This window comes from Pseudomonas saxonica (genome assembly GCF_007858365.1).
Classification (GTDB): Bacteria; Pseudomonadota; Gammaproteobacteria; order Pseudomonadales; family Pseudomonadaceae; genus Aquipseudomonas; species Aquipseudomonas saxonica.
The window spans coordinates 56,355-138,521 of record NZ_VFIO01000012.1 but is presented as its reverse complement, the minus strand read 5'-3'; the positions used below and the strand labels follow the sequence as shown (position 1 = coordinate 138,521).

General features: G+C 58.0%; 61 protein-coding genes (1 of these 61 cut by a window edge). 29 read left to right on the top strand and 32 right to left on the bottom strand.

Annotated elements, in window-relative coordinates:
* Positions 1–195: 195 nt before the first annotated feature.
* From rssC to FJD38_RS21675, 3 genes are all read right to left on the bottom strand, one after another.
* Positions 196–678, bottom strand: a complete 483-nt coding sequence (rssC, locus tag FJD38_RS21685; RefSeq protein ID WP_122784310.1) for an anti-sigma factor antagonist RssC — start codon at positions 676–678, stop codon at positions 196–198.
* Positions 675–1,859 carry a two-component system response regulator RssB gene (gene rssB / locus FJD38_RS21680; RefSeq protein ID WP_146387452.1) on the bottom strand — a complete coding sequence of 395 codons (1,185 nt, stop codon included), beginning with the start codon at positions 1,857–1,859 and terminating at the stop codon, positions 675–677. The genes rssC and rssB overlap by 4 nt, the downstream gene beginning before the upstream one ends.
* 341 nt (positions 1,860–2,200) lie before the next feature.
* Entirely contained in the window at positions 2,201–2,890 is a 690-nt protein-coding gene (locus FJD38_RS21675; protein WP_122784308.1) for an MlaA family lipoprotein, read from the bottom strand.
* Between the two features lie 294 nt (positions 2,891–3,184).
* On the opposite strand from FJD38_RS21675, the gene FJD38_RS21670 reads away from it, so the two are divergent.
* On the top strand, positions 3,185–3,448 hold the full coding sequence (locus tag FJD38_RS21670; RefSeq protein ID WP_122784307.1) for a DUF4404 family protein: 264 nt from the start codon (positions 3,185–3,187) through the stop codon (positions 3,446–3,448).
* Positions 3,449–3,520: 72 nt separating this feature from the next.
* Here the strand turns inward: FJD38_RS21670 and FJD38_RS21665 are convergent, their stop codons facing one another.
* A complete protein-coding gene (locus FJD38_RS21665) occupies positions 3,521–8,377 on the bottom strand; it encodes an NAD-glutamate dehydrogenase (RefSeq protein ID WP_146387450.1) in 4,857 nt (1,618 codons plus the stop codon).
* A 495-nt stretch (positions 8,378–8,872) separates the two neighbouring features.
* Between FJD38_RS21665 and FJD38_RS21660 the strand changes: the two genes are divergently transcribed.
* The 10 genes from FJD38_RS21660 to FJD38_RS21615 all read left to right on the top strand — a co-directional run bounded on the left by FJD38_RS21660 (position 8,873) and on the right by FJD38_RS21615 (position 21,928).
* Positions 8,873–9,220, top strand: coding sequence for a hypothetical protein (locus tag FJD38_RS21660; protein WP_425281172.1), 348 nt, complete (start codon positions 8,873–8,875; stop codon positions 9,218–9,220).
* Positions 9,221–9,540: 320 nt separating this feature from the next.
* Positions 9,541–10,500 carry an AAA family ATPase gene (locus FJD38_RS21655; protein WP_122784304.1) on the top strand — a complete coding sequence of 320 codons (960 nt, stop codon included), beginning with the start codon at positions 9,541–9,543 and terminating at the stop codon, positions 10,498–10,500.
* A gap of 3 nt (positions 10,501–10,503) precedes the next feature.
* A complete protein-coding gene (locus FJD38_RS21650; RefSeq protein ID WP_122784303.1) occupies positions 10,504–11,448 on the top strand; it encodes a DUF58 domain-containing protein in 945 nt (314 codons plus the stop codon).
* On the top strand, positions 11,445–11,939 hold the full coding sequence (locus FJD38_RS21645; protein WP_122784302.1) for a DUF4381 domain-containing protein: 495 nt from the start codon (positions 11,445–11,447) through the stop codon (positions 11,937–11,939). Before FJD38_RS21650 ends, FJD38_RS21645 begins: the two co-directional genes overlap by 4 nt.
* A complete protein-coding gene (locus FJD38_RS21640) occupies positions 11,932–13,008 on the top strand; it encodes a vWA domain-containing protein (RefSeq protein ID WP_146387446.1) in 1,077 nt (358 codons plus the stop codon). Before FJD38_RS21645 ends, FJD38_RS21640 begins: the two co-directional genes overlap by 8 nt.
* Positions 13,005–14,744 carry a VWA domain-containing protein gene (locus FJD38_RS21635; protein WP_146387444.1) on the top strand — a complete coding sequence of 580 codons (1,740 nt, stop codon included), beginning with the start codon at positions 13,005–13,007 and terminating at the stop codon, positions 14,742–14,744. Before FJD38_RS21640 ends, FJD38_RS21635 begins: the two co-directional genes overlap by 4 nt.
* Positions 14,744–16,378, top strand: a complete 1,635-nt coding sequence (locus tag FJD38_RS21630; RefSeq protein WP_146387442.1) for a BatD family protein — start codon at positions 14,744–14,746, stop codon at positions 16,376–16,378. The genes FJD38_RS21635 and FJD38_RS21630 overlap by 1 nt, the downstream gene beginning before the upstream one ends.
* 80 nt (positions 16,379–16,458) lie before the next feature.
* The gene (locus FJD38_RS21625; protein WP_146387440.1) at positions 16,459–17,703 is read left to right on the top strand and encodes an exonuclease SbcCD subunit D C-terminal domain-containing protein; all 1,245 of its coding nucleotides are present in this window, start codon (positions 16,459–16,461) and stop codon (positions 17,701–17,703) included.
* Positions 17,700–21,341 (top strand): AAA family ATPase, encoded by a 3,642-nt coding sequence (locus FJD38_RS21620; RefSeq protein WP_146387438.1) that lies wholly within the window; start codon positions 17,700–17,702, stop codon positions 21,339–21,341. Before FJD38_RS21625 ends, FJD38_RS21620 begins: the two co-directional genes overlap by 4 nt.
* The gene (locus FJD38_RS21615) at positions 21,338–21,928 is read left to right on the top strand and encodes a glutathione S-transferase (RefSeq protein WP_146387436.1); all 591 of its coding nucleotides are present in this window, start codon (positions 21,338–21,340) and stop codon (positions 21,926–21,928) included. Before FJD38_RS21620 ends, FJD38_RS21615 begins: the two co-directional genes overlap by 4 nt.
* A 148-nt stretch (positions 21,929–22,076) precedes the next feature.
* Here FJD38_RS21615 and FJD38_RS21610 read toward each other — a convergent pair whose 3' ends face one another.
* Together FJD38_RS21610 and FJD38_RS21605 are read right to left on the bottom strand one after the other, a co-directional pair.
* Complete coding sequence (locus FJD38_RS21610; RefSeq protein WP_146387434.1) at positions 22,077–22,613, bottom strand: cytochrome b; 537 nt, start codon at positions 22,611–22,613, stop codon at positions 22,077–22,079.
* The gene (locus FJD38_RS21605) at positions 22,610–23,692 is read right to left on the bottom strand and encodes a catalase family peroxidase (protein WP_146387432.1); all 1,083 of its coding nucleotides are present in this window, start codon (positions 23,690–23,692) and stop codon (positions 22,610–22,612) included. Before FJD38_RS21605 ends, FJD38_RS21610 begins: the two co-directional genes overlap by 4 nt.
* Before the next feature lie 185 nt (positions 23,693–23,877).
* Here FJD38_RS21605 and FJD38_RS21600 point away from each other — a divergent pair, with 185 nt between their 5' ends.
* From FJD38_RS21600 to FJD38_RS21590, 3 genes are all read left to right on the top strand, one after another.
* A complete protein-coding gene (locus FJD38_RS21600) occupies positions 23,878–24,384 on the top strand; it encodes a sigma-70 family RNA polymerase sigma factor (RefSeq protein ID WP_122784293.1) in 507 nt (168 codons plus the stop codon).
* On the top strand, positions 24,381–25,130 hold the full coding sequence (locus FJD38_RS21595) for an anti-sigma factor family protein (RefSeq protein WP_122784292.1): 750 nt from the start codon (positions 24,381–24,383) through the stop codon (positions 25,128–25,130). Before FJD38_RS21600 ends, FJD38_RS21595 begins: the two co-directional genes overlap by 4 nt.
* A gap of 201 nt (positions 25,131–25,331) precedes the next feature.
* Positions 25,332–26,912, top strand: a complete 1,581-nt coding sequence (locus tag FJD38_RS21590) for an amidase family protein (RefSeq protein ID WP_146387430.1) — start codon at positions 25,332–25,334, stop codon at positions 26,910–26,912.
* Positions 26,913–27,010: 98 nt separating this feature from the next.
* On the opposite strand, the gene FJD38_RS24610 is transcribed toward FJD38_RS21590, so the two are convergent.
* The 7 genes from FJD38_RS24610 to FJD38_RS21560 all read right to left on the bottom strand — a co-directional run bounded on the left by FJD38_RS24610 (position 27,011) and on the right by FJD38_RS21560 (position 37,694).
* Complete coding sequence (locus FJD38_RS24610; protein ID WP_167654295.1) at positions 27,011–27,184, bottom strand: hypothetical protein; 174 nt, start codon at positions 27,182–27,184, stop codon at positions 27,011–27,013.
* Positions 27,185–27,325: 141 nt separating this feature from the next.
* Entirely contained in the window at positions 27,326–28,498 is a 1,173-nt protein-coding gene (locus FJD38_RS21585) for a lactonase family protein (RefSeq protein ID WP_146387428.1), read from the bottom strand.
* The gene (locus FJD38_RS21580) at positions 28,488–28,787 is read right to left on the bottom strand and encodes a DUF5629 family protein (protein ID WP_122784289.1); all 300 of its coding nucleotides are present in this window, start codon (positions 28,785–28,787) and stop codon (positions 28,488–28,490) included. The genes FJD38_RS21585 and FJD38_RS21580 overlap by 11 nt, the downstream gene beginning before the upstream one ends.
* Positions 28,788–28,858: 71 nt before the next feature.
* On the bottom strand, positions 28,859–33,535 hold the full coding sequence (locus FJD38_RS21575) for a dermonecrotic toxin domain-containing protein (RefSeq protein WP_146387426.1): 4,677 nt from the start codon (positions 33,533–33,535) through the stop codon (positions 28,859–28,861).
* A gap of 237 nt (positions 33,536–33,772) precedes the next feature.
* On the bottom strand, positions 33,773–35,356 hold the full coding sequence (locus tag FJD38_RS21570) for an aldehyde dehydrogenase (NADP(+)) (RefSeq protein ID WP_146387424.1): 1,584 nt from the start codon (positions 35,354–35,356) through the stop codon (positions 33,773–33,775).
* An 11-nt stretch (positions 35,357–35,367) separates the two neighbouring features.
* Positions 35,368–36,360: an AraD1 family protein gene (gene araD1 / locus FJD38_RS21565; RefSeq protein WP_122784285.1), complete on the bottom strand. Its 993-nt coding sequence runs from the start codon at positions 36,358–36,360 to the stop codon at positions 35,368–35,370.
* 11 nt (positions 36,361–36,371) lie between these two features.
* The gene (locus tag FJD38_RS21560; RefSeq protein ID WP_122784284.1) at positions 36,372–37,694 is read right to left on the bottom strand and encodes an MFS transporter; all 1,323 of its coding nucleotides are present in this window, start codon (positions 37,692–37,694) and stop codon (positions 36,372–36,374) included.
* Between the two features lie 190 nt (positions 37,695–37,884).
* Here FJD38_RS21560 and FJD38_RS21555 point away from each other — a divergent pair, with 190 nt between their 5' ends.
* The 3 genes from FJD38_RS21555 (at position 37,885) to FJD38_RS21545 (ending at position 42,008) form a co-directional block, all read left to right on the top strand.
* Positions 37,885–39,621 (top strand): IlvD/Edd family dehydratase, encoded by a 1,737-nt coding sequence (locus FJD38_RS21555; protein WP_122784283.1) that lies wholly within the window; start codon positions 37,885–37,887, stop codon positions 39,619–39,621.
* 322 nt (positions 39,622–39,943) lie between these two features.
* On the top strand, positions 39,944–40,669 hold the full coding sequence (locus tag FJD38_RS21550) for a FadR/GntR family transcriptional regulator (protein ID WP_146387422.1): 726 nt from the start codon (positions 39,944–39,946) through the stop codon (positions 40,667–40,669).
* Between the two features lie 112 nt (positions 40,670–40,781).
* A complete protein-coding gene (locus FJD38_RS21545) occupies positions 40,782–42,008 on the top strand; it encodes an alkaline phosphatase family protein (protein ID WP_146387420.1) in 1,227 nt (408 codons plus the stop codon).
* Positions 42,009–42,071: 63 nt separating this feature from the next.
* On the opposite strand, the gene pepN is transcribed toward FJD38_RS21545, so the two are convergent.
* From pepN to FJD38_RS21515, 6 genes are all read right to left on the bottom strand, one after another.
* Positions 42,072–44,729, bottom strand: a complete 2,658-nt coding sequence (gene pepN / locus FJD38_RS21540; protein WP_146387418.1) for an aminopeptidase N — start codon at positions 44,727–44,729, stop codon at positions 42,072–42,074.
* Positions 44,730–44,741: 12 nt separating this feature from the next.
* Positions 44,742–45,572 carry a DUF2797 domain-containing protein gene (locus tag FJD38_RS21535; protein WP_122782383.1) on the bottom strand — a complete coding sequence of 277 codons (831 nt, stop codon included), beginning with the start codon at positions 45,570–45,572 and terminating at the stop codon, positions 44,742–44,744.
* Complete coding sequence (locus tag FJD38_RS21530; RefSeq protein ID WP_122782382.1) at positions 45,569–45,829, bottom strand: YeaC family protein; 261 nt, start codon at positions 45,827–45,829, stop codon at positions 45,569–45,571. The genes FJD38_RS21535 and FJD38_RS21530 overlap by 4 nt, the downstream gene beginning before the upstream one ends.
* 179 nt (positions 45,830–46,008) lie before the next feature.
* Positions 46,009–46,887 carry a rhomboid family intramembrane serine protease gene (locus FJD38_RS21525; protein WP_146387416.1) on the bottom strand — a complete coding sequence of 293 codons (879 nt, stop codon included), beginning with the start codon at positions 46,885–46,887 and terminating at the stop codon, positions 46,009–46,011.
* Complete coding sequence (locus FJD38_RS21520) at positions 46,884–47,855, bottom strand: metallophosphoesterase (protein ID WP_146387414.1); 972 nt, start codon at positions 47,853–47,855, stop codon at positions 46,884–46,886. The genes FJD38_RS21525 and FJD38_RS21520 overlap by 4 nt, the downstream gene beginning before the upstream one ends.
* Positions 47,855–48,745 carry an NAD(+) kinase gene (locus FJD38_RS21515; RefSeq protein WP_122782379.1) on the bottom strand — a complete coding sequence of 297 codons (891 nt, stop codon included), beginning with the start codon at positions 48,743–48,745 and terminating at the stop codon, positions 47,855–47,857. Before FJD38_RS21515 ends, FJD38_RS21520 begins: the two co-directional genes overlap by 1 nt.
* A gap of 183 nt (positions 48,746–48,928) precedes the next feature.
* Here FJD38_RS21515 and FJD38_RS21510 point away from each other — a divergent pair, with 183 nt between their 5' ends.
* Both FJD38_RS21510 and FJD38_RS21505 read left to right on the top strand, forming a co-directional pair.
* Positions 48,929–49,885, top strand: a complete 957-nt coding sequence (locus FJD38_RS21510) for a DUF1853 family protein (RefSeq protein ID WP_146387412.1) — start codon at positions 48,929–48,931, stop codon at positions 49,883–49,885.
* A 94-nt stretch (positions 49,886–49,979) separates the two neighbouring features.
* Positions 49,980–50,528: a cytochrome b gene (locus tag FJD38_RS21505; protein WP_146387410.1), complete on the top strand. Its 549-nt coding sequence runs from the start codon at positions 49,980–49,982 to the stop codon at positions 50,526–50,528.
* Positions 50,529–50,567: 39 nt separating this feature from the next.
* On the opposite strand, the gene FJD38_RS21500 is transcribed toward FJD38_RS21505, so the two are convergent.
* The 5 genes from FJD38_RS21500 to FJD38_RS21480 all read right to left on the bottom strand — a co-directional run bounded on the left by FJD38_RS21500 (position 50,568) and on the right by FJD38_RS21480 (position 57,208).
* A complete protein-coding gene (locus tag FJD38_RS21500; RefSeq protein WP_146387408.1) occupies positions 50,568–51,341 on the bottom strand; it encodes an energy transducer TonB in 774 nt (257 codons plus the stop codon).
* Positions 51,338–51,784 carry a protein TolR gene (gene tolR / locus FJD38_RS21495; protein WP_146387406.1) on the bottom strand — a complete coding sequence of 149 codons (447 nt, stop codon included), beginning with the start codon at positions 51,782–51,784 and terminating at the stop codon, positions 51,338–51,340. The genes FJD38_RS21500 and tolR overlap by 4 nt, the downstream gene beginning before the upstream one ends.
* A gap of 17 nt (positions 51,785–51,801) precedes the next feature.
* Complete coding sequence (gene tolQ, locus FJD38_RS21490; RefSeq protein ID WP_146387404.1) at positions 51,802–52,512, bottom strand: protein TolQ; 711 nt, start codon at positions 52,510–52,512, stop codon at positions 51,802–51,804.
* A gap of 62 nt (positions 52,513–52,574) precedes the next feature.
* Complete coding sequence (locus FJD38_RS21485; RefSeq protein WP_146387402.1) at positions 52,575–54,485, bottom strand: phytase; 1,911 nt, start codon at positions 54,483–54,485, stop codon at positions 52,575–52,577.
* A 191-nt stretch (positions 54,486–54,676) separates the two neighbouring features.
* Complete coding sequence (locus FJD38_RS21480; RefSeq protein WP_146387400.1) at positions 54,677–57,208, bottom strand: TonB-dependent receptor; 2,532 nt, start codon at positions 57,206–57,208, stop codon at positions 54,677–54,679.
* 1,043 nt (positions 57,209–58,251) lie between these two features.
* Between FJD38_RS21480 and FJD38_RS21470 the strand changes: the two genes are divergently transcribed.
* Positions 58,252–59,172 (top strand): GGDEF domain-containing protein, encoded by a 921-nt coding sequence (locus tag FJD38_RS21470; protein WP_146387396.1) that lies wholly within the window; start codon positions 58,252–58,254, stop codon positions 59,170–59,172.
* Complete coding sequence (locus FJD38_RS21465) at positions 59,169–60,203, top strand: AraC family transcriptional regulator (protein WP_146387395.1); 1,035 nt, start codon at positions 59,169–59,171, stop codon at positions 60,201–60,203. Before FJD38_RS21470 ends, FJD38_RS21465 begins: the two co-directional genes overlap by 4 nt.
* Before the next feature lie 158 nt (positions 60,204–60,361).
* Here FJD38_RS21465 and FJD38_RS21460 read toward each other — a convergent pair whose 3' ends face one another.
* From FJD38_RS21460 to FJD38_RS21435, 6 genes are all read right to left on the bottom strand, one after another.
* Positions 60,362–61,798, bottom strand: a complete 1,437-nt coding sequence (locus FJD38_RS21460) for an amidohydrolase family protein (protein ID WP_146387393.1) — start codon at positions 61,796–61,798, stop codon at positions 60,362–60,364.
* Between the two features lie 24 nt (positions 61,799–61,822).
* Positions 61,823–62,551 (bottom strand): ABC transporter permease, encoded by a 729-nt coding sequence (locus tag FJD38_RS21455; RefSeq protein WP_324834642.1) that lies wholly within the window; start codon positions 62,549–62,551, stop codon positions 61,823–61,825.
* A 64-nt stretch (positions 62,552–62,615) separates the two neighbouring features.
* Positions 62,616–63,446 carry an ABC transporter ATP-binding protein gene (locus FJD38_RS21450; protein WP_146387389.1) on the bottom strand — a complete coding sequence of 277 codons (831 nt, stop codon included), beginning with the start codon at positions 63,444–63,446 and terminating at the stop codon, positions 62,616–62,618.
* Positions 63,443–64,477 (bottom strand): aromatic ring-hydroxylating dioxygenase subunit alpha, encoded by a 1,035-nt coding sequence (locus FJD38_RS21445; protein ID WP_146387387.1) that lies wholly within the window; start codon positions 64,475–64,477, stop codon positions 63,443–63,445. Before FJD38_RS21445 ends, FJD38_RS21450 begins: the two co-directional genes overlap by 4 nt.
* Positions 64,478–64,534: 57 nt before the next feature.
* Positions 64,535–65,536, bottom strand: a complete 1,002-nt coding sequence (locus FJD38_RS21440; protein WP_146387385.1) for an ABC transporter substrate-binding protein — start codon at positions 65,534–65,536, stop codon at positions 64,535–64,537.
* A 1,067-nt stretch (positions 65,537–66,603) separates the two neighbouring features.
* Positions 66,604–67,617, bottom strand: coding sequence for an Ldh family oxidoreductase (locus FJD38_RS21435; RefSeq protein WP_146387383.1), 1,014 nt, complete (start codon positions 67,615–67,617; stop codon positions 66,604–66,606).
* Between the two features lie 144 nt (positions 67,618–67,761).
* Here FJD38_RS21435 and FJD38_RS21430 point away from each other — a divergent pair, with 144 nt between their 5' ends.
* From FJD38_RS21430 to FJD38_RS21395, 8 genes are all read left to right on the top strand, one after another.
* Complete coding sequence (locus tag FJD38_RS21430; RefSeq protein WP_146387381.1) at positions 67,762–68,637, top strand: MurR/RpiR family transcriptional regulator; 876 nt, start codon at positions 67,762–67,764, stop codon at positions 68,635–68,637.
* A 13-nt stretch (positions 68,638–68,650) separates the two neighbouring features.
* Positions 68,651–69,400 carry a transporter substrate-binding domain-containing protein gene (locus tag FJD38_RS21425; RefSeq protein ID WP_146387379.1) on the top strand — a complete coding sequence of 250 codons (750 nt, stop codon included), beginning with the start codon at positions 68,651–68,653 and terminating at the stop codon, positions 69,398–69,400.
* Between the two features lie 103 nt (positions 69,401–69,503).
* Positions 69,504–70,223 carry an ABC transporter permease gene (locus tag FJD38_RS21420; RefSeq protein WP_122785550.1) on the top strand — a complete coding sequence of 240 codons (720 nt, stop codon included), beginning with the start codon at positions 69,504–69,506 and terminating at the stop codon, positions 70,221–70,223.
* The gene (locus FJD38_RS21415) at positions 70,220–70,930 is read left to right on the top strand and encodes an ABC transporter permease (protein WP_122785551.1); all 711 of its coding nucleotides are present in this window, start codon (positions 70,220–70,222) and stop codon (positions 70,928–70,930) included. The genes FJD38_RS21420 and FJD38_RS21415 overlap by 4 nt, the downstream gene beginning before the upstream one ends.
* 41 nt (positions 70,931–70,971) lie before the next feature.
* Positions 70,972–72,213, top strand: coding sequence for an NAD(P)/FAD-dependent oxidoreductase (locus FJD38_RS21410; RefSeq protein ID WP_146387377.1), 1,242 nt, complete (start codon positions 70,972–70,974; stop codon positions 72,211–72,213).
* A 16-nt stretch (positions 72,214–72,229) separates the two neighbouring features.
* Positions 72,230–73,018: an amino acid ABC transporter ATP-binding protein gene (locus FJD38_RS21405; RefSeq protein WP_280116036.1), complete on the top strand. Its 789-nt coding sequence runs from the start codon at positions 72,230–72,232 to the stop codon at positions 73,016–73,018.
* Positions 73,019–73,243: 225 nt separating this feature from the next.
* A complete protein-coding gene (locus tag FJD38_RS21400) occupies positions 73,244–73,783 on the top strand; it encodes a DUF1523 family protein (RefSeq protein ID WP_146387375.1) in 540 nt (179 codons plus the stop codon).
* 836 nt (positions 73,784–74,619) lie between these two features.
* Positions 74,620–79,320, top strand: a complete 4,701-nt coding sequence (locus FJD38_RS21395; protein WP_146387373.1) for an ATP-dependent helicase — start codon at positions 74,620–74,622, stop codon at positions 79,318–79,320.
* Between the two features lie 17 nt (positions 79,321–79,337).
* Here the strand turns inward: FJD38_RS21395 and FJD38_RS21390 are convergent, their stop codons facing one another.
* Both FJD38_RS21390 and tssM read right to left on the bottom strand, forming a co-directional pair.
* A complete protein-coding gene (locus FJD38_RS21390) occupies positions 79,338–80,609 on the bottom strand; it encodes an OmpP1/FadL family transporter (protein WP_122785556.1) in 1,272 nt (423 codons plus the stop codon).
* A gap of 408 nt (positions 80,610–81,017) precedes the next feature.
* A protein-coding gene (gene tssM, locus FJD38_RS21380) for a type VI secretion system membrane subunit TssM (protein WP_146387369.1) crosses the window boundary here: on the bottom strand, positions 81,018–82,167 show its 3' end. Its footprint extends 2,522 nt past the window's final position; 1,150 of the gene's 3,672 nt are visible here — the last part of the coding sequence; its start codon lies off the right edge, out of view; its stop codon occupies positions 81,018–81,020.

Here is an 82,167-nt window from a genome sequence, read left to right as displayed (position 1 = left end):
TTCGACTTGGTCGACGACCGACAATTTAAAGGTCAGCGTGTAGTCTCGCTGACTACGCCTTTTACTTGTCTCCATTACGCCCTCCTAAAATAGATCAGAAGGTGTAAACCTTATTCAGGACGGGACACAGCCATCAAAAAAGGGGCCGTTCCTGCGCAGGAACGGCCCCTTTTTTTGATTTCTGTCACACCTGACTCAATGCCGCTCCAGAGCGTTCACCAAGTCATGGAACGCTTCATGGTTCGAGTCGTTAAGGCCCATCAAGATTTTGTGAGCCTCCAGTACCTTGACCCGCACCACCTCCTCAGTCTGATCCTGAGACGGCAGGTCTGTGAGGCAGTCAGGGCACGGTATCGGCTTGCCGATAATGTTGAACACCTGATCGAAGCCCATCGACTCCAGCAGTCGGGTGATGTCTTCGTGGGTGGTGACCACTGTTGGCAACAAACCTATTTTTTGGCGCGACAAAATAGACAGCTTCGCCAGCAAACCCAATGTGGTGCTGTCGATGCTGAGTGTTTCGGTGAGGTCTATCACGATGGCGTTGAAGTTCAACGCGGTGAAGATCCTCTCGATTGTCGCATCCAGGGCCGAACACAACGTCAGACGCACTTCACCCACAAACTTCAGGACGAAGGTACCGTCCTGTTCGGCGAACTGAATTCTACCGGTACTCATTTAAGATTCCTGCTCAACACCAACAAGGCGATATCATCCGGCATCTCCCCGAGTGTAGCTAATCCGAAAACCTGACGCAGACCATCCAGGCTGCCGCCTGCTGCTTTTACCAATTGAGGCAACGCAGCTTCTTTCTCTTTGAGCGTAGGCTCATGCAAGAGATCCAATATGCCGTCCGACATCAGCGTAAGGCTGAAAACGTCCGGCAATTTCAAAACATGATCTTCATACGTGGCTTCGTTGAACAAGCCAACAGGCAGCCCTCGCCCTTCCAGGTAACTCACGCTGTCAGGGGTGTACAGCACCGGCAATGGCAGATGACCGCCAATACTATAGGTCAGCTCACCGGTCTCTTCATTGATGACACCCCCTACCATAGTCACATGCTTGCCCAGCTTGCAGTTGATCAAGCCGCGGTTGATGTGCCCCAGTACTTCAGACGGCTTGAACTCTGGCAAGGTTCCGTTTCGCTTGGACTCAAACAGTAAGCGGGTGGTCATGAATTTAAGCAGCACGGTCACAAACGCTGAAGAGGCACCGTGCCCTGAAACGTCAGCCAGATAAAAGGCTACACGACGCTCATCAACCCTGAAGTAGTCGACAAAATCGCCAGACAAGTACAGGGACGGAATAATCTGATGAGCAAAGTCGAAATCATCAATAGACCACGGGCTGATAGGCAGCATGTTCATTTGAACCTGCCGGCCAGCGTTCTGGTCTTCTTGCAATAAATTGAGACTGGCTGCGAGTTCGCGGTTAGCCGACTCGAGCTTGTCACGGTAGCGCTGGTTCTCAAGCAACAACTGAGCACGATCCAGCGCTCGATGAACGGAGTGCTCCAGCACGGCAAGGTCTTCAAGCGGCTTGATCAGGTAGTCAGCAGCCCCCAGGCGCAATGCCTCAACCACATCACTCATGACCCCCGCGCCCGATATGACGATCACCGGCATTTGCGGTGAGCGCTCGGCAATCTGACGGATAAGCTCCAGGCCACTCATTTGCGGCATACGCAGATCACAGATCACCAGATCGGGCGATTGCTGCTCGAACACCTGTAGACCCTGTATGCCATTACTGGCTTGCAGGACACTGAAGCCACTGTCTTCAAGGTAGGCCGCCAAACTGGCGCGCACTACTTCGTCGTCATCGATGATCAGCAGCGTGGCACTGGTTTTTTGCATGTGGGCAAACGGCGCCAGAATGAGGTTGGCGTCGAATCACGAACGCATCGGACTCAACGACTGAAATGGCTTGTGAACATCCCTGTTTCAAATCGATTGTCGTGCTCGATCCGCTAAAGGTGCCCGTGTAAGGCGCAGACGGTACTCCCATCCGCGTGGGGTTTCAAGCTTAGGGCGATGGTGGACTTGAGTGTTCGACGGGTTAAATTCCAGGGAGTTATAAGAACCCCGACAACCCCAACAAAAACCGAGGTATAAACAGGCTTAAACGCGATTAATACTCATCCCAAGCGCATAAAAAAACGGCCGCGGGGGCCGTTTTTTACCAAGCTTCAGGCGAATTAAAAGTCGTCTTCAACCTGACCGTCTTTAACACGGAACTCACGGCTCTGCAGATAGGCATTACGAATAAACACGTATCGGTCGCCGGTAATCAACTTTTCAGCCGACAGCAAGCTGGCACGGGTATCAATGACTTCCATGGCAGCGGTGGTGTTGCGCGCCGGGATGTCATGCATGTAGCGGTACGGTTCGACAAAGGTATCCGGGTAGATGCCAATCGCGTCACGCACAGTGCTTGGGCCCAATAGCGGCAGAACCACATAGGGGCCGCTGGCGACACCCCAACGGCCCAGGGTTTGACCGAAGTCTTCATCGTTGCGTTGCAGGCCCATTTTTGTGCCCACGTCAAAGAAACCACCCACACCAATAATGGTGTTCATCAACAGACGAGCGGTGTCTACGCCAGCCGCTTGCGGCTTGGCTTGCAAGACGTTGTTGGCCAGGTTGCGCACGTCACCGATATTTCGGTACATGTTGTGGATGCCATCTTCCAGGAATTGCGGGGTTATGAACTGATAACCCTGTGCAAGTGGCTTCAGGGCATAGGTGTCCAGTTTTTCGTTGAAGATGAAAACAACACGGTTGACCCCTTCCCATGGGTCATCTTCGGTCGCGGCATTGGCCGCGAATGGCGCCATCGCCACACCGGCACAGACTAAAACTTGAGCGAGACGATCAGTCCAGCGCATAGCACAGCTCCTTGAAAATACTTAGTTACTTGGGCGCTACGCCCTGGGTCAGTGGTGGAGTATAACGGCAATTGCATTTATCACAGCCCCAAAGAAACACCCTACACAGACATATGCACGCGCCCGACGTTCAATACGTCAGCGTCATTGCCCATAAAGCTCGTCTATGCGCCCAGGGATTTTTGATTGAGATCATGCACGCGCAGCCCGGGTGGATTAATCTAGACACCCGTTATCGACCTTTTGCCAACATCGAAGGTCTACACCAGAGCCTATCAATAAAGGATGAATGCTATGCCTGCCCGCGAACTGCAACAACAACTCGACACCTTGCGCGAGCAACTGGAACAGAATCCGCCGCTCACTCAAGATGAGCGTCAGCAATTAAACGATCTCTCGACACAAATTCAGGCTCAGATTGATCTTGATAAAAGCACCAAGGACAAAAGCCTGGCAGATGGCGTCAATCTAGCCATAGAGCGCTTTGAACTGGAACACCCAGCGCTGGCCGGTACGCTGCGTAATATTGTGCAAACCTTGGGCAATATCGGCATCTAAACGTCCGCAATAGCCAAAAACAACAAAGCCCCGACTCATCCGACCCGGGGCTTTGTTTTATCACTCAGGCTGTCAGAGCCCTGTTTGACCACTCAGTGCCAAGTCCAACAACTCACGGTTGGCCACGGCATACATTGCATAATCGTTGCCCGTCGCTGCACGCAGGTCCACCAGCATTGAACGCCAGCGTTCAACCATCGAATGGTTCTGCTCAAGCCACAACGCCAGACGCGCTTCGATCTCAAGCGGTGCATCCGCCATTTGCAGTACCGATACGGTAATTGCTCGCTGCTGCCAGTCGATATCGTCACGGAAGGCTTCACGCGCCAGCGCCTGCCAATTGTTCTCCACTGGCAAGTTGCTGATCTGCTGCAAGTACCAGGTGAGGTCCAGCGCACTGCCTACCGCGAAATAGGCCTTGGCAACATCCGCTGCGTTCTGACCCGTCACATCCGACGCTTCGATGATGGGCAGCAGGGTGTACAAGTGCGTCGTACCGGCCACCATGCGCGCCAGCAACTCAGGCACTCCAGCAGCCACATACGCCTGATAACGGGTCTGCCAGCCTTCGCGGGTCGGCCCTTCCAGCAGCTCGTCAAGCTTGAGCCCCAATGCCGCCAGATGTGGACCAAAGTGGGCCACATCACGTGCCGCATCCAATTCGTTGCGACGACTGCGCAGGAACCAGCGCGTGGCTCGACGGCCCAGACGCATCAGCTCATCCATCAGCGCCAACTGGATTTCAGCGGGTACCTGATAATCCAGCGCCTCAATCTGACGGAACCAGTGCGGGAGGTGGAAAATGTCCCGCACGATCACATAAGCACCGGCCACGTTGGCTGCGCTCATGCCGGTCGACTCCTTGAGGCGCTCCACAAAGGTGATACCCATGTGGTTGACCAGGTCGTTGGCAATCTGGGTGCTGACGATTTCACGCTTCAAGCGGTGACGACGCATGGCCGCGGCAAACTTGCTCACCAGCATCGGCGGGAATGCAGTTTCCATGTCACGGGTCAGGTAGTCGTCATCGGGTACCTGAGAGTTGAGCAATGCTTCTTTGAGGTCGATCTTGCTGTACGAGATCAGAACCGACAACTCGGCGCGAGTCAGGCCATGGCCTGAAGCGACACGTTCGACCAGTTGCTCTTCGGTCGGCAGGAACTCAATGGCACGGTCCAGCTTGCCACGGGCTTCCAGGTCGCTCATCAGACGCTTGTATTCGGCAATCCGCTCATAAGCTTTGCGGGCCGCCAACGAAATGGCCTGGGTCTGCTTATAGTTGTTGCCTAACACCAGACCGCCCACTTCATCGGTCATGCTGCCCAACAACTGGTTGCGCTGCTTCTCGGTCATATCGCCAGCCTGCACCACTTCGTTGAGCAGGATTTTGATATTCACTTCGTGGTCAGAACAGTCCACACCGCCAGCGTTGTCGATGAAGTCGGTGTTGGAGCCGCCACCGTTGAGGTTGAACTCCACACGACCCAGTTGAGTCATGCCAAGGTTACCGCCCTCACCCACCACCTTGCAGCGCAACTCGTTACCGTTGACACGCAATGCATCGTTGGCCTTGTCACCGACATCGGCGTGGCTTTCGCTGCTGGCCTTGACGTAGGTGCCAATGCCGCCGTTCCACAACAGGTCTACCGGCGCTTTGAGCAAGGCATTGAGCAGTTCGGTCGGGGTCAGTTTGTCGGCCGTGATCGCGAAACGCTCTTTCATTTCAGGCGAAATGGCGATGCTTTTCGCACTGCGCGAGAAAATCCCGCCGCCCGCCGACATGATGCTGGTGTCGTAGTCCGACCAGGCCGAACGCGGCAGATCGAACAGACGCTGACGTTCAACGAAGCTGTTGGTCGGCTCCGGGTTGGGGTCAATGAAGATATGCAGGTGGTTGAATGCAGCAACCAGTTGCAGTTTGTCGGACATCAACAAGCCGTTACCGAACACGTCTCCGGCCATATCGCCGACGCCCACGACACTGATGCTGTCTTGCTGGACATTGATGCCGCGCTCTTTAAAGTGGCGCTGCACGCCCACCCACGCGCCTTTGGCGGTGATGCCCATCTTTTTGTGGTCATAACCGGCCGAACCACCGGAGGCAAACGCGTCGCCTAGCCAGAAGCCGTAATCAATGGCAATGCCGTTGGCAATGTCAGAGAAGGTGGCAGTCCCTTTGTCCGCAGCAACCACCAGATACGGGTCATCGTCGTCGTGACGCACGACGTTCAACGGCGGCACCAGCGCGCCGTCCTTCAGATTGTCGGTAATGTCCAACAGCCCGGAGATAAAGATGCGGTAGCACGCAATTGCTTCGGCCTGAATCTCGTCGCGACCGCCGCCCAATGGTAAGCGGCGCGGTACAAACCCGCCTTTGGCGCCCACCGGCACAATGACCGAGTTCTTCACTTGCTGCGCTTTTACCAGGCCCAGCACTTCGGTACGGAAGTCTTCTTCACGGTCCGACCAGCGCAAACCCCCACGCGCTACGTTGCCGAAACGCAAGTGCACACCTTCGACCCGTGGCGAGTACACAAAGATTTCAAACTTCGGCACCGGCTTGGGCAACTCAGGAATCAGGTGCGGGTTGAACTTGAAGCTGAAGTAAGGACGGTTCTGGCCGTTGGCATCCGGCTGATAGAAGTTGGTCCGCAGGGTGGCTTTGATCAAGTCCAGGTAGCGACGCAGGATACGGTCTTCGTTTAGCACCTGAACGTCGTCAAGGGCCGTCAGGATGGCCTGTTCCAGACGCTGTTGCTTGTCTTCCAGGTCTTCTGCCGTCAGCTTGCGGGCCAGATAGAAGCGCGTTTTGAACAACCGGGTCAGTTCACGTGCAATATCGGTGTGGTTGTTCAGGGTGCTGGCAATGTAGCCCAGGTCAAAACCCAGACGAATCTGTTTGAGGTAACGCGCATAGGCACGCAGCAACGCCACATCACGCCACGGCAAGCCTGCGGTCAGCACCAAACGGTTGAAGGCATCGTTTTCAGCATCGCCACTGACGATATGCACGAAGGCGTCCTGCAACGTGTCATTGAGTTGCTGAATGTCCAGATTCAGCCCTTCACCTGCCGTAAAGGCGAAGTCATGGATCCAGAACTCACGGCCATTGGCGTGGCGCAAGCGATACGGAAACTCGCCCAGAACACGCAAACCGAGGTTTTCCAGAATAGGCAGCACGTCGGACAACGCCAGCGGTGTATCAGCGTGATACAGCTTGCAGTGCAGTTCCTGACCGGCACTTTGACCCAGCGGCTGATAAAAGCTCATCACCAGCGGGTTTTTATCGCTCAAGCTGCGCAAGTGCTGCATATCGACAACGGCCGAATGCGCGGCAAAGCGCTCTCGGTAGCCCGCCGGGAAACCTTTAGGGAAGTCGCTGAGCACCTTGGTGCCATTGGCTTCACCGAAGCTTTCAACCACCAGACTGGCGTAATCGTCCTGCCAGCTGCGGCACGCCTGAACCACTTCTTTTTCCAGCATGACTGGATCGATGTCGATGCGGTTCTTGGGGTCGACGCGCAGAATCAACTGCACACGGGCCAACACCGATTCCGAGAAGAAGGTCCAGAACTCGCAATCCGAAGCCTGCAAACGATCCATCAGCACTTGCTGGATTTTTTGGCGAACTTCGGTGGAATACACATCACGCGGTACGTAGGCCAGGCAGTAGCAGAAACGGCCATACGGGTCTTTGCGCAGGAAGACGCGGATTTTATTGCGTTCCTGAATCTGCACAATCGACATCACGGTGTTGAACAGTTCGTCCACGGGCGTCTGAAACAGATCGTCACGGGGTAACACTTCAACCACCTGAGCCAGTTCCTTGCCCAGGTGAGCCTTGGGCTGAAAGCCCGAACGGCGCTCTATTTCAGCGACCTTGCGGCGGATGTATGGAATAACCCGCACGCTTTCGCCATACACCGAAGAGGTGTACAGGCCCATGAAGCGGCATTCTTTGATGACCTTGCCATCGGCGTCGATCTGACGGATCGATACATAGTCCGGGTAAGCCGGGCGGTGCACGCGGCTTGGGTGTGCGGCTTTGGCAAACGACAGCAGGGTCGGCTCCCGCAGGTAGCTCACCGCGTAATCTTCGATGCGCAGGTCGTCTGCCGTGAGCCCGGCGCGCAGCAGCTTGGTCAGGCCGAGGAACGACTGCGGGTCATATTCAATATGACCGCCATCCGCTTCATCACGCACCACAAACTCTTCATAGCCCAGGAAGGTGAAGTGATTGCCCACCAGCCATTCGAGAAAGCTTTTGATCTCCGCTTTTTCGTCCGCAGCAACTAGGTATGGACTGTTGTCAATGCTGGCCAACAGCTCCTGAACCTTGGCTTTCATCGGCTCAAAATCAGCCACGGCCACACGAACTTCACCCAGAACCTGCTCCAGCTCCTTGCTCAGCACATTCAATTCAGCCGCATTGGAGCAACGGTCAATTTCAAGGAACATCAGCGACTCTTGGGACACGCCTTCGCCACTGGTGCCTTTGGGCAGAATTTCCAGCAACTCGCCTTTGCTGCCACGACGCACGCTCAATACCGTGGTTTGCAGGGTATGGATGCTATACCCCCGACGGTTCAGTTCGGTGCGAACCGAATCCACCAGAAACGGTAAATCGTGGTGCAGTACTTCTACCGCCGTGTGCGTGGACTGCCAGCCATGGCGCTCGTAATCAGGATTGAACACCTTGACCTGCGGCTGCGCCGGGTCAAAGCGTTCCAGCAGACGCCAAGCCGACAGCGTGCAGCCTGCCAGATCGGACATGCGCCGTTGAGTGAGTTCATCCAGAGAAATGATGCCGAAGAATTGCTCGGCAAACAGGGCTACTTGTGGCAATGCCTGTTCACTGATGTGCTGGGCCAGTGCGGCTTGCAGTTGATGCTGGAAGTCGGCTTTGCTGGCTGCGGTGAAGAACGCCATCTGTGGTACTCCGCTTGGGCTTGTTATTGAGAGAAGCGTCGCATGTGCTGTTCCCGCTAGGGGAGTTGCCAGTGCTGACTAAATCCAGCAGGGCAAGGAGGTGAAGCTGGCCGCGACCCACGGGTCACATTCACGTTCCAGGATGGGTATCTGCAAAAGGACTGCCGATTGAACAGGCCGGTTCTTTCAAGAGATAAGAATCCCGAACGCAGCTTAACGATTGAAGCCCCCGGCCTGCTTGCGGTGCGGCGACATATTCGGACATCAGGACGTAGGCTTGTGACCTGTTAGAGAACAACCCTAGCATTCTCGGGTGAAAAAACTTGTTAAAGGAAACTCTAAAACCTCAGCTATTATCAGAAATGACTTACCTGACTCTTACAGACCTTGATGACACATATTCATTCAACACAGCAAAAATCTGTTCAGAGTGTCAAAATCAGGCCTTTCTTCCGCTTGTAGATGCGCACTTAGCGCCAGGATTTCCCCATGTACATGAGCACCCACACTCTCATCGGCACCCCATGCGACGAAGAAGAAGACAATTTGGCATCCTTGAGCTGCCACATTGTCGACGACAACGTTTATGTCATTCTTGCCCGCTACCCGGACGATGACGAAGTCGTCATTTCCTTCGAAGACGACGATTATTCGGTTGAAATTGTTCGCGTGACGCTGAGTCCCACCCTGCTGCGGATAGAAATCGCTGATACCGATGTATTCGAAGAAGAAAACTTCCTCGAAATCACTCACGCCACGGATGCCGATAATCTAGCCGACGTTGAGCAAACCTTGCAAAACATCCTCGGCGGTACTGGCAAGTACGTGAGTCAACTGGCCTGACTCTCCCCGGTAGCCGCTGTCGCGGCGACTACCGGATGACTGGCGCTGAACGGTTGCGACTCATCCTCCTCCCGCAACAATGCTCCCCCCACTTTTCTCGGCCGGAGCGATTTCACTGCCCAAAATCATCATCGCCAGCATTTCGCACCTGCTTAGCCTCACCAAGATGAGCACGATTCTCAACAACCCTGCGGATTTGCGCTTTTTCAATAAAAAGCCCTCCCGCCATTAGTCCCAACCCCCTGCAATGGATTAAAGTAACGGCCCCAACCCCGGCGTAATTCTTACGCCGCAGGCGGCCTTTTCAGGAACAGTCATCGATGGAACATCGTGAAGCGCTGTTAGCGCTGCGAACCTTTCTTTCAACACAGATTCTCGGTCAGGAAAAACTCATTGACCGCTTGTTGATCGCGCTGCTGGCTGACGGCCATATGCTGGTCGAAGGGGCTCCCGGCCTGGCCAAAACCAAAGCCATCAAAGAATTGGCCGAAGGCATCGAAGCACAATTCCACCGAATTCAGTTCACTCCCGACCTGTTGCCTGCCGACATCACCGGCACCGAAATCTATCGCCCCGAAACAGGCAGCTTCGTCTTCCAGCAAGGGCCGATTTTTCACAACCTGGTGCTGGCCGATGAAATCAATCGGGCGCCCGCCAAGGTTCAATCCGCCTTGCTCGAAGCCATGGCCGAGCGTCAGGTCAGCGTAGGTCGCAGCACGTACGAATTGTCACCGCTGTTTTTGGTGATGGCGACCCAAAACCCTATTGAGCAGGAAGGCACTTACCCGCTGCCTGAAGCTCAGCTCGACCGTTTTCTGATGCACGTCAAAATCGGCTTCCCGGATGCCGCCGTCGAACGCCGCATCCTGCAACAGGCGCGCGGCGAAGCGCTGAACGGCGAAACCAAGCCCGAACGCCGCGTCAGCCAGCAAGCCATTTTCGCAGCGCGCAAGGAAATCCTTGGTTTGTATATGGCCGATGCCGTAGAGGAATACCTGGTGCAATTGATCATGGCCACACGTACACCCGGTAAATTCGATACGGAAATGGCCGACTGGATCGCCTACGGTGCAAGCCCGCGTGGTTCCATCGCTCTGGACCGTTGCGCCCGTGCACACGCCTGGTTAGCCGGGCGTGACTTTGTCAGCCCTGAAGACATTCAGGCCGTGCTGTTTGACGTGTTGCGCCATCGCATTATCTTGTCGTTTGAGGCCGAGGCAGCCGGCATTGATCAGGACCGTGTCGTGCAGCGCATTCTTGATGTTGTTGCCGTTGCCTGACCGATGAACAACCCCTTGCCCGCCGAACCCGGTATTCGGGTCACACTCGCCGAACTGATCGAAATGCGTCATCGGGTACGCGAAGTCCAACTCTTCGCCTCCCCTAGCCAGCGCAGCCCGCTGGCGGGTTTGCATCACTCAAAATTGCGCGGGCGCGGGGTCGATTTCGATCAGGTACGCGTCTATCAGGCAGGTGACGATGTTCGCACCATCGATTGGCGCGTTACGGCACGCACCCAAGAGCCGCACACCAAAATGTTCCATGAGGAACGCGAGCGACCCATTTTCATCCTGGCCGAGCAAAGCCGTCGGCTGTTTTTCGGCTCAGGCCTGCTGTTCAAATCAGTCCTCTGTGCCCAGGCCGCGAGTCTGATCGGTTGGGCCGCCTTGAGCCACAACGACCGGGTGGGCGGGCTGGTATTCGGCGACCATGAACATTACGAAATCAAGCCGCGACGCAGCAAGCAGAGCCTGCTGCAACTGCTGAACCGGTTAGTGAGGGTCAACCAGTCACTGCACACAGAAGTGCAGTCCGATCGCGATGCCCTGGGAATGGCCCTGATTCGGGCCCGAGAAGTGTTGCGTCCCGGCAGCTTGGTGATTGTGATCTGCGATGAGCGTGCCCTCACCGACGCCGCCGAGCAACAACTGAGCCTGTTGGCGCGCCACTGCGACTTGATGCTGCTGCCGCTGTCTGACCCACTTGATCACGCCCTGCCCGCCGCTGGGCTGCTGCGGTTTGCCGAACGCGGCGCACAACTGGAACTCGACACGCTTAATTACGACTTGCGTCAAGCTTACCGCGCGCAGGCCGAAGCACGTATTGCCCGCTGGGAGCTGCTTGCGCAAAAATTGCGGGTCATGCTGATGCCATTGAGCACACAAAGCGAAATGGTCGAGCAATTGCGTGAATACCTCAACGCCAAACGACCTGGCAAAACGCCATGAACGACCTTGAGCACCTGCAACCGCTGATACAACCTGCGACTGTCGGCTTCTGGCCTCCTGCTCCGGGCTGGTGGCTGCTGCTGATCGTTGTCGCAGCCTTGAGCTGGGGCCTGTGGTGGCTGCGTCGTTACCTGCCGGCCAAACGCCAGAGCGCACGCGTCGAACAACCACTGGACCCGGTGCGACTGGCTGCACTCGAAGAGCTGGCCAATTTTCCCAAACCTTACGACGGCGCCCCCGCCGGGGCCTGGCTGCAACAACTCAATGGCCTGCTCAAGCGCCTGTGCCGTACGCATTACCCCTACAGCCAAAGTCACACGCTCAATGGCCGCAAATGGCTGGCGTTCCTGGATAACCGCTGCCCGGCTGCGGGACTCACGCGCTGGATGGTTTTGGTAGAAGGCGCCTATAAGCCTGAGTGCAAGCTCGATGACAAGGCCATTGCCGGGCTCAATCAAGCGGTCGAAACCTGGATTCGCAAACATGTTTGAATTCGCCTGGCCGTGGATCTTCGTTCTGCTGCCTTTGCCCTGGGTGATGCGCTGGGTCCTGCCAGCAGCCGATAGTGGCGAAGCCGCTCTCAAAGTCAGCTTTCTCAGCGACCTCGAAGAACTGGCTCAACGCAAAGCAAGGAGCAAAATACCCGTATGGCGTCAGAAAATTCCGTATTTAGCGATCTGGCTGTTGCTGCTAACGGCTGCGGCACGCCCGCAATGGTTAGGTGAGCCGTTGCCCATTGCCGCCAGCGGCCGTGATTTACTGGTCGCCGTAGACGTGTCCGGGTCAATGGACTTCCCTGACATGCACTGGCAAAACGAAGACATCAGCCGTCTCGACCTGGTCAAGAGCCTGTTCGGCGACTTTTTGGAAGAGCGTGAGGGTGACAGGGTCGGCTTGATCCTGTTCGGCAGCCAGGCGTATTTACAAGCGCCCCTGACCTTCGACCGGCACACCGTACGCACTTGGCTGGACGACGCACGCATCGGCATCGCCGGTAAAAACACCGCCATTGGCGACGCCATCGGCCTGGCCTTGAAACGCCTGCGTCAACGACCAGCGCAAAGCCGGGTACTGATTCTGATCACCGACGGTGCCAACAACGGTGGCCAGATCGACCCTCTGACCGCAGCACGACTGGCCGCAGAGGAAGGTGTGCGCATCTACCCGATCGGCATTGGCGCCGACCCGCAGGCCAGTAGCGCAAACGGCATGCTCGGCAGCAATCCCGGCATCGATCTGGACGAACCTGCATTGCAGGCGATTGCCAAAGCAACCGGAGGCCAATACTTCCGTGCCCACGATGGTCAAGAGCTAGCAGCCATCAAGGACAACCTCGACCAGCTCGAACCCGTAGCCCAGCAACCCACCCAGGCACGCCCCGCCCAGTCGTTGTACAGCTGGCCGCTGGCCGGGGCGCTACTGGTGAGCGTGTTGCTGGTCATCCGTGAACTGTGGCCCAACAACCCGCTGCAACGCTTGCTGAGCAAGGAACATTTTCTGCAACAACATCCTGACTGGCGCTCACGCCTTACACGCCTGCGCCTGCGGAGACGCCGATGAGTGCCCTCTGGCCGCACTGGTTTCGTCCCGAATGGCTGCTGGCCCTGCCGTTGCTCGGCTTGCTGCTGTGGAAACTCTGGCACCGGCAAAAGCGCACCGGTCGCTGGCAAATGATTCTGCCTGTCGCCTTTCATCGCGTACTGCTCAGTGGCGGCAATGGCCGGTCCAGCAAACTGCCATGGATCTCCTTGGGTGGTGCTTGGCTGCTGGCCGTGCTGGCGCTACTCGGCCCAAGCTGGGAGCGCGTTGAACAATCCACGCAAAAACCGGCCGACCCACTGGTGGTCATGTTGCAACTCACCCCGGACATGCTCGCGACCGATAAATCACCCAACCGGCTTGAGCAGGCGCGGCGCAAACTCTATGACCTGCTGCAAAGCCGCAACGATGCACAAACGGCCATTATTGTTTACGCGGGCAGCGCGCACACGCTGGTACCGCTGTCTGATGATCTGGCCACTAGCCACAATTTGCTCGAAGCCCTCAAGCCCTCGCTGATGCCTCAGCCCGGCCAGCGTGCTGATCTGGCCGTGGAAAAAGCCCTGAAACTTCTCGATCAGGGCGCCTTGGGCCAAGGCCGTTTGCTGCTGATTACCTCATCGCTCAGCCAGCAGGAGCGCGAAGGGATTCGCCAGGCCCTTAACGGTCATACCCCGCAATTATTGATGCTGGGCATCGGGAGCCGGGACGGCGCACCTGTGGTGGATGAAAGCGGGCAATTTCTCAAGGACGATCAGGGCGCAATCCTTGTACCGCGCCTCGACAGCCCTGCCCTGCGAGCTTTCGCCCTTCAAGTCGACGGCCGCTATCGTCAGGCCCGGCTGGACGACAACGATTTGCGCGGCCTTGGCCTTCTCGACGGCCCTCGGCACCTGCGCGACCGGGACCAGACCGTGCACCTGGACACATGGGCCGATCAAGGTTATTGGTTGTTGCTGCCTTTATTGCTACTGGCCGCGTGTGCCGGACGTCGCGGCTGGCTGCTGTGTTTGCCCTTGCTGTTTATGCTGCCCCAGCCCAGCTACGCCATGAGCTTCACCGACTTGTGGCTGCGTCCTGACCAACAAGGCCAGCGTTTGCTGGAACAGAAAAAACCGCTGGAGGCGGTGGAGCACTTCAAAGACCCTCTCTGGCAGGGCATCGCCCTCTATCAGGCCGGTGATTACGCCGCTGCCGCCGAACGCTTTGCTGAGGTCAACAGCGCCAGCGCGCATTATAATCGCGGCAATGCATTGGCCAGAAGCGGCGAACTGGAAGCCGCCATCGATGCCTACGAGCAGGCACTGGAGCTGCAACCCGACTTACAGGTGGCAGCGCAGAACAAAGCCTTGATTGAGCAAATACTCGAACAACAGAGCGCCGAGAGTCACCCGACGCCCGATAAAACCGATCAAAACCCGGCTGAACCTGAACAAGCGCCGCCCATCAGCACCAGCAACAACAGTGCGACGGGCGATACCACACACCATCAGGAAAGCAGTTCAGCCACTGAACCTGATGCGCCGGCGAACAGCGACGACACGCTCGAACCGCCTCCCGGCAGCGAACCACAGCCCGGTGAAAACCCCAACGAGGACTCGACCACCACGCGACCTCTGGCACCGACCTCTGACCATCTGGACGAAGAGCATCGCCAAGCGCTGGAACAGTGGCTACGACAGATACCCGACAACCCCAGCGAACTGTTGCGACGAAAATTTTGGTACGAACAGCAGCAACATCAGGACACGCCTTAATGAACCGCATCTGCGTCTTGCTACTTTTGCTCTGTTGCTGGACCTTGCCAGCCCACGCGCTGGGCTTGGTAGCCAGTGTGGATCGCGATCAGCTCAATTCTGGCGAAACCGTCGAACTGACGCTTGAGTCCAGCGACGCTACGCTGTTCGGCAAACCCGACCTGACACCCCTCGACACCCTGTTCGAGGTGCGCGGTACGCGTCAGGTCAATCACCTGACCAATCTGAGCGATGACAACAAAGCCACCACGCGCTGGATTATCACGTTGCAGCCCAAACAGTCCGGCACCGTCATCATTCCGCCCTTGCAGGTCGGTGATTATCACAGTCAGCCGATCAGTTTGACGGTCTCACCAAGCAGTAACCGCGAAAACGAACTAGCCCCGGTGTTTATCGAATCCAGCCTTGATCAACCCAGCGTCTACGTACAAGCGCAGTCCCTCCTGACCCTGCGCATCTATCACTCAGTCGCCCTGTACGACGACAGCAGCCTGACCCCGTTGCACCTGAGCGACGCGATCGTCGAGCAACTGGGCGAGTCACGCACCTACGAGAAAATGATCAACGGCGTACGCCATGGCGTCATCGAAGTGCGCTACGGCATTTACCCGCAACACAGTGGCCAACTGATCATTCCGGCACAAACCTTCAGTGCCACCCAAGTCGACAGCCAGCAAGCCACGGCCCCTGCGCCGCTCGGCCCAAAACCGGGAAAAATGATTCACGTCACCTCGGCCGAGATTCCGCTGGAGGTCAAGCCCAAGCCGGCGGACTACCCCGCTACTGCGGCCTGGCTGCCGGCTCGCAGCTTGAGCATGAGCGAAACGTGGAACCCCGAGCCCGACCATTGCCAGGTCGGCGACTCTTTGACGCGCACCCTGACCCTCAAGGCCGAAGGGCTTTCCAGCGCCCAGTTGCCCGCCCTCCCGGCCACCGACGTCAACGGTCTGCGGCGCTACCCGGACTTGCCTCAACTGAGCAATCAAATCAGCGAGAACGGCCTGATCGGCAGCCGCGAAGAACGTGAAGCACTGGTGCCCACACGTGTCGGCCAAGTCGAACTGCCTGCAGTTGAAGTGGTGTGGTGGAACACCCACGAAGACCGTCTGGAACGCAGCTATCTGCCCGCCCGCACCTTGCAGGTAGCGGACAACCCGAGCCTTGCTGTGGACACTCCGATCAGCAGCGAGCCGCTTGCCGTGAGCGACGATTCGACCCTGTGGCGGTGGCAACTCAGCACCTTGATTCTGGCGCTTACTACCCTGCTCGGCTTTGGCCTGTGGTGGCGAGCAAGAACGCAGCCTGCGATTTTGCGGGCCGCGCAAACCGGACCCAGCCCGCGCACGTTACTCGATGACCTCAAACGCGCCTGCCTGGCTAACGACCCGCAAGCCACACGACAGGCACTGGATGCCTGGGCCCGCCAGCAACCCGAAACCCTGGCCGAGATGGCGGCACGCTTTGTGCTGCTGTCCGATGCGCTGGACGGCCTCAACGGTGCGCTCTACAGCGAAACCGGCCAGCATTGGCAAGGTGAAGAGTTGTGGAAGGCGATTCGCAGCATCCCTGCCGCCGAACGCGAGCAAGATGCAGGCAGCGACACCAGCAGCCTGCCGCCGCTCTACCCCAAATAATTGACGGCAATGCTTCCTGTAGACGCACCCGCGACCAGGAAGACAAACCCGCATTTAAAGCACTTTTTACGGATTTTGTTATGCGCCTGTTTCACACGTCCGACTGGCATCTGGGGCAAAACCTGCATGGTCAGGAACGCGATTTCGAACACGCCTGCTTTCTGACCTGGCTTTTGACCCAACTGGCTGAGCAACAACCTGATGCACTCCTGATTGCCGGGGACATCTTCGATACCGTAAACCCGCCCGTCAAAGCGCAAGAGCGCCTGTATGACTTTATTGTCAGCGCCCACGAGCAACAGCCCGCGCTGACCATCGTGATGATTGCAGGCAACCACGACTCCGGTTCCCGCATCGAACTGCCCGCGCCCCTGATGCGCCGTTTGCGCACTCACGCCTTGGGCCGGGTGTTATGGCTCGATGATGGGCAACTGGATGCCGAGCGCCTGCTGATCCCGCTACCCGATGCATCCGGCGAAACCGCTGCGTGGTGCCTGGCCCTGCCGTTCCTGCGCCCAGCCGAAGTGACAGGAGCACAACTGGGCGACAACTACCTGCGCGGCATTGGTCAGGTGCATGAATGGCTGATTGCCGCCGCCAACGCCAAACGTCAGCCGGGGCAAGCGCTGATCGCCATCAGCCACGCGCACATGGCGGGCGGTTCGGTCTCTGAAGACTCCGAGCGCAGCCTGATCATCGGTAACGCCGAAGCGCTGCCAGCCAGCCTGTTTGGCCCCAGCATCAGCTATGTCGCGCTGGGCCATCTGCACAAGCCTCAACGGGTCAACAGCGAAGAGCGCATTCGCTACTGCGGCTCTCCGATTCCGCTGTCGTTCTCAGAAATCGGCTACCAGCATCAGATTCTCGATGTCGTGCTGGAGGGCGAAAACCTGATCAGCGTTGAACCGCGCCTCATCCCACGGGCCGTTAACCTGCAACGCATAGGCCCGGCGCCCCTGGCAGAGATTCTCAGCCAACTGGCCGAACTGCCGGACACTGATTTGCTGGCCGACACCCAGCGCCAGCCCTGGCTCGAAGTGCGGGTCAAACTCGACGAGCCGCAGCCCGATTTGCGTCAGCAAATCGAAACCGGCCTGCAAGGCAAGGCCGTGCGTTTAGTGCGCATTGCTGCCGAATACGCGGGCAGCGGCAGTCGCTCGGGGGATGAGGCCGCCACGCAGCTGATTGAACTCGACCAACTGACCCCGCAGGAACTGTTCAGCCGGGCTTGGCAAGACAGCTATGGCAGCGAGGCAGACGAGCAGACCCTCAAAGACTTTGCAGTGCTGCTGCAAGAAGTACAGCTGCAAGGTGAACAGCCATGAAAATTCTCGCCATTCGCCTGAAAAACCTGGCCTCTCTGGCTGGGCCGTTTGAGTTGGACTTTACTGCCGAACCCTTGGCCAGTGCCGGGCTGTTCGCGATCACAGGCCCCACCGGTGCAGGCAAGAGTACCTTGCTCGACGCCCTGTGCCTGGCCCTGTTTGGTGCTGTGCCGCGCCTCAACAACACAGGCCGCGATGCCAAGGTCCCGGATGCCGACGGCGAGATTGCCACCGGCGACCCACGGACCCTGCTGCGCAGAGGCACGGGCGAAGGCTATGCCGAAGTCGATTTCGTCGGCATTGACGGGCGCCGTTATCGTGCCCGCTGGGAAGCTAATCGCGCACGCGAAAAAGCCACTGGCAAACTGCAAGCCAGCCGCCAGAGCCTGCGCGATTTGGACAGCGACCAACTGTTGGCCAGCCAAAAAGGCGATTACAAGGTGCAGCTCGAATCACGTCTGGGGCTGAACTTCGAACAGTTCACCCGCGCCGTGATGCTGGCCCAGAGCGAGTTCAGCGCCTTCCTCAAAGCCGACGACAACGAACGCAGCGAGTTGCTCGAAAAGCTCACTGACACCGCGTTGTACACCCAGCTCGGCAAGCGCGCCTTCGACAAGGCCAAAGAGGCCCGCGACGTACACAAGCAATTGCAGGATCAGGCGGTTGGCGTGACACCGATGGCGCCAGAAGCCCGCGCTGAACTGGACCAACACTTCAGCGACGCCCAACAGCAACTCAAAACTCGGCAGAGCCAGCTCAAGCAGCTCGAACTGCAACACACATGGCTTAAAGCCCTGGGTGAACTGAAAGAACAGCACCATAGCGCTGGCGAACAATTGCAGCAGGCGCAAACCCTGTGGGAGGGGCAAGCCGAGCAACGCCAGACCTTGGAGTGGCTGGAACAACTCGCGCCTCAACGTCATCAATTTGCCCGTTTGGCCGAGCTGGACGCACAGTTGAGCCCGCTGGCCGAGCAGATCGCTGCGCATCTGCAACAGCAAACTGATCTTGGCCAAGATCAAACCCGGCTTGAGCAAACACTCCAGGACGCGCAACACGCCGCCAGCCGAGCACAGGCCGAACAACGTGATGCTGCGCCGCACTTGCAAAAAGCACATTTAGAACACGCCAACTTCATCCGCCTGACACACACACTCTACGCGCAACAGACACTTAAACAGCAGGCTGAAGTGGCCTGCGACGACGGGCAAAAGGCCCTGGACGCGTTGCTTGAACGCCAGCAGCACAGCACTGAACGCCTGGCGTTGATAGCCGCGCAACTTGAACAAAGCACTGAGCTTGCACCGTTGGCCAGCGCTTGGGACGGCCATCGTCGCGGGCTGCAACAGCTGGTGCGCCTAAGCAATACCCTCAGCAAAGGCCGCGAAGAACTACCGGCGCTTGAGCAACGCGCCAGCGAAGCTGGCCAACAGCTCAACGAACTGAACAGCACCCTGGAAATACTGTTTCAGGAAGCCAAAGCCGAACCGCATGCCGTCAACGAGCAAATCCAGACCTTGAGCAGCCTGTTGGCTGAGAATCGTCAGCAACAGCGGGCCTTTGAAGACTTGCAGCGCCTGTGCAGCGGCCAGTCAGCCCTTGAAACACGCTTGCAAGCGGTGCAGCTCAAGTTGCAAACCCTGCAAACCGAGCGCGAACACCTGATCGAGCAAGGCACCCAGACCAAAAAACAGTTTGAGGCCGCTGAACAGGCACTCCAGGTGACGCAGCAACTGCTTGAGCGCCAGCGTTTGGCCCGCAGCGCCAGTGTCGAAGAATTGCGCGCGCAACTGCAAGACGACCAGGCCTGCCCGGTCTGTGGCAGCCATGAACACCCCTATCACCAGCCAGAAGCGTTGTTGCAGAGCCTGTCGCGTTTTGATGAGCAAGAGCAAGCCAATGCTCGCAAAGCAGTGGATGCACTCAAAGAAACGCTGATTCAGTTGCGTGAGAAAGTCGGTGGCGTGAACGCTCAGCATCGCGAGTTTTTGCAACAGCACCAGCAGATTAACGACGAACTGCAGGCCCTGGCCCCAAGCCTGGAAGCGCACCCGCTGTACACGCAATGGCAGACACAAGACCCGGCCAAGCGCGATACCTGGCTGACGCTGCGCCTGAGCCAGTTGCAACACAGCATCACCCAGGACGAGGAGCGCCAAAACACCCTGCTCACCTTGCAAAAAGAAGCTGCCAAGTTGCAGCAGCAACTTCAGCGTTGCAGCGAAAGCAGCCAGCTCGCCAAACAGCAGTTGAGCGACCAGCAACAGCACCTCAAAGCCGACAGCGCGCGCTTTGAGGAAGAACTGGGCGGGTTTGCCAGCGTTCTGCCCCAGACCACAGTGGCTGCATTGCGTGACAACGCAGCTGCCAGCTTCATGGCCCTTGATCAGCAGGTGACGCAGCGCCTGGAACAACTCGATCAGCAACGTGACGAACTGGGCGAACAGGCAGAGCGCACGAGCCGAATCGAGCGCGAACAGTATCAACAGGCTAGCCACACCAAAGAACTGGAGAACCTGCAACGTAGCGTGGCCGAGTTGCACGAACAGCAACAAACCAGCCAGCAGAATCTCAAGGATCTGTTGGGCGAACACAGCAGTGTCGAACAATGGCAGCAACAGCTTGAACAGGCCGTTGAGCAAGCGCGCAGCACCCAGACCCACGCCAGCGAAGCGTTACAAACCACTGCCAAACAGTTGGTGCAACTGGCGGCCGAACTCAAAGCCCAGCAAGAGCGTTTGCAGGCACTGCAACAGGAACACAGCACCTTAAGCGCACAGGTTGCGCAATGGCGTGCGCAGCACACCGCACTCGACAACGCTCGTCTGCAACAGTTGCTGGCCTTCGATGACGCGTATGTGCGTGACCTGCGCCAGCAACTGCAAGCCAGCGAAAAGGCCGTGGAACAAGCCCGTGTCCTGCTGCAAGAGCGCGGGCAGCGTTTAAGCCAACATCAGGCCCAGGCCAATGGCAACCTCGACGCCGAAGCGCTCGATAACGCCCTCAATGAACTCAATGCATTGCTTGCGGCCAGCGATCAACAACTGGCTGAACTGCGCGCCCGGCAAGCCGAAGACCAGCGCCGCAAAGAGGCTAATCAGACCTTGGCCCAACGCATCGCCCAGGCCTATGACGAATGGCAGCGCTGGGCCCGTCTGAACGCCCTGATCGGCTCGGCAACTGGCGATACCTTCCGCAAAATCGCCCAGGCTTATAACCTCGATTTACTCGTGCATCACGCTAACGCCCAGTTACGGCAGCTGGTGAAACGCTACCGTCTCAAACGCGGCGGCAGCATGCTGGGGCTGCTGGTGATGGACACCGAAATGGGCGACGAACTGCGCTCAGTGCATTCATTGTCCGGCGGCGAAACCTTTCTTGTGTCGCTGGCCTTGGCGCTGGGTCTGGCCTCGATGGCTTCCAGCACACTGAAAATCGAGTCGCTGTTTATCGACGAAGGCTTCGGCAGCCTCGACCCCGAATCGTTGCAGCTGGCAATGGATGCACTCGACGGTCTGCAAGCTCAGGGCCGCAAAGTCGGGGTAATTTCCCACGTGCAGGAAATGCACGAACGCATACCGGTGCAAATCCAGGTCCGCCGCCAGGGCAATGGCTTGAGCTCTGTGGAGGTCAAATGACCGCACACGTGTTGTATTCCTTCCGCCGCTGCCCGTATGCCATGCGTGCGCGCATGGCGTTGCGCCACAGCGGTGTGCCCTTGACCACGGTTGAAGTCAGCCTGAAGGCCAAGCCAGCCGAAATGCTGGCCCTGTCGCCCAAAGGCACGGTGCCCGTGTTGGTATGTGCCGATGGGCGGGTGATCGATCAGAGCCTGGATATCATGCGCTGGGCTTTGGCCCGCAATGATCCGGATAACTGGCTGGGCCCGGACCGTACAGCGCTGATTGAAGAAAACGACCAGGTATTCAAGGCCAATCTGGATCGCTACAAGTACGCGATTCGCTACCCGGAGCAGCCCATGGAGCATTACCGGGCTCAAGGAGAGCAATTTCTGCAACACCTGGAAGATCTGCTCGGGCATGCGCCGTACCTTGCAGGCGACATGTTGAGTTTGGCAGACGTGGCATTGGCGCCGTTTGTACGGCAGTTCGCGCATGTTGATCGTGAGTGGTTCGAGCAGGCGCCCTACCCGCACCTGCGGGTTTGGCTGGAACGGTTTTTAACGTCAGCGTTGTTCACCTCGGTGATGGCTAAAACGCAATAAACTTGTAGCCGCTGACGAGGAACGAAGGCTGCGATCGGCGGCGCAGCCGTCGTAAAACCAGCGAACTCGATTTACCTGATAGACCGAGTAGTCAGCCTTACGAAGGCTACGCCTCCGATCGCAGCCCGCGTTCCTCGTAGCGGCGACACTATTTGCCGTTCAGCATGCTCTGCAATACCCCGTCACGGCGGATCCAACCGTGGTACAGCGCCGCCGCCAGATGCAGCAACACGGTAAAAAACAGCAGATACGCCAGGTACGTATGAGCCTTGCGCAGAAAGGCAAAAGTCGAGGGGTTAGCCGGCAAAATCGATGGCAGTTGCAATGAGCTGCTGAGCATTACCGGATCGCCCGCCGCTGAGATCATCGCCCAGCCCACAATGGGCAAGATGAACATCAATGCGTAGAGCAATACATGGGAGAGTTTGGCTGCCAGCACTTGTACGTCGGGCAAGTCGGCAGGCAATGGCGGTTGCCGAGTCGAGAAGCGCACAAACAGGCGCACCACCACCAGCAGCAAAATGGCGATGCCCAAGGGTTTGTGTAGGTTGAGCAGCCATGCATGGCGCTCGGAGACTGACGCCGCCATACCCGCGCCAATAAACAACATGGCAATGATCATCAGCGCCATCAGCCAATGCAGCAGGCGTGCCAGGGGCGCGAAATGCGAGGTGGGTGTGCTCATGGACGTTTCTCCTGGGAGAGCTGGTCAACTTCACTGGTGCGGCGCAGATAGGAACTGGCATAGGCGGCTGAGCGCGCGGCGAGCAAGGGGTCTGCCGAGCCTTCGATGCCACTGGGCAAAATCAGCGGGTCATAGTTGATATCGCGGCACTCGCCATTGTTTTGCGGCTCTGCGCTTTGCAGCACCAAGGTCCCGGCATTCACCACCTTGCGTTCGGTTGGCCAGGGTTTGCTCGCATCATTGACGGGGTCGCCCGCCTCGGCCAATGTCAGGTTGAACTGCCACTTCAATGGCCCCACCGACAAGCGTTGCGCGAGACCTGTTTCCAGATAGTCCGCTTCATTGGGCGCAGTCGCACCAGGGGCGTCCTGACCTTCAGGCACTACACCCCAGCGCACAGCCTGGCGCTGGCCGGCGGCATTGACCAGATAGAAGGCATTGATACCGTTGTACGTTTCGGTGGCGAAACTGGCAGACGGCTTTGCCGTTTTGACCCACTGCAAAAAGGGCCCTGCTTCCGGGTGGGCGGCAAAGAACGCGGGCATGGCCTCTGGCTTGGGCTTACCTGTGGCTGGGTCCGGGGCCCCGGCTTGCAACATGGCATAGAACGCCTCGGGCGTGCCCACCGGGAATACCGGCATGCTGTTCATACCGGTCCGCCATTGTTGACCATTGGCCTCAGTGAAACGCAACGCCAGACTGCGAATCGGCACACTGCTGTCAGGCGCGTAAGGGTTGCCGCTGGGTAAAGCAAAGCGCCCGACTACCGGCGTGCGCCCTGCCTGAAACACCTGGGCACTGGAGAGCGGCTGTGCATTGCCATTGCTCTCGAAGTAGCCGATCACGCACATCCCCTTGGCATGATTACGTCGATAACCCGGATACACACCGTTGTTGTGCTCCAAGGCATTTACCAGGGTTTTGGGGCGCAGGCGCTGTGAGTCAAAAGTGCCATTAACGTAAAAAAACGTGCCAGCGATGACTGCCACGACTGCACCGATACCCGCCAGTCGCAACATCACACTGGCCGGGCTCAACGCAGGCTTGACAGGCCGCGCAGGCGGCAATTGATCTACCATGTTAGAACTCCGAGGCCACGGGACCGTCAGGTGGATGGCCTATGAGACGCAGACCAATCAGGCTTATTCCCGCAGAGCCGCAAATATTTTTAAGCACTTTATTTTTACGCGTCGGGAATAATCCTTAACCCTAGTCGTCTGCAGGGTTCCAACCCGACTAACAGACCAATGCCGTGCAGGACTCCATGCCCCCATTTGACGAGCAACTGCGCGAACTTATGCCGCGTCTAAGGCGTTTTGCGCTGTCGTTGACGCGTCACTCCAGCAATGCCGACGACCTGGTGCAGACCTGTCTGGAGCGGGCACTCGGCAGTGTGGCCAGCAAACGCCCCGAAGGGGATTTGCGGGCGTGGTTGTTTACCATCCTGTATCGCCAGTTTGTCGACAACCATCGGCGCTCTCGACGCTACGCACGCATGCTCGAGTTCTTTACCGGTCGCGACGACTCACAGCCCTCCACCGAACGCACGGTCATCGCACAATCGACGCTGCAAGCATTCGATCGGCTGAGCACCGAGCAGCGCGCCCTGTTGCTATGGGTATCCGTTGAGGGCTTGAGCTACCAGCAAGTCGCGGACATTCTTGAGGTACCGATCGGCACCGTGATGTCACGCCTGTCACGCGCGCGCCAGGCGTTGCGCCTGCTCAGCGAAGGCGAAATCACCCGCCCTGTTTTGCGGAGACTTAAATGATCACCACCCCTCCCAGTGAGCGCGACTTGCATGCTTACGTTGATCACGCGCTCAGCGAGTCAGAACGTCAGCAGGTTGAACTGTATCTAGAGGCCCATCCCGAAGTTGCAGCAAACGTTCACGCCTGGCAGCACGACGCGCACAACCTGCGTACCGCATTGCAACAAACCTTGCTGCAACCGGCCAATCCAGCACTCGATCCTGCGGCCATTCGCCAGCGTCTGCGTCGACAATCCGCGCGTCACTGGGCCACGGCTGCGGTGCTGTTGATTGCAGTGAGCGTGGGTGGGTTGGGCGGCTGGCAGGCCAGACAGATGACATTGAGCCCCAGCCAATTACCCATGACTGATGCACTGGCCGCACACCGCATGTTTGCTGAGCAAGGTTTTCTGCCCGCCGACTATCACGTTGAACAGAGCAGCGATCTGCAAGCCTGGATGGACCGTTACTTCAACCACGCAGAGCGCTTGCCGGACTTGAGTCATGCAGGATTTAAACCGGTCAGTTGCCGTTTGCTCACCACCGATCAGGGTGGCGCAGCCATGGTGCTCTACGAAAATACGCAAGGACTGCAAATCAGCTTTTACATTCGCCCGCCTGGGCCTCAGAACACCTTGCTGCCTCGCGGAAGTCGACGCGACGGCGACTTGCAGGCCGATTACTGGTCAGGCCCCGGCTACAACTACGCCATGGTAGGGCCGGCAGAAGGTCCGGCTGCGCAGTTGCTGAACACGGTAGGGCTTTAAAAAAGCACCGTAGGAGCGAGTTTGTTCGTGATCTTTTAACAATCAAATGATCACGAACAATCGAGCGTCGACCGGCTCATCACGCGGCCCTCCCTCGCTGTATTACATACTTACACACTTAGAACAATATTAAGCCTCTTAGGAATTCAATCGAACTATCCTTGCGTAACTACTCACAAAAACAACTTCGCAAGGCTGATCATGAACAAGATAAAAGGACAGGGATCGTCCACATGTGCAATATCGTTACTATTAAGCGCAGCACTGTTGTGTAGCCAGGGAGTGAGGGCTAATACTGCCGAAACGCTCTTGCACACCATCGAACCGCAACAGTTGGCATTATTGACAGGCGCGGAGTATGCAAGCGTCGCAGAACTGACAGAAAACTTGAACAGCGAGCGTTATAGCTCCGTAATACTGGTTAAGCATCTGCTCAATCGCATTCATTCGCTGGATACAAATGGCCCCGCTATAAACGCCATCATTGAACTCAATCCAAACGCACTGGACATTGCTGCTGCAAGAGACCAGGAACGCCTCTCAGGGCAACTTCGGGGACCGCTGCATGGCATCCCCGTTCTCATCAAAGACAACATTCAGACCTCCGATAACATGCAGACCAGCGCTGGCTCTCTGGCACTGGTCGGTCAGCCCGCCACTGAGGATGCATTTATCATCCAACAATTACGTGAGGCAGGTGCGGTCATTCTTGGTAAAACCAACCTGACCGAACTGGCGGGCTTTCGTGACCCCGATATTCCAAGCGGCTGGAGCGCACGAGGCGGGCAAACCAAAAACCCTCATAAATTATCTGCGGACCCTTGTGGTTCCAGCACGGGTTCAGCCGCCGCAGCCGCTGCTGGCTTCGCCCCATTGACCGTTGGCACTGAAACCAATGGCTCCATTCACTGCCCCTCGTTCATGAATGGGGTTGTGGGGTTAAAGCCTAGTCTTGGTCTTTTGAGCAGATCCGGCATCATCCTTGTGTCGCGAAATCAGGACACCCCTGGGCCGATTACACGCACGGTACGTGACGCGGCCCTACTCCTGAACGCCATGATGGGAAATGATCCCACTGATAACGTACAGCGTCCGCACACAGGTGTACCCACTGACTACACCTCCCGGCTCAATACTGCAGAACTGAGTGGTAAACGAATCGGCTATCCCAGCCGCTACGCACCTGGAAGCACGGAAGTCGAACGTGATGCCAACTTTGCACACGCATTAGAAATAATGACTAATGCTGGAGCAACGCTTATTCCCGTCGAAGAACCCAGCTACGAAAATTCAAGCTACATGGAGCGCTACCAAGAGTTTTTATTCATGGACCTGAACCGTGAAGCACCCAACTGGTTCAGTTCCCGACAGTCGATGCCGGTAAATTCAATTGAAGAACTCGTCAACTTTAATCAACACTCGCCCGGCAGTCCTGCGTATGGGCAAAGTTCTGTCTTGTCTTTCATCAATACACCTTACAACGAAACCCAGTACAACGAACTTTGGACAACCCTCAATACCAGCAGTCGTCAGATAATTGATAACTTATTGGCCGAACATTCCCTTGACGCACTGGTTGACAGTTCTGAAGGCTTTGCCTCAACGATTGTTCCCGTCGCGGGGTATCCAGGCATAACTGTACCTTCAGGCATTGATGATCAAGGCACATTGAAAGGGCTTTACTTCTATGGGGCGCGCTGGAGCGAAGCACGTATTTTGGGGCTGGCCTACAGTTACGAGCACGCCACCCAGGCACGGTTAAATCCTGCTTTTGCCCCTTGAAACGCCCAATAGCAAACTATCCGGCCATTCTCTTCAAGCATAGGTTTCAAGGCCCAGTGCCGCTTTATACGTGCTCGCTCAGGGAAAAAAGGGGGTGTTCACAACTGGGTTTTAGGAGCTAACGCAGCATGGAAGTTAGCGCTTTGCTGCAAATATTTTTGCGTATACGCCATGGATTTCTTGTCGCTGACCACGGTGTTGGCGCTGGCCGGCAGCACCACAGTGGCGGAGATGGCAGAAGCAGCGATGACGGAGAACAGATTGAAGTTCATGGTAATAACCCTCGACGATTCAGTTGGCTTGCGTGCCGTTTAAGGCCGTGAAAACAACTTACCGCCGAGGGCTATTGCACAGAAATTCATTTCACCACTTGGCTCTATCAGCCGGATTGATAGAAGGCCGACGACCCGTGTTTACGGGCGGTTGATGAATTTCACATCAGACGGTGCGTCCATCGGCAAGGTTTGCACAGTCTTGCCGAGCTTGCCGGTTTTAGCATCGCGTTCAATGACCACGATGGCGTTGCTCATCTGGTTGGCTACCAGCAGGAACTTGCCATTGGGGCTCAGGGTGAACTCGCGAGGATGATCACCTTCAACTGAACGACGCTGAATTTCACTCAGCTCGCCGGTCGCCGGGTCAATCGCGAACACCAACAACTCATTGGCCTTGCCAGGGTTGCTGACGTACAGGAATTTGCCATCGGCACTGGTGTGCAAAGCACCTGCGGCACGTTTTTCCTGAGGCTGGCCGTGGGCCAGATCCACAACCTGACGCTGTTTCAGTTGACCGTCTGCGTAATCAAACACAAACACCTGAGCACTCATTTCAGTAGTCAGGTAGGCGTGCTTGCCATCTTTGGAGAACAACAGATGCCGAGGGCCGCTACCGGCAGGCAGTTCAACGGCAGCAGGGTTGGCGGCCACCAGCGGATGTTCCGCATTGGCAGCAGGGTCGTATTGATAAACAAAGATCTTGTCCGCGCCCAAGTCATTGGCAAATACAAACTTGCCATCCGGTGATGACACGACTGAGTGGACGTGAGCAGACATCTGACGCTCAGGGTTGACCCGACTGGCCTGATGGCTGCTCATTTGCGTCACGGGCTGTAATTGGCCCTGGGCATTGATGGGCACCACGGCAAGGCTGCCACCCGGGTCTTCATGTACGCCGTAGTTGGCCACGAACAAGTAGCGCTCATCAGCGCTGAGGCTGGAATGCGTAGGCTCTTCGCCCAACGACTTGACCTGATTGATCAGGGTCAGCTCATTGGTTTTCGGATCAATCGCCAGACTGCTGACACGCCCTACTACATCGGTTTGACCTTTGCCGTTTTCATTAACCACAAACAGGCGTTGCTGGTCTTTGGACAAGGTCAACCAGGATGGATTGGCGGTTTTGAATACTTGCAGGGGTTCAGGCGTGATGCGGCCGCTGTCGCTGTTGAACTGCAAGCGGTATATACCCTGGCTTTTGCCCTGGGTATAGGAGCCGACCAATAGTTCCACTTCATTCTCGGATGCGGCTTGCGCCGACATTGCACCTACACTCGACGCCAGCAACAAGGGCAACCATTTAAGCTTCATCAGCAACCTCGGACTCTTCATCATTATTGTTGCCCGTAAAGGCGTTTAAACAGACCAGCCGGTGCTCACCAGCATCACCGTTGAGTAACCAGCTTTGCAATTGATCGTTAAAAACAGCCGCCTCGATTTGAGCGGCTGTGAAGTTCCAGCGTTTTTCTACTCGACCTTCCATGGCTTTAATGAACAGACCTTTCTCGTCCATAGAGAAATCAAAGGCGTACAGACCATTGATCACCACCATATCGCTGGTTTCAAGGGTCGCACGCAAGGTCTGGTTGGATTCGCTCATTAATCATTCACCTGTTGGAAAGGCGTAATGATAGGCCAAATATACGAACGAACCTACGCCCAGCGACGTGCTTACTGTGCAAGCGGGTTAAAATACTCGTTGATCATCTTTTTACTGATTTTTCCATAATAGACTTCCGCCACTCTTTCACCGGGTTTGGCCTTGGCCTCCAGACTTTGCTTGCTGACTTTGCGTTGCTGTTTCAACTTGAAGTGCGCAGCCGTCGGGGTATTGGTGGCTGAGTTCAATTGCGAATAATGCAAGTGGGCATACCACAACACCTGATTGTTCTTGTTAAGCACCTGATACTCCTGCACGTAATCATTGCGAGGCCCGAACATCTTCACTCGCTCGCCCTCTTTAATCAGCTGCACCTCATTTTTTTTCAGCAAAAAATCAACCACAGGTTCCGTTGGTGGCAAAGACTTGAGCACCCAGATGGCTTGTTGGCGCAGTTTTGCAGCCCCCTCCCGTAGACGTTTAAGCAGCGACTGAGCCGTTCCGGGTTTGGGTTTTTCGACAGTTTGGGATGGAAAGTCACGTTCGATCTCCCGGATCAGACCGTCAAGCTTCAGTGCATCCCGCTCCAGAATCTCCTCAAGTTCCAAAGGGAATCTTGAGTTTTTGGCATATACCTTGACCCGGTTTATTTGCGGGTCGACACGATCCAGCAACTGATTGCACTGACTGCGTATGGCACCCAGGGTACGCGTCACAGGGTGTGCGACGACAGGTTCCACCTCCTCCCATTGATTGGGCGACGATTCACGAAAGGTTAACGTGGATCGACGCCCTCCCGGACTGGTGGCCCGTTGCAAAGGATCGGAGACAGATTCGCCCACCTCCACCACTTGGGCTCCATGAGCTGAGCGGGCGGCGCCAATCAGAATGCCATGCTTTCGGGTTCTGATGATTCTTGAAGTCTGCTGGGCGGTTCGCGAAGGCCCCGGTTGCGCAGGTAGCCATTCATTCTCCCGTCGTAATTCCTCTGTCAGCTGCTCCTCACACGCAACACTCAGTTCTTGAACCATTTCTACCAGGCGGTTGTAGTCAACCAGATTGAATTGATCGCCGACTTCCAGATGCAAGATGGCTAACGCGTCATACGCTCGGGCATAGCGCTCATGGATATCGCGCAACACCTCTACGCGTTCTTGATGACTGAACGAATCAGGCTCGGCCAGTTGTGCTTGTGCCTGTACGGTGAATGTCAGAGGCCAGATGATTTCTCCCAGATGGTGCCACTGCGCATCGAAAGGCGTTTTTGGAACAATATCTACCAATGTCAGCAAATGCGTCGTCAGAAAATCCAGCTCTGTGGCCGGGCGGGACGTGCCATCTGCCTGACTCACTTTGGGCATGGCTTTAAGGGCACTTTCCCGAGCATAGCCAAACCCGACCCGGGGCGATTCACGAAGCGCCTGAAGACTGCGCACTTGCAGCCTGAAATCCTCTAAATGCTTGGACTGAGCCTTGAATAATTCGCGGCGCATACCAATAAAACGCTCCGTGTCATGGACGGACAGGGTCTCAAAAGTGGACTCCAGAAACTCGGGATACAGTTCGATAAACACCGTGATGAAGACATGCTGGCTGTAGGCAATATCTGAAGCAATGTTGAAAAGGGTACGGTTGAAATTCCCCTCTTTTAAATGATCTTTTGGTTGCTTGAACAATGCATGCCGCGTCTTGAAATACCCATGTTCCAGGGTGTATTCAGCATGGGCCTTTTCCAGCAATGATCTGAAATGTTTGATCCGTACGGTCTTCTCCAGATAAGTCAGGGAGTGGAGCGTTTCGCCAATATGGATTTCCTTGACCCGTGCACGAGCAGCATTGAGTTCGTTGTTGAGCGTGGGCTCTCTGAGCCCCAACGCCTCATATTTTTCGTTCAGCTCGCGAACCTGCTGGCTAACGGATTTAGCGCTGGAGGCCCTCACCGGGCTTTTTTTAGGGCCGCCACCGCGTAAATGCAACCCCGTATCAAAGTCCCAGACACCCGCAGCGTCTGATTTGAGCCAAGGGCCTGTCTCCAGAGGGTTGGCAGGGCTGACCACCACCACGCCTTCAGTTTTCAGCGCAACTTCGTAACTAAAACCCCGGACCACGGCATGCCATTTGTTGCCTATCAAGTACAGGCCTTTTAACGGGCCCTGCTCGATGGGTTTCCGACTTTCTGGGGCTGTTACGCGATTAAGCTCCAACCAGCCAAGTTGCACTTGAGTGAAGTGAATCATCGGGTTGTTAAACCAGGCAAAGTTCAGCTCACTGCGGTTGTTGCCCACAGGGACATCAGAAAAGTAAACCTGCCCTTGGCGCACATTGACCGGAGCTGGCTCCGCTTCTGCTCCGGCGATGGAAGACAGAGCCGGCTCAGCCAAGACGACCTGAGCTGGATCTTGAGGCTCTCCTTGAGTTGCAGGCTGTGAGATGTGCAGCAAGACCAGCGCAATATTGAACAGCAAATCAATGATGGCTGGGGCCTTGGTTTTTTCCTCATCGCTGGCGAGCGCGGTAAAGTCCTGCTGGACCGCAGCCACGGTCAACAACAGCCAGCCCGCCACAGCCACAGGCCCCCGCATTAACGGCAACACCGTATTGAGCAGCAACCACCCGCCTTCCTTCAGGCTGGCCCAGCGACTTTCTGCGTTGGATACCGATTGCCGGTCTGCTTGTAACACCAGGGCCGTGGCAGCTTCACGGAACACATCGTGCAGAAAATCATTTCTCATTGGGCGCAGATAAAAAAAGCTGTGGGCATCGACTCGGGGGTGGGTCGTACTCAAACCACCCGACGCATGAACCGCGCGCGGGGAATCAGACAGCCAGTCCAGCACGCTATCGCGCAGCAAGCCCGCACGGCACAGGGCATCAAGCATTGCTTGGGCTGATGAATATTCCACCAGCACATCCTTGAATAAAGGCCGATACAGAACACAACGCCCAAAGGGCTTGTCAGTCAGGCCAATGACAAACATCGCCCGCACAAAATCAGGGATCGCTCTGGGACCACTGAGAAGTGCCAATGGAAAAATACTGACCGACTCCCCGTCGACCGTTCTGGCACGGGCATCGTTTTGCATCAAGGCTGCAATACATCGATAGCCAAACCGGGTAAGCATGCCCTGCCCCTTGAGCATCCATTCCAGTGCCAGCATGGGCAAGGCAACCTGCAAATGCCCGGTAAAAAGCACCTCGCGCCGGGCCGCTTCAACGGGGTCATCCACCAGCAGGCGCTTGATAAGAGCCGGATACTGCGCGCCTACATCGACCTTGTGTATCAACGTCTTTATATACGCCGGGGTCATCCACCAGTCCTGAATCAACTGGTTGTGCTTATGACTGATGGTCATGTGCCCGCTGGGCACGGCAATCAGGTTTTGCAGGGCCAATTCGGTCAGGGTGTAGCGCACAGTTTCAACCAGACCGGCAGTTCCGAGAGGGCCTGTGGCCACGGTGAAGTCAAGCAGCAGATCATCTGGCCAATACCCGGGAGCCAGCGGCTGATCTTTGAGCATCTGCTCATGTAAAACCCGTGACGCATAACCGTGCAAGTCTTCGATACCCTCGTCAAACACGCGGCCATTGGCTTTGCGCATGACATTGCCCAGGTCGATCATGTGCGAGCGGTAAGAAAATCGGTCATCGACGGTGGCGTTTTTCAACCAGTCGGGCAAAGCCTGAAAAACCCGACCCAACGGTTCAGACATGTGGTCTTCTTCAAGGCTGAAGACCTGTGCGGGATCAGTAATCCGCTGCAGCTGTCGTGCAAGCTTTTCGATACTCGCAAAAGGCTGCGGCCCAGCTTCTTGCAAGGTTCTGATCGCTGCAAGTTGGGTATTGAGCTCGATCATTGCTTGCGTTTGCAGGCAATCGCCGTCGGCTTCGTAACGCTTCCATACCCGTGAATCAACAGGGCCGCTCAGGCTGAGGGTGCGGCCTAGAAATCGTCCATAGGCGTCGAGTGTTGCAAATGACTCGATTTGACCTGAAGGCATGCACACCAGCAATTGCTCAGCCCCGTCTACCGAAAGCACCACCAACAGATCGGGCAATAGATCCTCAACCCGGTCGCCGGCCTCCCCGGATTGCACCTGAGCAAAATACACCCGTGGCCGCGTGCGCCCCAACAGGTGGATGCGATCGGCATGTACCGGGTACTTGATCACCTGGCGCACTGCATTGATCTGCTGGTCACTGAGCCCTGGGGTGCTATTGGCAGATGACACTATCAACTCACCGAAAAAGGCCCCAAGCCAATGCTGGCGACTGCGATACCCTTCGACAGGTTCGTTCCAGTAATCCACCAACGCCTGTTGGTAGCCCCTCACCCAATCGAGCACAACCTGGCGAATCGCCTGCTCTGCAGAGAGCATGGGCAGGAAGGGCCTGGTTTGCTCGTTGAGCACCGAGCCCTCGCCAAGTTCAGCCAAATAACATTGTTCCTCCTCGTAGAAGGTGTAATTGATGGGGCGACCCAGGGCTATGTGCTCAAGTACGGCCTCGAGCAAGGGTTGTTGTCGCGCCACGTCCAGAACGCGCTCTGTTGCATCGACAGTCCAGATTATTTTCAAATGATCGAGGTTGATCGGAGATGACCAGGGGTCGCGTTTTTTTTGTAAGGCATCAACAAGCAAACCACTCACCACACTGTGCAGTGTGGGGCGGTCAGAGAAATGTCGGGCCAGCGCTTGTGTCAGCAAACGATAGCGGCCCAAAACCGGTGGGGTATCGGAGGTAGTTGTCATAGAGACCGTGTTCCAATGAGATGTGCGGTTCAACCCGCGATACATCGCATTTAAAAACACCCCGTCACCACGGCTGCGGTATCCGGTTATGGAGCGCCGTCAAACACCGCATGAGCGATGCCTGACGACGTGTCATTGAAAGCCCCAGCCCAATACCTCTAGCGGGGGTTTTATCAGCGAGGCGCAGAGGCCCGTAGCATTGAACCACCTGGCAGGCGGTTGCCAGCCAGGATCAAATCAGCCGATGGCCCGGTTCGAGAACTGGCCATCCACCAAGCGTTGAATGCCCAGAGGGTTGGCATTTTTCAACACATCCGGCAGCAAGCTGTCAGGGTAATTCTGCAAGCACACCGGACGCAGAAAGCGGTCGATGGCCAAGGTGCCCACCGACGTGCCGCGAGCATCGGAGGTCGCCGGATACGGCCCACCGTGGACCATCGAATCGCACACCTCGACGCCAGTCGGGTAGCCATTAAGCAGAATACGTCCGACTTTTTGCTCCAGTAACCCGGTCAATTCGCCGAACTGCTCAAAGTCAGTTGTTTCGCCTATCAGCGTGGCCGTCAGTTGACCGCGCAGGCCGTTGATTGCAGCACTGAGCTGGGCTTGATCGGCGACTTCAATGACCACTGTAGTCGGGCCAAAGACCTCTTCCTGCAACACCTCGTCGCCGTCCAGCAACAAGCTGACATCCGCTTTGAACAGTTGCGGTTGGGCCTGACGGCCTTGCTGCATCTGACCGGCCACGTGCTCGATACGAGCATGGCTGAGCAAGGCGTCCAGGCCTTTGCCATAACTGCGCAAGGTGCCTACGTTGAGCATGGTCTGTGCCGGTTGCTCGCTGATTTGTCCGGCCAATTGTTCGATGAACGCGGTAAAGGCCGGTGAGCGAATCCCGATGACCAGACCGGGATTGGTGCAGAACTGCCCGCACCCTTGCACCACAGAGGCTGCCAGTTCACGGGCAATGGTTGCGCTACGCGTCGCCAAGGCCTGCGGCAGGATAATCACCGGGTTGATGCTGGACATCTCGGCGAACACCGGGATCGGCTGCGGGCGTGCTGCCGCCATGTCGCACAGCGCGCGACCGCCGTGCAGCGAGCCGGTGAAACCGACCGCTTGAATGGCCGGGTGCTTGACCAATGCTTCACCGACGCCCGAGCCATAAATCATGTTGAACACCCCTGCCGGCATGCCCGTACGCTCAGCAGCACGAATCAGCGCGTCCGCCACCCACTCGGCGGTAGCCATGTGCCCGCTGTGAGCCTTGAACACCACCGGGCAACCGGCCGCCAGCGCCGATGCGGTGTCACCGCCAGCTGTGGAAAAAGCCAACGGAAAATTACTCGCGCCAAACACCGCAACGGGCCCAACACCCAGGCGGTACTGGCGCAAATCAGGACGCGGGAGTGGCGTACGATCCGGCAGTGCCTGATCAATGCGAGCCCCATAAAAATCGCCACGGCGCAGCACCTTGGCAAACAAACGCATTTGCCCGCTGGTACGCCCTCGCTCGCCCTGAATACGACCCGCCGGCAATGCCGTCTCGCGGCACACTATGGCGACAAACTCATCGCCCAGTGCATCCAGTTCATCAGCGATCGCGTCGAGAAATTCAGCACGGCGTTCGGCGCTCAAGGCCCGAAATGCCGGGTAGGCGCTGGCAGCGGCGGTCGCGGCGCGATCAACTTCCTGCGCCGTGGCCTGATAAAAATCGTAGGCCAGTGTTTCGCCCGTGGTGGCATCGACACTCTTGACCAGGGTGCTGCCTTCAGCACTGCGTTGGCCGCCGATGTAGTTATGTCCGAGAATCTGCGTCATGGGGTTTCCTTTTAAAGTGTGCCGATGCTGCCGGGTTCGAATACCGCGTCCACCGGGGCAATACCGTTGACCAGGGGTGCGCCGAACTCGGCTTGACTGATTTCGAAAATATCGCCGGGCTGCGTGCGAATGCCATCACCGAACGACAGGGTCGCCGTGCCGAAAAAGTGAATATGCACATCTCCCGGCCGCAGAAACTGGCTGTATTTGAAATGGTGATATTCGAGATTTTCCAGGCTGTGGCACATATTGGCTTCGCCGCTGAGAAACTCGTTCTCCCACAGCACTTGGCCGTTACGCAGAATCCGGCTGCGACCCGCCAAATGCTGGGGCAGTTCGCCGACCCGCAGTTCAGGCCCGTACGAACAGCTGCGCAGTTTTGAATGGGCCAGATACAGGTAGTTTTTACGTTCCATTACATGGTCAGAAAATTCGTTACCTACGGCGAAGCCCAGTCGATAAGGCTTGCCGTCATGACCGATGACATACAGGCCACCGATTTCCGGCTCTTCGCCCGCATCTTCGGCAAACGGCGGCAAGGGGAACGGCTGGCCGGGGCGTACGACAATACTGCCGTCGCCTTTGTAGAACCACTCAGGTTGCACACCGGCCTGACCCGTAGCTGGCTTGCCGCCCTCCACACCCCATTTGAAGATGCGCATGGTGTCGGTCAAGGTCGACTCATCGCCCGCCTGCTGGTGCATTTTGTCCCGCGCCGAAGCACTGCCCAGATGGGTCAAGCCCGTGCCGCTGATCAGCATATGCGCAGGATCAGGGTGGTCCAGCGGCGGCAGAATTCTCAACTGCGCCAATAATTCCGGGTAATCATGGCTCTTGCCCAAACCCTGTTGGTCGACTTGTTGAGCGAGGCCGATGCCTGCTTCAATCGCGGCCAGGGCCAACTCGCGTACGCTGCTGGCATCCTGCACCTCACGCACCAGGCCACCGTCTACCAACCCGACGCGGCGCTCACCGTTGTTCAATTCAAACTGTACTAAACGCATAACAAGCTTCCTTAAGGATGAGTGGCCGCACGTGCGCTGGCCGCGAATTCAGTGGGTTTGAGCACGTGTTTGCGCTCCAGTACGCGGTACACGACAACCGTCAGGAATAACCCGAACACCATCACGCCCGAGAGGAAATACAGGCCCGAGGCCAGATTGCCGGTGTATTCCTTGAGTGCACCAATCACGAACGGGCCGATGTAGCCGCCGAGATTGCCGACTGAGTTGATCAAGGCAATCCCGGCCGCCGCACTGGCGCCTGCAAAAAAGCGCCCCGGCAAGGTCCAGAAAATCGCCGTGCAGGAAAACAACGAGAACGCCACCAGGCACAGCGCCCCCAGTTGCAACACTGGAACCGTCAGCCATGCGCTGAAAAACAAGCCAATCGCGCCCACGACATACAGCCCGGCCAGATGCCCGTAACGGTCGTTCAGACGGTCAGAACTGCGCGGAATGATCAGCAGGCCGATGATGCCGAAGATGTACGGCACAGAGGACACAAAGCCGGTGGTCAGGTCACTGCCGCCAAACTGTTTGATCAGCGTGGGCAACCACAGGCCCAGACCGTAGATGCTCAAGGTCACGGGCAGATAGAACAGCGCAAGCAACAACACACGCTTGTCTTTGAGTGCATGCAACGGATTGCCGTGACGGGTCTGACCGTACTCCTGCAAGTCCTTTTCCAACTCACCCACCAGCCAGTCCTTCTCGGGCTGAGTCATCCATTTGACCTGTTTCGGGCCATCCGGCAGGTAACGCAGTACAGGCCAGGTGAGCAGAATGGCCGGCATGCCAATCACGATAAACAGCCATTGCCAGCCGTGCAGGCCGAACACGCCTTCCATCCCAAGCAAACCGCCCGATATGGGCCCGGTAATCATCATGGCGATGGGTTGCGAGAGGATGAACAGGCCCAGGATTTTGCCGCGATGGCGCACCGGGAACCACTGAGTGATGTAGTACAGAACGCCCGGAAAGAACCCCGCTTCGGCGACCCCGAGTAAAAAGCGCATCACATAGAAACTGTGCGGCCCCTGCACAAACGCCATGCCAATCGTGATGGCGCCCCAGGTCAACATGATGCGGGCAAACCAGCGCCGGGCGCCGAAGCGCTCCAGCATCAGGTTACTGGGAATCTCCATCAGGAAATAACCGATAAAGAACAAGCCCGCGCCTAACCCGTACGCCGCGTCGCCAATGCCAACGTCAGCGCCCATGTGCAGCTTGGCAAACCCCACGGCAGAGCGGTCTACATAGGCAATGAGGTAGAGCAGGATCAGAAATGGAATGAGTTTTAACGTAATGCGGCGAATAAGCCCGAGTTCCTGGCTCATATGACGGTCTCCCATTGTTTTTGTTATGGCACCTCTGGAGTGGCCTCAGGCGGGAAAATGCCAGGATCAGCTCTCAGTTAAAACGGACTATATAGTAATACTATTTACCCAACAACACTTCCAAGACGGCATTTTTCCAGCTACTTTAGGAGCATAAAAATCAATTAGTCATACAATAAGAGAGTCCGCCATGTCTGATAAAACGCCTCCCCTGCGCTCCGCCCAATGGTTTGGCAGCGCGGACAAAAACGGCTTCATGTACCGCAGCTGGATGAAGAATCAGGGCATTGCCGACCATCAGTTCCAGGGCAAACCAATCATCGGTATCTGCAACACGTGGTCAGAACTGACTCCGTGCAACGCTCACTTTCGAACCATTGCCGAGCACGTCAAGCGTGGTGTCATCGAAGCCGGGGGCTTCCCGGTAGAGTTCCCGGTGTTCTCCAATGGCGAATCGAACCTGCGCCCGACCGCCATGCTGACCCGCAACCTGGCCAGCATGGACGTGGAGGAAGCGATTCGCGGCAACCCGATTGACGGCGTTGTGCTGCTGACCGGCTGCGACAAAACCACCCCGGCCCTGTTGATGGGTGCCGCCAGCTGCGACGTCCCCGCTATTGTGGTGACCGGTGGGCCGATGCTTAACGGCAAGCACAAGGGCAAAGACATCGGCGCCGGCACTATCGTCTGGCAGATGCACGAGTCTTATAAAGCGGGCGCCATCAGCCTCGACGAATTCCTCTCGGCAGAAGCCGGCATGTCACGTTCGGCGGGCACCTGCAACACCATGGGCACCGCCTCGACCATGGCGTGCATGGCCGAAGCATTAGGCACTTCGTTGCCGCACAACGCTGCGATTCCGGCAGTGGATTCGCGCCGTTACGTTCTGGCGCACATGTCCGGCATGCGTGCCGTACAAATGGTGCGTGAAGACCTGCGCCTGTCCAAAGTGCTGACCAAAGAGGCCTTTGAAAATGCGATTCGGGTCAATGCGGCCATCGGCGGCTCGACCAATGCGGTGATCCACTTGAAAGCCATCGCCGGGCGCATTGGCGTCGACCTGGAACTGGATGACTGGACCCGTATCGGTCGCGGCACCCCGACGCTGGTGGACTTGCAGCCTTCCGGACGCTTCCTGATGGAAGAGTTCTACTACGCGGGCGGTCTGCCTGCTGTACTGCGCCGGATGGGTGAAAACAACTTGATTCCGCACCCCAATGCACTGACCGTCAATGGTCAGAGTCTTTGGGACAACGTGAAAAACTCGCCTATTTACGGCGACGACGAAGTGATCCGCGCCATTGAAAATCCGCTGGTGGCGGACGGTGGCATTTGCGTATTACGCGGCAACCTGGCGCCTCTGGGTGCCGTACTGAAACCCTCTGCTGCCACCCCGGCGCTGATGAAACATCGCGGGCAAGCCGTGGTGTTTGAAAACTTCGACATGTACAAAGCGCGCATCAACGACCCTGAACTGGACGTCACCGCCGACTCGATACTGGTGATGAAGAACTGTGGGCCAAAGGGTTATCCGGGCATGGCCGAAGTCGGCAACATGGGCTTGCCGGCCAAGCTGCTGGCCCAGGGCGTGACCGACATGGTGCGTATTTCCGATGCGCGCATGAGCGGCACGGCTTATGGCACCGTGGTTTTGCATGTGGCACCCGAAGCTGCGGCGGGCGGGCCATTGGCTGCCGTGCAAGAAGGTGACTGGATCGAACTGGACTGCGCCAGCGGGCGTTTGCACCTGGACATCAGCGACGCGGAACTGGCTGCCCGACTGGCCGACATCGAACCACCGAAAAACCTGCTGATTGGCGGCTATCGCCAGCTGTACATCGACCACGTGATGCAGGCCGATCAGGGCTGCGACTTTGACTTCCTGGTCGGTTGCCGCGGATCAGAAGTACCGCGTCATTCTCATTGATCGAGCAACACCTGTAGTCGCAAGGTGGCAAAAAACCCGTAGCAGCTGACGAGCTCTGCGAGGCTGCGATCGGCGGCAAAGCCGTCGTAAACCCAAATAACCCGATGAATCAGAAACATCGTGGTCATAGCGTTTGCGACGATTGCATCGTCGAACGTAGCCTCGCATTACTCGTCAACTGCTACGACGTGATCAGCGGGCGGGCAATTCGCAGCCTTCACCAGCAACTACAAAACGGTGCGACATCCGGGTTTTGTGAGGTTTACGCCACGCGTGGCTGTTATCATCGGTGCCTTTCTGCCACAGGATCGACCTACGCCCTATGGATTATCGTCAGCCCTCCGAGCGCAAAAGCATGCACGCGCGCATCGTTCAGGAACTGGGCATGCAAATTGTCTCCGGGCGCTTTAAACCCGATGACAAACTGCCCGCAGAAGCCTTGCTGTGCGAAGAGTATGCCGTCAGCCGTCCGGTGCTGCGCGAAGCAACGCGGGTGTTGCTTGCCAAAGGTCTGGTGTATTCCAAACCGCGCGTAGGAACAGTGGTCAAGCCACGGCGTGAGTGGCACATGCTGGACCCCGATGTGCTGCATTGGCTGATGCAGAGTTCGCCGCAAAACGAATTCTTTGCCTTGCTGACCAGTGTGCGCAGCATTATCGAACCCGCCGTGGCCGCCCTCGCCGCTCAGCACGCGACCGACGAAGAAGTCGCCTCTATACGTGATGCCTATGAGCGCATGGAAAAGGCCGAAACACCTGAAGCGTTGTTACAGCCCGACCTGGATTTTCACAGTCGCATTGCCGATGCTACTCACAATGACTTGCTTGCCAACCTGTGCAATATGCTGTCGTTGGCGTTGCGTGAAGCGTTAAAGCATTCAAATCGCCGTCCCAACTTGCATGAACTGGCGCTGCCTCGGCACAAAGCCATTTTGACGGCCATCGAAAACCACGACGCCCTGGGTGCGCGGCATGCCACGCTGGTGCAACTGGATGATGCACGCACGGCGCTGGATACAGTACTAAGCCAAGAACTCGTCACCGTGTGAACTCCACGGGGCGCAGAAACATCCCGTGGTTTAAATGCTTCAGCAGATTCACCCCAGTGAAATACACCGACTGAATACTCGCCGGTGTCCCGTTCCTTCACTGAGGTCTGCCATGCGTTATTCCACTGTTGCGCTTTCCATCGCCGCCTGCCTGAGCCTGTCATTGGCCTGTGTGCCAGCGCTTGCACTCACGCCCTCTTCAGCTGACAGCCAAAAATCCAAGACTCAAAAAGCCTTGTTGATTGGTGTCGACGGCATGCAGTACGAAAAATTGCAGGAGGCCATTGCACAGAATATGGCGCCGCACATTGGCAGCCTAAAACTGGCCAAGAGTTACATCGGAGGCATTGACGGCACCTCCACTGAACAATTGACCAACAGTGGCCCCGGATGGGCGACTATTTTGACCGGCAGTTGGGTGAACCGGCACCAGGTCGACGCCAACAATGGGGCATTGCGCAACCAGGCGCCCAGCCTGTTCGAGCAACTCAAGCGCGCAGCGCCACAGCGCAAAACCACCAGCATTGTCAGTTGGGGCACCATCAACGACAACTTCGCCCAAGACATCGCTCAAGGCTATATCGACAGCGCCACCAAATGTCTGGACGTGGATCAGTGTGTGGCCGATAAAGCCGGCTACGAACTTGAACATGGTGAATCTGACCTGGTATTCGCCCACTTCGACGAGCCTGACCTGGCGGGTCACGATCATGGTTTTGCCACTGAGTATCAGCAAGCCATTCAGGGCGTAGATGCGCAAGTCGGCCAGTTGCTGTCGGCGCTGGAACGTCGTCAAGCCACCCACCCGAAAGAGGACTGGTTAATCATCGTCTCGCCCGATCACGGCCGCCGTCTGCCGGACGGCTACAGCCATGGGCAACAAACCTTGAGTGAAAAGACCACCTTTATTGCGATGAACAAATCGGCTAACGCGCAACTGACCGACCCCGTCAGCGCGCCAACCAACCCGGGGCACAGCGGTTTGTATGGCTTTGCCAGCCAGGCAGACATCACGCCCACAATACTGAAGCACTTTGGCGTCACACCGGATGCGGCACAGCATTCAATGGACGGGCTGCCCTTGATCGGGGCGCTGGGTGTCAGACAGCTCACAGCTCAGGCTTTACCGGCCACCTCGCAAGTGGTGTTGACGTGGCAAGGCGACAAACCGCGTGGCAAACCCGTGCATATTTACCGTGACGGTCAGCACATCGCCTCTGTGCCCAATCATCAGGGTGAATACATCGATAACGACGTGAAAGACATCAATGGCAACGTCAATTACACCGTAGAGATTAATAAGGTGCCGGTATCACGCTTGGTGACCTTGCAACACTAAACCGACGGACATAAAAAAGGCGCTCTCCGATTGCTCGGGTAGCGCCTCTTTTTACATCAGCGGTTAGGCCAGGCTTTTGCTGACCACTTCAAACACATCGCTGGACAGGTCGCCCGAGTTGCGAATGCGCTCAAGCTCAGCCTTCATCAACGCCTGACGGGCGCTGTCGTATTTACGCCAGCGGGTCAATGGCGCCAATTGACGCGAAGCAATCTGCGGATTCAAGGCGTTCAGCTGGATCACCAGATCGGCCAGGAAGCGATAACCCGAACCATCAGCAGCATGGAAGTTGATCAGGTTCTGGCCGGCAAATGCGCCCACCAGCGCGCGCACCTTGTTCGGGTTTTTCAGGGTAAACGCCGGGTGCTCCATCAACTGCTGCACGCGCTTCAAACCGCCAGGCAGCGTGCTGCCTGCCTGTACGCTGAACCATTGGTCCATGACCAGCGGATCATCCTTGAAGTGATCGGCGAAGCTGGCCAGCGCTGCGGCTTTCTCTGCCTCAAAAGGCGAGTTGACCAGCACTGCCAGGGCCGTCAGCCGCTCGGTCATGTTGTCGCTGTGCTCGAACTGCTCCAGCGCCGCCGCCAAAACCTCAGGTTTACCCGTCAGCATCAAGTAAGACAGTGCGATATTTTGCAGGGCGCGACGGGCAAAATGCTCGGCTTCAGCCACATAAGGCGTGACTTTGGACACCGCGCGATTGGCCTGATAACGCGACCACAAATCATCGAACAGGCTCTGAGCCAGTTGCTTGCGGGCAAACTCGCGGGCCGTGTGGATCGCGTCGACATCGGCCACTTCGCTGATTTCAGTGAGGTAAGCCTCACCCGGCAACGACAGCATCTCGGCCACCATGGCCTGATCCAGGCTCGCATTGTTGAGCACGCTGCGCAGCGCTTCAACCAGACGCGGGTCCAGCGTCAGTGCTTCGCCACGTTGATGCTGGGCGATCAAGTCCTGCAACACCTGCACAGACAGTTGCTGGCCCGCATCCCAGCGGTTGAAACCATCGCTGTCGTGTTGCATGAGGAACATCAACTGGTCACGGCTGTAGGCAAACTGCAATTTGACCGGCGCCGAGAAACCGCGCAACAGCGAAGGCAGCGGCTTTTCAGGCACGCCCACAAAGGTAAAGGTCTGCTCGGCTTCGGTCACCGACAGCACCCGCGTGGTGCCCGCAGCGTTCGTCTCGCCCGTCAGTTGCAGCGGCAGTTCAACGCCTTGGGCGTTCAACAGGGCCAGTTCAACCGGGATCACGAACGGCAGTTTTTCAACCTTGTCCGGGGTCGCCGGGCAGCTTTGAGCGAAGGTCAGGCTGTAGGTTTTTTGCGCCGCATCATAGTGCTCGCTGACCGCCAGACGCGGTGTACCGGCCTGGCTGTACCAGCGCTTGAACTGGGACAGGTCGGCGCCGTTGGCGTCTTCCATGGCCTTGATAAAGTCATCACAGGTCACGGCCTGACCGTCATGGCGCTCAAAGTACAGGTCGCTGCCCTTGCGAAAGCCCACCTCGCCCAGCAGGGTGTGGATCATGCGCACCACTTCCGAACCCTTTTCGTAGACCGTCAGGGTGTAGAAGTTGGAGATTTCGATAAAGCTGTCAGGGCGCACGGCATGGGCCATAGGGCCGGCATCTTCGGCAAACTGGTGGGTGCGCAGGTAAGCCACATCCTGAATACGCTTGACCACCCGCGAGTTCATGTCGGCCGAGAATTGAGAGTCACGGAACACCGTGAAGCCTTCTTTAAGCGACAGCTGGAACCAGTCACGGCAAGTCACGCGGTTGCCCGACCAGTTGTGGAAGTATTCGTGCGCGACAATCGCTTCAACGCGCTGATGCGCGGCGTCGGTGGCGGTTTCGGCGCGGGCCAGAACGGCGCTGGAGTTGAAGATGTTGAGACCTTTGTTCTCCATCGCGCCCATGTTGAAGTCACTGACGGCAACGATCATAAAGATGTCCAGATCGTATTCACGGCCGTAGGTTTCTTCGTCCCAGCGCATCGACTTTTTCAGGCTGGTCATGGCGTGCTGGCACTTGTCGATGTTTTCCGGCTCGACATAAATGCGCAGGGCGACGTTACGGTCGGTCATGGTGATGAAGGTGTCTTCAACGCACCACAAATCGCCCGCCACCAGTGCAAACAGATAAGCCGGTTTCATGAACGGGTCTTCCCAGGTCGCCCAGTGCCGGCCGTCTTCGTCGGGGCCGCTGGCGATCGGGTTGCCGTTGGACAGCAGGATCGGGTAGCGATGCTGCTCCGCGACCACGGTGGTGGTGAACTTGCTCATCACGTCCGGGCGGTCGAGGTAATAGGTGATCTTGCGAAACCCCTCGGCTTCACATTGGGTGCAGAACATCGTGCCGGACTTGTACAAGCCTTCCAGCGCGGTATTGGATTCGGGGTGGATCTTGACGCTGGTGTCGACCACAAACTGCTCACTGGTCGGGTGCAGGATCAAGTGGCTGTCGGTCAGTTGATAGTCCGCTGCGGTCAGTTCGGCGTCATCCATCGCCACACTCAACAGCTGCAGTTGCTGACCGTCCAGCGCCAGCGCCGGTAAACCTGCGCCGCGCGCAGGGTTGCGGCGCATCACCAATTGCGCATGGACCAACGTGTGATCCTCGAACAACTCAAAGGTCAGGTGCGTCTCGTCGATTAAATACTCGGGCGCCTGATAGTCCTTCAGGTAGATCATTTGCGGTTGTTCGGTGCGCATACGGGTGTCCTTTTACTGATGCACGGCCAGCTGGTAGGCCGTGTATTTGCGAATATTGATAACGCCGGTGTCGAAGATCAGGTATTGGCCCTTGATCCCCATCAGCGTGCCTTCAACGATCGGATCCTTGTCCAGATTAAAGCTGACAATCTTGCTTGGGTACTGTTCAACCGGGTAACAAATCTCGATGGGCTCGACGCTATGCAAGGGTTGGACCGCTTGCAAGCCAAAACGCTCCTGCAAGCTGTTCAAACCTTCGGCGCAGCTGTCAAACAGCTGATCACGCACCGCTGCGAGGTCGACCGGCTCGGCATTGCCCTTTAGCAGTGCCCGCCAGTTGGTGCGGTCAGCCACTTGAGAGCGGAACAGGTCTTCGACAAAACCCGACTGCTGACGGGTTGCGACGCGCACGATCGGCAACGCCTGACTGGCACCCTGATCGAGCCAGCGAGTAGGCAGCTGTGTGCCACGGGTAATACCGACCTTGACGCCCGAGGAGTTGGCCAGATACACCACGTGATCGGTCATGCAGAACTGCTCGCCCCACGACGGATCGCGGCACGTGCCTGCGTCGTAATGGCAACGCTCCGGGCTCATGATGCACACATCACATTGCGCCAGCTTGGTCATGCACGGGTAGCAATAACCCTGACTGAAGCTCTTCTTGGTTTTGCGCCCGCAGTGGGAGCAGTGAATCTCTCCCAGGAATTCCAGACGCAGTTTAGTGCCGATCAATGGATTGACCGGCACCTCGGTATCGCCCAAACGAAACGCGTACTGAACGGTCGGCCCTTCCAGACGTGCCGACATTTTGCTGATTGCACCGCGACCAATCTCAATCAATGGATGGCATCCGACTTGAACAGGATGTTCGGCACCGGTGCCGACTTGGAGCTGCACTCCTGCGGGCCCATGTAGCCAGTGCGCTGGTCTTCGGGCAGGTTGTTGACTTCCCAGGCGATCATGGCTTGCAACGACAGCTCGCGTTGCTCAGGAGTCAGTTTGTTACCGTCAGCCCATTTACCGATTTCTACGGCCAGTTTGAGGCTCTGATAGATCTCGGGCGTGATGTTTTTAATCATTTCGTTGAAAGAGGACATGGTTCTGGTTCCGCTCTTTAAAAAATAGTGAGGTAACGGTCGCAACACGATTCGTAGCAGCTGCCGAAGGCTGCGTTCGATGGCGCAACCGTCGTAAAAACAGGCAGCTCGGTATGCCGGTTAAACCCGGTATTCAGGTTTACGATCGCTTCGCAATCGGACGCCGCCTTCGGCAGCTGCTACGGGTACATCGAAATTTTGCGACGGGCCCACAGCCCGCCCAGCAAGCCGGTCAGGCAACCGATCACCAACCCGCCCACATGCGCCGCGTTGGCAATCTGGCCAAAACCGATCATCGACACCAACCCGGACATGCACAGCGCCAGCCACACCAGCATCATAACCAGCACACCGCGAGGCAGGGAGTACATCGGGTTGGGCGCCATCAACTGGTAAATCCAGATATGCCCCAGCAAGCCGTACAGCACCCCCGACAACCCGCCAAACAGACTCGGGCCGCCGAACAGGTATTGGGCGAAGTTGGACACCAGGCTGAATAACAGGCTCAGCCCTATCAAGTTGATGCTGCCCTGACGCATTTCAATACGACGCCCCAGTTCCCAAAACCACATGCCATTCATGGCGATGTGCAGGAAACCGAAGTGAATCAGCATGGGGGTAAACAGGCGCCACCATTGCCCCGACCCAAGGGTCTCGGACAACGGGGCAAACTGGATGTATTGACCGCGAATGGTGTAATCGACAAAGGTCAGCCCGCTCAGGGCCGAGAGGTTATCGCCCAGTTGCGTGACGACCGCCACAATCACGCACAGCAGCAAAATAATCGCAGTGGCCGGGCTGTCGCGCAGTTGCCGCACGAAGCCAGGCCGGGCCATCGGCGCCGGGCGTTCGACAATCGGCAGCTCATGTTCGGGATCACCCGCAGGAAAGCGCTGATACAGATTACGGACGTCCTCGGCAATGTTATCGGGCGCCCACAGTACCTGCTCGCCCGCTTCTTCACTGACGCGATGGGGCACTTGCAGGCGCTTGAGCAAGGCCACAAAACCGCTTAAGTCGACCGACAAGGGTAGACGTAACACCTGTACAACACTCATTGAATCGCCTCCGGGCGTTCGACGTCGACCCACACAAACTTGCCGGGATCGAGGCGGGTTTCCTGATCAAGGCGGTAAGCCACCAGCTTGCCGTACAACACGGCGCTGTAATCGAGACAAGCCAGGTTGGGCCGGATAGGCGCGGGTTTGCCGCTGCGCCAGTAATGCCCGACAAACAACAAAGGCTCATGGCTGCCATAGCGCAACAACGCGCTCTTCTCGGTTGAAGACAGCGGTTTTTGCGCCACGCGCTCGGGCAGTGCGTCAGGTTGAAACACAATATCTCCGTAGGTCTTGGGGTCGTCTTCCCAGAACTTGGTACGGAAGAACGCCCGCGTCAGGCCATCGCCACCGGTCAGGGTCATGCCATCGGGCAAGCGCATGTCGGTGCCGCGCAACAGCCGATTGAAGGTCAGGTTGGCGAAGCTTTCGGGCTGGGCCGCGGCCTGCAAGAAGGCCTCGTCAATGCAGCCATCGGGGTATTGCTGGCGCAGAGGGGCAATCACCTCCGCGTCCCAGCAGGCGTGTACCACGCGAAAGCGTTCGGCATCGACAAACAGCGGCATCTCGTAAAACCACTGCACAAACGCACGCCACTCGTGCGGGTACGCCTCGAACTGCTCAAGGGTTTCGTGAATAAGGCGGGCGTGGCGCGGGTTGTGTTCGCGCACAAACTGCTTGCCGTTGCCCGCGGGTGCAGGTGTGCACCAGCCCAGCGCGTTGAATTCATGGTTGCCCATCAGGCACAGCGCCTGACCGGCCTGAACCATGTCGTAGACGATGTGCAACGACTCGCGAATGCGCGGGCCGCGATCAATGATGTCGCCCAGGAACACCGCCATGCGTTGCGGGTGTCGCCAGACACCGGCGAGTTTTCGATAGCCCAGACGTTCCAGCAGGTGCTCAAGTGTATGAGCACAGCCATGCACGTCACCGATCAGATCGTAACTGCGCGCTGGATCGAGCATCAGTCAGCCCTGCCGCCCAGTCGGCTACCCCAGCCAAGCTTGGTCCGACACACTTCATAGTAGTTGTGGTCCAAAGGATGAATCAGACGCAGCTTTTGCGCTTTTTTGCTCACGGTAATGGTGTCACCCGGCGCGCAGGTGAAGTGGTTCTGACCGTCGCAGGAGACTTGCGGGTAAATCTGCATGTCTTTGGCTACCACTATTTTCAGCTCGCTGTTGCCGTCGACCACAATGGGCCGGCTGCTCAAGGTGTGCGGGTACATGGGCACAATGACGATGGCATCCAGTTTGGGATGCATGATCGGGCCACCCGCCGACATGGCGTAAGCCGTTGAGCCGGTCGGCGTGGCCACGATCAAGCCGTCGGCTTTCTGGCTGCACACGAACTGACCGTCGATATGCAGTTCGAATTCGATCATGCGCGTGGATTTACCGGGGTGCAGCACCACATCATTAAGCGCATCGCCCTGACCGATGGCCTCGCCATGGCGGCGGACTTCGGCTTGCAGCAAAAAGCGGCTTTCAACCAGATAGTGACCGTCGAGCACTTCGGCGACTTTGACTTCCAGTTCGTCAGGTCGAATGTCAGTCAAAAAGCCCAGGCTGCCACGGTTGATACCCAGCACCGGGACGTTGTGGCGGGCCAGCGCCCGGGCCGCGCCCAGTAAACTGCCATCGCCGCCCACGACAATCACCATGTCACAGACTTCACCCAGCAGTTTGCGCGATGAAGTTTGCAGGCCATGACCGGGCAACACCTCACCGATGGTGTCTTCAAGGATCACGTGCATGTGCCGTTCAAGCAGGAATTTTTTCAGTCGGCGAACCGTATCGAGCACCTGAGAACTGCCCAAACGACCAATGATGCCGATATTACGAAATTGCTCCATGAGGCTCCTGCAAGATTCTAGGCGTGCGAAAACAGCGATTATGGGCGAAACGCGCCGATAGACAAAACCCTTTCAGCCCTGTGGCCGCTTGCTGTTTGATTGCAGTGGCAGGCATAACCCGCTGGATGCTGCCATATTGACAGGCACATTCTCAGGGTGATGCCAAACAGCTATGCTCGAATCATGATCCTATTTCCCGACTTGCTCACCCTGCCCCATCAACTGCGTCACCCAGAGGTGCGTGATCTGGCGTGGGTGATACTTGCCCCGCCAATGCTCGAACACACCCCTTGGCCACAGCGTCACCCCTTGACGGGGAGCGACTGGGTGCAAGCGCCACAGCAACTTGAGTGCTGGCTGCGTGAGCTGGATCAACACAGTGAGCCGCTTCAGCAATGGCTGGCGCTGGCCACCACGCGCCGACTGGGCCGTTATTACGAGCGCCTGTGGCACTTTGCACTGCAACACGCCCCCGGGGTTGAGCTGATTGCCGCCAACCTGCCGATCCGCGTGGGCGGGCATACCTTGGGTGAGCTGGACTTTTTACTGCGAGACCGCGACGGTGTGCACCATCTGGAAATGGCCATAAAGCTCTACCTTGGGCCGCAACAGGGCGATGGTCGCGACCCGGCGCAGTGGCTTGGCCCCGGCAGCAATGACCGGCTGGAGCGCAAACTTAAGCACTTCACACAGCACCAGCTGCCCATGTCGAGCCGCCCAGAAAGCCGCGAAATCCTCGCCGGGCTGGATATTCAAGCTTTCAGCGCGCATATGTGGCTGGGCGGCTATCTACTCTACCCGTGGCCCGGCCATTCGCAGCCGCCTGCCGGCGTCCACCCGCAACACTTGCGCGGGCGTTGGTTGCACCAGAGCGATTGGCCAGCGTTTACCCGGCAAAGTGCCGCCGGGTGCTGGCAGCCCTTGCCCCGGCATGCCTGGCTGGCACCGGCGCGTTATGGCGCCGAAGGCGTGTGGAGCGAGCAACAGCTCGCGGTCTGGCTGGCCGAATTGCACCCTCAGGCCCCGGCGCAACTGTTGGTGCGTCTGATTCAAAACGGCTACGGTGACTGGGAAGAGGCTGAACGCTTGTTTTTAGTCTCCGATCTTTGGCCAAATGTGCCGGGCACCCCTGAAAACTGACGCATCTCACGTGCAACATGGCGCAACAGGTTTAAAGTAATGGCACGCCGTCGCACAAGAACGGTGGTTTAGACCTGAACCGTGAGGAAACACCATGTCCTGGAAAAGCTCCACCGACCACTACAGCCGAATCTCCATCGCCTTGCACTGGTTTATGGTGCTGTTGTTTGTACTGATCTACGCCTCGATTGAGTTTCGCGGAATTTTCCCGAAAGACAGCGATGGTCGGAACTTGATGAAAGACGCGCATTTTATGCTCGGGCTCACCGTTTTTACCCTGGTGTGGTTGCGCTTGCTGGCCAGAACCCTGGGCGTCGCGCCGAAAATCACCCCCACCCCGCCCGCCTGGCAGACGGCTCTCGCCACCTTGATGCACTGGGCGCTGTACCTGTTCATGATCGCCATGCCGGTCTTGGGCTATCTGGTGTTGAGCTACAACGACAAGTCAGTGTTCTTTTATGGCTTCGATCTACCCGTACTGACCGGTAAAGACCCGGACTTCGCCAAGCAAATCAAAAGTTGGCATGAGCTGGGCGGCAGCATTGGCTATTGGCTGATTGGCTTGCACGCGCTGGCTGGGCTGGTTCACCACTACCTGATCAAGGACAACACCCTTCTACGCATGCTGCCCGGGCGCAGTTAAACCGTGATGCGCCCGGCAGCAATGCCGGGAGCGTTGGCATTATTCAATCTTGTAATGAAAGGTATTGCGCACCCCCGGCACCGTCACCGCCTGGCCATCGACCATGCGCGGCTGGTAACGGAAGGTGGCTGCGGCCACCAATGACGGACGGATAAACGCGGGGTGGCAATTGCCGACGACTTTTGGATTGTCGACCTTGCCCTGCGGAGTCACTGAGTACTCCACCGTACAGTCCCCTTGAATGCCTTTATCCAATGCCCGCTGCGGGTAGTCCGGTGCCACTTTGCTGATGGGCAAATACTGGCGCACATCGGCGGCCGCTGCGGCTTGTTGCGCGCGTCTGGCGTTGTCGGCGACCACACGAGCCTGCTGCGCGGCGGCTTCGGCCACGGCTTGCTGACGCTGTGTTTCGACTTGTTCGGCGCGCTCGCTGGCGATTTTTTGCTGCTCAACCTGTGCCTGTTTTTCTTCCTTTATGCGTTTGCGCGCCAGTGCCGCCTGTTCCAGTTTGCGCGCCTGAATCTGTGGATCTACCGCAGGTTTAACCGTTTCAGGTGGGGTTTGCACCCGCGGCGCCGGCACCTCAACCGGTGGCGGCTGCACCACCGGTGCTGGCGCCACGGGTTCAGCCGGCAACATCACCAAGCGGGTTTTCAAGGTGGAGACCACAGGCTCGGGCATGTCTTGACTCATGCTCCAGCCCAGCACCAGAAAAGCAATCACGGCACTGTGCAACGCCACCGTGACCACTGCCGCCTGACTGTTGTGCCACAGACTTGCCCCCGGCACCCTCTGCATCAGCGCGGTACTCATTGCGGTGCCTCGGTCACCAGTCCCAGGTTCGTGACGCCCCCTTGCTGCAAGGCCGCCATCGCTTTAACCACACTGCCATAACCCGCCTCGTTATCTGCACGGATATACACCTGCGTGTCACCCTTGCGTGCCACCACTTCGCCTATCTTCGCTTGCAGCTCTTGCAGGCTGAGCGCACTGTCCGTCTGGTTTTCAGTGTCCAGCTCGCTGCCCAGATTCCAGTAGTAGCCGCCCTCAGCCTTGACCGACAAGGTCAGAATCTGCTGCTGGCTGTCGTTGACCAGGGCTTCGCTGGCGACCTTCGGCAACTCGATCTTCACCCCTTGGGTCAACATCGGCGCGGTGACCATAAAAATCACCAGCAACACCAGCATCACGTCGATGTAGGGCACTACGTTCATTTCGGCCTTGGGCCCGTGTTTGCGCTGTGGTCGAACAAGCATGTCGTCACTCCCAGTGATTAAGCGGCAGCCGCCATGTTTCTCGCACCGGCATGCAAGCTGCGGTAGAGGCGCATTTGCACTTCATTTCCAAGACTGTAATACCGGGTCAGCAAGGTCTGGCCACGGGCCGCAAAGCGGTTATAGGCAATGACCGCGGGGATGGCGGCAAACAGGCCGATGGCCGTGGCAATCAGCGCTTCGGCAATGCCCGGTGCGACCGTCGACAACGTGGCCTGTTGCACCTGAGACAAACCGATAAAAGAATTCATGATCCCCCACACCGTGCCGAACAGGCCGATATAGGGGCTGACCGAGCCCACCGTGGCGAGCAATTGCAGACCTTTTTCCAAACGAATTTCTTGTTCGCTGATGGCTACGTACAGGGCTCGTTCAACCCCCTGCATCACGCCTTCGGCCTCTACGCCCGGCTGCTGTTTGAGCTGGGCGTATTCGCTGTAGGCCGCGCTGAATACCTGCTCGGCCCCGGCGTCGACATGGCTATTGTCCCGGCTTTGGCGGTACAGCGCGCCCAACTCGCCGGGTGCCCGAATGCGCTGGGTGAAGGCGTCTATGTCTCGCTCGCTGCGACGCAAAATAGCGCTGCGGCGCACAATCAAAAACCAGCTTGCCATTGAAGCCAGCAGCAAAATCAACATCACACCTTTGACCAACAGGCTGGCGTCGGTAATCAGGCCCCAGATCGTCATATGTTCCATGGTTGCTTGCATGTCGTTGCTCCTGCGGGGTGAGTCGTAATGAATATCGATTGAAACCGATTCAGATGACCGGATTAAGGCAACTGCAACGCCTTGGCCACTTCGCTCCAGGGGATGTATTTGTAGTTCTGGGCCTGCTCGGGCATGCGCTTGCGACCGTCCTGCACCACCAGCATGCCTTGGCTCCATGGCCCGCCCAGATTGGTCGAAGTCACCTCCAGACCGTCGGTTTCCGAGGCACCGTCAATGCCCGCCTCGGCATTCACACCCACACGAAACGCGCCACGCACGGCAAACGGCGGCTCGGCATCGACCACCACGTAGCTGTCGTTGCCCTGACTGGAGATCACCAGATAGTTGTCATGCTCGGTCTGGTACAAGCCCATGCCTTCGATATCGTCATGCACTTGATCACCGACCTTGATCACCGACGTCATCTCGGCCGGCTGGTCGGGACGCGCATCCACCGCCCACACCGCCACATCTTCTTCACCGAGGAACAGGCGCTGATGTTTATCGTCTGCCACGCAGCCTTCAGGTTGGGTCGCAACGTTGAACTGGCGCACCTGCTCGCCCTGCACCTGATCACCCTTGGCAAACAGACGGTGCTGCACAAAGGTGCCGTCCTTGTCGTTGGCAAAGCTGTAAATGTCGCCCGATGGAGACTTGAACAGGCACAAGCCATAGATGTCCGGCAGTGCGGTGGCAATTTCACCCGCCGGTTTAACCTCGCCGGTACTGCGATCGATGCTGAACACGCTCAAGCTGTTGTGATCACGGTTAGTCGCTACGGCCAAGTCCACCGTGTGACCCGAGAGTTTGAATTCAGGTCGCACATCGACATTGTTCAGGCGCCCGACCGGCAGGTGCTGCACGCGCTTACCCTGCAGGTCATACACCTCAAGCCCCTGCTGTTTGTTGGTGCCCAGTACCCGGCTCAAAGCCGGGGTTTGCGGGTGGACCCAGATGGCCGGGTCATCCGCCGCATCGCCCTGGCTCAACACTCCATCGGTTTGTACGGCCGGTGTGACGATTGGCAACACGGGGGCCACTGGTGCTGGCGTCGCCTTCCAGTCGAGCATGCCTTCAAACAGCTGATTATTGCTGGCGTCCTGCACCAGCACTTGCACACCTTGCGCAGTTTGGCGCAACGCCAGGTGCTCAGGCTCGACGACGCCCTTGAGCGCCAGGCTGGCCACGGGCGTCCAACGCTTGCCTTGTTGCTGATACAGGTTGAGTTGCGCTGCTTCAGCATCCAGCCCCAGCATGCCGCCCGGCATTACCGCCATCGCCGCAGCGGACTTTTTGAGGTTGCCGAACGGTTCAATCATGGCCACCGGCAAGCGTGAGACATCCGCCTCGGCGTGGGCGGGATAGGCCCACCAGCCGACATTCTCTTCGTTGACGAACAGTTGCTGCGTGCCGTCCTCGACCTGACAGAACTCAGCATTGGGTGGCAGCGGCAGGCTGCGCACCAAGCGCGGGGTTTTCAAACGTTGCTGATCAGCGGCCACCAGCCATTGTTCGCCCTTGCCCTCTTCGCCTACGGTAAACAGATAGATATTGCTCGCGTCGTCGCGGTACAGGCACACCCCGTTGACCGCGTAGTCGCGGGTCGGCAAGTACATCGGTGCTTGCCACTTGCCAGTCGCAGGGTTGAGGCTGAACAGGACCACTTGCTGACGGGTTTTGTCCTGGCTGGCCACCAGCACCTGATCGCCCAGGGTTCGGCTGTCCAGGCCGGCAAAGGAACCTTTGATCTGGCTCAGGGTTTTGCCCTGCTTATCCAGCAATAACACCCCATCGCGCCGGCTCACGGCCAGTCGTTGATCGCCCGGGCCACCGGGCACATAACTCAGTGCCTGGGCTTTACTGGGCGACCACGAATGCAACGCGGGCGGGGTGATGTCGGCATATACACTGCTTGCACTCAGACAGGCCAGCAAGGGTAGCAATCGGGGGTTGCGCTTGAACGAAAAAGTCATGAATTTAGCCTTGGTAATTATTTAGAGAACGTCGTTGCCCGTAGCAGCTGACGAGTAGTGCGAGGCTGCGATCGGACGCGAAGCGTTCGTGAATCTGAGGAACCGAGTTGAATGGTTTTACGACTGCTGCGCAGCCGACCGCAGCCTCGCAGAGCTCGTCAGCTGCTACGGATACGGATACGGAAATGTGGTCAGAAGTGGGTAAACGTCAGCCCCACCGAGTAGGTCGGGCCGTACTCTTCGTACTGGTTGTTGTAGCGACGGTTACCGCTGTAGACGAAGTAAGGTTGGTCAGTAAGGTTTTGCGCATCGAAGCTGATCTGCAGGTCTTTGGTCAGCGAGTAGCGGGCGCTGAAATCGACGAAGGTCTGGGCGTCGACATGGCTGTCGTGAGCCTTGTCGTTGATTGCGGCCAGTTCATAGAGGTACGCCGACTTGTAGTTGGCCGACAGGCGTACGCTGAGTTTGTCGTCTTCCCAGCCGAGCATCAGGTTGCCAACGGTCTTGGACTGGCTCGGCAAGTCGATATCGCGCTTGATCGTGGTGCCGGACACCGCATCAAAGCCTTCAACACTGGCTTTGGAGCGGCTGAAGGTGGTGTTGGCGCCCAGGATCACGCCGTTCCACGGCGATGGCAGCCAGTCGAACTTCTGCGAATAGGCCAGTTCAAGTCCGTACAGCTTGGCGCTGTCACCATTGGCGTAACTGTGGGCTTCAGTAAAGTCCGCCCACTCCCCGCTGCCCGCCAGATCGGTGTTGTAAACGAAGTTCTTGATGTCTTTGTAAAACAGGAACGCCGACACCGTGCCCGCGTGGCCCATAAAGTGTTCGATACCCAAATCGAAGTTGCTCGACTCCAAGGGTTTTAGGTTTGGGTTGCCGAACTCGGCCACGTCATCGTCGATGACAAAACCCGGTGCCAGTTGGCCGAAGGTCGGACGCACCACGGTGTTGGTCCAGGCAGCGCGCACCTGGGTGTTTTTGGCTAACTGGTAACGGGCATGCAGCCCCGGTAACCAATGGTGGTAATCACGCTGGGTGTCTTCGTCCTCAAACACACCATTGCGCACGCCAGTGCCTTTGGCCTCGAACTCGGTGCCTTCGTAGCGCAGACCTGCGATAAAGCGCCAGTCATCGATATCGACTGTGTTCATCACATACGCCGCGTTGATGTCTTCGCGCATGGTGAAATCATTGGCCCGCGACTCTTGCTCGTCATAGAAGTCATCACGGTTCAGCCCGCCGATCAAATCCTTGATGGCACTGCCACTGATGCCGGGGCCGAACTGGCCCAATGAATAGTGCACCGAGCCTTTGGCGAACTGATTGAGATTGAGCTGATCGTCGCTGTAGCCCAGATCAGAGAAGTCTTCATAAACCCAGGCATTGAGGTCGTTGTCTTTGTGGCGACGGCTGACCTTGCCGCCGAATTTGACCTGCGAGGCGTAACCCTGCACGTCGTAATCGCGCGCCAGATCGAGGCGAATGTTCTTCTCGGTGTCCTTAGTGTTTTGCTCTTCCCAATCCACCTTGTCGAGGCTGAAATTATTGGGGTCATAAAACCCCGCGCCAATGATCGGACGCGGTTTTTCAGTGTCATAAAAACCGCTGTCGGCGAAGCGGGAATTGCCTTTAAACGTAGCCCCGGCGATATGCCCCGGGCTGTCTTCGCTGGACTTGCTGTAGCCGGCCTGCCCGCTCAGCGTCCACAGGCCCATGCTGCGTTCACCGCCGAACACATAAGACTGAATTTCCTGGGTTTCTTCACGCTGTTTGAGCTTGCGCTTGGCCTTGGCATCGCCCAGCTCGCCTGCGGCCTGAGGGTCAGCAAATTCGAGGGCCGTGGAGTTGCGGGTTTCGCTGTCCTTGAAGCGGCTGTACAGCGTGCGCAGGTACAGGCTGGTGTCGTCGTCAGGCTTGTAATCGAAATTAAGCCCCCCGCCGGTGCGTTCGCGGCTGATGTCGTAGACCCGTTGCTCAAAGCTGTTCAAACGGGCGCCATCGGTAAAGTCCCAGTCACCGGCGGTCTCGACGTTATCTGAACGAAAGTCGCGTTTATTCCAACTCAGCGCGGCAGCGACGCCAAAGTTATCAATACCGTCGCCCAGGCTGAAGCGGTCACTGATGGCCCCTGACACTTTAGGGCTGGTTTGCGCGCTTTTATCGTTATAACTGGCCTGTGTTGTGCCGGTGTAAAACAAGCCTCCATGGTCGAAAGCCGACAGGCTTTGCACATCGACCGTGCCGCCGAGGGAGTTGGCATCCATGTCCGGGGTCAGGGTTTTGATGACCGACAGCGACTGCACCAGTTCGGAGGGCAACACATCCAGAGCCACCGCGCGGCGGGCGCTTTCTGGTGACGGCACCAGCGTGCCGTTGATGGTCACGCTGTTGAGGTCGGGGCCAAGGCCCCGCACGCTGACGAAGCGACCTTCGCCCTGATCGCGTTCGATGCTGATGCCTGGCAAGCGTTGCACAGCCTCGGCGACGTTGGCGTCTGGCAGCTGCGCAACGCCGTCGGCGTGTACGACGTTTTCGATGTTGTCCGAGTTGCGTTGTTGCTTGAGCGCCTTGTCCAGGCTGGCGGCTTGCCCTACTACTTCAACGTGTTCAGTGGCGCCGATGGCGGTCTCGGCAGCGCTCAGGCGCTCGCTGGCGATGGCCAGTGCCACTGCACTGAACGTAAAGCCGACCCACTGCGTTCTGCTCCGACACTTGTACATGTTTGCTCCCCCCGAAATCCCGCGACAGGCCGGGCAAATGGCCCGACAACTTGGGAGCGAACGCTAGGGTCGGTGAATGACAAAGCTGTGACAGTGGTTGGCCAAGCCCGTTGAAAATGGGCTTTTGAATAGGATTTTGGAGGCAAATGAGCTGATTTGACCCCGCTTGGTTTTTAGCTTTTGGCTTTTAGTTTTTAGTTTTTAGTTTTTAAAAACCATCTCACTGCTGCCACCGAAACAGTGGGAACGACACTGGGGCCCATCACAGGAGGCTGAACGCAGGTGCTGTTATGGGGGTGGCGAGGCAGGACGCCGAGCCAGCCGCGATCGGGCCAAGGATGGCCCGTCGCGGCGGGCCCCCATAACAGTGCCTTCGTTCTGGCACCGGGCGAGCCTAGGCGAGCTCGGCCGTATGGTAGGGCAAGGACTTTTTGCTTATTTTTGTGGTGGTCCGACACTCGGCTGTTTGACAAAAGTGAGCCGCCGTAAGGGCGGAACCCGTAGAAAGGTTTAATACAACAAATGGATATGTACTCGGCGCTCCAGTGATGAAAACCGTGTACATATCCATTTGATGCTTAACGACTATCTACGGGTTACGCCCTTACGGCGTGTCACTTTGCAAAAGCCGAGTGTCGGACCATGACAAAGTAACCAAAACGCTTCCGCCCCCGCGTACGGCCCTCGCTCCGGTCCCGCTCCGTGGGCACGCTGCGACGGGCCATCCATGGCCCGATCGCAGCTCTCCCGGCATCCATGCCGGTCGACCCACTCCGCGAAACCTCCTCTCGGCCTCCCGAAGGGGCGGCAGATCAAGATCAAGATCAAAAGCAAGATCAAAAGCAAGGTCAAAGGCAAGGTCAAAGGCAAGGTCAAAGGCAAGGTCAAAGGCAAGGTCAAAGGCAGAATCAAACGCCCGGTTTTAGGGCGCTTATAAATATTTCTCGACATGATCCTTGAGCTGATTTGACCTACACATCTTGTAACACCGTTGTCACACACCTCTGTTCTGCTGGCCGTTACCACGTTTGGGTAGAACAAAAATGAGCTGGCTCAACATACTTAAACACCATCGCTGGACCCTCGGTCTGCTGTTGCTGGCAGCCAATATCGATCTATGGCTGACCCTGGCCTTTGGTACGGCCAAATCCTTCCATGAATGGCAATGGCTGGACATCGTCGGCGAAGGCGGTACTGCGCTGTTTATGGTGTTCTGGCTGGTACTGGTGCTTAAAAGCCGGCCCACCGGACGGGTCACTAACTACCTCGCTCTCGGCCTGAGTTGTATGTTTTTGTCATGGTGGATGGACGTGCTCGATGAGTTTATCCGCCTGCCCAAGCACATCAGTTGGGATCACTGGCTGGAGTCAGGACCAATGCCCATCGGCATGGTCTTGCTGACGATTGGTCTGTACCACTGGCACCGCGAGCAACAAGCAATCAATCAGCAGATGGAGAAGCGTGAACGGGTGTTTCGCGAGCATCGCCTGTTCGACAAACTCACTCCGCTGGGCGGCGCTGATTACCTCAAACGGCAAATCAGCGATTGCCTGACCCAAAGCCTTGAGCAGCAACAGCCCCTGTCATTGCTGGCACTGGATATTGACGACTTTAGTGCGATCAATCAGCAGTACGGCCACGCTGAAGGTGACGCCGTGTTGCAAGCCCTCAGTCAATTGGTGCTGCTCAACCTGCGCCGTCATGATCTGCTCTGCCGACTGGCGGGCGACCGCTTTGTGGTGCTCCTGCCCAATACCGGCGAAAGCCAGGCGCGTTTGCTGGCACTGGAGCTGCAACAAGCAGTACAAGGCCTGGCGCACAAAACCCGCTTGCAAGGGGAGCGGTTGTATTTGGCGGCCAGCACCGCCGTGGTGATGGCGGTCAATGAAACGCCTGAAGCGCTGCTCAAGCGGTTAAACCTGACCCTCGCCCGTGCCAAACCCTTGCGCAGGCAGCAAGCATGAAGCCGGATAACCGCTGGTACGAGGCCGACAGCCGGTTTATTCCCGGCCATTACCAGCCTGCGATGTTGATCGACCTGGCCTTGTCGCGGGGTATCGACAGCCATCGCCTGCTACGTGGCACAGGCTTGTTTTACGACGACATCGCCGCCGGTCACACACGGCTTAGCCCTCAGCAGTTTTTTGGTTTGATCGATAATGCCCATCGCTTGCTGGCGGCTGATGACAGCAGCTTTTTGTTTGGCCAACGCCTGTTACCGGGGCATTACGGGCCTGCCAGTCATGCCCTGCAGCAAGCGCAAACTCTGCATCAGGCGCTGGACACCGTTATCCATAACCGTGCCCTGCTCAGCCCCTTGCTGACGCCGCGTTTAGTGCTGGATGAGCACTATGCCTATCTGTACTGGCTCGACAGCTGCGGCGCACAAGCGCACCTACGTTTCGTCCTGGAAGCCAGCATGACCGCAATCAAAAGCATGACTCAGTGGTTGAGCGGTGAACGCTTGCCGTGGGCCTGCAGCTTCAGCCATCCCGAGCCACGCTATGTTGAACAGTACTGGGTACACCTGGGCGAACACACCGAGTTTGGTAGCCAGCTGGACATGATGCGCATCCCCCGTGAATACCTGACGCAGCCTTGGCCCAACGCTTCGGCGACTGCTCGGCACGTGGCGCTGCAACAGACCCAGGTGCAGTTACAAGATGTGGGCTTCAGCGCCAGCCTGCTTGACCGGCTGTACGTGTACCTGCGCGACAATGCCCGCCAATGCCCCAGCCTTGAACAAGCGGCCGCACAGTTTTCGATGAGCCAGGCCACCCTCAAGCGCAAGCTGAGCAAACACGGCACTCACTTTCAGGCGCAGCAGGATCAGGCGCGCAAACATGTGGCGTTGTACCTGTACCAGATCAAGGGATTGAGCAGCGAAGCGGTGGCGCAACAGCTGAACTTCAACGACCCGGCTAATTTTCGTCGAGCGTTGAAGCGGTGGACGGGGTGTACGCCGAATTTGATCCGGCAGTTCTTGCGGGTGTAAACATTTGCCTGCGTAGCAGCTGTCGCAGGCTGCGTCCGGGGGCGCAGCCGCCGTAAAATCAGACACTCCGGTGTGCCAGTTGAACCCGACACTGCGTATTTACGATTGCTTCGCAACCGGACGCAGCCTTCGGCAGCGGCTACAAAAGTGTTTAGACCTTAACGCCTCACGCCCGCGCGACGTTGCAGGTCGCGCACCGCTTGCGCAGCCTCACGACCAAGCTGGGCCATATCCAACCCGGGAATGCAGTCATCAGTCACCACTTGCCGACCTCCAATCAGCAAGGCTTTAAGACTCGCCCGTCCTCCACAAGCTACTGGGCCAATCGCCGGATCGTGCAGGCCGAAATAACGCGGCTCGTCCAACCGGTAAAGGGCAATATCCGCCGCCTGCCCCACCGCCAGAATCCCTAATGCAGGTAAGCCCAGCACCTGAGCGCCACCCGCGGTACCCCAGCGCACGACATCTTCAACCGTCGCCGCATCGGCACCACCTTCGAAAGTGCCACCGGCGTAGCGCGGCTTGGCCTGCTCGCCCTTGCGGGCGCGCTGCATCAGCCACGCGGCATGGGTTTCCGATTGCATATCCGCGGCCTCGTTGGACGCAGCCCCATCAACGCCAATGGAGATCGGTACCCCAGCCGCCTCCAGTGCCACAATGTCGGCAATTCCGCTACCCAATCGCCCATTGCTCTGTGGACAGTGGGCGATGCCCGTTGCGGTTTGCCCCAACAATCGAATTTCATCAGGCAGCAGTTTGACCAAGTGCGCAAACCATACATCCGAACCCAGCCACTCATGCTCGGCGCAGAATTGCACCGGGCTCATGCCAAACTTAGCCTTGGCCGCATCCAGGTAGTCCACCGTTTCAGATAAATGTGTGTGCAATCGCACACCCAAGGCACGCGCTACCCGCGCTGTCTCTCGTAGTTCTTCGGGGGTGGTGGAATGCAAGGCCGTGGTGGGGGCCATGACCACCCGACGAAACGCATCCGGTGCAGGGTCGTGATAAAGCCCGGTCAGGCGCTCGACGTCTGCCAGATAGTCGTCGAGTTTTTCCGCACGCAGCGCCTGCGGCAAGTCAGCCTCCAACTGCCTTGTCTGGGTGGCGCCACCCCGGCACAACACAAAACGCATACCCAGCGCCTGAGCTTCTTCAAACAGAATCGCCGCGCTGTCGTAAGGCATGCCGGGGTAATACAGGTAATGGTGATCGGCTACCGTGGCACAGCCGGAGCGTAACAATTCGATCAGACCGATACGCGCCGCAAGCCTGAAGCTGTGCTCATCAAAAGCCCCACGAAAACGGTACGGTGTGGCCGCCAGCCAAGACGTCAGGCTCTGATTCAGGCCCTGCGGCTCCCCCTTGAGCAGTGATTGGAACAAATGATGATGGGTGTTGATCCACGCCGGATAGACCACACAATCACGCGCATCGATAAGGGTTTCCCCCGGCAAGGGCTGCAAAGCGCCCATCGCAACAATACGCCCGGCCTGCACGCGAATATCCGGCCCGGCATGGCGCGCCTCGACGCCTCGAAGCCCGGTGAGCACATGCTGAGCATTGCGAATCAAACACGCGTTGGTGTCAGTCATTGGATTTCCACTTGAGGTCATACGTTAGCCCTGCTCACTTTCATGCCAATGCCCGAGGCTGAACTTCGCCAATGCGGCCATCAGGCTGAACAATAAAATACCGGTGAGCGCGATTAGAACCAGTGCCGCAAACAGACGCGGGATATTCAACTGGAACCCTGCCTGCAGAATTTGATACGCCAGCCCGGCGCCCGTACCGCCTGTGCCCGCCACAAACTCAGCGACCACAGCACCGATCAGTGCCAACCCGCTGGCAATGCGTAAACCACCGAAAAAGTACGGTAAGGCACTCGGTATGCGCAGCCGTGTGAGCGTCTGCCAACGCCCTGCCCGGTTGAGTTTGAACAGATTGAGCAAACCCGGATTGACGCTGCGCAAGCCCAGCACCGTGTTGGAGATAATCGGAAAAACGGTCACCAGCGTGGCGCAAATCACCAACGCCAGGGTGGTGTTGCTGACCCAGATAATGATCAGCGGCGCGATGGCCACCACGGGCGTAACTTGCAAGAGTATTGCGTAGGGAAACAGGCTGGCTTCAAGCCATCGGCTTTGTACAAATACAAACGCCGCAGCCACACCCAGCACCACTGCCAGGGCAAAGGACAGAAAGGTGATTTTCAGCGTGACCCACAGCGCGCTCATCAATAATGGCCCGTCCTGAATCAGCGTCTGACCGATGGCCAGCGGGCTCGGCACTAAGTACACCGGGACTTTCAGGGCAACACACAGCCCTTGCCAAAGCCCCAGCAGCAGCGCACCTACCAGCAAGGGTGCGAGGATTTTTTGCACGCGTGGATTCGCCAGCCACGCCGGGTTTTCAGTATCCATATGCACGGCCTCCCACAGCATCCATCTGGCCGTTTGCCTGCGCCAGCAAGGCCGACAAACGCCCGCACTGGGTAATAAAACCGGAGGACATGCGAAAGGCATCGTCGCGCAGACTCGGCCCCTCGATGGCCACATCGGCCAGCACCCGGCCCGGCCGGGCGCCCATTACCACTACCCGCGAGGACAGAAACACCGCCTCATAAATGCTGTGGGTTACAAACACCACGGTCAGATCACGCTCGGCCCACAATTTGCGCAGGTCGCTGTCGAGCCGGTTACGGGTAAATTCATCGAGCGCCCCGAAGGGTTCGTCCATCAGCAACAGATTCGGTTCGGTGACCAGCGCACGGGCAATCGAGGCGCGCATCTGCATTCCCCCCGACAATTCGCGCGGATAAGCATGAGCAAAGTCCTTCAGCCCAACCCGATTCAACGCCGTTTGTACCCGCCGTACCTGGCCAGCCTTGGGCACGCCACTCAGTACCAAAGGTAAACCGACATTTGCGGCAATTGTCGCCCAAGGCATCAATGTGGCTTCTTGAAACACCATCGCCATTTTTTGTTCCGCTTCGGCCTGACCGATCGCCCCCTTGCCCCACCAACGCACATGCCCGGCGCTGGGTTGCTCAAGCCCGGCAAACATCTTCAACAAGGTACTTTTGCCACAGCCGGAGGGACCGAGGAGTGAGACAAACTCCCCGCGCCCCACGCTCAATTTCAGCCGTTGCAAGGCATGAGTGCCGTTGCTGTAGGTTTTTTCGACCTGGTTAGCCAGCAACACAGGGGGTTGCGGGTGATTAAGGTCCAGAGCGGCGTTCATAACGGCACCCCCGCCGCACGGAATTGCTCCTCTTCACCATGAGCCTGCAACAGATCAAAGAGCATCTTGCGCATGATCAGCCCCGGTTTATCGGACTCCATATGAAACTCCACACGCCGCCGTGTATCAACGCAGGCATCGTAATCTGTGGCTTCGAGAATATCCTGGTCTTCACGGGTAATCGGCGCGTCCCAGGCAATCAACTGCTCACTGCTGCAATCGGCCTCGCTGTCATTGCGATACAACCACTGCACCAACTGAATGGTTTTGTCGTCAATAGGCGTAGCGCAGTTGTAGATGATGTGGTGCACACCACTGTCCGGGTAGGTGCAACCGAAACGCCGGACAAACGGCAGATCCCAGCGATTGAACAGGTGTCGGGTGGTGGTCGGTGTATCGGTGCCGGTAATGCGATGGCCTGCAGGGGGGTTGTTGATCGGCACGATGGTTTCGGCTTCAAAGCCCCACTCTTTCTTTACAAACTCGTATTTGGACGGTTTGGGCTGGCTAAGCATGCCGAAGTTGGCTTTGTGCACAAAAGAAAAGTGCGAGTTATCGAAGGAGTTTTCCATAAATCGCAGCGCACTGGTCTTCCATTGCTCGTAAAACTGAAAGATGCGCCGGTAAGCCGGCGCGCCATCCTCTTCAAATACAGGAATGGGTTGCAAGGGTTCATCGAGGCAGACCCACACATAGCCGTATTTTTCCTGGCAGTGAAACGCTGTGGTCCTGGCGCCAGCGGGGATAGGGGCATTGTCGGCCTGCTGCGGGATGCACACACAAGCGCCTGTCTGATCGTAGCGCCAGCCGTGATAGCCGCACACAATCACACCGTCCTCGACCCAGCCTTTTGACAGTTGCGCGGTGCGATGGCAACAGCGGTCAGCCAGCGCCACGGGGCCTTGCTGCCCCATAAAAAGCACCACTCGCTCGCCGAGCAAGGTGAAAGGTTGCGGCCCGTTGTCCAGTTGCGACACGGGCATCAGGGCATACCAGAAACGACGCAGTACCGGTTGTTGGGTGACGAGCATGGGAAATCCTCAATTGTTAGGCAAGGCCTTCTGCGAGGCCGGATCACGGGCAATCGGTTACTGGCTGGCCTGGGTCTGACTGATGGGCAGCACGTTGAGGTCTTTGACAAAGCGCGCGTCATAAGCTTTGCGCCAATCAACGTCTGCCTTGAGTAAACCGGCCTCGACCATAAAATCGCGGGTGGCCTGCCAGCGTGCATCGGTCATCACACCAATGCCTTGGGTTTGCGCATCACCGCCGTCAACCAGCCGGTATTGCTTAAGCGTGGCCACCCCCCAGTCGAGCAACTCATCACTCATATTTGGGTTGGCCTGTTTAATCAGCGCGTTACCCGGTGCCGGGTTGGCCAGGTAACTGCGCCAGCCTTGCATTGAGGCCTGAATAAAGCGCTGCAAGACCTCGGGCCGTTGCTCGATTACATCGGAACGCGTCACCAGTGTTGAGCCATAGGGGGGATAGCCCGCCTCAGCAAATAATAGAAAGTGAGCCCCCGGATCAGCTTGGCGCCCCTGAAACAACTCTGAGCTGGCGTAGGCTTGCTGGGCGGTATTGGGATCGTTCAGAAATGGTTGCAAGTTGAAGGTATAAGGTTTGGCCTGTGACTCCTCCAGGCCGTATTTTTGCTTTAGCCAAGGCCACCAAGTCTGCTGCCCCGAGGTTGAAACAAGAATGTGCTTACCCTTGAGCTGAGTTAAATCCTGCACATCGGCATGCGCCATCAAGCCTTGCGGCTCGCCCTGAAAAGCGGCGGCCACAGCGACCACAGGCAATTGCTGCTCTTGGCTTTTGAGCACTTGCAGATCGTAATTGAGGATGACATCGGCCTGCTTGCTGAGCAGCAACTGCATGCCGTTGACTTGTGGGCCGCCCATGCGGATGGACACGTCCAAGCCCTGTTTGGCATACAGGCCTTCGGCCACAGCCTGATAAAAACCGCCGTGCTCGGCTTGGGCATACCAAGAGGTAAGCAGCACGATTGAGTCATTGGCCTGAGCCAGAGGGGTGAGCAGCAAGGTTAAAGGCAAGGCTTGCCAATATGAGGTTCGAGCACGGGTCATGGGCACTGCTCCTGCAAAAGCACTACACGGATAAGACCGGGAAGCAGGAGGCTTGAGGGGTGGTGCGGAGAAAGGTTTAAACCGGCCGCTGGACCACTCTCCCGAGCCGACTGATCGCCAGGTTCAGGCACCCGTAGGACGGGTGTGTAACCGAAGTCACAAGAGCAATGCCCGGCACAGTGTGAGATGTGTGCTGACCGCTTCTACTCGGGTTATTTGCTAGCAGGAGACGTGCCAATTTAGCTTTTAGCTTTTAGCTTTTAGCTTTTAGCTTTTAAAACGATCTCACTGCCGCCACCGAAACAGTGAAGCCAACGCTGAGGCCCATCACAGGAGGCTGAACGCAGGTGCTGTTATGGGGGTGGCGAGGCAGGACGCCGAGCCAGCCGCGATCGGGCCAAGGATGGCCCGTCGCGGCGTGCCCCCATAACAGTGCCGGAGTGAAGGCACCGGGCGAGCCTAGGCGAGCTCGGCCGTATGGTAGGGCAAGGACCTTTTGGTTCCTTTTGGGGCTGTTTGCCAAAAGGAACTCGCCGTAAGGGCGAAACCTTTATTCCAGTTAAAAGCATGTAATGGATATGTACTCGTAGCTTTTAATTGGCCTGCGTACATATCCATTAGGTGTATCACGGCTTTCTACGGGTTCCGCCCTTACGGCGGCTCACTTTTGTCAAACAGCCACAAAAGTAAGCAAAAAGGCCTTGCCCCCGCGTACGGCCCTCGCTGCGCTCAGGTGCCCCTCGCTCCGGTCCCGCTCCGTGGGCACGCTGCGACGGGCCATCCATGGCCCGATCGCAGCTCTCCCGGCATCCATGCCGGTCGACCCACTCCGCGAAACCTCCTCTCGGCCTCCCGAAGGGGCGGCAGATCAAAAGCCAGATCAAAAGCAGATCAAAAGCAGATCAAAAGCCAGATCAAAAACAGATCAAACGCTCGCTTACGCTCTTGCTCTTCTAAGGAGCGGGGCTGCGACAAGGGCCCCAAGACCCTCAAAATACAGGGCCACAAACGTGGGCTTTTGTTCAATTACAGTGCAGCAAGCACCAAAAAAGCGCCCGCGCCGCTCGTCACGCCAACGCACGCAACTTGGCCAGTTCTTCTTCCCCCAACACAATGCCGTCGCTCAAGGATTTGGCCCGCTCTATAAAGCGTCGATCACCCGGCATACGCTCAAGCCCCACACCCTGCATCTGACGCACCAGTTCAGCACTGCGCTCGGCAAAGTTGTTGCCCGCGGATTTGCTCGGGTCGATCACAATTAATAATTGCCCCGTCCAGGGCGTCTGCGCCCCAGGGTGTTTCGACCAGTCAAACTCAAACGAGAAGTTGCCGCCCGTCAACGCAGCCGCCAGCAGTTCCACCATCATCGACAGCGCCGAGCCCTTGTGCCCCCCAAATGGCAGTAAGGCTCCGCCGTCCAGGATTTCTTTGGGGTTTTCAGTCGCCGCGCCGTGTTTATCAACACCCATACCTGCAGGCAACGCATGGCCCTTGCGCGCAGCAATTTGCACGTCGCCGTGGGCAATCGCACTGGTGGCCAAATCAAAAACGATGGGCGAGCCGCCCGCACGCGGTGCGGCAAAAGCAATCGGGTTGGTCCCGAATAACGGTTTGGAGGCGCCATGGGGCACCACGCAGGTCATGCTGTTAACCACGCTCAACGCCACCAGCCCCTCTTCGGCGAACGGCTCAACGTCGGGCCATAACGCCGCGAAGTGATGGGAGTTGCGTATCGCCAATACGGCAATACCGGCACTGCGGGCCTTTTCCACCAGCAACCCTCGGGCCGCCGCCAACGCAGGCTGGGCAAAACCATTGGCCGCGTCTACCCGCACAAAACCACTCGCCACGTCCTCAACCACCGGCACCGCTTGACCATCCACCCAGTCACTGGCCAAAGACGACAAATAACCGGGAATGCGGAATACCCCATGACTGTAGGAGCCGTCGCGCTGCGCCCGTGCGCAGTTGTCCGCCAACACCTGTGCCACCGCAGCAGAGGTACCGTGGCGTTCAAAGATCTTTTGCAACAGGGCAGTCAGTTCGCCAAGGGTCAGCGATGAGGTGGCGGGTTGGGACATGGTGGCGCTCCAATGGAATTGTTTTTATCGGGGTGCAACGTCGAGGCCAACTATCCTGTTGTGACAGTTATCTGTCAATTGTTGACTTAATGACAGAAAACCTTCACTTTCTGCAACGCGCTGATACAACAACAGGAAGCAGCCGTGAGCCAGTCGATTAAACAACGCCTTGAAAGCAGCCTGTCAACCGCCGCACCTTCGGGTCGGGCGATTGCCAGTTATATGCTGGCCAATCTTTACGAGCTGCCCTTTCAGACCGCCGCCGACATCGCCACCAAACTGGGTGTCAGCGAGTCCAGTGTCGGGCGTTTTTGCCGAGCGCTGGGCTACAGCCATTTCAAAGACCTCAAAAACGACCTGAAAGATGACCTCGGCGATGGCCCTTGGCTGGTCGGTGATCGCTTGCAGGAGTTTCGCCTGCAATCGAGCCAGAGCCCGCAAGGTTTGCCGCGCAGCTTCGAGCTGGAAGTGGCGGCGCTGGTCAAGGTCTACGAATACAGCCTGACCCCGCAATGGCAAACCGTCAGCCAGCGCCTGGCCACACGACGCAGGGTATTTGTCGCAGGCTTTCAGACCGAGCGCGGCATCGCCGACGCCATGGTGCATTTGCTGCAATACCTGCGCGATGGCGTGCAACGGGTAGATGGCGCCGCCGGGCATTACGCCGATGTGCTGCTATGCCCGCCCGAGGACTGCGCACTGGTGGTGTTCGAAGCCCGCCGCTATTCGCGCCACGCCCAGCTGTTATGCCGCAAGGCGCGCGAGGCCGGTATTGCCGTCACGCTGATTACCGACACGTTCTGTGACTGGGCCGAGCAAAACGCCGATGAAGTGTTTCGCGTGCCCACCGAATTCAATCTGTTCTGGGAATCCACCGCAGCCATGCTGTCGCTGGTGCACCTGCTGATCAACGAAGTCTGCAAACAACTGGGACCGGACGTCGAAAAACGTCTTGAGGCAACCGCGGCCTTGCACAACGAGTTCGTGGGCTACACCTCCTCACCCGGCTCAAAACAATAAAACGAGGTGCTAGATGAACAACGTCATTCGCTTTGCCAGTGCATGTGCATTGGTTGCTGCTTTCGCGTCCAACGCGCAGGCCGAGAAACTGACAATCGCCACGGAAGGCGCCTACCCTCCTTTCAACTACGTTGACTCAGACAACAACCTGCACGGCTTCGATGTCGACATTGCCAAGGCCGTGTGCCAGCGCATGAACGCCGAGTGCACGATCGTGGCTCAAGACTGGGACGGAATCATTGCCGGGCTGATGGCCAAGAAATATGACGCCATTGTCGCGTCGATGATCGTCAACGAAGAACGCAAAAAGAAAATCGCCTTCACCAACCACTATTACCGCACGCCGCTGTCCATCGCCGTCCCCAAGGACTCGTCCATCACCGATGCCCAGTCCGACTTCAAGGGTAAAACCGTGGGCGCGCAAAGTGCCGCAACGCAAAGCATCTATGCCGAAGAGCATTACAAGGATGCCGACCTCAAGCTCTATCCGACCCTGGATGAGGCCAATAGCGAGCTGGCCAACGAGCGGGTCGACGTGGTGATTGCCGATAAATTCCCGTTGCTGGAATGGGTCAATAAAACCGGCAAGGATTGCTGCAAAATCATTGGTGACGTCGACGGCACCATGGCTGACGCAGCGATTGCCGTGCGCCAACAAGACAACGCGCTGCGTGAGCGTTTCAACAAGGCACTGGACGAAATCGTGGCCGATGGCACCTATAAAAAGATTTCCAGCCAGTACTTCGACTTCGACATTTACTGAGTCACCCGCCCTCGCGTGAGGGCTTGCCTGCCTCTCACTCTGCCCTGCGCACGCACCGTGCGCAGCGGCTGAAATCGGCCCATTTTTGCCCGGGGATTCGAGCATGCTCGATCAACTCTCATTACTCTCCTTTGCCAGTGGCGGTTGGGGCTCGGCGTTGCTGGCCGGCTCGTTGGTGACCATTGCGCTGGCGTTGAGCTGCCTGCCCATCGGTTTGCCGCTGGGGCTGATCGTGGCCATCGCCGCACGCTCTAAAAATCGCTGGATGCGCGCATGGGCGACGACCTTTTCCACGGTCTTTCGCGGCCTGCCGGAACTGTTGACGCTGCTGATCATTTATTACGGCTGCCAGATCGCCGCGCAGAAAATCCTTGCGCTCATGGGCTATGACGCGCAGTTCACGATCAATACCTTTGTCGCCGCGATGATTGCGTTCAGTCTGGTGTTTGCCGCCTTCTCCAGTGAAATCTGGCTGGGGGCATTCAAAACCATTCCCAAGGGCCAGTTTGAAGCGGCCTCGGCGCTGGGCCTGTCGAAGTTCACGACCTTTCGCAAGGTGGTGCTGCCGCAATTGGCCCGTATCGCCCTGCCCGGTCTGTCGAATAACTGGCTATCGCTGCTCAAGGACACGTCGCTGGTGTCCACCATCGCGCTGGTCGACCTGATGCGCCAAACCAATCTGGCCGTTAGCGTGACCAAAGACCCGATGCTGTTTTATAGCGTGGCGTGCTTCATCTACCTGTTTTTCTCAGCGATTTCGGGGCGTCTGTTCGCCTTTCTTGAGCGCTATTTCAACCGCCATATACGGAGCGTGCAGCCATGAGCCTGGCGGAACTGCAAAACCTCTTTCTCAGCCCCGAGTTGCTCGAACGCTACGGCCCGCGTTTTATCGACGGCATGCTGGTCACCCTCAAGCTGGTAGCGATTTCATTCACCCTGGGGGCGCTGCTCGGGTTGCTGATTGCACTGGGGCGCTTGTCGAGCAATCGCTTTGTGCGCAATTTTACCGGCGCCTATGTGTATTTTTTCCGTGGCTCGCCGCTGCTGGCGCAGTTGTTTCTGCTGTATTACGGGCTGGGCTCATTCAAAGGGTTGTGGCAAGACATTGGCTTGTGGTGGTTTTTCCGCGATGCGTGGTTCTGCACCTTGCTGGCGTTCACCCTGAATACGGCGGCGTATCAGGCTGAAATTCTGCGCGGCAGCATTCTGTCGGTGGCCCAAGGCCAGCGCGAAGCCTGCAAGGCATTGAACCTGTCGCGCTGGACTACCTTTCGCAAAATCATCCTGCCGCAATCGCTGCTGGTGGCCATCGGCCCACTGGGCAACGAACTGATCTTGATGATCAAGGCCAGTGCCATTGCCTCCCTGGTCACCATTTACGATTTGATGGGCGTGACCAAAATGGTCTTCTCGCGCAGTTTCGACTTTCAGGTGTACCTGTGGGCCGCCGTGCTCTACCTGCTGATCGTGGAAGTCGTGCGGCGCAGCCTGAAACTGATTGAAGGCCGCCTCGGCCGCCACTTGCAGTAAGCCTGGCTGCCTCGTCGGCCCACCGTTTTAAGGAAGTGACTATGCACTGTGACACTCTCGTTCTGGGCGCCGGCATCGTGGGCGTCAGTACCGCGCTGCACCTGCAGGCGCGCGGCCGTAACGTGGTCTTGCTAGACCGCGCACAGCCGGGCAGCGGCACCAGTCACGGCAATGCCGGGCTGATCGAACGCGCCAGCGTGATCCCCTACTCGTTCCCCCGAGAGATCACACGACTGCTGCGCTACGGCCTCAATCAGCAATCGGATGTGCGCTACAGCTTCAAGCACCTGCCCAAAGCGGCAACCTGGCTGATGAACTACTGGCAACACTCGTCCCCCCGAGGACTGGCCAAAGCCACCGCCGCCATGCTGCCGCTGATTGAACGCTGTGTGAGTGAGCATGACCTGCTGGCAGAGCCGGCCGGGATGACGCATTTGATTCAGGACAGCGGCTGGATCGAGGTCTATCGCACCCAGGCCGACTTCGACAAGGCCCGGGCGGATGCACAGGCCTTGAGCGAATTCGGTCTGAACTGGTGCGTGCTCAATCAACAGCAAGTGCACGCACTGGAACCCGGTTTGCACAGCGATGTGATCGGCGCCATTCACTGGCTCGACCCCAAAACCGTCAGCGACCCGGGCGGTCTCACCCGTGGCTATGCCCAATTGTTCAAGCAGCGCGGTGGCACCTTTGTGATCGGCAATGCCGCCAGCCTGCGCCAGACCGCCGGGCAATGGCAGGTCGAAAGCGATAAAGGGCTGATAGTCGGCAATGAAGTGGTGGTCGCGCTCGGCCCACAAGCCCGGGACATCTTCGAGCCGCTGGGTTACTCCATACCGCTGGCGATCAAGCGTGGCTATCACATGCACTACGCAGCCAAGGACGGCCAGCGCATGCAGCACCCGATTCTGGATTCGGTCGGCGGATATGTACTGGCACCGATGGTGGGCGGTATACGCCTGACCACCGGGATCGAGTTTGCCGACAGCGATGACCCGATCAATGAAATCCAGCTGCGCCGCTGCGAAGAACGGGCCCGTCACTTGTACCCGCTGGGCGAACGTGTGGATGCACAACCGTGGCTGGGCCGCCGTCCATGCCTGCCGGACATGTGCCCGGTGATTGGCCCAGGCAGCCGGCATAAAGGCCTGTGGTTCAACTTTGGTCACGCCCACCACGGTTTGACCCTGGGCCCGGTAAGTGGCCGTCTGCTGGCCGAAATGATGACCGGCGAATACCCGTTCACTGACCCGACGCCTTACAGCGCTGAGCGCTTTTACTGATCATTGGAGACGCACCATGCAGGCTCAACCCGCTTACGTTCATAACCCCGTGTCTGCGGCCACTGACAGCCGCAAGGTCGTGGTGGATATTGCAGGCCTGAACAAGTACTACAGCGCGTTTCATGTGCTTAAGGGCATCGACCTTAAAGTGCATGAAGGCGAACGAATCGTGCTCTGCGGCCCGTCAGGGTCGGGCAAGTCGACGCTGATCCGCTGTATCAACCGGCTGGAAATTGCTGAAAAAGGTCGCATTCTGGTCAACAACACGGATCTGTCGCAGACCAACCGTGAAGCGGCACACGTGCGCAGCGAAATTGGCATGGTGTTTCAGCACTTCAACCTGTTCCCCCACATGAGCGTGCTCGACAACTGCATCCTGGCGCCCATGTCAGTGCGTGGGCTGTCGCGCAAAAAGGCCATAGAACTGGCTGATCACTTTCTCAATAAAGTCGGTATTGCCAGCCAGGCACACAAGTACCCGAGTCAGCTCTCTGGCGGCCAGCAACAGCGCGTGGCCATTGCCCGCGCCCTGTGCATGGAGCCAAAAATCATGCTGTTTGACGAGCCGACCTCGGCGCTGGACCCGGAAATGGTCAGCGAAGTACTGGACGTGATGGTCAAACTGGCTGGCAGCGGCATGACCATGTTGTGCGTGACCCACGAAATGGGCTTTGCCCGGCAAGTGGCGGAGCGGGTGTTGTTCCTTGATGGCGGCATGATAATCGAAGACTCCCCCCCCGAAGCGTTTTTCAACGCACCGAAAAGCCCGCGGGCCAAGGCGTTTCTTGCGCAAATCGTGCACTGAACCGTCCAAAGCCCCCTAAACTGATACAAATTATGTAGGAGACATACCCGGAACTTGTAGTCGCTGGCACAGGCTGCGATAAGATCCGCCGGGATTTGGGCGGTCTGCCGTCTGGTCACCCTGCGCGTCCAAACGCAGCGTTGGGCAAAGTGCCCGCTACCGAATTCGGCGCGACGAGTTCAATTATCAGTAATCAGGAAATTTCGATATGTACGTGGTGATGGCATGAAATGGCTCAAGGGCATCATTCTGGGCGTGGTCCTGCTAGCAGTGGGCGCTGTCGGGCTTGGGCTGTTTTACTTTCTTCCTCAACACGATGTCGTGATGGTGACGGGAGTTGAAGTCAAACGGGTCGATCACAATGGCGTCATCAACGCAGAAAACCCGGCCGACGGGCCGACTCGGGATGTGTACTTCATCAACACCGAAGACCCGGTGACCAAAAAAGTCATGGTATACCGCAACGAAGACACGGGCTGGTCGTTCCCTTGGTACTTCAAGTTCGACTCGGCTGACATTCAGGCCAAGGCTCAGGGTTATTCCCGTGATGCCGAGCAATTGGCGCTGATTCGTTATTACGGCTGGCGCATCAAGATTTTCTCGGTGTTCCCTAACGTGACGTCGATTGAAGCCACCACCAGCCGCGAAGAGCCCTTCCCTTGGTTCAATACCGTCTTCTTCACAGTGCTGGCATTGGTGCTGATTGTGATTGCTGTGTTTATCAAACGTCGTGTCAAACACCGCCCGCAAATGCCGGTCAACTAAGCTGTTCGTCGCAGTGGCGCACCAAACCGATCGCAACCCTCGTTCCTCGCCAGCAAGGTTGTGATCTGGCTTTTGATCTGCTTGTGATTTGCTTGTGATCTGCTTGTGATCTGCTTGTGATCTGCTTGTGATCTAGCTTTTGATCTGCTTGTGATCTGGCTTTTGATCTTGATCTGCCGCCCCTTCGGGAGGCCGAAAGGAGGTTTCGCGGAGTGGGTCGACCGGCATGGATGCCGGGAGAGCTGCGATCGGGCCATGGATGGCCCGTCGCAGCGTGCCCACGGAGCGGGACCGGAGTGAGGGACACCTGAGCGAAGCGAGGGCCGTACGCGGGGGCGGAAGCGTTTTGGTTACTTTGTCATGGTCCGACACTCGGCTTTTGCAAAGTGACACGCCGTAAGGGCGTAACCCGTAGAAAGTTTTAATACATCAAATGGATATGTACGCCGGCCAATCAAAAGCTCCGAGTACATATCCATTAAATGTGTCTAGCTGAACTAAAGGTTTCGCTTTTACAGCGAGGCACTTTTGTCAAACAGCCACAAAAGTACCCAAAAAGGCCTTGCCCCTGCGTACGGCTTTCGCTGCGCTCAAGTTCCCTCGCTCCGGTCCCGCTCCGTGGGCACGCTGCGACGGGCCATCCATGGCCCGATCGCAGCTCTCCCGGCATCCATGCCGGTCGACCCACTGCGCAGAACCTCCACTCGGCCTCCCGACGGGGCTGCAGATCAAGATCAAGGTCAAGATCAAGATCAAGACGGTTCCTACAGGGACTGCCCCGCTTTCTGAACCGCGGGCTACGCTAGAAGTGTTGCCGCCCCGAGGTTCTGCTGCTGATGACTCCCCCTTCTCCCCCTGAGCGCCTGCCCGGATTCACCCCGGCCACCAGCGCCTGGTTTTTATCGACCTTCCCCCGCCCTACTGCCGTGCAACTCGCCGCCTGGTCGGCCATTGCCGCGCAACACTGCGCACTGGTCATCGCCCCAACCGGTTCGGGCAAAACCCTCGCGGCATTCCTGCACGCCATCGACCAATTATTTGAAGAGCGCGACGCAGCAGCCAACGCCGATCACCCACCCGGCAAATCGACAACACGGGTGCTGTATATCTCCCCGATCAAAGCCTTGGGCAGCGATGTGCAACGCAACTTGAGCCTGCCACTGGAAGGCGTGCGTGCCCAGCGCGCCCTGCGTGGCGACACCGCCGTGGAGATCAGCGTGGGCATGCGCACGGGCGATACGCCCCAGGCTGAACGCGCCCGGCTGGTGCGCCGCCCGCCCGATATTCTGATCACCACACCCGAATCCTTGTATTTGATGCTGACGTCAAAAGCACGCGAAACCCTGCGCGGTGTGCAGACGATCATTGTCGATGAAGTGCACGCCGTGGCAGGCAGCAAGCGCGGCTCGCATATGGCGTTAAGTCTGGAACGGCTCGACGCCTTGCTGCCCCATCCGGCCCAGCGTATCGGGCTGTCCGCCACGGTGCGCCCGGTAGACCACGTGGCAAGGTTTCTCGGCGGTGCCCGGCCGGTGACGGTGGTCAACCCACCTTCCAGTCGTCAGCTGCAGGTGCGCATTGTCGTGCCCGTTGAGGACATGAGCGATCTATCAGCGCGCAATCAGTCACCGGCCAACAGTGCGCTGGGGCAAGTCGGCTCAATCTGGCCTCATGTCGAGGCCAGTATTCTGCAACAGGTACTCAAGCAGCGTTCAACGCTGGTGTTTACCAATGCCCGTGGTCTCGCCGAGAAGCTGACCGCACGGCTCAATGAGCTGTATGCCGAACAACTTGGCGACTCAGACCCGTCCGAGAACACGCCGCCCGAGCATTTCGTCTCGTCCGCCGGGGGCACTACGCGACGCACTGCGGGCGAACCGCCATTGATCGCCCGTGCCCATCATGGCTCGGTTTCCAAGGAGCAGCGGGCCGACATCGAAAGCGCTCTCAAGTCAGGTGAGCTGCGGTGCGTGGTCGCAACCTCCAGCCTTGAACTGGGTATTGATATGGGGCTGGTGGATCTGGTGATTCAGGTCGCTTCCCCTCCGTCAGTGGCCAGCGCCTTGCAGCGCGTGGGCCGCGCCGGGCACCAGGTCGGTGGCATTTCGGCGGGGCTGATTTACCCGCGCACCCGGCGCGATCTGCTGGATGCGGTGGTCACGGTTGATCGCATGCTCAGCGGGCAATTGGAGACCCTGGAGCCCCCGCGCAACCCGTTGGACATACTGGCCCAACAGACCATCGCCGCTGTCGCCATGGAGCCGCTGGATATTGACGACTGGTTCGCCCTTGTCCGTCGCGCCGATCCCTTTCGAGCCCTCCCCCGCAGTGTGTTTGACGCCACGCTGGACATGTTGGCGGGCCGTTACCCGTCAGACGAATTCGCCGAGTTTCGTCCCCGTCTGGTGTGGAACCGTCAGACCGGGCAACTGACTGCCCGCCCCGGCTCGCACAAATTAGCGGTGATCAGCGGTGGCACCATTCCGGATCGCGGAATGTTCAGCGTGATACTGCCCGAAGGCGAGGAGCGTGCCGGCTCGCGCCGGGTAGGCGAACTCGATGAAGAGATGGTCTACGAGTCGCGGGTCAATGACGTCATCACCCTCGGCGCCTCATCCTGGCGTATCCAACAAATCACCCGGGACCAAGTGGTCGTCACGCCTGCCCCCGGCCGCTCTGCGCGCCTGCCTTTTTGGCGCGGCGATGGCCTGGGCCGCCCGGCCGAGCTAGGCGAAGCCATTGGTGCCTTCCTGCGCGAGCTGGACATTGAACAGGCCCGCGAAACACCGGATCAACAGGCAGAGAATCGTCTGCACTCGATTGGCCTGAACGACAACGCGGTCAATAACCTGCTCGCACTGGTCGCCGAGCAGCGTGAGGCCACCGGCAACTTGCCCACTGACCGGGTTTTGGTGATTGAGCGCTGCCTGGATGAAACCGGGGACTGGCGAGTCATTTTGCACTCCCCTTACGGCCAGCGTGTACACGGCCCTTGGGCGCTGGCCATCGCCGAGCGGATACGTCAGCAGCTGCGTATCGACCCTTCGGTGGTGTCCAGCGATGACGGCATTATTGTGCGCATTCCGGCGAGTGAAGGCCGCTTGCCCGGCGCCGAGTTGTTTGTGTTTGAACCGGAACAATTACAGCGCATCGTCGCTGATGCCGTGGGCGGTTCGGCCCTGTTCGCCGCGCGCTTTCGCGAATGTGCCGCACGCGCCTTGCTGCTGCCGCGACACAGCCCCGGCAAACGGTCGCCGTTGTGGCAACAACGCTTGCGCGCGGGCCAGTTGCTGGCCATTGCCAGCGATTACCCGGACTTTCCGATCTTGATCGAAACCGCTCGCGAATGCCTGCAAGACGTCTATGACTTGCCCGCGCTCAATACCCTGATGCAGCGTGTGAATGAAGGCACTGTGCAGTTTGTCGAGACCACGACCCAAAGCCCTTCTCCTTTCGCAGCGGGCTTGCTGTTCGGCTATGTCGGCGAGTTTATGTACCAGGGCGACGCGCCGTTGGCCGAGCGCCGCGCCTCGGTGCTGGCACTGGACAGCGGCCTGCTGGCTGACTTGCTGGGGCAGGTCGATCTGGGCGACTTGCTCGACCCGGCCATTGCCGAGCGTGTCGAGCAAGAGCTGCAACACACCGCGCAGGATCGTCGGGTTAGCGGTGCCGAAGGCGTGGCCGACCTGCTGCGTGAACTGGGACCTTTGTCCACGGCGCAGTTGGCCCTGCGGGTTGATCAACCCGACGACCTGGACGCCTCTTTGCAAACCTTGAGCACCACCGGCAGAGCGATTGCCGTGTCGATGGCCGGCGAAACGCGCTGGGCGGCAGTCGAAGACGCTGCCCGCCTGCGCGATGCCTTGGGCGTGAGCTTGCCTGCGGGCATTGCCGAGATTTTTTTGCAGCCAGTCGCCGACCCGTTACGCGACTTGCTGGCCCGCTACGCCCGCACTCACGGGCCTTTCACCACCGGCGAGGCGGCCCGGCATCTAGGCCTGGGCGTGGCGATTGTCGACCATGGCCTTGAGCGCCTGCGCGAGCAAGGCAAAGTGCTCTGCGGCAACTTTGGTGTTGAGCGCCGCCTTGAAGCAACGCTGGACGCGAGCCTGACGATTGCGCCCAAAGCCCGCCACGAATGGATTGCCGACGAGGTGTTCAAACGTCTGCGCCTGCGTTCCTTGCAAGCCGCCCGCGAAGCGACCCGGCCAGTACCGGGGGGTGCTTATGTGCGCCTGCTGCTGGAGCGTCAGGGGCTGATCGCGCACACCGACGGCCACCCTGCCCGCGCACAAGAGCCGCCCGTGAGGGGTGCCTTTTGGGGCGTGGACGGACTGGTGCGGGTGATCGAACAACTGGCCGGGCGCGTGCTTCCCGTATCCGTCTGGGAAAACCAGGTATTGGCCATGCGCGTCAGCGACTACACACCGGGCATGCTCGATGAGCTGATCAGCACAGGTGAAGTGATCTGGTCAGGCCACGGTGCCCTGGGCGATGACGATGGTCTGGTGGCGTTGCACCTTCGCGACTATGTCGGCGAAACCTTGCCACCGGCGCAGGATGAAGACCTGCTTTCGCCATTGCAGCACGCGATTCTCAACGTGCTGGCCGATGGCGGCGCTTATTTCGGCCATCAACTGGCTACGCTGACCCAAAGCACTGCAACACCGTCTGCAGACGAGCTGCATAACGCCGTATGGGACTTGGTGTGGCGTGGTTTTATAACCGGTGACAGCTGGGTGCCCTTACGTCAGCTGACGGTCACTCAAGCACCGCAACGCCCACGCCACCTCAGTCACTCCCGCCATCGGCGCGGGCAATTGCGCGCGCCCTTTGCCCCTCTTTCAACGCCCACCTCAACCACACGCCCCCTCACCGGGCGCTGGTCATTACTGCCCCATGCCCCCGTCAGCGATACCGCACGTGCACTGGCATTGGTCGAAGGCCTGTTCGATCGCTACGGGGTGGTCACACGGGGCGCGGCGGTACAGGAAGACGTGCCGGGTGGGTTTCCAGCCCTTGCGCCGGTGTTGCGCACAATGGAAGACACTGGGCGAATTCTGCGCGGTCGCTTTGTCGAAGGTCTGGGGGGTGCCCAGTTTGCCGAGCGCAGCACCATAGACTGGCTGCGCGCCCTCGCCGACAGCGTAGCGGCCAAGCCCGTGGCCATTGCCTTGTCCGTGCTGGACCCGGCCAACCCTTTCGGGGTTACGCTGGCATGGCCTGTGAACCGGGCAAAGACCACCCCGGCCCGTCGCGCCGGGGCCTTGGTGGTCATTGTGGACGGCTGTTTACTGTTTTATCTGACCCAGGGCGGGCGCCAGTTAGTGAGCTTTGTCGCCCATGACGCGCCCATTGCCCCTGAACGCCTGAAAGCGGGCGCTCAGGCACTGGTCGCCGCGCTCAGAAGGCACAAGCGGCGACCGTTCACGCTGGAACGTATCGACGAGCAGTCCACCTGGAACTCGCCGATAACGACCGCCTTGCGTGACGCGGGGTTTGCCAGTGCGCCCAAGGGATTGAGCTGGTATGGCTGAGCGCTGGCCTTGATCAATCAGAAGCGGTAAGTCACCGAAGAACCGAAACCGCTCGCGGTATTCTTGAACTTGGCACTGTAGGCGCCCTTCGAGGCCGAGCTGTCGTTGACCTTGACGCTCTCTTCCCACAGATAGGAATAAGCAAAATCGACGGTGAGATTGCTCACTGGCGTCCAGCCCGCACCAAAACTGATGGCTGTCCGGTCGCCGGTAGGAATACGCGGGGAACGGTTGGTGTTATTGGTCGGCGATTCATCCACCGACAAGCCGGTGCGCAGCACCCACTGCGGGTTCAACTGATACGCGGCACCAATGGCGTGGGCCCAGGTGTCATGCCAGTTTTGCTCTTCGGTGATGGTGCTCAGCGAACCGCTCAAATACGGGCTGACGTTACTGTTCTCGACCGTAATGTCTTTGAAGCGGCTCCAGCGCGTCCAGGTGCTGCCCATGTACAGCGTCCAGTCGTCATTGAGCTGGTGAGTCAGCGAAACGTCCACAGATTCCGGAGTATCAAGGCCCAGTTTGGCGTCATAGCTCTTACCACTGAGGCCCAGCAGGCTGAAGCTGCCGCCGCTGACCTTGGTGTGCCCCTTAAGGTTGTAACTGACCTTTGAGTGGTACGTCAGGCCCACACGGGTCTTGTCATCGGCCTGCACCAAAATACCGGCGTTGAAACCGATAGCCGTGTCGTCGCCGTCGATCTTCACCTTGCCGTCGTTACGGCCCAGGGACTGAACATTAGGCACTTGCGAGGTCAGTTCACCGTCGATGCGATTGATGGTCGGGCCAAAGCCGATCGATACCTTGTCGTTAAAGGCATAGCTGACCGTTGGCTGGAACGTGATGATCTGGATCTTGCTCTTGTTGGCGAAGTAGCGACCGGCAAAATCGCTGTCGTAGTCCGTGATCAACCCGAACGGTACGTAGACACCGACACCGAACGCCCAGTGTTCGTCGATCGGTTTAACATAGTAGCCCATAGGCACGGTGGTCAGGGGCACGATATTGCCGTCTTCCTTGCCGCCAAAGGTGCTGCGGGTTTGGCTGATGTCGGTTTTCGCGTTGAGCGTGGCGGCCCCCAGGCTCGCCTGCTCCTGCTTCAAGCGTGCCATACCGGCCGGGTTGCCGTACACGGTGCTGGCATCGTCGGCAGAGGATGAGCGACCGGCAAAGCCCGTGCCCATTGCGCTGATACTTTGTTCGTTGATGGTAAGACCGCTGGCCCACAGCGACGAAGAGGCAAGTGCAACGGCAAGACCCAGCAAGGCCTTAGGCATGGTTTGTTTCATTATTAGAGTTCTCTCAGGTTAACGGCGCGCACGCTACCAACATTCACGGGCTGGCGCTATAGCCGGAGCGCTCTAAATCGGGCTTCTGTGTAGGACAATAGAACAAGAATGAGGTGTTATTCAGTTTGGGAATAGAGGGTGATAGGTGGAGTTGATTAAGAGCTTCCACGAGGGCTTCGCCCTCGATCGCAGCCTTCGTGCCTCGTCAGCGGCTACAGGCATATGTGCGTAAGTGCGTCAGCAAGCTTTTGATCTGGTTTTTGATATTGATCGGCCTCCCGACGGGGCGGTAGAGCAACATCAAAAGCAAAAGCAAAATCACAAGCAAAAGCAGAATCAAAATCACAAGCCAGATCACAAGATTGCTTGCGCGCTTACGGCATTTTATTCGTCGGACCTGGCCTCCCATTACTCGTCAACGGTTGCCAAAATGGGCGCTCCCCCATTTAACGGCGTGACCGTGTCGCCCTGCGCAGGTTGTACACGCTCTTGCAACAAGGTTCTGGGCAAGCTGAAGCCTTCAAAGCTGCGCTGGCTGATCGGGTTGTTGGCTTTGTCGGCGCCTATGCGGTAACGCATCAGCCCGTCTGCAACGGTAAAGGTCAGGTCAACGCTGGTGTCTGTGCGCGCATTGAGTTGCCCTCGTCCCAGCAGACGGAACAGCGACCACGGGCCACGGAAGCTCAAACTGGCGGTGTTGCCCGCACTGCTGACCAAGGTTAACTGGCTGCCATTGGCGTTGCCCAGGTCATTGGGCCAGACCAGCCCGGTGCGTCGCGGCGCACCATGTTGGTAGGGGATCAACTGGCCATCGACGCTGAGCGTGCTGCTCAGGCGCGTGGCACTCAGGGCCAACGGTTCGATGGTGAGTTGCACCGACAGGTGCCCGCGGTGGTTGAAAAACGTGTCGCGAATACGTTCGGCTTTTTTTAACTGCTCCAGCACATCACTGCGCACCAGATAGCCCCCCTGACTTTCGGAGTAAAGGGCGTCGAGGTTGTCCTTGAGAAAGGCATTAAGGTACTGGTCGTGGAACTGTTGCAAACGGCCCTGAGGTCCGAAAAATGCCTCGAAATCCTCCAGCGAGGCGTCTTCGCCACTGGCTTTGAAGGGGTAACGGTTGGCCAACCGCTCACTGTAGAAACGGTAGACGTCACTGTCCCAGCGTTTTTCCAGTTCACGCAGGGCCGCGACCACTAATACCTGAGCCGTCTGGTCAGCCAGTTTTTTAACGTGCTGATTCATCGGTTCAGGCAAGCCCACGGCCATGCGTTGCAGGTTGGCGATGGGGTCGGCGCCGCTCAGGGAAAAACGGTTGAGCACGGTTTTCAGCGCCGCCTTGCCAGGATCCGGCGTGTCTTGCACAGCCTTGGCATAGTCATGCACCGCCACGATGGCGCGCAGGGTGTCTTCATAGGTGGACGGGCGCTCGCCCTGTGGAATGATCAGTTCGGCCAGACGCGAAAAAGCACGTCGAATACTCGCCGCTTGCTGTTCGCCTGCTGGAGCCTTGTCCGAACTGTCCGGAGCTTGCCCCTCGGGCAGCGCAGTCGAGGGG

Bases quoted from the DNA above. Each gene is read 5' to 3' on its own strand.
- FJD38_RS21625 (WP_146387440.1), top strand. From the start codon at position 16,459: ATGCGCCTGTTTCACACGTCCGACTGGCATCTGGGGCAAAACCTGCAT.
- FJD38_RS21600 (WP_122784293.1), top strand. From the start codon at position 23,878: ATGCCCCCATTTGACGAGCAACTGCGCGAACTTATGCCGCGTCTAAGG.
- FJD38_RS21675 (WP_122784308.1), bottom strand. From the start codon at position 2,890: ATGCGCTGGACTGATCGTCTCGCTCAAGTTTTAGTCTGTGCCGGTGTG.
- FJD38_RS21580 (WP_122784289.1), bottom strand. From the start codon at position 28,787: ATGAGCGAATCCAACCAGACCTTGCGTGCGACCCTTGAAACCAGCGAT.
- FJD38_RS21645 (WP_122784302.1), top strand. From the start codon at position 11,445: ATGAACGACCTTGAGCACCTGCAACCGCTGATACAACCTGCGACTGTC.
- FJD38_RS21420 (WP_122785550.1), top strand. From the start codon at position 69,504: ATGCTCGATCAACTCTCATTACTCTCCTTTGCCAGTGGCGGTTGGGGC.
- tolR (WP_146387406.1), bottom strand. From the start codon at position 51,784: ATGCTTGTTCGACCACAGCGCAAACACGGGCCCAAGGCCGAAATGAAC.
- FJD38_RS21665 (WP_146387450.1), bottom strand. From the start codon at position 8,377: ATGGCGTTCTTCACCGCAGCCAGCAAAGCCGACTTCCAGCATCAACTG.
- FJD38_RS21550 (WP_146387422.1), top strand. From the start codon at position 39,944: ATGGATTATCGTCAGCCCTCCGAGCGCAAAAGCATGCACGCGCGCATC.
- FJD38_RS21610 (WP_146387434.1), bottom strand. From the start codon at position 22,613: ATGAGCACACCCACCTCGCATTTCGCGCCCCTGGCACGCCTGCTGCAT.
- FJD38_RS21570 (WP_146387424.1), bottom strand. From the start codon at position 35,356: ATGACGCAGATTCTCGGACATAACTACATCGGCGGCCAACGCAGTGCT.
- FJD38_RS21630 (WP_146387442.1), top strand. From the start codon at position 14,744: ATGAACCGCATCTGCGTCTTGCTACTTTTGCTCTGTTGCTGGACCTTG.
- FJD38_RS21515 (WP_122782379.1), bottom strand. From the start codon at position 48,745: ATGGAGCAATTTCGTAATATCGGCATCATTGGTCGTTTGGGCAGTTCT.
- FJD38_RS21460 (WP_146387393.1), bottom strand. From the start codon at position 61,798: ATGACTGACACCAACGCGTGTTTGATTCGCAATGCTCAGCATGTGCTC.
- FJD38_RS21395 (WP_146387373.1), top strand. From the start codon at position 74,620: ATGACTCCCCCTTCTCCCCCTGAGCGCCTGCCCGGATTCACCCCGGCC.
- FJD38_RS21590 (WP_146387430.1), top strand. From the start codon at position 25,332: ATGAACAAGATAAAAGGACAGGGATCGTCCACATGTGCAATATCGTTA.
- FJD38_RS21505 (WP_146387410.1), top strand. From the start codon at position 49,980: ATGTCCTGGAAAAGCTCCACCGACCACTACAGCCGAATCTCCATCGCC.
- FJD38_RS21435 (WP_146387383.1), bottom strand. From the start codon at position 67,617: ATGTCCCAACCCGCCACCTCATCGCTGACCCTTGGCGAACTGACTGCC.
- FJD38_RS21545 (WP_146387420.1), top strand. From the start codon at position 40,782: ATGCGTTATTCCACTGTTGCGCTTTCCATCGCCGCCTGCCTGAGCCTG.
- FJD38_RS21390 (WP_122785556.1), bottom strand. From the start codon at position 80,609: ATGAAACAAACCATGCCTAAGGCCTTGCTGGGTCTTGCCGTTGCACTT.
- FJD38_RS21560 (WP_122784284.1), bottom strand. From the start codon at position 37,694: ATGAGCCAGGAACTCGGGCTTATTCGCCGCATTACGTTAAAACTCATT.
- FJD38_RS21400 (WP_146387375.1), top strand. From the start codon at position 73,244: ATGAAATGGCTCAAGGGCATCATTCTGGGCGTGGTCCTGCTAGCAGTG.
- FJD38_RS21640 (WP_146387446.1), top strand. From the start codon at position 11,932: ATGTTTGAATTCGCCTGGCCGTGGATCTTCGTTCTGCTGCCTTTGCCC.
- FJD38_RS21655 (WP_122784304.1), top strand. From the start codon at position 9,541: ATGGAACATCGTGAAGCGCTGTTAGCGCTGCGAACCTTTCTTTCAACA.
- FJD38_RS21480 (WP_146387400.1), bottom strand. From the start codon at position 57,208: ATGTACAAGTGTCGGAGCAGAACGCAGTGGGTCGGCTTTACGTTCAGT.
- FJD38_RS21465 (WP_146387395.1), top strand. From the start codon at position 59,169: ATGAAGCCGGATAACCGCTGGTACGAGGCCGACAGCCGGTTTATTCCC.
- FJD38_RS21530 (WP_122782382.1), bottom strand. From the start codon at position 45,829: ATGTCCTCTTTCAACGAAATGATTAAAAACATCACGCCCGAGATCTAT.
- FJD38_RS21405 (WP_280116036.1), top strand. From the start codon at position 72,230: ATGCAGGCTCAACCCGCTTACGTTCATAACCCCGTGTCTGCGGCCACT.
- FJD38_RS21510 (WP_146387412.1), top strand. From the start codon at position 48,929: ATGATCCTATTTCCCGACTTGCTCACCCTGCCCCATCAACTGCGTCAC.
- FJD38_RS21445 (WP_146387387.1), bottom strand. From the start codon at position 64,477: ATGCTCGTCACCCAACAACCGGTACTGCGTCGTTTCTGGTATGCCCTG.
- FJD38_RS24610 (WP_167654295.1), bottom strand. From the start codon at position 27,184: ATGAACTTCAATCTGTTCTCCGTCATCGCTGCTTCTGCCATCTCCGCC.
- FJD38_RS21615 (WP_146387436.1), top strand. From the start codon at position 21,338: ATGACCGCACACGTGTTGTATTCCTTCCGCCGCTGCCCGTATGCCATG.
- FJD38_RS21585 (WP_146387428.1), bottom strand. From the start codon at position 28,498: ATGAAGCTTAAATGGTTGCCCTTGTTGCTGGCGTCGAGTGTAGGTGCA.
- FJD38_RS21660 (WP_425281172.1), top strand. From the start codon at position 8,873: ATGAGCACCCACACTCTCATCGGCACCCCATGCGACGAAGAAGAAGAC.
- FJD38_RS21485 (WP_146387402.1), bottom strand. From the start codon at position 54,485: ATGACTTTTTCGTTCAAGCGCAACCCCCGATTGCTACCCTTGCTGGCC.
- FJD38_RS21650 (WP_122784303.1), top strand. From the start codon at position 10,504: ATGAACAACCCCTTGCCCGCCGAACCCGGTATTCGGGTCACACTCGCC.
- pepN (WP_146387418.1), bottom strand. From the start codon at position 44,729: ATGCGCACCGAACAACCGCAAATGATCTACCTGAAGGACTATCAGGCG.
- FJD38_RS21620 (WP_146387438.1), top strand. From the start codon at position 17,700: ATGAAAATTCTCGCCATTCGCCTGAAAAACCTGGCCTCTCTGGCTGGG.
- FJD38_RS21525 (WP_146387416.1), bottom strand. From the start codon at position 46,887: ATGAGTGTTGTACAGGTGTTACGTCTACCCTTGTCGGTCGACTTAAGC.
- FJD38_RS21595 (WP_122784292.1), top strand. From the start codon at position 24,381: ATGATCACCACCCCTCCCAGTGAGCGCGACTTGCATGCTTACGTTGAT.
- FJD38_RS21555 (WP_122784283.1), top strand. From the start codon at position 37,885: ATGTCTGATAAAACGCCTCCCCTGCGCTCCGCCCAATGGTTTGGCAGC.
- FJD38_RS21500 (WP_146387408.1), bottom strand. From the start codon at position 51,341: ATGAGTACCGCGCTGATGCAGAGGGTGCCGGGGGCAAGTCTGTGGCAC.
- FJD38_RS21440 (WP_146387385.1), bottom strand. From the start codon at position 65,536: ATGACCCGTGCTCGAACCTCATATTGGCAAGCCTTGCCTTTAACCTTG.
- rssC (WP_122784310.1), bottom strand. From the start codon at position 678: ATGAGTACCGGTAGAATTCAGTTCGCCGAACAGGACGGTACCTTCGTC.
- FJD38_RS21415 (WP_122785551.1), top strand. From the start codon at position 70,220: ATGAGCCTGGCGGAACTGCAAAACCTCTTTCTCAGCCCCGAGTTGCTC.
- FJD38_RS21425 (WP_146387379.1), top strand. From the start codon at position 68,651: ATGAACAACGTCATTCGCTTTGCCAGTGCATGTGCATTGGTTGCTGCT.
- FJD38_RS21520 (WP_146387414.1), bottom strand. From the start codon at position 47,855: ATGCTCGATCCAGCGCGCAGTTACGATCTGATCGGTGACGTGCATGGC.
- FJD38_RS21410 (WP_146387377.1), top strand. From the start codon at position 70,972: ATGCACTGTGACACTCTCGTTCTGGGCGCCGGCATCGTGGGCGTCAGT.
- FJD38_RS21450 (WP_146387389.1), bottom strand. From the start codon at position 63,446: ATGAACGCCGCTCTGGACCTTAATCACCCGCAACCCCCTGTGTTGCTG.
- FJD38_RS21470 (WP_146387396.1), top strand. From the start codon at position 58,252: ATGAGCTGGCTCAACATACTTAAACACCATCGCTGGACCCTCGGTCTG.
- FJD38_RS21575 (WP_146387426.1), bottom strand. From the start codon at position 33,535: ATGACAACTACCTCCGATACCCCACCGGTTTTGGGCCGCTATCGTTTG.
- araD1 (WP_122784285.1), bottom strand. From the start codon at position 36,360: ATGCGTTTAGTACAGTTTGAATTGAACAACGGTGAGCGCCGCGTCGGG.
- rssB (WP_146387452.1), bottom strand. From the start codon at position 1,859: ATGCAAAAAACCAGTGCCACGCTGCTGATCATCGATGACGACGAAGTA.
- FJD38_RS21670 (WP_122784307.1), top strand. From the start codon at position 3,185: ATGCCTGCCCGCGAACTGCAACAACAACTCGACACCTTGCGCGAGCAA.
- tolQ (WP_146387404.1), bottom strand. From the start codon at position 52,512: ATGCAAGCAACCATGGAACATATGACGATCTGGGGCCTGATTACCGAC.
- FJD38_RS21635 (WP_146387444.1), top strand. From the start codon at position 13,005: ATGAGTGCCCTCTGGCCGCACTGGTTTCGTCCCGAATGGCTGCTGGCC.
- FJD38_RS21605 (WP_146387432.1), bottom strand. From the start codon at position 23,692: ATGGTAGATCAATTGCCGCCTGCGCGGCCTGTCAAGCCTGCGTTGAGC.